Below are 115,343 nucleotides of genomic sequence, written 5' to 3' on the forward strand. Positions count from 1 at the left end.
TGCAGACTGCCCAGACACGTCTCCTGGTTGGGTGATTTGGACGTCAGGTCCGACAGCACGACTCGTCGGGCACCCGGGGCGCCGGCGACGAGTTCCCGCTCGAAGTCGGCGCGCTTCTTGACGGGTGGCATCACCCAGCCGGTCGCCTCCGCCACCTCGCGCAGCGCCGCGCTCACCCGGTCGATCCCCGTCGCCGCTGTGCCGATGACCACCCTCGTCTGATTGCGGCGCCCGGGCAGCACATCGGCGATCTGCGCGGCGGTGAGGGGACAGTGCGGCCGGCCGGGCCGGGAACAGTGGCGGGCCTCCAGCGCCGTGAAGTGCTCGGTGACCTGCCGGCCGGAGGCGTTCTGCAACTGTGCCTCGACCGCCTCCAGACTGCCGATCATGCTCAGCGCGTTCGCACTGCGCAGATGCCATCCCCTGTGGTCGGAGTCCGGAGCCAGCACACCGAGCCCCTCCATCTCGGTGAGATACGTCCGGAACTGGTCGGCGTCGAGATCGTGGAATCCCTCGCCCCACCAGTAGGTGCACTCGTCCCACAGCTGCGCCTGGGTCATCCGGGCGTCGAGGCCGTGGTGATGGGCATGGTGCGCGACGACATTGGCGATGACGTTGTAGCGCGAGTCGAGCTTGAGAGTGTCGTGGAAGGCCGCTGTGATGCTCTGCTTCAGCTCCTTGTCCGACTGAACGCGTTCCACGTCGGCCCGGGTGATCCGGTAAGGGGGACCGGAGGCGTCGGAACCGCGCCGGGCGTGCATCGTGCGCACCAGACGATGGCCGAACATCTGCAGCAGGAACGGCTGGTAGGAGCAGTGACCGAGGATCCGGTGCACCAGTGCCGGTTCCTCGAAGTGGTAGCCGAGCGCAGCGAGCGGCTCGATGAGGAGGCCCGCCGCGTCCTGCGGCGCCAGCGGACGGATCACGGTGGGCTGCTGCGACAGATGGTTGAACGGATGGTTCTCCGCGATCGTCGCATAGCGCTGCACCGAATGCAGGCCTGCGAACACGACCTTGACCCGCTCCTCGGTCTCCGGGCCCAGATCGCGCAGCCTGCGCGTCTGCGTGAACTGCGGGGCATCGGCGTCGAAGAACGCGTCGGCCTCGTCCAGCAGAATCAGCAGATGACGCCGACTGTCCTCCCTCAGCCATGACTTGAGCCCGTCCAGCACCTGCTGATGGCTGAGCAGGGCATCGGCCCTGACCCGGCGGGGGAGCGCAATCGCCTCCAGCTCGACCAGCCTGCGGCCGAGCACGTTCCACAGGGCGGACGCGCTCGCGTTGGTGCCCTTGTAGGTGGAGTCCAGACTGAGCGACAGGGCGAGCCGCGCCGTGGGCTCGGGCTTGCTGAACGCGCGGGCCGCCTCCTTGAGCAGAGCGGACTTGCCCAGTCCACGGCCGCCGAAGACGACCTGGCTTCCGTCCGGATTCTGCACCGACTTCAGTTCCTCGTGACGGCCGAAGAACATCTCCTCGGCCACCCGGCCGCGCTTCTCGCTCACATACGGATTCACCGCCGAGAACGGCAGCAGCACCCTCATCGCCGAGGCGAGCAACTGCTCACCGCCCGCCGCCAGATGGGCGAGTGCGGCATCGTCGAGCACCACCAGCGGCCGCCGGCCCACGCATCTGACCGCCAGCGTCGCACGGTCGCGCGCCTTCAGTGTGCCGAAATAGGCGACGAGCAACGGCTCCTGACCGGGATCCTGCTGCACACGGGCCAGCAGCGCGTCGGGGCTCGGCTGTCCCCACACGAGCATGATGCGCAGCCTGCCGCGCAGCGCCGAGCCGAAGGCGGGAACCAGCGCCTCTCCGGTGCAGGTCACCTCCGGGAGGTCGAGGAAACGGTAGTCACCTCCGCGATAGCGGTCGTCGCGCTGCGGTTTGCGCCGGCTGCGGTACCCGACGAGCCGGAGCGCCGGCATGAGCAGATCGCTCTCGTTGAGCCCGTCCGAGCGGCGGGCCCCCTGGCGCGAGGACATCTCCAGCCAGCCCTCGAGGCCCAGCGCGGCGAGCTCGGCGAACTCGGGCGACATGGCCGAGTAGTCGAGCGCATCGAGCCCGAGATGGCACTCACGGCGACGGACCGCGGCGATCAGCTCACGGGTGATCCCCGCGTGGAGCGCCTCGGGAACAGCGGGGAAGAATGCGGACAGCGCGAGACCGGGCGGCTGGGTGTCCGGGACGCCCTCTCCGTTGGCGAGGCCCGAGATCAGTACGTCCGCGGTGAGCAGGTCGCCGTCGGCCAGCAGTGGTTCGACCCTGGCGAGATCGTCCGGCGTCACATCGGGGATTTCGCCGAGCCGCGCCCTCAGGCGGGCCGCGGCCGTGGCATGGGTACGGGACAGCTCCTCCGACAGCTCCGTGAACCGCGCCCGCACGGGCCCGAGTTCGGCGGCGGGATCGATCGCCTGAGCCTGGAGCCGCTGCTCCATGCGGCGCTCCTCGTCCTCCCGGTAGACATTGTTGATCCTGGCACGACGCAGCGTCTCCTCGAGTCGTCGGCGCATACGCTCCAGTTCGTCGGCGACCCGCTGCCCCGACTCCGACACCAGCCGGTGCAGCAACTCGGGCAGCGGCTCCGCGTCATGGGCCGGGCCGGGCAGGGGACCCTTCAGCGCGAGGCCGAGCAACTCGGCGGCGGTGGCGAAGTGCTCGTGCTCGACGTGGATGCGTACCGCCTCCTCCCAGGTGCGTTGCCCGGCCTCGACGAGTTCCCCGGCCGACGACTCGGGGCAGTGGATCCGGCCGGCGCTGTCGACGGTGGTCCCTCGGACCTTCAGCAGTTCGGCGGACAGGGCCAGTTCCGCGGCGATCTCCCCGGAACCGAGGCGGACGTCCCCCGCCAGAAGACCGAATGTGTGATCCAGCGACCGCGCTGCCGCTGCCATCGCAGCCGAGGCGAGTGGATCACCGGAGGGAGCCTGCTCCGCCAGCTCCGTCAGGGCGTGGGAGCGCCGCCCCAGCACCGTCGCGCGCATCTCCCGCACCTGGTCGGCGCTCCAGTCGGTGTCGCTGCCATTCAGCGCACGCGCACAACCGACCCACTTCTCGACCAGCCGCAGGCGCTCGGTCATCTGGCGCAGCACGTCCTGGCGGGACGGCCCTTCGAGCCGGCTTCGGCTCGAGCCCATCAGCCGCTGGTCGATGGCGTCGAGCTCGGCCTGGAGCCGTGCCGGATCCGCCAGCTGCCGCAGACGCGCCGCCACGTCGTCCAGCGCGGGGCGGTCGTCGTCCACGGCATGCTTCAGCAGGGCCCCGATCAGACCTTCCGGCATGAGCCAGCGCCGTGCGATCTCGCTCGCCCGGCGGAAACGCAGCCGGGGCACCTGCACCAGCCCTTGCCTGCAGTCCTCCCGGGCTTCCTCCAGCGCCTTCTCCAGCTCGCCCCGGTCGCGCGCCAGGGCGAGCGGCGGGGAGGAGAGGAGCGTCGACTGCAGGGCCTGCTGGGACACCTCCCTGACGATCGCCGCCAGATGGGGCGGCAGACCGGGGGCGAGCGCACCGAGGGGCGCGCCGACCTCCGAGTCACCGGTGACCAGCACACCACGCAGGAGTGCAGTTGCGGCAAGACAGGCATCCGCCCGGCTGCCGGCGAGCGACTCCATGGTGGTGCCGCCGAGTTCGATGCGCAGTCGCGCGGCGCACTCGCCGTGCTCGGAGCGCATCGCGTCGGCGTAGGCGGCCATCCTCAGCGCCGCGATCCGGTGCGCCGGCTCGCCCGCCGCCCCGGCGAGCGAGGCCGCGAGACCGAAGCGCCCTTCGGACACCAGGACAGTGAGGTACGCGATGACCGGGCGGGCCGGACCACCGGCGGCCCCGGACTCCGGCCCGGAACCGGATCCGTGGTCCGTCTCCGTCTCCGTCTCGATGGGAGAAGGGGGCAGGGGAGCGGTGGCCCGGACATCGGAGGTCCCGTCGGCGGAATCGGGCGCCCGTGGGTCGTCCGACGGCGACGACGCCTCAGCCGGGTGAGCGGACCGCTCAACTTCGGTCCCCGCCTCCGGCATGGCCTCCGGCATGGCCTCCGGCATGGCCTCCGGCATGGCCTCCGGCATGGCCTCCGGCATGGCCTCCGGCATGGCCTCCGGCATGGCCTCCGGCACGGCCTCCGGCTCCGGCACGGCTTCGTCCGCGGACGGGCTCTTCGGCGCCTGCGTGGTCCGTGGGGTGGGGGAGGGCGGGTCCGGTGTGGTCCGTGGGGCGGGCGGGGGCGGCAGGTCCGGCGTGGCCCCGGGGTGCGGGAGGTCCGGCGTGGTCCGGGCGTTGGGGGAGGGCCGGAGGTCCCCTGCTACCCGGCGGGCCTGTGCGGTCCGACCGGCGGCAGGGGTTTCCGGGTCCGGTGCGGCCTCGGGGGGCGGGACCGCTGCAGGGCCGCCCACGGTCTTCTGCTCCGGGGCAGCTCCGGCGTCCGGTACGGGTCCGTGGTCGGTCCCGACCACGGACCGCCGGGCAGTCATGCCCTCGTGCCGGCTGTCGGGCCCAACGGCGCCGGCAGCGGGCGTCTGCGCACCGGCGGTCTGCTCCTCGGTCTGTTCCTCCCGAGGTGGCGCGGCTGCGGCAGCGCGGTCGTCGACGGACCCGTACGCGGCGAGGGACGTGCGTACCGTCCCACCAGGGGAACCACCGGGGTCGCCGACAGCGGGGTCCTCGGCCGTACGGCCGGGGGCAGGGTGATGCGCGGAGTGCGGGGCGTTGCCGACGGAGGCCTCCGGCGAGGGAGCCGTGTGCGAGTCCGGCGACGGGCCCGTGCTCGGCGCCGGGGCATCGGAACCCGTCCCCGAGGCTCGCAGCAGCGCGTACTGGATGGCCAGAGGTGCCAGCCACGGTGCCTGGACGGCGACATCGGACAGGAGGTTCAGGATGTCCCCGGCCCGTTCGGCGCGCTCGGGCGCCATTTCCACCAGCATCAGCAGGATGCCCAGCGCCGAGGCCTCACGCTCGTCGCCTTCGCTCCAGTCGTTCGTCCTGCTCAGCGCCCGGGCCCTGGCCTGCGCCAGGCCGAGCGCCTCGGCAACGGCGGTCGAGGCCCGAGGGGCGCTCAAAGCGAGCACATGGTCCAGCTGTTCGCGTAACGGGGCGTGGGCCAGACGTCCGAGCAGCGTCTCGGTCCGGCTGCGGATCGTGTCGAGGTCGGCCCGGTCCGTCGTGACGTCGTACGCCCTGAGCCCCGTGGCGGCTTCGTCGAAGGACCTCGCGACCCTCCTAAGCGACTCCAGATCCCTGTCCTCGGGACGGGCCTGCGCGTTCACGGCCTCGGCGACACGGCCCACGGACTCCTGGGCGGTCGCGAGCGCTTCCTCGACCCGAGCGACGGCTTCGATCAGGAACGCGGAATCGGGCAGTTGCCGCTCATCGGTCCACAGCGCTCCGGAACCGGCCACCGTCGGGCCCCCGTCGCCGCAGAGCTCCTCCTGACCGGTCTGCGCCAGGGCAAGATCCGCCACCCGCCGGGCGGCCTTCCGCACGCTCTCCACGGCCTCGCGCTGCGACGCGTCCGTCATCCACGGCTGTTGCAGGGCCCACAGCCAGATCGGCGCGTCGTCGGCGCAGGCGCGCAACAGGGACCAGGCGGTGAGCCGGAGCAGCGCAGGGCTCCACTGGTGGGTCAGGGGCTTCCTGTCCCGGCCGTCGCCGGTGTCAGGACGGTCGCTCCCCGGGGCCGTGCCATCCCCGGTGCCGTCGGCCGACCCACTGTCGTCCGACTGCCTCCCTGCCAGTGCCGCGTCCGAGAGACCGGAGATCAGGGGCCGGGACAGATGCCGTGCCGCGTGCCTGGTGCGCGCGGATTCCGGATCCTTCTGCATCCGGCCCAGCACGTCCCGGCACAGCGCCGGGCTCACACGGGTGCCGACGACGGGTATGCGCAGGGTGGCGAGCAGATGGCGCCGCCACTGCACCGGGATGGAGACGAGTGCGTGTTCGACGTCGTCCGAGGTGAGTTCGGAGACGGCCGGGGCCAGCGGGGAGGGAACCCCGGCCAGGGCCGCGGACAGCGCGCCGAGCGCCTGGCACAACTCGGTACCGGGCTCATGGCCGCGCGGATGAGGAACCACGGGATAGCTGGGTCCGGATTCCACGCACGGCTGCGGGTGTGGGGACAACGGTGCTCCTGTTCGACGGTGCGGGTGGAGACGGGGCCGGGGCGGGCGCGCCTTTCGGCGCGGTCAGCCGCCGCGCCGGTGGGGGCGTACGTAGGTGTATCCGGGCGGGAGTTCCGGGCTGCCGGCCAGTCCGTAGGCGTGGAAGTCCTCGCGGTAGCTGCGCCGTTGGTCGTCGCTCGCCTGCTGTCCCAGATGGCCGATCCGGCGGAGGAATCCGGCGACCCGGTGGGCTTCGGCCGGCCGGACCGGCAGTTGGGTCCGGTACGCGGCGGTCTCGTCGCCGATCGACGCGATGTGCGGTGTGTAGCAGAGGAGTTCCACCGGAAGCTCACCGCAGCGAGCCGGATGGTGGGTGGGTCCGCCGGTCCGGGCGCGGCTGCCGCGCTCCGAGGTCAGCTGCCCGGAGCGCAGCAGTTCCGTGAGCGTGTGGTCGACGGCCCCTCCGGGCGCCCCGGGCCGTACGTCCGTCACGAGCATGATCCGGTCGACGGCGGCCGCCGCCAGGTCACGCGGGAGCAGGGCCCGGCCGTACGCGTCCAGCAGCCCGAGCCGGCGCACGGCCGTCATGACCAGGCAGCACAGTGAGGAGTCGCGCGGCGCCCGGGAACGGGACCAGAGCCCCGCGGCGGCATCGCGGGTGACGACCCGGCGGTCGTGGCGATGGGCGATCCGTTCACCGTCGAGCGTCACCGGAGCGGGAAGCGGGAGGCTGCGCACACGGATCGTCCGGCTGTCGCGCTCCCATGCGAAGGACAGCCGGAGCCCGGGAAAGAACCACTCCGGCCAGCTGACACCGGTGAGCAGGTATTCCTGACCGGCCCCGGCCCGCACTGCGTTGCGGGCGGCGTGCCGGGACCGCACGGTCCGTGCGTCGTGCCGCACCACCACCTGGACCGGCTGTTCCGCAGGACGTCCGTCCGCGAGCTCCGAGGCCACATCGGCGGGGAGTGGAAGGACGTCGTCCAGGATGTGCCGCAGACGCAGCGGCTGCGACCAGGCGACGACGCCGTCGGGGGACGCCGTACGTACCGGGGCGCCCAGTTCCCGGTCGTCCGGCCACGCTGGGGAGGTTCCGTCGCCGTCCTCGGCCCCGGCGCGGCCCCGGCCGATGTGCTCCGGCCCTGCGTCCGACGGCTCCGTGCCCGTGGTCCCGCCGGGGAAGTACTCGGAGCGCCAAACACCTCCGCCCTGCCGGAGACCGTCCAGGGACAGCCGTACGCCATAGCGCAGGAGGCCCGTTCGTTCGTCGGTCTCGCGTCGTACGAAATCCGCGATGACGGTGTTGAGGTGGCACACCGCGAGCGGATAGCGGGTGCCGAACAGCTCCTGGGCCTCGGGAGCGCGCCCGCGGAGGGCGGCCCCGGCCGCGGTGTGCCGTACGCGGCGTTCTGCGGTACCCGCGCGGGTCCTTCGTGGCACGGCGGAGCGAGCGGCCTCCACCGCGATGCTCTCGAGCACTTCGCGGCCCACCGGCCCGGTGTCGGTGAGACGTGCCGCCAACGAGGCACGGGTGAAGGCGTATTCGCCCCACATCCGCGCCTGCGACAGTCGGCCCAGTGCCTCCCGCACGGTCCGCAGAAGCCCCTTCAGAGCGGCCTCCAGGGCGCGCTCCCCACTGCCCCGCGGCAGGAGCAGCGGCAGCGGAACCGGTGCCAGCGAGCTGGTGAGCCGCTCGCGCCCGCGCGTCATCAGATGGTGTGCGTAGTACGCAGTGTCGTCGAGGTCGCTCTCGTTCCCTGCATAGCGGGCGCCGAGCAGGAGGTGGCCGTAGGGGTCGATACGGCGACGCTGCCGGAGCCGGGTGAGGCGTATGCGCGTGGGGGCGAGTCCGTCCCCGAAGGCGTGCGTGTCAAGGACGAGCCGCTCGTACGGAACGGGCGTGGACTCCTGGGCGGTTGCTCTCGCCTCGCCCCGGTCCGGCTCCGTGTCCGGGTGGACGACGCCATCCGGGTGGGTCGGGGCGGTTGACGCGCCGCCCTCCTTGTAGACGACCTCGGCGGGCACGAGATCGGCTGCGGTGCGTATGTTGACCATGGCGCCGACCGGCAGTGCGTCCAGTTCGTCGCCGAGGGCCACGGACGGGAACTCGCCGATGTCCAGCGGACCGCCCGCGTAGCCGCCGACGGCCGTGTCGTAGCCGAAGTAGAGCGCGTTGAATGCGACTGTTGTGTGAACGGGCGCCTCACGGGCCTCCACAACCGCCCCGAGGTAGTGCAGCAGCCGGTCGGTGTGACCCGGGCCGCAGGCATCCAGTCCGTGCAGCATGTCAGGGCTGATCAGCGGTTCGTCCACGTACGGCCGCCAGACGCGGCTTGCAGGCTGAGCGTTAGCGCGTGCTCTCGTCATATGCCCCCATCATCACGTCTTCGTCACACAGTGAGAAGGGATGAATGCGGAGTGAAAGGGCGTTCGGGGGGCGTGCGCTCGGGAGTGAGCGCTGTCGGCGAGGCGGCGACGCGACCTGCGGCCGACCGCACGGTGATCGCCACCGTCGGCGTCGGCACGTTCCTGGTATGCGGGGCACGGGCGCCGACGTACTACGGGATGGTGCGGGCGGCGACCGCATCCACCAGCAGGATCGCCGAGAACCTGCCGGACAACTGCTCCGGGGACGTGCCCGGTTGCAGCTGAACGGGACCCTGCCGAGGCCGAGCCCGTCCGTACAGCGAAATGCCCCGCACCAAGCCTTCCGCAACACCCCTCAGCAGTCCGAGCCGCAGTCGGCCTCGGACGAGCAGCCGCTGGGCGCAAGAGGGCAGCGCCCGGTCCCGGGCCGTACCGGACGGGGTTGACCCGACTCTTGCCGCCGCGAGCCGACTGTGCCATACAGGTCTGGACCAATCCTTCGGCACTGGAGGCGGTCCGATGCAACGCTCCCCAGGGTTCCCTGTGTTGATGTGTGCGGCCGCGGTGCTGCTCGGCTCCTGCGGTCCGGCCGAGGCCGAGGACACGCGCGGCCCGTCCAGGCCGGGCGGTGTCACGGTCCATGCGAGCAGTGCCACTTCGGTGCACGTCATGTGGGACCGGGCGGCCGACGACCGGGGCGTCACGGCGTACGAAGTCTTCCGCGCCGGTACGAGGGTGAAGTCCGTACCCGCCGCCGGACACATGACCGATGTGGACGGTCTGGCTCCGTCCAGCGCGTACACCTTCACCGTCCGCGCCGTGGATGCCGCGGGCAACGCCTCGCCGCACAGTACGCCGGTCGCCGTCACCACTCTGGCCCGTGCCGTCGAGGACAGCCGTGCCCCGAGCCGCCCCGGTGCCCTCAAAGGACGTGTCGAAGGCACCGGTTCGGTCGTTCTGTCGTGGGCCGCGTCCACGGATGACACGGGCGTGACGGCCTATGACATCCACCAGGCCGACACGCGCATCCACAGTGTCTCCGGTACCACGACCACCACACGCATCAAGGGTCTGCGCCCGGGGACGGTCTACACGTTCACGGTGCGGGCACGCGATGCGGCCGACAACTCCTCACCCGACAGCGCCTCGCTCGACCTCGCGACCGACCCCGCTGCGGGTGACGGCCCGAGTACGGCTCCGACGGCGCTCACGGCCACCATCCGCGCGACCGGCGCCGTCCACACCATCGACCTCGGCTGGGCCCCTCCGAGGACCGGCGCTCCGGTGAAGGAGCACCAGCTCTTCCTCAACGGCCGGCTCGCCACCACGATCGTCTGGGGCGCCCCACCACCACCGGGCCGGGTCAAGTACAGCTTCACCGTCACCGACGAACCCCGCACCCGCTACTCGGTCAAGCTCCGCGCCCGGCTCCCGGACGGGAACTGGGGCGACTTCTCGGCGCAGCGCACGGTGGTGGTCGGCTACGGCCTCGGGGAACATCGGTACAGCGGTTATCGGTGAGAACGATCATGGTCGTCTAGCACAGTGATCCACTTCGCTGCTGAGGTTCGGTGAAACGCCTCCGGGCCTGGTCCGGGCCTGGCTACGGTCCGGCTCGTGCCGGTGGAATTCCTGAGTGATGAGCAGGCCGTTATCTGTATCTGTCACTGCTGACGGTCGGCTTCACCTGCGGTTTCGTGTGGCTGACAGTGTCAGCCAGGTATCGCTCGGCGGGTCGATGAGCTGTGAGCCCCAGTCGGCTGAGCCGAGGGTTCACACCTGTCATGGGCGCGAAGTACCTGGATTATTGACTGGTCGCGGTGGAGGGCATGCGCCAGACTCCGTGGCCATGGAAGGCACGATTACTCAGCGGGTTGGCGAGCTCGGTGCGGATTCGAGCGAAGTGGCAGAAGACGCCCAGCATGCGCTGATCGCCATGGGGCCAGAGGTGCTGGACGAGTTGATCGCGGCAACACCTCACCTGGGGGCGTTCGGGCAGCTCTGCGCCATCGAGGTATTCACTGCGCTGAAGGATCCGCGGCCGGGCGACGTGCTGATCGGCCTCTTGGAGAGCGAGAACGCCACCGTTCGCCAATGGGCGGCCGAAGCCTTGGCTGACCTGGAGATCCAGCGTGCTGTGCCAGCTCTTCAACGAGCCTATGAAGCCTTCCGGCAGCGAGGCGAGGCCCCCGATGACAGCGAAGGAGTGGCACTTCGCTGGACACTGACGGATCTCGGGGCCCGCGAGCTCGTGATCCCGCCCCGGACTGCTGCACTGCGGGCCTCGCTCGGGAGCCTGGCCCCGGCATGGCCGACGGCTCACCTTGCGGAGGTCATCGAGGATCTTGCCGCTCACGATCAGGCGGTGCTCTATTTCCAGGTGTGGCAGATCAAACCGGACAGCGGCGCCTTCGGAGGCCATGGCCCAGGCATCGACTGGGACATCGACCGCCAGTTTCCCTGGGCTCGGATCGTGGCCGAATGCCGGGACTGGGCACTTCTGGCAGCCGAAGCAACTGACAAGGCTCCAGATCTGGTAGCGACGATTTGTTGGATTGATGCCTCGGATCTGTGATGGCCCCGGTCTGACCGACAGATCGCGTCAACTTGTCTACAGATACAGGATGTTGCGCCTCATTGGCGCGAAGCTGACGGACTCCGTCACGCGGAGGTGCCAAAGCCTCGGCGGAGGTCGCGGAGCTGTCCGAGGGCCACGGCGAGTTCGTTGCGGAGCCGCTCGTTCTCCACGTGCAGTTTTCGGTTGGCTTCCCGGAGCGCTCGAACCACCGATTCGTGTGACTTGGTGCTGATCCGCTGGTGATCGGGCAAGGCCGGTCGCCCAGTGGCGGGCTGCTTGTTCGCGAGGTCTCGCAGCCTGGCCAGCAGCGTCGCCTGGGCGGCGTCGTAGAGAAAGGTCCGGGAAACGCCGGCCCGGGCGGCGACGCCAGCGACGGTGGTTGCTCCGCCATCGCGTTCCAGGGCCTCCAGGACAGCCTGGACACGCGCGATGCAGTCCAGGCGGCGCTGTTGCGCGGCCTCGGCCAGGTGAGACGAGTTGTCAGCTCGCATCTTCTGCCCTCTCTGTCTCGCCCCGGCCGCCGGGGAGGTCGTCGGACACCGGGGACAGCCCGTCATGTTCCTGGCCGGTGATGCGCGTGATGAGGTGCTCGACGGCCGTGGCCAGCCGTGCGTTCACGTCGGCAGCGCGGGAGCGGCCGGCGGCCGCGGCGTCGGCTTGCAGTTGGACGGTTCGGGCGAGGGTGTCGCGGTGGATGGGTAGGAACTGCCGGTCGCTCTGGAAGTCGTCGCAGAAGTAGCAGCCGTCGGCGGCGGTCTTGGGGCAGGGACGCGAGATGTGCCGTCCGCACCAGCCGCCCGCGACCGCGTGGAGGCGGCGCCCGATCTTCTCGGCCAGCCACTCGACGCCGGACAGGTCGCTGTCGCGGTGGATCTTGACGGCCTCGCCCTTGAGGTTGAAGCGGACCTCGTACTTCTCCTCGTACTCATGGCGGAGCGTGTCGTCGGCGATGCGCGAGTAGTGCTCCTGCATCTGCCAGGAGGTGTGGCCCAGGACCTCGCGGATGGTGCGCCCGGACACTCCCGCGTTCGCCATCCTGGTGCCCAGCGTGTGCCGGAACTGATGCCAACTGACGGCAGCGGGGTCGCCGTTGGAGTCGATGAGCCGAATCCGCTTCAGCCAGGCGTCGAAGCGGGTGTCGACGGTGCCATAGGGCATCGGATACTTCCCGTCCGGGTTCCCGCTGACCTTGGGGAACAGCCACTGGCAGCCGGCACCGAACCGTTCCCTAACCCGGCCGTGCTGTTCCCGGATCGCATCCACCACCACGCGGGAGGCGGGGATAGCCCGGAAGCTCTTGTCCTTGCTCTTGTAGTGCACCAGCGCCCAGCGGCCGGACGGAGTCTTCTTCAGACAGTCGGTCTTCAGGGTGAGCACCTCGCTGATCCGCAGGCCCTCGTCACGGCAGATCAGCACCAGTGCGCGCGTCTCCGGGTCCAACAGGGTCAGGTTCTCCTCGGACTCGATCTGCTCCATCAGGTGCTCGTCGATGAAGTTGGCCTTCAGCCCACGCGGCCGCGGGTATTCATCCCGGTGGACCCGGGCGTCGGCGGGCAGCGCGGGCTGCCAGTCGTAGCGGCGCCACGTTTCGAGCAGGGTCGAGACCACCGACAGCAGGCGGCTGCGGCTGCCCGGGGCCACGGGCAGGCCGAAGTACGGCCCTTTCTGCTGGACCGTCCTGCGCCCGACCCAGCCGATGAACAACTCCAGCAGCGGCCGGTCCAGCACCGCCGGGTCGTTCTGCTGGACGGGGCGGGCCTCCGCGATGAACCGGGAAAACAGGAGGAAGTCGTTGAGGTTGCGCGCGGCCGTCCGCAGTTCCGTGCGAGCGAGCCGCAGCCGAAGGTAGCGCTTGATCATCTGCCTCAGCCATGGCTGAGTGATGCCGGTGAAGTCCAGCGGGGCGACGCGCTGCCGCTCTTCGATGCTGTAGCCGAGCCGGTCCGGGCGCCATACGTCCCGATCCCACTCGTCGGCGGGGCCGTCGAGGTCGCCGAGGGCCTCCAGCAAGTCCGTGAAGAGCTGCGGGACTGTTGTGTGGTTCAGCGACAGGTGACGCCAGTGGTCGGCCGGACGGCCCCGGACCGAGGAGACGCCCTCGGCGATGACGGTGTTGATCGCGCGAACCCAGGAACTGGGGACCACCTTGGAGCGCCGCTGGTCGGTGCGGAGCTGGAGCAGGTACTGGAACTCCAGTGCCGCCAGCGGCGGCAGGCCCGCGAGGGAGAAGCTCGGGGTGTTGCGGAGCTCCAGTTCGGCGGGCAGCGCGGCCAGGGGTGGCCGCCCGACCTTCGTCCAGCGGTAGTGGTGCCCGTCGCACAAGTCGCTGCGGCTGATCTGGTAGCCGCAGTCGGGGAAGCCGCACCGCTCCGTGGTCGGGCGGGAGAGCACCGGCGCCGCGGTACCGTACTCGCGGACGCTGATGCGCTGGCCCCGCGAGTGCAGGCCGTTCAAGTCGGCCAGGTGCAGGTCACACAGGCACGAGAGTCCGCCGGAGTACCGGCACTCGCCGACCAGGCACGGTGCCACGTCCAGGCTCAGCCCGGCCGGCCAGTTCGCCGGGTCCGCGATCCACGCCTCGCGCTCGGGACGGCCGGCCTTCCGCCAGGCCGTGTCGTGTGCGGCGCACAACCCCCGCGAGGCACTCTTCCTAAGGCAAGTGCTGATCACGCACGGGGTCGGGGCCAGGAAGTGATCGGCGGGTGGCACGAAGCGCTCGACTCGGAATTCCGGCCGCACCGCACGAAGCAGGGCCGTCACGCGAGGGTCTCCGGGAAACGGCAGGAGGGCGGCCCCGCGTCCGTCGGCGCTCACCACGCGCCCCGGAAGCCGACCCGGGTCAGCTCTCCGGCCAGGTCGTCTGTGTCCAGGTGGCCGTAGGTGTCCGCCGTCGTTTGGACCGAGCGGTGCGTGAGCAACTCGCTCGCCACCTCCAGGCGCACGCCGGCCCGAAGGAGCGCGGTCGCATGAGTGTGCCGGAACAAGTGCGGGTGAAAGTCGACGCCTGCGCGTCGCCGCAGCCGTTTGACCAGGCTCATCGCCGCCCAGTACCCCATCGGCGTGCCCACGGTGCCGTTCCACAGGTTCACAAACACGTAGTCGCAGTCCAGCTCCCCGTACTCGGCGAACAGGTAGTCCGTGTAGAGGTCGAGCAGTGTCTGCCGGACGGGGATTTCCTTCGGTTCATGGCTCTTGCCGCGTGCGCGGTTGGCGTTGTCCTCCCGGGGCCGCAGCGTCAGCGTCCGCCGGTCCGTGTTGATGTCCTCGTGCCGCAGGCCCAGGGCCTGCCCGATCCGGCAGCCCGTCTCGAACATCAACGCCATCAGCAGCCGGTCCCTCAGCCGCTCGCACACGTCGAGAATCTTCTGGACGTCAGCGTCGGCCAGCGTCGCCGGACGTCGCGTGGCCTGCTTCAGCCGCATCGGCCGACGGGTGACCTGCCGCTCCGCGATGCCGGCGAGGAACCCGCCGTGGTCGCCGATCGAGGTCGCCCGGCGGTGCGTCAGCTGGGCTCCCATGCCGATGCCGCGGCGTGCGAGGAACTCGTAGAACATGTAGACGCTGTTCAGCGCGCGGTTCACCGTGGACGGCTCCCGGGCCGGACCGTCGGCCTCCGCTGGTCGCAGCCGCCCGGGCTGGACCGGGCGCCGCAGCCACCCGGCGAACTGGTCCACGTGCTCCGGGGACGCGGTCAGCGGATCGATGCCCAGGAGCTGGAGGAAGACCAGCCACGCCTTCAGATCGAAGGCGCGGGCCCGGAGGGTGTTCGGCGAGTGCTCCCGGTCAGTGCACAGGGCAAGGTAGTCGTCCACCGTCTCCACCACGCGTCCCTCGCCGTCCACGACGGTGTACGTCTCACGGCGCATCCCGGACCCCACAACCCGTCGCACGTACACCGGCCCTCCCCGTCCGCTGGATCCACGATTGGAGCAACGAGCGTCACGGACAACGGTCACGACGCGGTGTCAGCCACAGGCGCAAGCACCCAGCCCAGCGGCATGTCCTGTACGTCGCTGACACTTCCGGACCGCGTACAGATAAAGGCCGAGGCGTACGGGACGTTCGCTGAGGAGCCGACGAGGCCCGAGCTGGAGCGGTTCTTCTTCCTGGACGACGTGGACCGGGACCTGATCGCCCTGCGGCGGACGGAGCATCACCGGCTCGGGTTCGCGCTCCAGATGTGCACGGTGCGGTGTGCGTGCTGGAGCAGCTGCACCGGGCCCTGAACAACCGCGACGTCTTCGCCTCGCCCTCGCACCGCTGGTCCAACCCGCGGGCCCGCCTTCTGGACGGGCCCGACTGGGACGCGGTCGAGGAGGACGTCCTAGCGGCCCTGAGCCTGGACATGCCCGTGGAGGAGCACCTGGCGGAGCTGGTGCGCGGCCTGGACGCCGGGTGGAAGCAGCTCGCCGAACGCCTTCAGGAGGCGGGACCGGCGGCGAAGGTCTCCATCGAGGCGCAGGACGACGGGCGGGTGAAGCTGAATGTCGACAAGCTCGGCGCGCTCGGCGAGCCGAAGTCCCTGACCTGGCTGCGCCAGCGGGTCGAGAAGATGCTCCCGAAGATCGACCTGCCGGACCCTTTGTTCGAGGTGAACGCCTGGACCGGGTTCCTCGACTCCTTCGTCCACCTCGGCGACGGCACCACCCGGATGAAGGACCTGCCCACCTCGGTGGTCGCGCTGCTGGTGTCGGAGGCGTGCAACATCGGCCTGGCCCCGGTGGTGAACCCCGGCTACGAGGCCCTGACCCGGGCCCGGCTCGTGCACGTCGACCAGTACTACCTGCGCGCCGACACGGTCACCGCGGCGAACGCGCGACTGATCGCCGCCCAGGCCGGCATCCCGATCGTGCGTTACTGGGGCAACGGGCTGCTCGCCTCCGTGGACGGGCTGCGCTTCCAGGTGCCGGTGCGCACCATCAACGCCGCCCCGTCGCCGAAGTACTTCGGGTTCAAGCGGGGCATCACCTGGCTCAACGCCGTCAACGACCAGGTCGCGGGCATCGGGCAGATGGTCGTCCCCGGCACCCCGCGCGACTCCCTGCACATCCTGGATGCGCTGCTGAACCTGGACGGCGGGGTGAAGCCGGAGATGGTGGCGACCGACAACGCCTCGTACTCCGACATCGTGTTCGGCCTGTTCAAGATTCTGGGCTACAACTTCAGCCCGCGGTTCCGCGACCTGGACGACCAGCGGTTCTGGCGGGCCACGATGCCCGGCGTCGGCGGGAACATACGGCGCGGTGGAGGACCTGGCGCGCAACCGCGTGAACCTGAACAAGGTGATCACGCAGTGGCCGGACATGCTGAAGGTCGCGGGTTCCCTGGTCACCAACCAGGTCCGCGCCTACGACCTGCTGCGCATGTTCGGGCGTGAGGGGCGCCCGACTCCGCTGGGTGCGGCGTTCGCGGAGTACGGGCGGATCGCGAAGTCCGAGCACCTGCTGCGGGTGATCGACCCGGTGGACGACACCTACCGCCGTCAGATGAACCGGCAGATCACCGTGCGCACGTCCCCTTCTCCCTCCAGGTCACCCTGGGCCAGGATTACCTGCCCTCCCGTATCGGTACTGCCAGCGGCGTCACCCTCGGCCTCACCGTCAGCATCGGCGGCCTCATCAGCCCCCTGCTGGGACACCTGGCCGACTCCACCTCCCTGACGACAGCCCTCACCCCCCTGATCGCCATGCCTGCCCTGAGCTGGGTCCTCTTCCGCGCCCTGCCCGAACCCACCGCCCCCAAGCCTCAAGCCGACGCACCCGCGCCCGCATCCGCGCGGCAGGACGCGTAGAGCTGCACGGATCAATGTGCATGAACAAGGGCCACCGACGGAATTGACTGACCTGCAGGAACGTGGCTTCCGCCAGGCGTCGATCCCGCGCAGCTGTGTCCGCGATCCCGGGTGATGACCGCTAACGGGAGCCAGCTGCGGTGCGAGCGCAGGCAGAGCCGTGATGCCCGGCCGCCCGTCGACCGCGTTTCGTCACCTGGGCAGGCCCATTCCGTCGGTGGCACCCTTCTCCCACGTGGGCACGAGACGGCTACGACACCTCACCGCGAGCGGGAATCGGATCGCCACGACCGGAGTTGGCGAGGGAAGTTAGCCGTTTCAGGAGGGGTCATGCGAGCGATTCAGGTTTCCGAAGTGGGCGGTCCCGAGGTGCTGCGACTGGTCGACATTGATCAACCGATGCCGGGCCCGGGCCAGGCGGTCGTGCAGGTCGCCGCGTCCGGCGTCAACTTCCTCGACGTATACCACCGCCAGGGCCGGTACACCCTCCCGCTGCCCTTCACCCCGGGCACTGAGGGCGCGGGCACGGTCCTCGAGGTTGGACCCGGCGTCACCCACGTCGCTGTGGGAGACCGGGTCGGCTGGGTGGAGATTCCCGGCACCTATGCCCAGCAGGCCGTCGTGGACTCCTCCCGGCTCGTGCCCCTGCCCGACGGCGTCGACTTCGAGGCCGCCGCCGCCGTGCTGCTGCAGGGCATGACGGCGCACTACCTCGTCAAGGACGCCTACCCGGTCCAGCCAGGCGACACGGTGCTCGTGCACGCTGCTGCCGGCGGCATGGGGCTTGTGCTGACCCAGCTCATCACCCATCTCGGCGGCAGAGTGATCGGCACAACCTCGACACCGGAGAAGGCCCAGCTGGCGCGGCGCGCCGGGGCCGCCGAGGTGATCCTCTACTCTGCAGTGGACGATCTCGCGGCCGAGGTGAAGCGGCTCCATGGCGGCCAGGGCCTGCCTGTCGTCTTCGACGGCGTCGGCAGGGACACCTTCGATGCGAGCCTCGCCAGCCTGCGAACCCGCGGCCACCTGGTGCTCTTCGGCGCCGCGAGTGGTGCAGTGCCGCCCTTCGACCCCATCCGGCTCGCCCAGGGCGGTTCGCTGACCCTGATCCGGCCAAGCCTCGGGCACTTCATCGCCGATCGGTCCGAGCTGCTCCGGCGCGCCGCCGACGTGCTTGAATTGGTGCGCAACCAAGGCGCTTGAGACCACCGTGACGGCCCGCTACCCGCTCGCCGAGGTCGCCCAAGCTCACCGCGATCTGGAGGCTCGGCGTACCACCGGCAAGCTACTCGTCATCCCCTAGCTTGATCTTTAACCTGTGCGGCGGGGTTTCGGGGTTGTCGACTTCTTCGTTCGTCGCTTCGGTGCCGATGTTTTGTGGGCTGTGTGCACGTCGTGGCGTTGGGTTGGCAGTGTGTTCTTTCGGCCTGGTGGTCGTCCGGGGCCTGGGCGGGTGGGTTTCGGTGCCCTGGCCGGGCAGGCGGCCTTTGGGCGGATGTGCCGAAAATCGCGACGGACACGGGCGGGAGTGAGCCTGTCCGGTGGGCTTGGTTTCTCCCAGGGGCGACGCAGGTCGGCTGCCAGTGGGCGGTCAACCCTGTCCTGAATGCGCCACGACCTGCTTCTCGTGGGAGGTGGCGACGCCGCTCCACGGCTGGGGCGGCCGACGAGGTGCCGAGTCGCGGGCGCTCATGGCGAAGGTCCGCTCCTCCTCCTCCGGGGGAGCCGCCGGACCTGCGCCATGAACATCCCGACAACGGGTGTGTCGTCCTGCCCGTTCGTGTCCTACGCGCCGGAACCGGTGCCGGAACCGGAGCCGGTGCCGGAACCGCTGTCGCGGACCGAGCCCGTGCTGGAGCCGGAGGTGTCCCCCAGGAAGCAGGTGATCTCGCGGTCGCCGAGGGCCCAACTGGCCGACTGCGGGTGGTAGTAGTACATGTCCAGGGTCTTCGGGAGCTTCGCCGCGTCCCCCACGTAGTCGGTGAGCAGGGTTCCGGAGCACTTCTCCTCGGCGATCGAGATGATCTTCTCCGGGCCCGGGAACGGTCCGTCCTCGACATCGAAAACGGCATACGCCTCGCCCTCGTGGGGCTGGTCACAGGGCACGATCCGTACGGAGAAGGCGGCCTGGCCCCCGTCCTTGTCGCGAAACTCCGCCAGGTCGTCGTCCGTGGTGAAGCAGTCTCCCTCGCGGATGTCCTCCACATCGCTGGAGCCGGGGCTGGTGACCTGTCCGCCGGTGTCGCGCCGGGGCGCGGGGCCGTCGTCGAACGCGCCGGAGAGGCCGAGGATCAGCACGAGCGAGTAGAAGGCGATGGTCGCGCCGTGGATGGCGATCGCGGCGACGGCGAAGCCCTTGCCCTTCTCGCCGCGGTTGCGGATCTGGGAGAGAGCGATGATGCCGAGGACCAGCGGGACCAGCGGCAGCGCGCAGACGATGGACATGACGAACGCGACGACGGCCAGCACGTTGGTCTTCTGCGGCGGCGGGGGGTACCAGCCCTGGGGGCCGCCGTACGGTCCGGGTTGCCCCGGCAGCCCGTACGGTCCCTGGTGCGGGTAGGCCCCCGGGGGCGGCGGTTGCGGTGGTATGGACATGTGTGTGGCACTCGCTTCTTGTGCGGAAGGTCAGCCCGCAACCTATAGCGCGGCGGTGACACCGTGGCCGCCGGGTGGGGGCCTCGCCGGACCCGCGCCCACCGTCGCTGCCGCGGCGGCTCCGCCCCGGGCGGCGCCGGACGCCGGCGCTGAACGCACCGCGACCTGCGACGGCGATTGAGCGGATGGTCCCACCGGCCCGTATATGACAGCGCCCCGTCACTGCTTCGCGACCAGCGGCGGGGCACCAGAGCGTTCGGCCGGCGTCGTGGACCCGCCACCATGTGGAGGCGCCGCGCAGCCTCGGGCCACGTCAGGGAGAAGGCCCCGCCACGGCAAGGGCCGCGATCGTCGGGCCGACGTTGCCTCACATCATCGACGACGAGGCGGGTTTGGGCGGTGAGGGGCCGGCCGGAAAACGGCGGTGCAGACGTCTTGTCAGTGCAATTTCACATTACTATGTTACAGGTCACATCCTGAGTGTTGCCCTCACGGGAAGTGACCCACATGACCAAGCGCACCCAACTCGCGCTCACCACCGCCCTGGTGACCGCACTGGCCATCGGAGCCTCCGGCTGCTCCGACACCACGAGGAAGGCGGGCGAAGGCGGCAGCAGGAACAATCCCGCTGCCGCCAACGAGGGCAAGATCCTCGGTGGCACTCCTGCCAAGGGCGGCACCCTGACGATCCTGTCCAACCAGGACTTCGCCCACCTCGACCCGGCCCGCAACTGGGTCATGCCGACCATGGACTTCGGCACTCGTCTGCTCTACCGCACGCTCGTCACCTTCAAGTCCGAGCCGGGCAGCGCCGGCAGCGAGATCGTCCCCGACCTCGCCACAGATCTCGGCACCCCGTCCAATGGCGGGCGGACCTGGACCTTCACCCTCAAGGAGGGAGTGAAGTACGAGGACGGCTCGCCCGTCATCGCCCAGGACATCAAGTACAACGTCGAGCGCTCCTTCTCCCCGGACCTCACCGGCGGCCCCGACTACGCCGCCCGCTACCTCGCGGGCACCAAGGGCTACGCCGGCCCGCTCACAGGCAAGCACCTCGACTCGGTGAAGGCTCCGGACAAGCGCACGATCGTCTTCGAACTGAGCCGCCCCGTGGCCGACTTCGCCTCGACCGCGACCCTGCCCACCTTCGCCCCGGTCCCGCAGTCCCAGGAGAAGGGAGCCCGCTACGATGCGCGGCCGTTCTCCTCCGGGCCGTACAGGATCGAGTCGTACGACCGCGACAAGAAGCTCGTCCTCGTCCGCAACGAGCACTGGGACCCCAGGACCGACCCGGTCCGCAAGGCCTACCCGGACAGATTCGTGGTCCTCATGGGGCTCAAGGGCGGTCAGATCGACGACCGCATCATCGCGAGCAGCGGCGCCGACGCCTCCACCGTGCAGTGGTCCGACGTACGTCCCGAGAGCGTGCCGAAGGTACTGGGCGACACCGGCGTCAGACAGAGACTGCTCGCCGAGTCACAGGGCTGCACCGAGATGCTCCAGCTCAACACCTCCCGGGCCCCGTTCGACGACCCCAGGGTCCGCGAGGCCATGCAGTACGCCGTCGACAAGGAGGCCCTGGTCACCGCGGGCGGCGGCCCGGCGCTCAACGACATCGCCACCGCCTATCTGCCGCCCGCACTGACCGGAGGCAGGCAGGCCGACACTCTGAAGATCGCTCCTGCCGGCGATCCTGGCAGGGCGAAAGCACTGCTCAAGGCCGCAGGCAAGGCGAACGGCTTCAACACGACCATCACCGTCTCGACGGGGGACAAGACGAAGGCCGAGGCGCTTCAACAGGGCCTGGCACGCGTGGGCGTGAAGGTCACCATCGACACCGTGGACCCGGGCGCCTACTACGACGCCATCGGCGACACCGGAAGCGCGCCCGACATGGTGATGTCCGGCTGGTGTCCCGACTACCCGTCGGGCTCCACCTTCCTCCCGTTCGTGTTCGACGGCCGCACCATCAAGGAGAAGGGCAACTCCGGCAACTACTCGCAGTTCCGGGACGAGCCGACCTCCAGGCGGATCGACGAGATCAACGCCATGACGGACGCGCGGAAGGCCAACCTGGCCTGGATCGATCTGGACGCACGGATACTCGCCAAGTCCCCGGCGGTGCCGCTGGTGCTGAAGCGCAAGCCGCTGCTGATCGGCTCCAATGTTGCGGGAGCCTTCGGCCATCCCGTCTGGGTCGGCCAGCTCGACTATGCGACGGTCGGTCTCAAGGACCCGTCGAAGAGCCAGGGTTGAGGGTGCGCCGACCATGACCGCACCCGCCCCGGATGCTCCCGGATCCGGCCCGGCGCCCGGCTCCGCAGCCCGGGCCGTTCCCGGCCTCACCACCGGGCCCGGACCCGCTCCTGCCACAGAGCCCGCACCACCCGTGTCCACCCCTGGGACGGACTCGGCACCCGCTCCCGCGCCCGGTCCTGCCGCCCGCCCCGCATTCGATGCCACGCTCCGCCCCGCCGCCGACCCGGCAACTGCCGCCGCGCCGCATGCCGTTCCCCCGGAAAGCAGCCCCTGGCTGCTTGTCCGGAGGGAGCTGGGGCGCCGGCCGTCCGCCCGGGTCAGCCTTGCCGTGGTCGTCGTCTTCGTCCTCATGGCCCTCACTGCCCCGTGGCTGAGCGCGCTCGGCGGCTGGACCCCCGACGCATTCGACAAGAGCGCCATCGACCCCTATCTCGGTGGACTTCCGCTCGGCCCCCTCGGCGGGATCGGCACCGAGCACTGGCTCGGCGTCGAACCCGTCACCGGCCGCGACCTGTTCGCCCGTGTTGTGCACGGAGCCCAGGTCTCCCTCCTCATCGCCTTCACCGCCACCGCCATCGTGGTGATCGCGGGAACCGCCGCAGGCATCGTCGCGGGGTACTTCGGCGGCCGCACCGACACCGTTCTGAGCCGGCTGATGGACCTCACCATGTCCTTCCCCTCGCTCATCTTCATGATCGCGGTGATGTCGGTGGCGAAGGACGCGAACAGGATCGTGCTGATGACCGCCGTCATCGGGTTCTTCGGCTGGCCCGGCGTCGCCCGCGTCGTACGCGGCCAGACCCTCTCCCTCAAACACCGCGAATACGTCGACGCCGCCCGAGTCGCCGGATCCGGCCCGTGGCGCATCCTCACCCGCGACATCCTCCCCGGTGTCTCGGGCCCCGTCATCGCCTACACGACCCTGCTCGTCCCCGGAATGATCAGCACCGAGGCCGCCCTCAGCTATCTGGGCGTCGGCGTCCGCCCGCCCACCCCGTCATGGGGCCAGATGATCGCCGAGAGCGTCGCCTTCTACGAGACGGACCCGATGTACTTCTTCATCCCGAGCACCTTTCTCTTCCTGGCGGTGCTCGCCTTCACTCTGCTCGGGGACGCGTTGAGGGACGTCCTGGATCCGAGGGGCGGCCGTACATGACCGTCTACCTGGCACGCCGCCTGGCCGCGGTGGCGGGAGTCCTGCTCGCCATCGCCGGCGCCACCTTCGTCATCTTCTACGTCCTGCCGTCCGATCCGGCCGCCGCTGCCTGCGGGAAGTCATGCAGCCCGGAACGGCTGGACGCCGTACGCCACCATCTCGGACTCGACCAGCCGCTGTGGCGGCAGTTCGCCGACTTCCTCACCGGCATCTTCACCGGCCGCACCCTGGGCACCGGGCAGTACGCCGTGCAGTGCGACTTCCCCTGCCTCGGCTACTCGTACGAGAACTCGCTCCCCGTATGGGACCTGCTCCTGGACCGACTCCCTGTCTCCGCCTCCCTCGCGATCGGCGCCGCAGTGCTGTGGCTGCTGCTCGGACTGGGAGCCGGCGTCACCGCCGCCCTGCGCAAGGACACGCTCACGGACCGCGCCCTCATGGTCGGTGCGGTCGCCGCCGCCTCCCTGCCCGTCTACTTCACCTCGGTCGTCCTGATCTACGGCGTGATCCGAACCGCAGGGCTGCTGCCCTACCCCGCCTACCAGGAGTTCACGGCCGATCCACTGGGCTGGGCGTCCAATCTCCTGCTGCCGTGGACCGCGCTCGCCCTGCTGTATGCGGCCATGTACGCCCGGCAGAGCCGCGGTTCGATGATCGAGGCGATGGCGGAGCCGTACATCCGCACGGCCCGGGCCAAGGGCATGCCCGAGCGCACCGTGATCGTCAAGCACGGGCTGCGCTCAGGAATGACGCCCATCCTCACCATCTTCGGCATGGACCTCGGCGGACTCCTCGCCGGCGCCGTGATCACCGAGTCCATCTTCGGACTTCCGGGCATCGGTCGGCTCTTCTACGGGGCCCTCGTCAACGCCGACCAGCCCGTGGTCCTCGGCGTCACCCTGCTCGCCGCCTTCTTCATCGTCGTCGCCAATCTGGCCGTCGACCTCCTCTACGCCGTCGTCGACCCGAGAGTGAGGTACTGATGCCGCCGCTGCTGGAAGTACGCGACCTGCACGTCACGTTCACCACCGACGCAGGCCCGGTCCGGGCCGTCGACTCCATCGGCTTCACCGTCGAAGCCGGCCGCACCCTCGGCATCGTCGGCGAGTCCGGGTCCGGGAAGTCCGTCAGTTCACTCGCCGTCATGGGCCTGCACCGCGGCAGGACCCGGGTGACGGGCTCCATCGCCTTCGACGGTCGGGAACTGACGGGGATGTCCGAGAAGGAGCTGTCCAGGCTGCGCGGACGGCGAATGGCGATGATCTTCCAGGATCCGTTGTCGAGCCTCCACCCCTACTACACGGTCGGTGAGCAGATCGCGGAACACTTCCGAGTCCACTTCCGCTCCGGCCGGGCCGCAGCCCGCCGCCGCGCCGTGGACATGCTCGGCGAGGTCGGAATTCCCGAACCGGCGCGCAGGGCGGGGGAGTACCCGCACCAGTTCTCCGGCGGAATGCGCCAGCGCGCCATGATCGCCATGGCACTCGCGTGCGAGCCCGCCCTGCTCATCGCCGACGAGCCGACCACCGCGCTGGACGTCACCGTCCAGGCTCAGATCCTCGAGCTCATCGTCCGGCTCCAGGAGGAGCGCGGACTCGGCGTCGTCATGATCACCCACGATCTGGGGGTGGTGGCCCGGGTCGCCCACGAGGTCCTGGTGATGTACGGCGGCCGGGCGGCCGAACAGGCCCCCGTGGACGAGCTGTTCGCCCACCCCGCCCACCCCTACACCCGGGGCCTGCTGGACTCGCTGCCGCGTCTCGACGACAGGGGCGACGCGCCGCTGCGGGCGATCCCCGGCACCCCGCCCTCGCTGCTCACCCCGGCGCCCGGCTGTGCGTTCGCACCTCGCTGCGCGCTCGCGACCTCGGCCGAGGCCGAGGAACGGCAGCGCTGCACCACCGAACGCCCCGTCCTCGTACCCCTCGACGACACGGCTCATCTGTCGGCATGCCATCTGTCGGTGCCGGTGAAGGAGGTGTCTCGATGACCGGGACCAGAGGTGCGACCGTTGCGCCGCCCACGACCCCACGGGCCGGGACCGCGCTGCTGTCCGTACGGGACCTCGCCATGTGGTTTCCCGGAAGACGCGGCCGCACGGGTCGACGCGGCGCGCCCGTCAGGGCGGTCGACGGAGTGAGCTTCGACGTGGCGGCGGGGGAGACGCTGGGACTGGTCGGCGAGTCGGGCTGCGGGAAGTCCACGACGGGGCGGATGATCGTCCGGTTGCTGGAACCCACTGCCGGGTCCGTCGTCTTCGAGGGAACGGACATCAGCCACCTGCCGGCGGGCTCGCTGCGTCCGCTGCGCAAGGACCTGCAAATGGTCTTCCAGGATCCGCACTCCTCCCTCAACCCCCGCCAGACGGTCGCCCGGATCATCGCCGACCCGCTGCTCGTGCAGGGCTGGAGTCAATCCGACGCCCGGCGGCGGGCAGCGGAGCTCATGGATCTCGTCGGCCTCGTCCCGGAGCACCTCCACCGCTACCCGCACGAGTTCTCCGGCGGCCAGGCGCAGCGCATCGGGATCGCCCGCTCACTCGCCACCGGCCCCCGGCTCGTCGTCGCCGACGAGCCGGTCTCGGCCCTCGACGTCTCGGTGCAGGCGCAGATCGTCAACCTCATGGAAACGCTGCGCGGGGAGCTCGGCCTCGCGTACGTGTTCATCGCGCACGACCTCTCCGTCGTCAGACGGGTCTGCGACCGGGTCGCCGTGATGTACCTCGGCCGGATCGTCGAGATCGGCGGCAGGCACCAGGTGTACGGAAGTCCGCAGCACCCCTACACCCGTGCGCTGCTCTCTGCCGTACCCCTGCCGGATCCGGCGGCCGAGCGGCGACGTGAGCGAATCACCCTCCTCGGCGACCCGCCCAGCCCTGCCTCACCCCCGTCCGGCTGCACCTTCCATCCCCGCTGCCCCAAGGCACAGCAGATCTGCCGGACCGAGCAGCCGCTGCTGCGGATCGGGGGTCCCGGCGAGAGCAGGGAGGTGGCGTGCCACTTTCCGGGTGACTGAACACGGCACACGGCACACGGCACACGGCGCGCCGCGGCAGGACGGAGGGCCCACGGCTGCGGCCGGGCCATCCGGACACGGCGGCCCGGATCCGTATGGCCGAGATGTCGTCGTCCTCGCCTGTCCGGGGTTGCGCTCCGGGGTCCGCCCCACCGGATGCAGGTTTCCGGCCATGGGCGGGCGGCGAGGGGGCGCCCGCATGTGCGCAGGGCCCGCCCTGACCGGTGGCGAGGGGGGCGCTGACGGCGCCGGTCGCACCGATGCGGCGCGGTCTGCCGTGTGCGCGGCCGTGCGCGTCCCGAACCTTCATACGGCGACCCACGGGCCGGACAGGCGACCGTCAAGGGATCCGACGGCTTCCCGCCCCCGGATACGAGCCGCCCCCCGGTGCCGTGCGGTACCAGGGGGGCGGCTTCGTGGGGCGGTGTGGGGCTCAGCCGACCAGCTGCTCGTAGGCGGGGAGGGTCAGGAAGTCCGCGTAGTCCGCGTCCAGGGAGACGTGCAGCAGCAGGTCGTGGGCCTGCTGCCACTTGCCCGCCGCGAAGGCGTCCTCGCCGATCTCCTCGCGGATCGCCGCGAGTTCCTCGGCGGCGACCTTGCGGGCCAGCTCCGGGGTTGCGGTCTCACCGTTCTCGAAGACCACGCCCGCGTTGATCCACTGCCAGATCTGGGAGCGGGAGATCTCGGCGGTGGCCGCGTCCTCCATGAGGTTGAAGATGGCGACGGCGCCGAGGCCGCGCAGCCATGCCTCGATGTAACGGATGCCGACCTGGACGGCGTTGCGCAGCCCCGCGTAGGTCGGCGTGGCGTCCAGGGAGTCGATGGCGATGAGATCGCCCGGCGCGACCGAGACGTCCTCGCGGAGGCGGTCCTTCTGGTTGGGCCTGTCGCCGAGCACCGCGTCGAAGGAGGCCATGGCGATCGGCACCAGGTCGGGGTGGGCGACCCACGAACCGTCGAAGCCGTCGGCGGCCTCGCGGTCCTTGTCGGCCTTGACCTTCTCGAAGGCGACCTGGTTGACCTCCGCGTCCTTGCGGGACGGGATGAAGGCGGCCATGCCGCCGATGGCATGGGCGCCGCGCTTGTGGCAGGTGCGGACCAGGAGTTCGGTGTAGGCGCGCATGAACGGGGCTGTCATCGTGACGGCGTTGCGGTCCGGGAGGACGAACTTCGTGCCGCCGTCACGGAAGTTCTTGACGATGGAGAAGAGATAGTCCCAGCGGCCGGCGTTGAGTCCTGCGGCGTGGTCGCGGAGTTCGTAGAGGATCTCGTCCATCTCGTACGCCGCGGTGATCGTCTCGATCAGCACGGTGGCCCGGACCGTGCCGTGCGGGATGCCGACGTACTCCTGGGCGAAGACGAAGACGTCGTTCCAGAGGCGGGCCTCCAGGTGCGACTCCGTCTTCGGGAGGTAGAAGTACGGTCCCTTGCCCAGGTCGATGAGCCGCTTGGCGTTGTGGAAGAAGTACAGGCCGAAGTCGACCAGTGCTCCCGGGACCGGGCGGCCGTCGACACGCAGATGGCGCTCGTCCAGGTGCCAGCCCCGGGGGCGCATCACGACCGTGGCCAGTTCGGCTGCGGGGCGCAGAGCGTACGTCTTTCCGGTGCGGGCATCGGTGAAGTCGATGCGGCGCTCATAGGCGTCGATCAGATTGAGCTGGCCGAGGATCACGTTCTCCCAGGTGGGGGCGGAAGCGTCCTCGAAGTCGGCGAGCCAGACCTTCGCGCCCGAGTTGAGGGCGTTGATGGTCATCTTGCGGTCGGTCGGACCGGTGATCTCGACGCGGCGGTCGTTCAGCGCGGCCGGGGCCGGTGCGACCTTCCAGCTGTCGTCCTCGCGGATCCGTGCGGTCTCCGGGAGGAAGTCGAGGGTGCTGGTGCGGGCGATCTCGGCGCGGCGGTCCGCGCGGCGGGCGAGGAGTTCATCACGCCGGGGCGTGAACCGCCGGTGCAGCTCGGCCACGAAGGCGAGTGCCGCGTCGGAGAGGACCTCGTCCTGCCGTGGCAGGGGCTCGGCTTCGACGGTGGCCAGCGGGGACGGCGCTGGTGCGGACATGAGTGGTCACTTCCTTCAGCGAGCTTCACGGACGGTGCGGGGCGGCCGCCGGGCTCTGGCACGGCACTCGGTGCCAGGGCTCCGGTACACGGTCCTCGGCGCCGTCTGGGGCAGAGGGTGCTTCTGATCTGTGGATAGTAGTTACCGCATGGTGGAAGTTCAATGGTTTGTTGACGTCGAGATTCTCCGGGTCGACAGACCGTGGCGCTGGGTGCCACGCCGCTCACTCAACGTGCGCCGCCACATCGCTCACTCGAGGTGCGCCAGATCCTCGGGGGTGTCGATGTCGTACGGCTCCGCCACATCGCCGCACTCGACGAGCGTGATCTCCTGCTCGTGCTCCTTCAGATAGTCCCGGGCCCCGCGGTCGCCCGACGCCCGCCCGGCGACCGACTCCCACCGGGCGACGCCGAAGAGGACCGGATGGCCGCGCCTCCCGTCGTACGCCGCCGAAACGAGTGCGGCGGGCGAGTCGTACGCGGCGACCACCCGGGCGACGGCCGCGGCCCCGATGCCGGGCTGGTCCACCAGCGAGACCAGGACCGCGTCCGGCTCCCCGCCCGCACTGGTGAGGGATGCGAGACCGGTGCGGAGCGAGGAGCCCATCCCCTCCTCCCAGTCCGGGTTGACGGACACGACACAGCCCGACAGGTCGGCCCGCCGCAGCACCGTGTCCGCCGCCGCGCCCAGGACCACGTGCACGGAACGGCAGCCGCCCGCCCGGAGCGTGCGGACCGCGTTCTCCACCAGGGGGCGGCCGCGGTGTTCGAGCAGCGCCTTCGGGCGACCGCCCAGCCGACTGCCGCCGCCGGCTGCCAGCACCAGCCCTGCCACCTGCGGTTTGTCTGAAGTGTGAGCCATGCACCCTGCTTACCGCATCGAGCACCGGGATGCCTCGACGACCTTGGACAGGGTGCCGTTCCGATACCGGAGTTCACCAGGGCACCGTGAAGGGATTCAGCCCCCGAACCGGATCCGAGCAACTGCATCAAGCTCGATCTGACGATCTGACGATCTGGCGCAAGGCGCTCGAAGTCGACACGTCGAGCTGAATTTCGTGCCACGGAGTGGCGGAGTCCGCACGCTATGGCGTTAACTGGCCGCGGCCCCAGGCATTCGACCACCGTCGGCGGGTCGTGCACCGGGCAGAACGACGTGCAAGGGGGGAGACCTTGTTGCGGAGCGTGGGGCAGACGCGGGTGACACGGAGCGGTGAGGACCCAAGGGTGGCGGAGCTGCGCTCCGCCGTTTCCCGGCTCCGCCGCGAACTGGCAGGCTATCCCGTCGAGTTCGCCGACCGCGGGATAGCCGAGGACGAGTTGGCGGCGATGGACGCCATGGCGGTCGGCGGGGTGCCGGAGATCCGGCGGCTGCGGCGCTCTCTGCTCCTGATCGTCGGTTCGATCGGCTCCGTCAGCGCGCTCGCGCCCGGGCTGACGAACGTGAGGAACGCGGTGGAGCTCTTCGGTGAGCCGGCGGGCGGAACGGGAATCTGCCCGGACCCGACCGGTGACGCCGGGGCCGACTGAGGGCTGTCCCGTAATCTCTGGTGGATCGGCGCGCGGCGTCGGATGCATGGGGTCTCCCAGGGCCCGCCAGGGTCGAGGGGAAGCATCGTCAGGCGGAGGGGTGTCCTCGTACTGGGCTAGGGTCTTTCGTTCGGCCCGGCAGGATCCAAACGAGAGGCCCTAGGCTGAGCGGTGATGTTCACCAATCAAGGTCCCACGCTCCGTGAGCTCACCGTCCAGGCGCTCTCCTCGGTCGAGCACGGGTACGACCTGCTCGCGCCGAAGTTCGACTCGACGCCCTTCCGCACACCGGAGCGGATCCTCGACGAGGTCGTCCGTGCACTCCGGCCGCTGGGCCCGTTCGGGTCCGGGCTCGACCTGTGCTGCGGCACGGGAGCAGGAACCCGGGTTCTGGAGGAGGTCTGCCGGGAGCGAGCCGTCGGCGTGGACTTCAGCTCGGGCATGCTCGACGTGGCGCGGAACGCCCATGGGAAGAGCGACTGGGTCCGGGCCGATGTGCGGGCCCTGCCCTTCGCACCGGTCTTCGATCTGGTCATGAGCTTCGGGGCGTTCGGGCACTTCCTGCCGAAGGAGCGGCCCGGCCTGTTCGCACAGGTGCGTTCCGTGCTGCGCCCGGGCGGCATCTTCGCCTTCCCCGTCGGCGCCCCGCCGAGCCCCGGCTCATGGCCGTACTGGGCGACGCTCGGCTTCGATGCCGCGATGCGCGTGCGCAACGCGTTCTGGTGGCCCCGCTTCGTCATGTACTACCGGACGTTCCCGCTCGCAGAGGTACGTCCCGAGCTGGAGCGGGCGGGATTCGCGGTCGAACTGCTGCCGATGACCGGACTGGGGCACCGGAAGGACGGCAGCCCCCGCGCCGCACTGCTGGTCGCGCGCCGGATCTGACACTGCTGTCGTGCCCGTAGCCGCAGTCGCGTGCCGGGTGGCCGTGCCGGGTGGCGTACCGCGTACGTAGAGGACGCGGTGGCGGTCCCCGGAGGCGGCGCAGCGGCGCTCGGCGCACACAGCGCGTGGCTCAGCCCTGCGGCGGGGCCGAGGTGTTCGCCAGGGCCTCGGAGAGCTCCTTCGCCACCGTCTGCAGGATCGGGACGATCCTCTCCGTCGCCGCCTCGGTCACCCGGCCCGCCGGTCCGGAGATCGAGATCGCGGCGGCTGTGGGGGAGTTGGGCACCGAGACCGCGAGGCAGCGGACGCCGATCTCCTGCTCGTTGTCGTCCACCGCGTACCCGGCGTGGCGGACCTGCTCGAGGGCCTCCAGGAAGCCTTCAGGAGTCGTGATCGTCTTCTCGGTGGCGGCCGGCATGCCGGTGCGGGCGAGCAGCGCGCGCACCTCGTCCGGAGGGGTGCTCGCGAGCAGTGCCTTGCCCACACCCGTGGAGTGCGGCAGGACCCGGCGGCCGACCTCGGTGAACATGCGCATCGAGTGCTTCGACGGCACCTGCGCCACATAGACGATCTCGTCCCCGTCGAGCAGCGCCATGTTCGCGGTCTCGCCGGTCTCCTCGACGAGGCGGGCGAGATACGGGCGCGCCCAGGTGCCGAGCAGTCGGGAGGCGGACTCGCCGAGGCGGATCAGGCGGGGACCCAGGGCGTAGCGCCGGTTCGGCTGCTGGCGGACGTAACCGCAGGCGACCAGGGTGCGCATCAGCCGGTGGATGGTGGGCAGCGGGAGCCCGCTGCTGGCGGAGAGTTCGCTCAGCCCGACCTCGCCCCCGGCATCGGCCATCCGCTCGAGCAGATCGAAGGCGCGCTCGAGGGACTGGACGCCGCCGCTGTTGGAGGCGGGCTTGGCGGCGTCGGTGGTGCTGGCGCTGGACGTCGACACGTCAACGGTCCTTTCAGGCGGGCGGGCAAGTTGTCAGCCTACCGGGCGGCCGGGTGCGGCACATCGCCCCACGTCAAGGCGTCCTGGCCGGTCAGGGCGCATGCGCCGGTGGTTGACGGACCCCTGGGCGCTCTCCCGAAGCCCAGCACCATGGACAGCTAAGTTCTGGATGGCGAAATGATATTTCCACTTCACGGAATCACGCAAGGGTGTGGGTCGTAAGGGAGGGGGGCTTGACGGGCGTGGGCCGGGAGTGAAGACTCCTTCAACAGTTCGTTGAATTTTCGAAGTGCGGAATGGAAGTGAGGCCGCGGGTGTCCGAGGTGGACATGAACGCCGTGAACGACGCGAACAGTGGGCATGCCGTGAACCACGGCTGCCCGGTGAGGGACGCGAACGCCGTGAACCTGGTGCTGCGCTCGACACGCGTCATCACCCCGGGAGGTACGCGCGCTGCGTCGGTCGCCGTCGCCGGCGGACGGATCGCCGGAGTGCTGCCGTACGACGCCGCCGTGCCGGCGGGAGCACATCTCGAGGACGTCGGGGACGACGTCGTCCTGCCCGGCCTCGTCGACACCCATGTCCATGTGAACGACCCGGGCCGCACCGAGTGGGAGGGCTTCTGGACCGCCACCCGTGCGGCGGCGGCAGGCGGCGTCACCACGCTGCTCGACATGCCCCTCAACTCGCTCCCGCCCACCACCACCGTCGGCAACCTCCGTGTCAAGCGGCAGACGGCCGCGCCGAAGGTGCACGTGGACACCGGCTTCTGGGGCGGGGCGGTCCCCGGGAACGTCAAGGACCTGCGCCCGCTCTTCGAGGCAGGCGTCTTCGGCTTCAAGTGTTTCCTGTCGCCGTCGGGTGTGGACGAGTTCCCCGAGCTCGACCAGGAGCAGCTCGCCCGGTCCATGGCGGAGATCGCCGGCTTCGGCGGGCTGCTGATCGTGCACGCCGAGGACCCGCACCATCTGGCGGCGGCGCCGCAGAAGGGCGGCCCCGCGTACGCCGACTTCCTCGCCTCCCGCCCGCGCGACGCGGAGAACACCGCCATCGGGAATCTGATCGACCAGGCCAGGCGGTTGAACGCCCGCGTGCACGTTCTGCATCTGTCGTCCTGCGACGCGCTTCCGCTGATCGCCGCGGCCAAGGCGGAAGGCGTGCGTGTCTCGGTCGAATCCTGCCCGCACTTCCTCACCCTCACCGCCGAGGAAGTCCCGGACGGGGCGACCGAGTTCAAGTGCTGTCCGCCCATCCGCGAGGCGAAGAACCAGGACGCCCTGTGGGCGGGGCTGGCCGACGGCACCATCGACTGCATCGTTTCCGACCACTCACCGTGCACCACCGACCTCAAGACCGCCGACTTCGCCTCCGCCTGGGGCGGGATCTCCTCGCTCCAGCTCGGCCTCCCGGCGATCTGGACCGAGGCCCGCAGACGTGGTCACAGCCTGGAGGACGTCGTCCGCTGGATGGCATCCGCCCCGGCCGCCCTCGCGGGGCTGACCCGGAAGGGCGCCATCGAGGCCGGCCGCGACGCCGACTTCGCCGTGTTCGCCCCCGACGAGACCTTCACCGTCGACCCGGCCGAGCTCCATCACCGCAACCAGGTCACGGCATACGCCGGAAGGACCCTGGACGGTGTCGTGAAGTCGACATGGCTGCGCGGCACGCGGATCGTGGAGAACGGCACCCTCGCCGAGCCCATCGGCCTGCTGCTCGAAAGGAACAACTGAAATCGTGGCGATACCCTCCTTCACCGGTGACGCGAGCCCGTACGGCGGCGGAGACCCGTACGCCGACTACCGCACGCCTGGCCCATCGGGGTTCCCCTTCACGCACTGCGTCGACCTCGCCGACCGGCGCCTCGGCGCGGGCGTCATCGCCGCCAACGACGAGTTCTTCGCCGAGCGCGAGAACATGCTCAAGCCGGGGGCCGCAGAGTTCGACCCCGAGCACTTCGGCCACAAGGGCAAGATCATGGACGGCTGGGAGACCCGGCGCCGCCGTGGCACCTCGGCCGAGCTGCCGCACCCGACGGACGAGGACCACGACTGGGCACTGGTGCGGCTCGGCGCCCCCGGGGTCGTTCGTGGCATCGTCGTCGACACCGCCCACTTCCGGGGCAACTACCCGCAGGCGGTCTCCGTGGAGGCCACCGCGGTGCCGGGCTCGCCCTCGCCCGAGGCCCTTCTCGGTGACGACGTGAAGTGGACGACCCTCGTTCCGTGCACGGCGATCGGCGGCCACGCCGCCAATGGCTTCGCCGTCGACGTCGAGCAGCGCTTCACCCACCTCCGCGTCAACCAGCACCCGGACGGGGGCATCGCACGGCTGCGGGTGTACGGCGAGGTCGCGCCGGACCCGCGGTGGCTCGATGCACTCGGCACGTTCGACGTCGTCGCGCTGGAGAACGGGGGCCAGGTCGAGGACGCGTCCGACCGCTTCTACTCGCCGGCCACCAACACCATCCAGCCGGGGCGGTCGGGCAAGATGGACGAAGGCTGGGAGACCCGCCGCCGCCGTGACAAGGGCAACGACTGGATTCGCTACCAGTTGGTCGAACAGTCCGCGATCCGCGCCGTCGAGATCGACACGGCGTGTCTGAAGGGCAACAGCGCGGGCTGGGCGTCCCTCTCCGTCCGCGACGGCGATTCGGGCGAGTGGGCCGAGGTACTGCCGCGCACACGTCTGCAGCCCGACACCAACCACCGCTTCGTGCTCGAGGTCCCGGTCGTCGGCACCCACGCGCGGATCGACATCTATCCCGACGGCGGCATCTCGCGGCTGCGGCTGTTCGGCTCCCTCACCGAGCAGGGAGCGGCCCGCCTGACGGCCCGCCACCAGGAACTGGGCGGCTGAGACGCCCGTGCGCCCCCGCGAAGGCCGCGGGGGCGCACCGACCGGCACCCCGGCGGACTCCGCGGCCTGCGCGCAGCCCTTGTGCCCCGGGGTGCTCCCCCCGTGCCGGGCCCCGAAGTGCGGGGCCCCGTCTCCCGGTTGTCAGGTCCGCGTTGCGACGACCCTCCCGGCCGCTCCCGGTACTGGATCCGATGGCCCTGTCACCACGTGGTTCCGGTGAAGCCACGGCACAGGCGGCGATGCCGACCGATGCCCCCGGCGGTGGCCCCCGCATGCGACGGACGAAACCCGTCGCGCTGCGGCGCGGCGCCGTTGCGGCCGGCCGTGCACCATCCCCGTGGGACGGCGCCGGAAGGCGCGGGCACCGCCCCTGTCGCAGGGGTAGGCAAGGGCGTTGGGGTCACCCGTACCGGACCGCCGGCCTGCCGGAGTACGGGGCCTTCGATCGCCGGGTGAGACCGCCGCGGCGGGGCGGCCGTCCGCAGCGGACCGGCCCGCGCCTGCCGGGCGGCAGCTTGCTAGGTTCCTGCGTCATGCGACTTCATTACCTGTACGACCGGGACTTCCGGGAACAGGCCAAGCGCGCCCAGGGCTGGGGCGTGCTCCTGCTCGCTGTCGCCGGGCTGCTGTGGCTGTGGTTCGCGTTCCTTCTCTTCACTCCGTACACGCTCGACAGCCGCTTCGGCTCGACCGAGTGCGGCTCGCCCTTCTTCGCCGACCGGCAGTCCGCCAACGAGCGTGCGGCGGAGGGCGGTCGGTGCGCCGCCGAACGCGACTGGCCCGAACTGCTCGCAGTCCTCGGGGGCTCCGTGCCGTTCGCCGTGGCAGGCGGGACCGTCTTCGCCATCGGCACGGCCGGCCGGAGGGCGAGCAAGCACCTCGCCGAGGTCACCCGCCTGAAGGAGGCCGGCGACTGAGGGTGCGATGCGCCGCATCCGACACCGCGCGCCGATCCGCCGGGGCGTACGCAACAGCGCATGCTCGCGAGGTGACCTTTCCGGTCACCGCACCGGGTCCGGCACGGCCCACGGCACGGTCCGGCCCACGGCACGGTCCGGCCCACGGCCCACGGCACGGTCCGGCCCACGGCCCACGGCACGGTCCGGCCCACGGCCCACGGCACGGTCCGGCCCACGGCCCGGCACGGCCCACGGCCCGGCCCGGCACGGCCCACGGCCCGGCCCGGCACGGCCCACGGCCCGGCCCGGCACGGCCCACGGCCCGGCCCGGCACGGCCCACGGTCCGGCCCACGGCCCACGGCCCGGCCGAGGAGCCTCGGCCGTCGGACGGAATCCGGCCGCGCATCGGCCCCGGGCATCGGACCTTGCGGTGCGGCGCACCCCATTCCGATGCCGCTCGCCGTGGTGCACGAGCCCGGCTACAGCCTCTTCGGGCGCCGGTCCGAGATGCACAGCAGTACGAATCCGAGCACCGAAAGCACAAGGTGTGCGTACAGCTCCCTGCCCTCCAGCAGGCCGATCGGTTCGGTGAGCCACCGGGTGAAGCCCAGGATCGAGAGGCGTCCACCGGTCAGCTCGCGGAGCACCCCACAGACGCCGACGACGAGGAGCGCGGTGCCGGCCAACTCGAGAATCTTCTTCATGAGGGGGATCGTCGTCCGGCCGGGTGCGGCGGCGCGTCGGTCCTCGGCATGCGCTGCGACTACCAAAGTCCACGACCGTATGACTTTGGTAGCGGCTGTGCGCCCGGGGGCGGTGCCGGGCTCCGCGGCCGCATAGGTTTGTCGATATGAGGCGTACGGAGTACCCCTGGCTGCTGCCATCGGCAATGGCCGACCCGCTGGTCGAGGAGATCCCGGGCGACCGGGCCGGGGACCGTCGCCGCCGGACCGTGCGCGACTGGATCGTGGACACAGCCATGTTCCTCTTCGCCGCCGCCGTCGGGCTGCTCGCCGCGGAGGGGAGCGTGCGGGCCGGCAACACAGGGGCCGTCGTCCTCGTCGACCAGCTGATCGGTGCGCTCGCCTGCTGTGCGGTGTGGCTGCGCCGGCGCCGGCCCTCGGCTCTCGCGGCCGCCGTGACCCTGACCGCGCTCGTCGTGCCGGTCGCGGGCGGGGCGATGCTGGTCAGCCTGTTCAGCCTGGCCGTGCACCGGCCCTTCCGACCGGTCGCCCTGGTGGGTTCCCTGGCCTTGGCCTGCGCCGTCGCGCAGCCGTTCGTCCGGCCCGATCCTGAGGTCTCCACGCCGGTGTCGGTCGTCGCCGGGCTCGTCCTGGTGCTGCTGGCCCTCGGCTGGGGCATGCTCGTACGCTCCCGCCGCATGCTCGTGGTGGCCCTGAGAGAACGCGCCCACCGGGCCGAGAGCGAAGCGGAGCTGCGTGCCCAGCAGGCCCAGCGGCTGGCCCGCGAGGCCATCGCCCGCGAGATGCACGATGTGCTGGCCCACCGGCTCACTCTGCTCTCCGTCCATGCGGGAGCGTTGGAGTTCCGACCCGACGCGCCCCCGGCAGAGGTCGCGCGCGCCGCGGGAGTCATCCGGGACAGCGCGCACGAGGCACTCCAGGACCTGCGCGAGATCATCGGCGTGCTGCGCGCGCCCGACGACCGGGAGGGCGACGAGGGGCACCGCCCCCAGCCCACGCTCGCCACGCTCGGTGCGCTGGTCGCCGAGTCCCGCGAGGCGGGGATGGAGGTCACGCTCGACAACCGTGTCGCCGCCCCTTCCGGGGCTCCTGCGGCCACCGGCCGCACCGTCTACCGCATCGCCCAGGAGGGCCTCACCAACGCCCGGAAGCACGCCCCCGGCACCGAGGTCACGATCATCGTGGGCGGGGGGCCCGGCGACGGCCTCACGGTCGAAGTGCGCAATCCGGCTCCGACCGGCCCGGTCGGTGAAGTGCCGGGCTCGGGGCAGGGCCTGATCGGGCTGAAGGAACGGGCCACGCTCGCGGGCGGCAGCCTGGAGCACGGGAGGACGGGTGACGGGGGGTTCCTGGTCCGTTCCTGGCTACCGTGGCCCTCATGACCATCCGGCTGCTCATCGTCGACGACGACCCGCTCGTACGCGCAGGACTCACCCTCATGCTGGGTGGTGCGGAGGACATCGAGATCGTGGGGGAGGCCGCGGACGGCTCCGAAGTCCCCGGACTCGCCGTGAGCCTGCGGCCCGATGTCGTGCTGATGGACCTCAGGATGCCCACGGTGGACGGGCTCACCGCCACCGAGCAGTTGCGGGCTCTGAGCGAGGCACCCGAAGTCGTCGTCCTCACCACCTTCCACGCCGACGAACAGGTGCTGCGGGCGCTGCGGGCCGGGGCCGCGGGATTCCTGCTGAAGGACACCCCGCCCGCCGAGATCGTGGCGGCCGTGCGGCGAGTGGCGGCCGGGGATCCGGTGCTGTCCCCGGCCGTCACCCGGCAGCTCATGGAGCGGGTGGCGGAATCCGCGCCCGACACCCGGGCCGACCGGGCCAGGGCCCGCATCGGCACCCTCGCCGAGCGTGAGAGGGAGGTCGCCGTGGCGGTCGGACAGGGCCGTTCCAACGCGGAGATCGCGGGCACGCTGTACCTGAGCGTGCCGACCGTGAAGACGCACGTCTCCCGAGTTCTCGCCAAACTGGGCCTCAACAACCGTGTCCAGATCGCGCTGCTCGTTCATGACGCCGGACTGCTCGACGGGGAGCGGCACCCGGGGCCGGAGCGATGAGCACCATCGATCTGCGGGAGCTCGGGGCGTAGTTCACGGACCCGTACGCACCACGCGAGGCCGAGGGAGGACGGACCGGTCCACGAGGTGATCACACCGCACGGGACCGGGTCCGGCTGATCGGGCACACGCGGGGGACCCGGACATCCGGCCTTCGGGGACGGCATTCCCCACTGTCCCAGGGCGCCGCCGGCCCGCCTGGAAGCGCGGATCGCCGTCCGCACCCTGCTCGAGCGCCGTCCGGCCCGCCCTCCATCCCGAGGGCGGGCCGCTGCCGGCTGCCGGGCATGTCGTACGCGGTGTGCGCAGTCCGCCTGTCCGCCGGGTGACGCGGGCTCAGAGGCCCGCGATCTCCTCGATCCGCACCGGTCTGCGCTCGCGGCGCGACAGCTCGCACGCCTCGGCCACGCGCAGCGCCTCCAGGGCTTCGCGGCCGTCGCAGGGGTTGTCCAGTTCGCCGCGGGCGACATGGACGAAGGCGTTCAGCTCCGCCTCGTACGCCGCCGCGAAGCGCTCCAGGAAGCCGGGCCAGGGCCTGTCGGCCGGAGGCGGGCCCTTCGGTTCGGTGGAGGTGATCGGCGTACGGTCGTCGAGGCCGACCGCGACCGTGTCGGACTCCCCGCACAGCTCCATGCGCACGTCGTAGCCGGCCCCGTTGCAGCGCGTCGCCGTCGCCGAGGCGAGCGTTCCGTCGTCGAGCGTCAGCACGGCCGCCGCGGTGTCGACGTCGCCCGCTTCACGGAACATCGCGAGCCCGGCGTCCGAGCCGGTGGCGTACACCTCGACGACCTCCCGGCCGGTGATCCAGCGCAGGATGTCGAAGTCATGGACGAGGCAGTCGCGGTAGAGCCCGCCCGACAACGGCAGATAGTCGGCGGGCGGCGGGGCGGGGTCCGCCGTGATCGCCCGTACGGTGTGCAGCCGTCCGAGCCGACCGGAGCGCACCAGCTCACGGGCCGCCCCGTACCCCGCGTCGAATCGGCGCATGAAGCCGAGCTGGAGGACGGTGCCGGCGCTCGCCACCTCGCGCAGCGCACCCAGCGTGCCCGGCAGGTCCAGCGCTATCGGTTTCTCGCAGAAGGCGGGCAGTCCGGCGCGGGCCGCCCGGCCGATGAGATCGGCATGGGCCGCGGTGGCGGAGGCGATCACGACCGCGTCCACCCCCCATTTGAAGACCTCGTCGACGGAGGGGGCGGCGGTGGCGTCGATACGGGAGGCGACTTCACGTGCCCGTGTGGCGTCGGTGTCCGCGACCACCAGGGAGCCGACCTCACGATGACGGCTGAGGACGCCCGCGTGGAAGGCGCCGATACGTCCGGTTCCGATGAGTCCGATGCGCATGGCCCAAAGGTGGGGTCCGCCCCGTGACCCTGTCAAGCATTTGTCCTGACAATCGAACCTCACAACTTCCGGTCAACAGGCCCTGCGACTACTCTCGCAGCGTGCCCAAGCAGCCCAGAGATACGACGGAAGCCACCGTTTCGCTCCAGCTCGGTGTGGACCGCAACAGTCCGGTCCCGCTGTACTTCCAGCTCTCCCAGCAGCTGGAAGCGGCCATCGAGCACGGCACACTCACCCCGGGCAGTCTCCTCGGGAACGAGATCGAGCTGGCCGGCCGGCTCGGTCTGTCCCGGCCCACCGTCCGCCAGGCCATCCAGTCGCTCGTCGACAAAGGTCTGCTGGTGCGCCGCAGAGGCGTGGGCACCCAGGTGGTGCACAGCCAGGTCAAGCGGCCGCTCGAGCTGAGCAGCCTCTACGACGACCTGGAGGCGGCGGGTCAGCGTCCGGCCACCCGCGTGCTGCGGAACAGCGTCGAACCCGCGCCGGCCGAGGTCGCGGCCGCGCTCGGGGTGCCCGAGGGCAGTGAGGTCCACCTCGTGGAGCGTCTGCGGTTCGCGCACGGCGAGCCGATGGCGCATCTGTGCAACCACCTGCCGGCCGGTCTGCTGGCCCTGGACAACGAACAGCTGGAAGCCACCGGGCTGTACCGGATGATGCGGGCGGCGGGCATCACCCTGCACAGTGCCCGCCAGTCGGTCGGGGCGCGTGCGGCCACCGCCGACGAGGCCGCTCAGCTGGGCGAGGAACCCGGTGCGCCGCTGCTCACCATGCAGCGCACCACCTTCGACGACACCGGGCGCGCCGTCGAGTTCGGTTCGCACGTCTACCGGGCATCGCGATACGCCTTCGAGTTCCAGCTGCTGGTGCGGTCCTAGGACTCGGTCCGCGTAAGAATGTTCGGACAAAGTATTGACGGGCTCGCGTGGTCCCCGTAAAAACTCACCCAGCCGCAATCGGGCGGCCGGAAGAGAAGGCGGACCACCATGCGTACACCCCGCACGGCAGCAGTCCTGCTTGCCGCACTCGCACTCGCCCTGGCCGGATGCAGCAGCTCCGGCGGCAAGGACTCCGAGGAGAAGCCCGAGGGCGGCGGAGGCGGAGGCAAGGCCGCCACGACCCCGCGGCTGAAGATCGCCATGGTGACCCACTCCGGCGAGGGCGACACCTTCTGGGACATCGTCCAGCGCGGTGCCAAGGACGCGGCGGCGAAGGACAACGTCCAGTTTCTCTACGCCGCCGACAAGGAGGGCAAGGAGCAGGCCCAGCTGGTCCAGACGTACATCGACCAGAAGGTCGACGGAATCGTGGTCACCCTCGCCAAGCCGGAAGCGGTGAAGGCCGTCGTCAAGAAGGCCGTGGCGGCGGGGATACCCGTGGTCACGATCAACTCCGGCGCACAGTTCTCGGCGGAGGCCGGAGCGCTCAGCCACATCGGCCAGGACGAGTCCGTGGCCGGCGAGGCGGTCGGCGAGGAGCTCAACAAGCGGGGGAAGAAGAAGGCCGTCTGCGTGATCCACGAGCAGGGCAACGTCTCCCTCGAGGAGCGCTGCGCCGGAGTGAGGAAGACCTTCGACGGCACCGTCGAGAACCTCAACGTCGACGGCACCAACATGCCCGCCTCCACCTCCTCCATCGAGGCGAAGCTGCAGAGCGGCAAGGACATCGACGCCGTCGTCACGCTGGGCGCGCCGTTCGCCGCCGCGTCGGTCCAGGCCAAGGAGGGCGCGGGCTCCGAGGCGGAGATCGACACCTTTGACCTCAACGCCGAGGTGGTCAAGCGCCTCAAGGCCAAGGAAGTCGGCTTCGCGGTCGACCAGCAGCCCTACCTCCAGGGCTATCTCGCCGTCGACGAGCTCTGGCTCAACAAGACCAACGGCAATGTCATCGGCGGCGGCAAGCCGGTGCTCACGGGACCGGCTCTGGTGACCGAGAAGGACGTCCCCGCCCTCGAGAAGCTCACCGCCGACGGCACCCGGTGAGCTGCACGATGACGTACCCGCCGAGCGTCCCCGTGCTCGAGCTCAGGGATACTTTCCGCGGAGTACGACAAGCGGAGCAAGAAGGGCACGGCGTCGTGGCAACGGTTCGGACAGGGGTACGCGCGCTCGGCGCGGTACTGGCGGCGGTGCTCGGAGCCTCCCTCGCAGGGTGCAGCGCAACGGGGGGCAAACGGGCCGAGGACGCCCGGAAGGCGGCAGCGGCCGAGGGCCGCGCCGCCGTCACCACCCCCCGCTGGACCTTCGCCATGGTCACCCACTCGGGTGCAGGGGACACCTTCTGGGACATCGTGCAGAACGGTGCCCGGCAGGCCGCCGCCAAGGACAACATCAACTTCCTGTACGCCAACAGCGACGAGGCGCAGACGCAGGCCCAGCTCGTCGACTCGTACATCGACAAGAAGGTCGACGGGCTGATCGTCACGCTCGCCAAGCCCGAGGCGATGAAGGCCGCCGTCGCCAAGGCCACCAGGGCCGGCATTCCGGTGATCACCGTGAATTCCGGCTCCGAGCAGTCCAAGGCGTACGGCGCGCTCACCCACATCGGTCAGGACGAGACCATCGCCGGTGAGGCCGTCGGCGACGAGCTGGACGCGCGCGGCCGGAAGAAGGCCCTGTGCGTACTGCACGAACAGGGCAACGTCGGCCACGAGCAGCGCTGCGCAGGAGCGAGGAAGAGCTTCGACGGGACGCTGGAGAACCTCTACGTCGACGGCACCAACATGCCCGACGTCCAGGCGTCGATCGAGGCGAAGCTCCAGACCGACAGGTCCATCGACGCGGTCGTCACGCTCGGCGCACCCTTCGCGGACGCCGCCGTCCAGGCCCGGCAGACCGCGGGGAGCAAGGCGGAGGTCGACACCTTCGATCTGAACGCCAAGGTCGCCACGGCGCTCAAGGCCGGGAAGCTCGGCTTCGCCGTCGACCAGCAGCCCTACCTCCAGGGCTACGAGGCCGTCGATCTGCTGTGGCTCCACCGCTACAACGCCGATGTGCTCGGTGGCGGGCGACCGGTCCTCACCGGGCCCCAGATCATCACCGGCAAGGACGCCGCCGAACTGCAGGACTACACGGAGCGGGGGACCCGATGACCGCGACCGCACCACCCGGACACCAAGGGCACGGCAGGCCGGCGGACACCGACGAGCGGCTGCTGCGCACCTCGCCGCTGAAGAAGCTCCTCGGCAGGCCCGAGCTCGGCTCCGTCGTCGGCGCAGCGGCTGTGTTCATCTTCTTCTCGCTCGTCGCCGACAGTTTTCTGCGCGCCTCCAGCCTCGGCACGGTCCTGTACGCGGCCTCCACGATCGGCATCATGGCCGTCCCGGTCGCCCTGCTGATGATCGGTGGCGAGTTCGATCTGTCCGCCGGAGTCCTCGTGACCAGCTCGGCGCTGATCTCCTCGATGTTCAGCTATCAGATGACGGCGAACGTCTGGGCCGGCGTCCTGGTGTCGCTGCTGGTCACCCTCGCCATCGGCGTCTTCAACGGGGTCATGCTGACCCGTACCAAGCTGCCGAGCTTCATCATCACGCTCGGTACGTTCCTGATGCTCACCGGTCTGAATCTCGGCTTCACCAAACTGATCAGTGGCACGGTGTCGACCAAGACCATCGCCGACATGGAGGGCTTCGAGTCGGCCAAGAAGCTGTTCGCCTCGCAGCTCACCATCGGTGATGTGGACCTCAAGGTCACCATCCTGTGGTGGATCGCCCTCGTGGCCGTCGCCACCTGGATCCTGCTGCGCACCCGCTTCGGCAACTGGATCTTCGCCGTCGGCGGCGGTGCGGGAGCGGCACGCGCCGTCGGCGTCCCGGTGACGAGGACCAAGATCGGCCTCTATATGGGCGTGGCCTTCTGCGCCTGGATCTCGGGCCAGCACCTGCTTTTCTCGTTCGACGTCGTCCAGTCCGGCGAGGGGGTGGGCAACGAGCTGATCTACATCATCGCGGCCGTCATCGGCGGGTGTCTGATCACCGGCGGCTACGGCTCCGCGATCGGCTCCGCGGTCGGTGCCTTCATCTTCGGCATGACCAGCAAGGGCATCGTCTACGCGGAGTGGAACCCGGACTGGTTCAAGTTCTTCCTCGGAGCGATGCTCCTCCTGGCCACCCTGCTGAACGCATGGGTCCGCAAGCGCGCGGAGGCGACCAAGTGACTGCCCTCGTAGAGCTCGACAACGTCAGTAAGTACTACGGAAACATCCGCGCGCTCGAAGGGGTCTCCCTCGAGGTCCACGCCGGCGAGATCAGCTGCGTCCTCGGGGACAACGGCGCCGGCAAGTCCACCCTCATCAAGATCATCGCCGGGCTGCACCAGCACGACGCCGGCACCTTCTCGATCGAGGGCGAGCAGACCACACTGGGCTCTCCCCGCGAGGCCCTCGACCGCGGCATCGCCACGGTCTACCAGGATCTCGCCGTCGTCCCACTGATGCCGGTGTGGCGGAACTTCTTCCTCGGCTCGGAGCCGACCAGGGGAAGCGGCCCCTTCAAACGGCTCGACGTCCAGTCGATGCGCGAGACCACCCGCTCCGAACTGCTGCGCATGGGCATCGACCTGCGCGACGTCGACCAGCCCATCGGCACCCTCTCGGGCGGTGAGCGGCAGTGCGTCGCGATCGCCCGCGCCGTCTACTTCGGCGCCAAGGTGCTGGTGCTGGACGAGCCCACGGCTGCGCTCGGTGTCAAACAGTCCGGAGTCGTGCTCAAGTACGTGGCCGCCGCACGGGATGCTGGTCTCGGGGTTGTGCTGATCACCCACAACCCCCATCACGCCTATCTCGTCGGTGACCGCTTCATTCTGCTGAAGCGCGGCACCATGTTTGGCAGCCACACCAAGCAGGAGATCACCCTCGATGAGCTCACCCGCCAGATGGCGGGAGGCAGTGAGCTCGAGGACCTGCGCCATGAGCTGGAGCGCGCCCCCGCGCCCCGTCATCTCGGGGGCCATGGCCGCGAGGCCTGAGGGGTGTCCCGCATTCCCCGGCGGGCGGGCGGGCGGGCGACGGTTACGGCACTCCCTCGTGGCGCCCGGGCCCGCGAGGGCGCCACGCCCCCGTCGTCGGGACGCCCGAGTGCGCCCGGTGACCGGGAGCCTCCCCGCCGTGCGATGCTCGGCACCGGACGGTGCGGGCTCGACCGGCGGGGCTCCGGAAGAGGCGCCCGGTCACGGGCCCCGGGCCGGTGCGTCCTGCCGCGGTTCGGGGGTGCCCAGGCGGGGGCCGGCCACATCGCGGAGATCGGTACGGCGCGGCGGGGGAGCGCTTGCAGGGCCGTGTCGCCGGGGGCGACCATGGTGGGTGCGCAGGCCGGATGCGCGGCTGCGGTACGAGCGCCACCACCCACCCCGGCGGCGAGGCGGGCGGGGGTCGACGACGCGGTCCGGCCGTGAACGGATCCCGGGGAACGGAACCCCGCGGCGGGGAAGCATCACTGCGGAACGCCCCAGAGGGGAGCGTCATGGTCCTGGACCTGCTCCTCATCGCCATTGCCATCAATGTCGATCCGCTGCCCATCATGGCCTTCGTCCTGGTGTTGTCCTCACCCAAGGGCATCTGGAAGGGTCTGGCCTTCATCCTCGCCTGGTTCGCCAGCCTCGTGGCGGTGATCGCCACGGTCCTGCTGCTGACCGGTGGAGAGCCGCCCGCGCCGCGCTCACCACCCTCCACGGCCGCCCTCGCGGCCAAGCTGGCCATCGGAGCCGGTCTGGTGCTGTACGCCGAGCACAGGAGGCGACGGCGGGATGCGCCCCGCAAGCACGCGGCCAATCACTCCTCGTCACAGACGTCCCGGCTCGACCGGTCGTCCCCGTGGTCCGCCGCTGCCCTCGCGTTCTTCTTGCAACCATGGGGGATGGTCGCGGCAGCGGCCGCCACCGTCGTCGCGGCCGACCTCTCCCACATCACCTCGTACCTGGCACTGTTCGGCTTCTGCATCCTCGCGAGCGCGAGTCTGCTGGCGGCCGAGCTGTACACGGTGTTCGCGCCGGAGGCCGCCGGGGTCAGGCTGAAACGCATGCGTGCCTGGATGCAGCGCCACCAGGACCCGGCCATCGTCGTGGGTTCCCTGCTGCTCGGCCTGTGGCTGATGGGCAACAGCCTCTACCAGCTGACCAGTTGACCATCCCGTAGACCGTTCCGCCTGGTCACGGGGCACGTGGCGCCCGGTGCCGATGGCAGCGCGGTCCCAGGTGCGAAGCGCCCCGCCGAGTGCTGCAATGGCATTCAGGGTGCCGTGCGTCCCCTGACGGGCCGCGCTATGGCCACCGGGCCGCCCCGGACCGCCGACGCGTTCGCAAGGAGTGGTCATGAGCGCTGACATCGAAGAAATGGGACCCGTCGACTACCTCGTCGTGGAGTTCCCGGGCAACCGCATGACCGGCGAGGGTCTGCCGCTGCTCGTCGACCTCGTCGACCGCGGGATCATCCGGATCCTCGACCTGACCTTCGTCCGCAAGGACACCGACGGTTCCGTGACGATCGTGGAACTGGCCGACGTGGACGGCGAGGGCACCATGGACCTGACCGTCTTCGAGGGCGCGACCTCGGGCCTGCTCGACCAGGACGACCTCGAGGAGGCCGGTGCGGCGGTGGAGCCGGGCAGTTCCGCCGCGGTCCTGGTGTACGAGAACACCTGGGCCGCGCCGTTCGCGCGCGCCATGCGGCGCAGCGGTGCACAGCTGGTGGCGGGAGGGCGCATTCCGGTCCAGGCCCTGCTCGCCTCGCTCGACGCGCTCGAGGGCCCGGACCAGGGAACGTCGTCGGCGGCCTGACATTCGGCCCGACGGCCGCCCGCCCCTTCTTCACTCGCGCAGGGAGACGAACATGCCAGGACTCATCCGTGGTGTCGCCCGTACCGCCGTCATCGCAGGAACCGCCACAGCCGTGTCCAACCGCGTGTCGCGGCGGCAGGCGGGCCGATGGGCACAGCAGGAAGATCAGCAGCAACAGCCACAGCAACAGCAGCAGGCACCCCCGCCGGCCGCTGCGCCGAGCGCCGCTGCGGCCTCTCCCGAGGACGAGATGAGCAGCAAGATCGACAAGCTCAAGGAGCTCGGTGAGCTGAAGGCCCAGGGGATCCTCACCGAGGAGGAATTCGCGGCGGAGAAGCGGAAGGTCCTCTCCTGATCCGGACGGCTTACGGACCTGCGCGGGTCCGTCGGCCGGGGGAAGGGCCGTCACCCGACGACCCGGCACGGAACGCGGGGGCCGCGAAGGGATACGTTCCATGACCCAGCCGGAGCCGAAGCCGCCGCCCGCGCGCGGCGGCACCCAGCCCCAGGAGGCGGACCGGCTGCGCGAGTTGCTTCGCAGCCCCGGATATCTCAGGACCCTGTTGTTCTGCGCCCTGGTCGGCATCCCGGTGTCGCTCGTGGCGTTCTGGTTCCTCGTGGCACTGCACGAGCTGGAACACCTGGTGTGGGCGGACCTGCCGGAGTCACTGGGCTGGTCCGCACCTCCCTGGTGGTGGCCGCTGCCGTTGCTGCCGCTGGCCGGACTCGTCGTCGGCCTGGTCGTCAGCCGTATGCCGGGCGCCGGCGGTCACATCCCCGCACACGGACTCCAGCCGGGCGGAGCCACCTCGAAGGCCCTACCCGGAGTGGTCATCGCGGCGTTGGCCAGTCTGCCGCTCGGTGCGACCCTGGGCCCCGAAGCGCCGCTGATCGCCCTCGGTGGCGGACTGGCCCTGCTGTTCAGACAGCTCACGAGGGCGCCCTCGACCCCGCAGACCATGGCACTCCTCGGGGCGGCGGGTGCTGCAGCCGCCATCTCGGCCATCTTCGGCAACCCGCTGATCGGGGCCGTGCTCCTGATGGAGGTCATCGGGGTGGGCGGGCCCCAGCTGTTCGCGGTCATGCTTCCCGCCCTGCTCTCCAGCGGCGTGGGGGCGCTGGTGTTCACCGGCTTCGGCCGCTGGACCGGGCTGGACACCGCCAGCCTCCGCCTGAAGCTGTCCGGGCCGTTCCCGCACCTGGACGCCGGTGATGTGCTCTGGTCGCTGCTCATCGCCGTCGTCCTCGGCGTCGTGGTGCACCTGATCTTCGCAGGAGGGCTGCGGGCGGCTTCCCTCGTCGCGGCGCGGCCCGTGCCCATGACGGTGCTCCTCGCCCTGTGCGCGGGGATCTGCGGGGCCCTCTATGCCGTGGTCACGGACCGCTCGCCCGCGGACGTCGCCTCGTCCGGCCAGGCCACCATGGTGCAGTTGGCCGCCGACCCGGAAAGCTGGGGGATCGGCGCCCTCGTCGCCGTCCTGGTGTTCAAGGGCGCCGCCTACGCCTTCTGCCTCGGCAGTCTGCGCGGTGGTCCCGTCTTCCCCACGCTCTTCCTCGGCGCGGCGGTGGGCGTCCTGCTGGCGCCGCTCCCCGGTCTCGGTGTCATCCCCGGCATGGCCGCGGGGATGGCCGCGGCCTCCGCCGCGGCGCTCCGGCTGCCGGTGAGCAGCGTGCTCCTGGTCGTGATGCTCCTCGGAAGCGTCGCCATGGTGCCCGTGGTGATCCTGGCGGCCGTGGTCGCCTTCGTCACCCGGGAACTCCTGCCGTCCCGGCACGGACATCCGGTGACGGGGACGCCGCAGCAGCCGACGGGCGCCCGGACACCGAGGACGCCCACGCCATGAGCACTCCCCGGATGACGCCCGATGACTTCCGGGCCCTGTACGTGCGTCTGCGCGAGGAGGCACGGCGGGGTCCGGCCGACCGGCGCGGTGCGCTGAACCACCTCACACCGGCACGGGTGGTGGCGGCGGCCGGCGAGGTCAGGTCCGGCCGCACGGTGTCCCTCGCCGCACCGCTGGAGACCAGGGCGGGCCCGGACAGCCCGGAGCCCGCGGCCCACCGGATGACGGGACCCGACCCGGAGGACATCGGTGCGAAGGGGCTGTATTTCGCCCGGGACCACTTCGCCATGAATGTGCACGGGGACGCGGACAGCCATCTCGACGCCCTGTGCCATGTGCTCTACGACGGTGCGCTCTACAACGGCGTACCGGCCAGCAGCGTGACACCGGACGGCGCCACCGCCCTCTCCGTCGATGTCGTCGAGGACGGCATCGCGGGACGCGGGGTGCTCCTGGACATCCCCCGGCTCAGGGGCGTGCCCTGGCTGGAGCCAGGCGACCTCGTCACCCATGACGACCTGGTCGGCGCGGAGGCCGCGCAGGGCGTCATGGCCGGCGCCGGCGACCTGCTGTTCGTCCGCGTGGGCCATCGCCGCCGCCGCCGGGAGCTCGGCGCCTGGGACTCCTCCGGGGCCCGGGCCGGCCTCCATCCGGAGGCGATGGACTTCCTCGCGCAGAGGCGTGTCGCGGTGCTGGGCAGCGACGGCAACAACGACACCGCCCCGAGCGCGGTGGAAGGGACCGAATTCCCCATCCATGTGCTGGCCATCCAGGCGATGGGGGTGCATCTGATGGACTATCTGCAGTTCGAGGAACTGGCCCCGCTCTGTGCGCAGGAAGGCCGCTGGAGCTTTTTCTGTGTGGTCGCGCCACTGAGGATTCCGCAGGCCACCGGCTCTCCCGTGAACCCGATCGCGATCCTGTGAGCGCGGCAGGACACCGTGGACGACCCCGGTCGCAACACACCGGATCCACCGATATGTTCGATATGTAGGCCATGACCGCGAGGACGGTGGCTGCCGTGAACGACTTCCCCCACTACGACGTGATCGTCATCGGCTCGGGTGCGGGCGGTGGCACTCTCGCCCATCGCATCGCTCCCTCCGGGAAGAAGGTACTCATTCTCGAACGCGGGGACTTCCTCCCCCGGGAGCGGGACAACTGGGACTCCACGGCCGTCTTCGTCAAGGGCAAGTACCGCGCCCCCGAGTTCTGGTACGACAAGCACGGCAACACCTTCCCACCGGAGGTCAACTACTACGTCGGCGGCAACACCAAGTTCTACGGCGCCGCCCTCTTCCGGCTGCGCCCCGAGGACTTCGGCGAGCTGCGCCACCACGACGGCATCTCTCCCGCCTGGCCGATCGGTTACGACGACCTCGAGCCGTACTACACCCAGGCCGAGCACCTCTACCTCGTCCACGGCAGACACGGCGAGGATCCCAGCGAGGGCCGGGCGAGCGCGCAGTACGCCTATCCACCCGTCGAGCACGAGCCGCGCATCCAGCAGTTGAGCGACGATCTCGAGAAGCGCGGACTGCACCCCTTCCATCTGCCCATCGGGGTCAACCTCACCCAGGACGACGGCGGCCGGGCCACCCACACCAGCGTCTGCATCCGCTGCAACAGGGTCGACGGTTTCCCCTGTCTGGTGCGTGGCAAGTCCGACGCACAGGTCGTCTGTGTGGAACCGGCCCTCGAGCACCCCAATGTCGACATGGTGACCAACGCCCGTGCGGTGCGCCTGGAGACCGATGCGACCGGACGCACGGTCCGTACCGTCGTCGCCCAGGTCGGTGACGAATCACCGCCCTCCCACTTCAGCGCCGATGTCGTGGTCGTCGCCTGCGGCGCCGTCAACTCCGCTGCACTGCTGCTCGCTTCGGCCAATGACAAGCATCCCCGCGGTCTGGCGAACAGCTCGGACGTGGTGGGACGGCACTACATGCGGCACAACAACCTGGCACTCATGGCGGTGTCGAAGGAGCCCAACGACACCCAGTTCCAGAAGACCCTCGCGCTCCACGACTGGTACCTGGGTGCCGACGACTGGGACTACCCGCTGGGCGGTATCCAGATGCTCGGCAAGTCGGATGCCGAACAGATCCACGGCGAGGCACCTCGCTGGGCGGGAGCCGTGTCACCGGACATGCCCTTCGAGGTGCTCGCCCACCACGCCGTGGACTTCTGGTTGTGCGGTGAGGACCTGCCCCTCCCGGAGAGCCGGGTCACGCTCGACCGGGACGGCGGCATCCATCTCGCCCTCGACGAGAAGAACAACATCGCAGGCCTCGACCGGCTCCGGCACAAGCTCCAGAGCATGCTGGGCCATCTCGGCATGCACGAGCACCATCTGCTGCCGCACAGCATCTATCTGCACAAGGGCATGCCCATCGGCGCGACCGCACACCAGGCGGGGACGGTGCGTTTCGGGGACGACCCGGCGCGTTCGGCCCTGGACCTCAACTGCAAGGCCCATGATCTCGACAACCTCTACGTGGTGGACACGAGCTTCTTCCCGAGCATCGGCGCCGTCAATCCGTCGTTGACGGCCATGGCCAACGCCCTGCGGGTCGGCGACCACATCGTGGAGCGCCTGCGCGCTTGAGCCGACCGGGGGAAAAGCGACCGTCCAACGGCCCACAGGCCCAGTGCGCTGTCCGCCCGGGTACGTGTACCGGTGGTTCCGTGGCTCGACGTCTGCCCGCGCCACCGCGGCCTGCGGGACCGCAGGCACGTACCCAGGAGGCATCGTGAATTCCCAGGCCAGTGCCGCGCCCTACCCGATCCCGCCGCTGCTGAAGGGACAGAAGGCCCTGGTCACCGGCGCGAATTCCGGAATCGGCAAGGCCACGGCCATCGCGCTCGGCCGGGCGGGCGCCGATGTGGTCGTGAACTACGTGGCCGGTCGGGAGGCTGCCGAGGAGGTCGTCAAGGAGATCACCGGTCTGGGAGTGCGCGCCGCGGCCTACGAGGCGGACGTGTCCCAGGAGGACCAGGTCGTCGCCATGGTCGACCGGATGGTCGAGGAGTTCGGGACGATCGACATCATGGTGGCCAATGCCGGCCTCCAGCGGGATGCCGCTTTCACCGACATGACGCTCGCGCAGTGGCAGAAGGTGCTGGACGTCAATCTCACCGGCCAGTTCCTGTGTGCGCGCGAGGCGACGAAGGAGTTCCTGCGGCGTGGGGTGGTCCCCGAGGTGTCACGCGCCGCCGGGAAGATCATCTGCATGAGTTCCGTGCACCAGATCATCCCCTGGGCGGGCCATGTGAACTACGCCTCCTCCAAGGGCGGCATCCAGATGATGATGGAAACGCTGGCCCAGGAACTGGCGCCGCGGAAGATCAGGGTGAACGCGGTGGCACCAGGCGCCATCAAGACTCCGATCAACACGAGTGCCTGGGAGACCCCGCAAGCCGAGAAGGACCTCCTGACGCTCATCCCCTACGGCCGCGTCGGCGAGCCCGACGACATCGCCCACGCCGTCGTCGGCCTCGCCTCCGACCTGATGGACTACGTCGTGGGCACCACGCTCTACGTGGACGGCGGCATGACCCTCTTCCCCGGGTTCGCCACGGGCGGCTGAACCCCGCCCCGATCCGAACCGATCCGCAGCGGGCTCCGACCACCGAAGGCGCACATGCACAATCTGGTCCAACTGCACGCGGACGCCCTGCTGCTGGCCGACGCGCCCGCCCAAATGCTCCCCGCCAGGGGGCTCATGGCCTTCACGCTGGCCTCCCACATCATCCTGGTACCGATGGGCGTGGCGCTTCCGCTGATCACGCTGATCATGCACTACCGCGGAATGCGCAACAGCGATCCGGTCGCCCTGCTGCTGGCCAGGCGCTGGTCGGCCGTGATGGCCGTCCAGTTCGCCGTAGGTGTCGTGACCGGGACGGTCCTCTCCTTCGAATTCGGCCTGCTCTGGCCCGGGTTGATGGGCAAGTGGGGGGATGTCTTCGGTATCGGATTCGGTGTCGAGGCGTGGGCGTTCTTCCTCGAGGCCGTACTCATCGCCATCTACCTCTACGGCTGGCGCCGGCTGAAACCCCGCACCCATTTCCTGCTCGGCCTGCCACTGCCCGCCACCGCACTGCTCGGTGCGTTCGGCATCCTCGCGGCCAACTCATGGATGAACACCCCGCAGGGATTCACCCTCGACTCCGATGGCAACCCGGTCGACGTGGACATCTGGAAGGCGATCTTCACGCCGATGTTCGGGCCGCAGTACTGGCACTTCGTCGTGGCGATGCTCGTCACGGCCGGATACGTCGTCGCCGGCGTCTACGCCGTCGGCTGGCTGCGCGGCCGCAGGGACCACTACCACCGGATCGGCTTCACCGTCCCCTTCACGCTCGCCGCGGTGTTCACCCCGGTGCAGTTCATGCTCGGTGACTCCATCGCCCGCTCGGTCTTCCACAAGCAGCCCGTGAAGTTCGCCGCGATGGAGATCGTCTGGGAGACCGACACCCATGTGCCGGAGTACATGTTCGGTCGGCTGCACCCCGACGGTAGCGTCTCCGGCGGTATCAGGATTCCCCAACTCGACTCCATTCTCGCGGGATTCAGCCCGGCCACGAAGGTCACCGGGCTCACCTCCGTCCCGGCCGCCGACCGGCCGAACGCCACCCAGGCCACCATTGCCCACTGGGCCTTCGACATCATGGTCGTGATCGGCTCGCTCCTGGTACTGCTCGCCCTCTGGTACGCGTGGTACCGGCTGCGGCAGCGCAGGATGCCCACCTCCCGATGGTTCTTCCGCAGTGCCGCATGCGCCGGAGTCGCCTCGGTGATCGCCGTGGAATGCGGCTGGATCACGACCGAGGTGGGGCGGCAGCCCTGGATCGTCTACCAGAACATGCGGGTTGCCGAAGCCGTCACCGCCACCCGGTCGTCGAGTCTGTGGATCATGTTCGGCGTGGTGATCGTCGTGTACGTGTTCATCTTCGGGTCGTTCCTCGCCCTGCTGCTCAAGATGCGCACCCGCTGGAGACTTGCCGATGCGGAGTCGGCAGCGGGACACCCAGTCGAGGGGCCCGAGACCGACACCCCGTACGGTCCCCGCCCATCGGAGGACGGCGCCCTGGCCGGCCGCGGCAGCCGGACCCGCCCGAAGGGGGACGGCACATCATGACGCTCGCGGGTCTCATCGCCTTCGTGCTGCTGCTCGCGGTGGCCGCCTACGCCTGCGCCGGAGGAACGGACTACGGGGCGGGATTCTGGGACCTGTTCGCGGGCGGCGCGAAGAGCGGCAAACGGCCGCGGTGGCTGATCGACCATGCGATGGCGCCCGTCTGGGAGGTCAACAACGTCTGGCTGATCTTCATCCTGGTCACCATGTGGACCGGGTTCCCCGTGATGTTCCAGACGGTCTTCTCGGCGATGTGGCTGCCGCTCGCACTCGCGGCGGTCGGCATGGTCCTGCGCGGTGCGGGATTCGCCCTGCGCAAACCCATGAAGAGGCTGGCCCGACGGCGGCTCTACGGAGCGGTGTTCGCCATCTCCTCGCTCCTGACCCCGTTCTTCCTCGGCGCCGCCGTGGGCGGTATCGCCTCCGGCCGGGTGGCACCGGGAACCGTGGCCTCGGCCGAGGCCTGGGCCAATCCGACCTCCGTCTTCTTCGGCCTGCTCACCATCGCCTCGACCGCATTCCTCGGAGCCGTGTTCCTCTCCGCCGACGCCGTACGCTTCGACGCCCCGGACCTCGTCCGCTACTTCAGGTACCGGGCACTCGGCAGCCTGGTCGTCGTGGTGGTGCTGGGGGCGGCCGCATTCGCCGTCACCCGCGACGACGCACCCCACGTCTGGCACGGCCTCACCCATGGTGCGGGCCTCGTGTTCGTGGTCCTGGCCGTCGTGTGCGCCGTCGCCACGGGCGTGCTGCTGCTGCGGGCCCGGGGCCCCTGGCCCCGAGTCACCGCCACCGGACTGGTCGCCGCGGCCGTCCTCGCCTGGGGGCTGGCCCAGCGTCCGTACCTCATCCCGACGTCGCTGACCGTGAGGGAGGCGGCGGGTGACCCCACCACGCTGAAATGGCTGGCCTTCGTCACACTCGTCGCGGTGATTCTCGTCGGCCCCGCCGTCTTCCTGCTCTACTGGCTGGACACCCACGGCGAGCTGGAATCGCTCACCGAGACCGACCTGCGCCGGAGCGGCGCCGGCACCCCGGGCGACGGCGACTGACAGGACGCGACGAAGGTGCTCACCGCCGACGAGTTCCTCCTGGGTATCGGGCTGACCGTGCTGCTCGCCGTCGGCTCCCAGATCCTCGCGAGCCGACTGCACATCCCCGCGCTGCTCCTGCTCCTGCCGGCCGGCTTCACCGCGGGCGCACTCACCGACGTCGTCCATCCCGACAGGCTGGCGCCGGAGAACTTCTCGTCACTGGTCTCGCTGTCCGTGGCGGTGATCCTCTACGACGCCGGCCTCGGCCTCGATCTGCGCCAGCTCAAGGGCCGCCCCCGCTCGGTCGTGGCCCGTCTGCTGGTGCTCGGGGTGCTGGTCACCTGGGCGTCGGTCATGTGCGTCGGTCCCGCGCTCTTCGGGGTGCCCCTCGCCGTGGCCCTGATGCTGGGCGTCATCCTCGTCGTGTCGGGACCGACGGTGGTGGGTCCGCTGCTCGACTACGTGCGCCCGTCCGAGCGGGTCAGGCGCATCCTGATCTGGGAGGGCTCGCTCGTCGACCCGGTGGGGGCCATCCTCGGGGCGCTGGTCTTCCACTCGATCCTGACCAGCGGTCTCCAGGCGGGCAAGGGCTTCCACGTCGGTGAGTTCTGCGCGAGCGCAGCGGTCGGACTGGCGGGAGGGGCCGTGGGAACCGGGCTGCTCTGGCTGGCCCTGCACACGCTCCGCCTCGGCGAAACCCTGGGCACCCTGGCCCAACTGGGCGTCGTCGTGGTGGTGTCGGCGGGCTGCGACATCGTCCGCGACGACACGGGCCTCATCGCCGCCATCGTGACCGGGCTGGCGATCGCGAATCTGCGGGGTCTCGACATGCCCGCCCGCCGGCCGTTCTTCGAGACGCTGGTCCAGCTGATCATCGGTCTGCTGTTCGTCACCATCTCGGCCGGTGTCGCCCCCTCGTCCGTCACGCCGGTCCTTCTGCCGGGGCTCGGCCTCATCGCCTTCCTCGTGCTGGTGGTGCGTCCCCTCGTCGCGTACCTCTCCACCTTCGGAGCCGGACTGTCGGGCGGGGAGCGGGCATTCATCGGCTGGATGGCCCCGCGCGGCATCGTCGCCGCCTCCACCGCCTCGGCCTTCGCCGGCACCCTGGCGGACGCCGGACTCGACGGAGCCTCCCAGATCCTCCCGATCACCTTCCTGGTCATCGTGGGGACGGTCCTGGTCTACGCGCTGACCGCGGTGCCGATGGCCAGGTGGCTGGGGGTCGGCCGCTCGGCGCGCACCAGGCCGCTGCTCGTGGGCGGCCAGCCGTGGACCGTGGCCCTGGGGCAGTGCCTGCGCTCCGCCGGGCTCGACGTGCTGATGTGGGCGGGGACCGAGGAGCAGCGCCGGCGGATCAGGGAGGCCGGGATCGCGCTCGCCCCCGGGGAACTGCTGGCGACGGCCACTGCCCCCGGGGCGCAGATCGAAGGGGTGACGTCGGTCTTCCTGCTCACCGACGACGACGACTTCAACGCCCTGGTCTCGGTGGTGGCGGAGGACAGCGTCGAGGAATCGGTGTACCGGGTCGGCCCGCCGGAGGACAGCCCCGGCGCGGTCGCCCGGTACACCGACAGGGACGTCCTGTTCGGGCGGGATCTCGTCCGGCACACCCTCGCCGCGCGCTTCGAGCGGGGCGCGCGCTTCGTGCTCGGCGCGCCGGGCGAAGAGGTGCCCGCCGGATACGACCCCCTGTTCGTGGTGCGGGCCGACGGCCGACTGGATCCGGTGACCGAGTCCCGCGCCGTGGAGCCGGGCGCGCGGGACACGGTCGTGCTGCTCGGTCCGTCCGAGCGCGCGCCCGAGGGACCACCGGCCCCTTGACCGGGGGTTCCTCGGGCGACCGCGGTGCCGCTCAGAAGTCGGGGCTGTGCCCGACGGCGTCGGACGCCTCGGTGCCGTTGCTCCGTGCCCGGTTCAGCTCCTTGTCCAGGGTGAGGGCCGTGTCGATGAACGCGAGATGCGTGAACGCCTGTGGGAAGTTGCCGAGCTGACGTCCGGTCAGATCGATCTCCTCCGAGTACAGGCCCAGATGGTTGGCGTAGGTGAGCATCTTCTCCAGCACCAGCCTCGACTGGTTGAGCCTGCCCGCCCGCGCGAGCGCGTCGACATAGGTGAACGTGCACAGCGAGAAGGTGCCCTCGGAGCCGCGCAGTCCGTCGGGCGAGGCCTCGGGGTTGTAGCGGTAGACGAGGCTGTCGTTCACCAGCTCACGGTCCATGGCGTCCAGGGTGGCGGTCCACATCGGATCGTCCGGGGTGATGAAGCCCACGGTGGACATCCGCAGCAGCGACGAGTCGAGCACCTGCGTCTCGTAGTGCTGCACGAATGCCTGCCGTTCGGAGTCCCAGCCGCGGGTGAGGACCTGTTCGTAGATCTTGTCGCGCTCACCGCTCCACCGCGCGAGCGAGGCGGGGCGGCCGCTGGCGGCGGCCAGTCGCAGTGCCCGGTCGAAGGCGACCCAGGACATCACCCGGCCGTAGGTGAAGTCCTTGCGTCCGCCCCGGGTCTCCCACAGGCCCTCCTCGGGCTGGTCCCAGTGGTCGCTGAGCCAGTCGAGGAGGGTGCGCAGGGACGTCCAGCCGCGGTGGTCGAGCTGGATGCCGCGTTGGTGGGCGAAGAAGATGCTGTCCAGTGCCTCGCCGTAGATGTCCAGTTGGAGCTGATCGGCCGCGCCGTTGCCGATGCGCACCGGGCTGGAGCCCGCGTAGCCCTCCCAGTGGTCGAGGGTCTCCTCGACCAGGTCGGAGGAGCCGTCGACCCGGTACATGATGTTGAGCGGCCCCGAGTCGCCGTCGCTGCCCGCCTTCTCGTGGACCCGGTCGCGCAGCCAGCCGATGAAGGCCGCGGCCTCCTCGGTGAATCCGAGGCCCAGCAGGGCGTAGACGGAGAAGGAGGCGTCGCGGATCCAGGTGAACCGGTAGTCCCAGTTGCGCTCGCCGCCCAGCTGTTCCGGCAGTCCGGCCGTCGGCGCCGCCACGAGGGCTCCGCTCGGCGCGTAGGTCATCAGCTTCAGTGTCACCGCCGAGCGTTCGACGGCCTCCCGCCAGCGGCCGGAATAGCGGGACTTGCTGAGCCAGTTGCGCCAGAACTGGACGGTGTCGTCGAAGAGCTCCATGAACTCGGCGTGGTGGATGTGCCGGGGCGGGCCGTCGGCGAAGGACTCCAGCACCACGCCCCGCTCCTGGCCGGCCTCCAGGGTCAGGGTGAAGTGCATGTCGTGGTCGCCCAGGTCCTGGGGGACCAGCCGCGCGTCACCGGGCTCGCGGACCGCGTGGACGGTCAGTTCCAGGTCGTCGGTGACGAACACGGCGCCGCGCTCCGTGTAGTGGAGCTTGTGCGGGGTGCGGCCGTAGTTGAAGCGCGGTGCGATGTCCACCTGGAAGGTGAGGCTGCCGCGGACACAGCGCAGCAGGCGGACCAGGCGGTGCCGCCTCGTGACCGTGGAGCCCGTCACCGGCATGAAGTCGACGACTTCGCCCGCGCCCGCCTCGGTCATGAAGCGCGTGACGAGCACCGCTGTGTCGGGCAGGTACAACTGCTTGGTGGCGTACGTCCTGTCCACCGGGGCGACCTTGAAGTGCCCGCCATTCTCGCTGTCCAGCAAGGCCCCGAAGATGCTCGGCGAATCGAAGCGCGGGGAGCAGTACCAGTCGATGGTTCCGTGGGTGGTGACGAGCGCCGCGGTCTGCAGATCGCCGATGAGACCGTGGTCCTCGATGAGTGGGTAGTCGCCCATCGTGAGCCCCTTTCGCCCTGGCCCGCAGGCAGGTGCAGCTTCATCAGCTTAGACAATCGATGTATTTCGGGCCCTTCGGGACGATTCGTGCACCTGGGGGCGCGGCACTAACGTGGGAGGGAACTGCACACCAGGTGAGGACCCGGGGGTGCGCACGGTGTTGTCCTGGGCGACGGTGTTCCGGCTGCGGCAGTACATCAAGGCAAGCCTGTGGATCGTTCCGCTGCTCGGCTTCGTGCTCGGCGCGTTCCTCGCCGACGCGGCGGTGCGGCTTGACGGCACGGCGGACCTGCCGTCGGACTGGGAGTACTCCGCGACGACGGCGAGCAGCGTGCTGAGTTCCATCGTCGGTGCGATGGTCGCCCTGCTCGGTTTCGTGGTGACCATCGGGGTGCTGGTCGTGCAGCAGGCGACGGGAACCCTGTCACCCCGCTATATGCGCCTGTGGTACCGGGACCGCCTGCAGAAGTTCGTACTCGCCACCTTCACGGGAACGTTCGCCTTCGCGTTCTCCCTGCTCCGCAGCATCGAGTCGGACTTCGTCCCTGATCTCGGTGTCACCCTGGCAGGAGCGGGCGTCGCGGTGAGCCTGCTCCTCCTGCTCATGTATCTCAACCGCTTCATCCACAACCTGAGGCCCGTGGCCATCGCCACCCTCGTCTCCCGGTCGGGGCAGAAGCTCCTGGCCCGGGGAACAGTCCTGGCCGACCGCGGTACGCTCCGCGCGGCCGCCCCGGCGAACCGGCTGTCCGGTGGTCCGGTGGCCCTGGTCCGCACCGAGCGGGGCGGCGCGATCCAGGGCGTCCATGTGAGGCGGCTGCAGGCCGCGGCGGAACGCCATGACTGCGTGCTGGTGCTGGCACATCAGATCGGGGACTTCCTGCCGCCCGGCGCCACGCTCATGGAGGTCCACGGTACGTCGTCACCCGATCACCGGAAGCTGGCCGGGCTCGTCGCGCTGGGGATCGAGCGGACCATCGAGCAGGACCCGGCCTTCGCGATGCGCATCCTCGTCGATGTCGCGATCCGGGCGCTCTCGCCCGCGGTGAACGACCCCACGACCGCCGTCCAGGTCCTGAACCAGATCGAGGCGCTGCTGCACGCGACGGGCAGGGCGGGGCTCAGCCGCCGCTACATCCTCCACGACGACCGCGGCCTGCCCCGGCTGGTGGTGCCGGGCCGCTCCTGGGAGGACTTCCTCCAGCTGGCCGTGGCCGAGATCCGTGAATACGGCGCGGCCTCGCTCCAGATCTGCCGACGGCTCAGGGCCCTGTTGGAAGGCCTGCTCGAGGTCCTCCCCGAGCAGCATCTCGCCGCGGTCCGGACGGAGCTGCAGCTCCTCGACGAGTCCGTGACGCGTACCTTCACCGATCCCGTCAGGCGGGCGATGGCGCTCGTGCCCGACCGCCAGGGCATCGGGGGGATGTGACCACCACGGATCTCCCGTACCTGGCCCGCCCGCCGGTCGACGGCGGATACGCCCCCCCCCGCAGGGCGATGCGCGGATGGCCCTGAGCCGGAAGGGCGGGCGGACGGCACCGGCCCGCGCGCCGGTCGCCTCGCACCGCTGCGCAGGGCCGCCGGGGTGGCCGGATGGCACAATCGGGCACGGCGGGCGCCGTCCGCCTCCGCCGCCATCCACCACTCGCAGGGACGCCGTGAGCACGTACCGTGACTTCGCACACCGGGGCTCCGCCCGGGCCACCGTCCTGCGGACCGTCGGCACCCGCGAGCGGCGATCGCACCTCACCGCGCCCCGTGTCCCCACCGTGGGCATCGACATCGGCGGGACGAAGGTCATGGCCGGCGTCGTCGACGCCGACGGCGTCATCCTGGAGAAGCTCCGCACCGAGACCCCGGACAAGTCCAAGAGCCCCAAGGTCGTCGAGGACACCATCGTCGAGCTCGTCCTCGACCTCTCGGACCGGCACGATGTGCACGCCGTCGGCATCGGTGCCGCGGGCTGGGTCGACGCCGACCGCTCCAATGTGCTCTTCGCACCCCATCTCGCCTGGCGCAACGAACCGCTGCGCGACTCGCTGCAGAACCGTCTCGCCGTGCCCGTCATGGTCGACAACGACGCCAACACCGCGGCCTGGGCCGAATGGCGCTTCGGCGCCGGCCGGGGCGAGGACCACCTCGTCATGATCACGCTGGGCACCGGCATCGGCGGCGCGATCCTGGAGGGCGGGCAGGTCAAGCGCGGCAAGTACGGTGTCGCCGGTGAGTTCGGTCATATGCAGGTCGTGCCGGGCGGGCACCGCTGCCCCTGCGGAAACCGCGGCTGCTGGGAGCAGTACAGCTCCGGGAACGCCCTGGTCCGCGAGGCCCGTGAGCTGGCCGCTGCCGACTCCCCGGTCGCGTACAACATCATCGAGCGGGTCAAGGGGAACGTCCCCGACATCACGGGGCCGCTGATCACCGAGCTGGCGCGCGAGGGCGACGCGATGTGCGTCGAACTGCTCCAGGACATCGGCCAGTGGCTCGGCGTCGGCATCGCCAACCTCGCCGCCGCCCTCGACCCCTCCTGTTTCGTCATCGGGGGAGGTGTCAGCGCCGCCGACGATCTGCTGATCGGCCCCGCCAGGGACGCGTTCCGCCGCCACCTCACCGGTCGCGGCTACCGGCCGGAGGCGCGCATCGCCCGGGCGCAGCTCGGCCCCGATGCGGGTATGGTCGGTGCCGCCGACCTGGCCCGGCTGGTCGCCCGGCGCTTCCGGCGTGCCAACCGCCGCCGCGTCGAGCGGTACGAGAGATACGAGCGGTACGCCCAGGCCCTGCGCAACCCCGGCGGTCTCGCCGGCGGCGGCACCGGCAGTACCACCCGCACCACCCCCCAGGAACCATCGTCATGACCCTGCCCCGACAGACCGCCCCCAAGGACGAGACCGTGCGTCCTCCGGAGGGCAGACGGCACATGATCCTCCGCCGCTGGCTGACCGCGAGCGTCATCGTGCTCCTCATCGGCATCCCCGCCGGCTATCTGGTGATCTCCGCGGAGCAGAGCCGGGACAGCGGCCGGGACAAGGAGCGGGAGTCATCAGCCACCGGGCTGCGGGACAGCTGGCCGTCCAAGATGAAGCGGAGGGTGTTCGAGGTGCCCATCCCCGCGAAGTCGACCGACGTCGCCTACTACGAGACGTCCAACTGGAAGTCCAGCCGTCTGTACGTCACGTTCCGTACCACGGCCGCGGGGCTCGACCTCTTCCTGAACAGGACCGGCACCAGCCGCTCCGCGCTGAAGACCGGCGAGGTCACCATCGGCGAGCGCGACGCCTCCACCGCAGGATGGGCCTTCGGTCCGGAGTCCCACTGGTCCGGCACCACGTACCGGCAGAAGGAGCCCCGGCCCACTCTGGACATCACCGCGGATCTGACCGATCCGTCCTCGCCCAGGGTCTTTGTCGTCTCGACCGTGACCCCCTGACCCGGAATGACTGCTTCCGCTCACTACTGTGGAGCGGGTGAGTGAGATGCAGACCCAGCCGCACCCGAAGACCCTGCAGTACCGGATCGACGGTCCGGACGACGCACCCGTACTTGTCCTCGGGTCCTCGCTCGGCACCACCTGGCACATGTGGGACCGGCAGATACCGGAGCTGTCCCAGCAGTGGCGGGTTCTTCGCTTCGATCTGCCCGGCCACGGCGGTGCCCCCGCGCACCCCGCCGCCTCGGTGGCCGATCTCGCCGACCGTCTCGTGGGCACGCTCGACGAACTGGGAGTGCACCGCTTCGGGTACGCGGGGTGTTCGATCGGCGGCGCGATCGGCCTCGACCTCGCACTGCGGCTTCCGCACCGGGTCGCCGCGCTGGCAGTGGTCGCCGCCTCGCCCCGCTTCGGGACCGCCGACGAGTTCCGCCGGCGCGGAGTGATCGTCCGTTCCAACGGTCTCGACCCGATGGCGCGTACCGCGCCCGAGAGCTGGTTCACCCCCGCCTTCGCCGCCGCGCAGCCCGCCATCGTCGAGTGGGCGGTCCAGATGGTGCGCACCACCGATCCGGGCTGCTACATCGCCGCCTGCGAGGCACTGGCCGCCTTCGACGTCCGCGCAGAACTGGGCCGGGTCGGGGTTCCCACGCTGGTGCTCGTCGGTTCCGACGACCAGCTCACCGGACCCGCCGAAGCCCGCACCCTCGTCGCGGGCATTCCCGACGCCCGTCTCGCCCTGGTCCCCGGTGCCTCCCACCTGGCCCCCGTGGAGCAGCCCGCGGCCGTCACGGATCTGCTGATGCGCCACTTCTCGACGGCCTGGCAGGACACGCTCACCGCGATCCCGTCGCCGCCCGTGCTGCCCCCCGTCTCGGTGCCCGTCGCCCCGGTCGCCGAGATCGCTCCGGCCGTCGAGCAGCCGCAAGCGTCCGGTGCGACGCGTCCGGACCCCTACGAGGCCGGCCTGAAGGTCCGCCGCGAAGTGCTCGGCGACGCCCATGTGGACCGGGCGCTGGCCCTGGCCGACGACTTCACGGGTGACTTCCAGGAACTGATCACCCGGTATGCCTGGGGTGAGGTCTGGACCCGCGACGGCCTGGACCGCCGCACGCGCAGTGCCGTCACGCTCACCGCCCTGGTCGCGGGCGGCCATCTCGACGAGCTCGTCTTCCATACGCGCGCCGCGCTGCGCAACGGACTGACACCGGCCGAGATCCGCGAGGTCCTCATGCAGACGGCGGTCTACTGCGGCGTACCGGCGGCCAACTCGGCCTTCCGGGTCGCCCAGGCGGTGATCCGCGAGGAGACGACCCCTCGCGGATAGGCCCGCCTCCCGGCCTTGGCCACGGCTCCCGGGCGCCAGCCCTCAGGTACCGGCCCTCGGGCACTGGTCCTCAGGCGCCGGTCCTCGGGCACCGGGCGGATCGCGGACGGGGCCGCCACCGCCCCGCCGCCCGGTTCGCCCGTCCCCGGGTACCGGACGGATCCTGTCCGGGGCCCGGCCACCGGCCGAGGACCGGGCCGGGGCGGAGCCCGCGCCCCGGCCCCTGACGACGACCGGGCGTGGGGTGTGGGGGTCACAGCCCCCGTTCGGGGCGGCGCGGAGCGGGGAAAGATCCGCCTGGGGGCCGGTCGCCGCGGGGCTCCGCGGGCCCGCAGCACGCGAGAGGAAGGTCACCCCGTGAAGCTCACGAAGAAGTCGCACGCCTGCATCCGGCTGGAGAAGGACGGGCGGACGCTCGTCATCGATCCCGGCGCGTTCAGCGAGCAGGACGCCGCAGCAGGCGCGGACGCGGTCCTCGTCACCCACGAGCACCCGGACCACTTCGACGAGGCGCGGCTGCGCGTCGCCCTGGACGCCAATCCGGCCGCAGCCGTCTGGACCCTGCGCAGTGTCGCCGACCGGATCGAGGCCGCCTTCCCCGGCCGGGTGCACACCGTCGGACACGGCGACACCTTCACCGCCGCCGGATTCGACGTGCAGGTGCACGGGGAACTGCACGCCGTCATCCACCCCGATCTGCCCAGGATCACCAATGTCGGCTTCCTCGTGGACGGTTCGGTGTTCCACCCCGGCGACGCCCTGACCATCCCGGAGCAGCCCGTGGAGACACTGATGCTTCCGGTGATGGCTCCCTGGAACAAGGTCTCCGAGGTCATCGAGTACGTACGCGAGGTCAGGCCGAGCCGGGCGATCGACATCCACGACGCCCTGCTGACCGATCTGGCGCGCCCCATCTACGACACGCACATCGGCAATCTGGGCGGCGCCGACCACAGCAGGCTCGCCTCCGGGGATTCCACGGACGTCTGAGCCGTCCCGCGTCGGCGCCCGGGCCCCACGGACGGGCCCCTTGCTGTCGTACCCCCCGGTTACGCTTGCGGCATGCGCATCGCCACCTTCAACGTCAATTCGATCACCGCCCGGCTGCCGAGGCTGCTCGCCTGGCTGGAGAGCAGCGGTACCGATGTGCTGTGCATCCAGGAGACCAAGTGCACGGCAGAGCAGTTTCCCGCCGACGCGCTCAAGGAGCTCGGCTACGAGTCCGCCGTCAACGCCGACGGCCGGTGGAACGGCGTGGCGGTGGTGTCCCGCGTGGGCCTCGACGACGTCGTGAAGGGTCTGCCGGGCGGCCCCGCGTACGGCGGAGTGCAGGAGCCGCGTGCCCTGAGCGCCACATGCGGTCCGGTCCGCGTCTGGTCGGTGTACGTGCCCAACGGCCGGGAGGTCGCGCACGAGCACTATGTGTACAAGCTGGCCTGGCTGGAGGCGCTGAAGGGGGCCGTTGCCGAGGACGCCGCAGATGGTCGTCCGTTCGCGGTCCTCGGCGACTACAACATCGCGCCGACCGACGACGACGTCTGGGATCCGTCCTTCTTCGAGGGGCTGACCCATGTGACCCCGCCGGAGCGGGCCGCCCTCGAGGGCCTGCGGGAGGCCGGGCTCGCCGATGTGGTGCCCCGTCCGCTCAAGTACGACCACCCGTTCACCTACTGGGACTACCGCCAGCTGTCCTTCCCCAAGAACAAGGGCATGCGCATCGATCTGGTGTACGGCAACGAGTCGTTCGCGAAGGCGGTCAAGGACAGTTACGTCGATCGCGAGGAGCGCAAGGGCAAGGGTGCCTCGGACCATGCCCCGGTCGTGGTCGACCTCGATCTCTGAGGCTCCGGGACCCCGGAGGCACAGCCTCCGGGGCGCGTCCCGCGCGCCCTGTGGTGCGCCCGTCCATGGGAATGCGAGGCTGATCCGTATGAACATCCCTTTCTTGGACAACTGGCGCAAAAGGCATGGTGGTGAGCGCGGCGGCCAGGCACTGGCATCCGCCGTCGGGGGCGACCCGGACGGCATTGCGGAGCTGCTCGCCGAGTGTGAGCTGCTGCGGGTCCGGGCAGGGCAGCAGGGGCTGGAACTGGACGACACTCCACGCTCGTTGGAGGAGCTCGACCAGCTCCCGCCGCGCTGGCGGGACGACCCCGAGGAGCTGCCCTGGCTGGGCAACGACGCCGGTCTCTATCTCGGGACCGTGATCGTCCGGACCGTCCGGGGAGCCTCCTGGCACGTCTGGCCGGGCGGCCATCCGGTCGTCCGCCTCGTCTCGGGACGCGAGATCAACGTCGTCGAGGCGGGACTGGACTGGGCGGGGCACGGGTCGCCCGAGCTGTCCCAGGTGTACGCGGAGGCGGCGGAGGCCTGAGTTTGCTACCGCTTATGCCGTATTTATGCGTGTTGGGCGTGAAGTGCCTTGCCGCGATGGATAGTTTGCGCTGACCTCGACCGCCGAGAATGGGGCAGGGCAGCGTATGGGCGTCGATCCTTTGATCGAGCTGTGTGATGTGAACAAGTGTTATGGGCAGGGGTCCCCCCACGCCCCAGGGGGCGCAGGGGGAGAGCGGTAGTCCGAGAGCAGCGGCCCGTGCCGGCGGGAGCCGGAGATCACTTCTCGCGCAGCGGAACCGACACGTACGAGGGGTCGGCGTCGGGCGAGGAGAAGGTCAGCTGTGCGCCGGACGGGTTGTGCTCGATGTAGAGCGGGTCGACGGTGTCGACGACCAGAGCGAGACGGTGGCCGGCCGGTACGTCGTAGGCGGTGGAGAACAGCTCCAGGTCCACGGTGAACGGCCGGCCCGGGGTCTTGTTGTGGAAGGTGTAGGGGGCATTGCTGACCAGCTTGCCGATCCCGAGCGGTCCCACGTCGTAGAGATACGCGACCAGGGTGCCGCTCTCCTTGGTGCTGGTGACCGTGGTGTGCAGCTTTGCCGTCCCTCTGATCCGCTGCTCGGATTCGTACCGCTCGGACTGCCAGACGGCGGCGAACCAGCGCGGCAGCAGTGGGATGGAAGCCATCGGCGGCAGCTTCAGGAACTGGTCCAGGGCACTGGACAGCATCACGACTCCGCCGTTGGCGCCCGAGTCGATGTTCGCGCGGATCTTCTTGGTGCCGCCCAGGGAGATCTTGCGGGAGTCCGCGCCCACCGACTTCCAGTCGGGGTACGTCTCGTAGCCGCCCTCGGAGCGGGACTTGATCCGGACGGGCGCCTCGCGCTGCACGCCGTTGTCCGTGCCCTTGAGATAGTGGTCGAACCAGCGGTGGGCACTGGTCCAGGTGTCATTGGGCAGCCCGAGCAGGCCCGTGCCCTCGGCGGTGGCATGGTCGCCCGGACGGAACTCCAGCCGCTTCGGAACCGTGAGCCTCTCGTAGAACTCGGCGTACTGGTTCGGCGGGAAAATGGTGTCGCCCCAGGCGTTGCCGAGCATGATGGCAGCGCCGTTCCGGTTGATCCGGTCGAGATAGGTCGAGGGGGAGCGCTTCTTCCCCCAGGCGATCATCTCGTCCTCCTTGGCCAGGTTCGACCCGAGGAAGTCCTTCATGAACTGCTGCAGTTCGGGGCTGGGGCGGCCGGTGAGATAGCCCGCGCCGCCGAGCAGCGCGGCAGCCTGGAGATGCTCGGTGCGGCCGCTGTAGATGGAGTCGGGGATGTCGGCCCAGCCGCTCAGTGCTGCGACCGCCTTGATCCGCTCGTCGTGCGCGGCGGCGAGCAGACTGATTCCCGCGCCGTACGACATCCCCGCCATGCCGACCCTGGACGGGTCGGCGGGGGTGTTCGCGAGGGTCCAGTCGATGACCTTGGACGCGTCGGCGATGTCGGGCGGCCCCGCCACCTCGATCTGGCCACCGGACTGCCAGAAGCCCCGTACGTTGTAACTGACCACCACATAGCCGGAGTCGGCCAGCTTCGTGGCCTGGGCGAGGTATTCGACCTGGGGAACACCCCAGCTGGTGGGCAGGACGATCACGGGGTACGTCCGTGAGCCGTCGTCACCCGCTGGGGTGACGACGTTGGCCTTGAGTACGGTGCCGCCGTCGCCTTGGATGTCGACGAACCGTACTCCCGGGTGGCTCGCGGCCTGGGCCGGTGCAGACGGGGCCAGCCCGAAGGCGGCTCCGGCCAGCAGAGCGGCCGAGACGGTCCCGGTCGTCGTGGTGCGCAGGGGCTTGTGGGGGAGTCCCATCGGTCACTCCTGAATCGTGCCAATGCGAAAGTGACCCGACGGTAACCGGCGGGACTTACCTTAGGTAACTGGTCGGTAAGTTACGCGACGGTAACGATTGTCGAACGTCGTGCCGCTGACGGGTTGTTGGCGGGGCCGGCTGGGAGGGTTGCCGCAGACCTGCTGGCGACGGAGCGCCGAACGGCCCCTGCGGGCCGGGTGTTCGTGCTGCTGTCGGGGGTGCCTTGTCCGCCAGTGCGCCGGTTCTGCACCCTGGCGAACCCGGAAGCCAGCAGTCACCGTGGTCACGTACCACGCAGTTCCGGACTCCGCTGCCCGCGAACGGAGAAGTCGTGACCCCTTTCGAGCTCCCGCACGCCCTGCTCGGCGAAGGACCGCACCGAGTCATCGCCGTGCACGGCTGGTTCGCCGACCGCGATGCCTACGCACCCCTGTACCGCGATCTCGACCTCGCCGCGTTCACCTACGCCTTCGTCGATCTGCGCGGCTACGGAGAGGCGATGGGCACGCCGGGCGCCTACACCACCACCGAAGGCGCAGCGGATGTGCTCGCGCTCGCCGGGCGGCTCGGCTGGGACCGCTTCTCGCTCATCGGCCATTCGATGGGCGGATCCGTCGTCCAGCGGGTGACCGCGCTCGCCCCGGAGAAGGTGCGGCGGCTGGTCGGCATCTCACCCGTGCCGGCCGCAGGGCTCCCGATGCCACCGGACCAGTGGGGACTCTTCGCCGACGCGGCCGACCGCCCGGCGAATCGTCGCGCGATCATCGACATCACCACCGGTTCGGTACGCCCCGATGCATGGCTGGACCGCATGGTGCACCGGTCGCTGCGGTGCAGCGACCCCAAGGCGTTCCGGGCCTGGCTCGACTCCTGGGCGGTCGAGGACTTCCACGGTGACGTCGTGGGCTCGACCGTTCCGGCGCTCGCCGTCGTCGGTGCACTCGACCCCGCACTCGGCTCCGGGCTGATGCGCGACACCTGGCTGCGCTGGTACACCCACGGCGAACTGACGGAGTTGCCCTCGGCCGGTCACTACGCCATGGACGAGACTCCGCTCCAGCTGATCCGCACCGTCGAGGACTTCCTCCGGGCGGACGCATGACCTCCGGCACGGGCGGACCGGACGGCCCACCCGTCCCCGATGTGTTCGATCCGCGGATCTATGCCGCCGGGCTGCCCCACGACGCCTTCCGCACCCTGCGCGCGCACCACCCCGTGGCCTGGCAGGAGGAGTACGAGGTGCTGGGCTGGCCGGCCGGGCCGGGCTTCTGGGCGGTCACCCGGCACGCCGATGTGGTCCGGGTGCTCAAGGACGCCGGACGTTTCTCGTCATGGCTCGGCGCGACCCAGATCCGCGACCCGGACCCCTCCGATCTGCCGTTCATCCGCCGCATGATGCTGAATCAGGACCCGGCCTCCTGCCCCGGCCCGGTGCAGGAGGCCGGGTCGGACCACGGCCGGCTGCGGCGGCTGGTGAGCAGGGCCTTCACCCCGGGCAGGATCGACCGCTTCACCGCGGCGGCGCGGGCCCGCGCGCGTGGACTGCTGACAGCGGCCCGGGACTCGGGCCCCGTCGTCGACCTCGTCGCCACCGTCACCGACGACTACGCCCTGCTCAACCTCGCCGATCTGCTCGGCGTGCCGGAGGGCGACCGCGGACTGCTGCTCAAGTGGACCGAACGCGTCATCGCCTACCAGGACCCCGACGAGCCATCCGTGCTGGACAGCGGGGGCAGACCGGTCAATCCGCGCTCGCCCGAGATGCTCGGTGAGATGTTCGGCTACGCCCAGGAGCTCGCGGAGTACAAGCGGCGCGTACCCGCCGACGACGTCATGACCTCGCTCGCCGCGTCCGGTCTGTCGGACGCGGAACTGGAGATGTTCTTCTTCCTGCTCACGGTGGCAGGCAACGACACCGTCCGCAGCGCCGCGCCGGGAGGGTTCCTGGCCCTTGCCGAACACCCGGACCAGCAGCGCCGGCTGCGCGCCGGGGAAGTGGGCGTCGAAACGGCCGTCGACGAGCTGCTCCGCTGGCATCCGCCCGTGCTCTCTTTCCGTCGTACGGCGGCCTGCGACACGGCCGTCGGCGGCCGGAACGTGCGCAGAGGCGACAAGATCGTCGTCTTCCACGCCTCCGCCAACTACGACGAGCGGGCGTTCACCGACCCGTACCGCCTCGAACTGTCCCGCTCGCCGAACCCGCATGTGTCGTTCGGAGGCGGCCCCCATGTCTGCCTCGGGGCGCACTTCGCCCGTCTCCAGCTGCGGGTACTGCACGAAGAGGCGCGGGAGATGCTGCCGTTCGTGGCAGTCGCCGAGCCGCCCGTGCGACTCGTCTCCAACTTCATCAACGGCATCAAGAAGCTGCCGCTCGGCCCGGGCTAGAACGGATCTTCAAAACCGGTCAGGCAGGTCGGGCACGATCCGGAGGAGACGGCCTACCGGACATGCCTACGGGACATGCCTACGGGACACGGCTGCGGGACCACCCTCAGCCCGCGGCGCGGTGGGAGTTGTGGACGGCCGTCGCCGGGGACTGCGCCGCGCGCGTCACATCGCCGACGAGTTCCACGACGTCGGGCCCGTACGCCTGGGTGTTGACCACCTTCAGCAGCAACACGAACGAGTTCGAGCCATGCTTGCGGGCCAGCTTCTCGTGGTGGCGGGCCAGATAGCGGGTGGCCGCCTGGTTGGTGATCGCCCGCTGCCCGCAGAACAGGAACACGGGTCTGCCGCCCTCGCCCGCGGTGAGGCGCGCCAGGAGGACGTACTCGGTGATGCCTGCCTCCAGCGGGTAGCGTTCCGAGCCGATCCGGAACTGGGCGCGGTCGGGGCCCGGCTCCGGATCCACGTTGACCTCCACGCCCGGCAGGAGCGACGAGAGATGGGCGGCCATCCGGCGGTTCGAGTACGGACCGCCGACACAGAACTCCGTGCGCTCGCCGAAGCCCTGCTGTGCGACATCGTGCCGGACGATCTGTGCCTTCGCCCCGCAGTCCTTGATGAGCGCGGAGAGTTCGAGCAGCGCGAACACGTCGAAGCGATGGACCGCGCCCTCGTTGCCCGCCTCCCGGTTGACCACGAGCAGGCACTCGGAGTTTCCCGGCAGACCGAAGAAGGTCTGCTTGCGACGGAGTTTGCGACGCCATAGATAGGTGCGGGCCATCCAGCCGAGCGAGGCACTGATACCGGCGGCCACGACCCCCAGCACGATGTTGCGCAGGTCTTCATTCATGGGCGCGCATGCTAGCGGCCCATATGGAACAGTGTTCGATGCGGTCCTGACGGGGATACCGAGGTGGCGTTACGCTGCGCGCACGTTCGCCGACTGGAGGTACGGATGCGACGCGGTTCCGCTCGTCTTGTCACGATTCCGGCCATCGCGCTGGCGGTGCTCTCGGTGGGCGCCGCAGGGCCGCCGCAGGCCCCGGCCGCAACCGCCCCGGTCAAGGAACCGGTCGCAGCCGGATACGGAGGAGCGGTCGCCAGCGTCGACGCGGACGCCTCCGCCGTCGGCATCGAGGTGCTGCGCAAGGGCGGCAACGCGGTGGACGCCGCGGTGGCGACCGCCGCGGCCCTCGGGGTGACCGAGCCCTACTCGGCGGGTATCGGAGGCGGCGGCTTCTTCGTCTACTACGACGCCAGGTCGAGGAAGGTGCACACGATCGACGGGCGCGAGACCGCGCCGGGGTCGGCGGACGAGTCCCTCTTCCTGGAGAACGGCAAGCCCATACCCTTCGAGGAGGGCGTCACCAGCGGCCTCGGCGTCGGCACTCCCGGTACACCGGCGACCTGGGACGCGGCTCTCGACGCCTGGGGAAGCCGACCGCTGCGGCACCTGCTGAAGCCGGCCGAACGACTCGCGAAGGACGGCTTCACCGTCGATGAGACGTTCCGTTCCCAGACCCGGTCCAACGAGGCGCGCTTCCGGGACTTCCCGGCCACGGCCGAGCTGTTCCTGCCGGGCGGGCAGTTGCCGGTCGTGGGCTCGGTGTTCAGAAATCCCGGCCTCGCGCGCACCTACGCGGAGCTCGGGCGCAACGGGACCGCGGCGCTCTACAAGGGCCCGATCGCACGCGACATCGTCAACACCGTGCGCGGGCCGGAGGTCCGGGACGGCGCCACACGTGTGGTGCGGCCCGGTGATCTGACGCTGAGGGATCTGGCGGCGTACGAGACCGAGCGGCGCAGGCCGACGAAGATCTCGTACCGCGGGCTGGACGTGTACGGCATGGGGCCCGCCTCGTCGGGCGGCACGAGCGTGGGCGAGGCGCTGAACATCCTCGAGCGGACGGATCTTGCGGCAGTCTCCGAGACGGCGTATCTGCATCGCTTCATCGAGGCCGCCAGGATCGCCTTCGCCGACCGCGGCCGCTGGGTCGGCGACCCGGCCTTCGAGGACGTACCGGTACGGGAGCTGCTGTCCCAGCGGTACGCGAACGCGCGGGAGTGCCTGATCCGCGACGACGCCGTGCTCACCAGCCCGCTCGCTCCCGGCGACCCGAGGAAACCGGCGGCATGCGCGAGCGGCGGCACCGCTGCGCCGACGACGTACGAGGGCGAGAACACGACGCATCTCACCGCCGCCGACAAGTGGGGCAACGTCGTCGCCTACACACTGACGATCGAATCGACGGGCGGAAGCGGTATCACGGTGCCCGGGAGGGGCTTCCTGCTCAACAACGAGCTGACCGATTTCTCCTTCGCCCCGGCCAACCCCGCGGTCCACGACCCCAACCTCCCCGGGCCCGGCAAGCGCCCCCGCTCCTCGATCTCCCCGACGATCGTCCTCGACCACCGCGACAGGCCCGTGCTGGCACTCGGATCACCCGGTGGGGCGACGATCATCACCACCGTCCTGCAGACACTGACGGGCGTGGTCGACCGCGGCCTTCCCCTGGTGGACGCCATCGCGGCCCCGCGCGCCAGTCAGCGCAACCAGGGGACGACCGAGCTGGAACCGGGACTGTGGAACAGCCCCCTGCGGGCCGGGCTGGAGTCGCTCGGCCATGCCTTCCGGCAGAACCCCGAGATCGGCGCGGCGACAGGGGTGCAGCGGCTGCCGGACGGGCGCTGGCTCGCGGCGGCCGAGAAGGTGCGCCGCGGCGGGGGCTCGGCGATGGTGGTGCGGCCGAGCGGCACTCCGTAACGGCGGCGCTTCCGCTTCTCGAGGAGCAGCCGACCGTGGCCGTGACGTCCGGCCGTGACAGCCCCTCCTCGCCTTGCCACCGGGGTCACCCTCACGGGTGGCCCCGGTGGCGCATGCCTTGATCCGCCTGCTTTCTGGAACGGAGAGAAAGCGAGCGGTCCATGGAGCCGAACAGACAGCGACTGCGGACCCCTCGGGCCGCGGGACTGGCCGGGATCGTGTTCGCGGTGCTGCTGGCGGCCGCGATCGTCCTGATGCGGGTGGCGATCCCCGAAGGGGCGGCCGAGACCGGCGGGATCAGTCCCGACCGGCGGCGGGCCGTGCGCGCTGCGCTGGAACTGGTGCCCTTCGCCGGGATCTTCTTCCTGTGGTTCATGGGTGCCCTCCGGGCGCAGGTGGGGGAGGCGGAGGACAAATTCGTCGCGACTGTGTTCATGGGCAGCGGACTGGTCTTCGTGGCCACCATGTTCGGGGCTGCCGCAGCCGCAGGCAGCATCCTGGACGACCAGCAGCCGTCCGAGTTCGGCCGCAACTTCGCCTACACCCTGCTGACGACCTACTCGATGCGGATGGCCGCCGTCTTCATCTTCGCGACGTCGACCATCGGTCACAGGCTCGGAGTGTTCCCGCGCCCCTACGCGCTGATCGGCTATGCGGCGGGCCTGGTGCTGCTGTTCGCGGGACCGGGCTTCCCCTGGTCCGAACTGGTCTTTCCCGCCTGGTCCGTGATCATCAGCATCCATCTGATCAGGCTCCGTCGGCGGTCCCGCTCCGAACCCGCGCCCGAGGTGGTGTGACGCCGGACCGTTCACTCCACCGGCCCGCCCCGACGAGCGGAGCCGGGTCCGCGGCCGCATGCTGGTGGCGGAGAGTGACCGGTCACGGGAAGGGCTGATCCGTGGTGAAAGTTGTCGTCGATCTCAACCGATGCCAGGGCTACGCGCAGTGTGCGTTCCTCGCCCCGGACGTCTTCGAGATGCACGGTGAAGAGGCGCTGCTGTACAACCCCCGCGCCGACAAGGCGCAGCGGGACAAGGTGGCCAGAGCCGTCGCCGCCTGCCCGGTGCAGGCCATCCTCGCGGACGGGCTGGACGGGAACGCTTCGGCACAGGAGGCCTCCGATGCCCGATGACGGATTCCTCGACCGGTTCAAGCGCGAGGGGCGCATCGTCGTCGTGGGCGCTTCCCTGGCCGGCCTGAGGGCCGCGGAGACCCTGCGGGAGGAGGGTTTCGCCGGTTCGCTCACGATGATCGGCGACGAGCCGTACGAGCCGTACGACCGTCCCCCGTTGTCCAAGGGAGTCCTGCTGGGCAAGGCGACGGCCGACCACACCGCGCTGCCCCGGCGCCGGTCCCTTGACGCGGAGTGGCGGCTCGGGGTCCCGGCCAGCGGGCTGGACATGGGTGCCAGACGCGTACGGCTGGCCGACGGCGACGAGGTGGGATACGACCGGCTGCTGATCGCCACCGGGGTACGGGCACGGCCGTGGCCGAACGAAACGGAAGCGGAGCTCGACGGGGTCTTCGTCCTGCGCACCCGTGACGACGCCACCGCGTTGCAGAAGCGGCTGGCCGCCGGACCTCGGAGGGTCTTCGTCATCGGCGCCGGGTTCACCGGTTCGGAGATCGCGGCGGCCTGCCGTGAGCGCGAGATCGAGGTCACCGTCGCGGAGCGCGGCGCCGCGCCCCTCGTCGGTGCGCTCGGTGGTGTGGTGGGCGAGGTGGCCGCCCAACTGCAGCGTGAGAACGGTGTGGACCTGCGCTGCGGGGTGATGGTCACGAGCCTCGAGGGGGACTCGGCGGGACGCGTCCGCGCGGCCCACCTCTCCGACGGCACCAGCGTCGAGACGGACGTCGTCGTCGTCTCGCTCGGTGCGATGCGCAACACCGAGTGGCTCGCCGGATCCGGTCTGGGAGCGGGGCCGAGGGGCATCGCCTGCGACGCCGGCTGCCGGGCGTTCGACATCCGGGGCATCGTGACCGACGACATCTTCGTCGCCGGTGACGTGGCGCGGTCCCCGCACCCGCTGTTCGGGTACCAGTTCCTGTCCCTCGAACACTGGGGCAACGCCGTCGTCCAGGCCGAGACCGCGGCGCACAACATGCTCTGCGAAAGCGTGGACCGGCGCCCCCACATGTGGGTACCGGCCTTCTGGTCCTCCCAGTTCGGAGTGAACATCAAGTCGGTCGGTGTGCCGTCCATGGGCACGGAGATCCTCATCGCGCAGGGCTCGCTCGCGGAGCGCAGATTCGTCGGCGTGTACGGATACCAGGGGCGCGTCATCGGCGCCGTCGCCTTCGACCAGGCACGCTGGCTGCCCTTCTACCAGCAGTTGATCGAGACGACCGCGCCGTTCCCGCCGCAGTTCCCGACCGTCGACCGCCGCCCCGAGGGGATGCGGCCGGTGTCGGCCGACTTCCCCGACCCGTCGGTGCCCACCCACGGGCCGACCGTGACTCTCAGTGGCTATTCGCCGTCCGATCGGCGCATGACCTTCACTCCCGGCCGGCACTGACCCGCGCGCGACGCACAAGGACTCGTCATGACCCAAGGCAATCTCCTGCGGCAGATCATCGACTACAAGAGCCGCGCGAACCCGTATCCCCTCTACGCGGAGCTCCGCAAGACGCCGGTGCTCAACGAGGGCGACGGCGCGTACGTCGTCAGTACGTACTACGAGGTCCTCAGCCTGCTCCACGATCCGCGAGTCAGTTCGGACGCCCGGAACCTGTCCCAGCCGGCCGGCTATGACCTGGAGCAGCAGGAGGAGACTGCACTGCCTCCGAGCTTCATCCGTCTCGACCCCCCGGAGCACGACCGGTTGCGCCGCATGACGAACACGTCGTTCGGGCCGCCCCACAAGCCGCGCCGGGTCCATGAGATGCACGGCGAACTCGAGAAGATCGTGGCCGGGCTCGTCGACGGTATCGGGAACACGGACCGGATCGATCTCGTCGAGCAGTTCTCCTATCCGTTCCCCGTCACCGTCATCTGCCGGCTGCTCGGCGTTCCGCGCGAGGACGAGGCGCGCTTCCACGTCTGGGCCGACACCCTCGCCGCCAGCCTCGACCCGACGCCGGGGGAGGACCCGACCGAGCGGAACAAGATCGCTCAGAAGGCCCGGACGGAGCTGGGCATGTATCTGGCCGGGCTGATCGAGGAGCGCCGCAAGAAGCCCGGCGACGACATGCTCTCCGAACTGGCCACCGCCCACGGTCCGGACGGGACCATGACGACCATGGAGCTGCTGAGCACCGCGGCCCTGCTGCTGATCGCCGGCCATGAGACCACCGTCAATCTGATCACGAACGGGATGCTCACCCTGCTGCGCCACCCGGACGTGCTGGTGCGGCTGCGCGAGGACCCGAAGCTGGCGGTCCCGATCGTGGAGGAACTGCTGCGCTACGAGCCGCCCGTGCAGCTGGTGCCCAACCGCACCACGCTCACGGACATCCACATCGGCGGTGTCACCATCCCCAAGGGAGCCTCGCTCTGGCTCGTCGTGGCCGCGGCCAACCGCGACCCGTTGCGGTTCGAGGACCCGGAGCGGTTCAACCCGGACCGCAAGGACATCGAGCACCTCGGCTTCGGCAGCGGAATCCACAGCTGCTTCGGCGCTCCGCTCGCCAGGCTGGAGGCGCAGCTCGCGCTGAGCGAGCTGGCCCGCAGGCTCGTCAATCCCCGGCTGCTGGAGGACCCGCCCGAGTACCGGCAGAACGCGGTGCTGCGCGGCCCCCGCCATCTGCCCATCGCCTGCGACGACATCCGCCCCTGAGCGGTCCGTTCGGGGGCGGCCCAGGGGCGGCTCAGGGCTCAGGTGCGGCTCACGGTGCGGTGAGGATGCGCGGCCCGTCGTCGGTGATGGCCACGGTGTGTTCCGCGTGGGATGCGCGGGAACCGTCGGACGTCCGGAGGGTCCAGCCGTCGTGGGCGGTGCGGTAGCCGTCCCCGCCGCTGCCGATCAGCATCGGCTCGATGGCGAGCACCATGCCGTGGCGCAGCGGCATGCCACGGCCCGGGCGGCCCTCGTTCGGTACACCGGGGTCCTCGTGCATCGTGCGGCCCACGCCATGGCCGCCGTAGCCGGAGGGAATGCCGTAGCCCGCCGCCCGGCACACGCGGCCGATCGCGTGCGCGATGTCCCCGATACGGTTGCCCACCACCGCCGCGGCGATGCCCGCGTCGAGCGCCTCGTACGCCGTGTCGACAAGGCGGACGTCCTCGGGGCGCGGGCGACCGACGACGAAGCTGATGGCCGAGTCACCGACCCAGCCGTCCAGGACCGCGCCGCAGTCGATGCTCAGGAGGTCGCCGTCGCCGAGCCGGTGGTCGTCCGGGATGCCGTGCACGATCGCATCGTTGACGGACGTGCAGACGACCGCCGGGAAGGGAGTGGGCGCCCAGTCCGGGCGGTAGCCGAGAAACGGTGACCCCGCGCCCGCCTCCCGCAGCACCGCGCGCGCGGTCTCGTCCAGGTCCCGCAGGCTGACGCCCACCGCTGCTGCGTCCCGTACCGCTGTGAGCACTTGTGCGACGACCCGGCCGGCAGCACGCATGGCATCCAGCGAGGCATCCGTCTTGATCTCCACCATGCCAATTACTATACCGGTCGAAGCGGTATTAGAATGACGGCATGGTTCGTACACCCCTGACCCCCGAAGAGCGCAAACGCGGCGAGCGGCTGGGCCGGTTGCTCCGCGCTGCGCGTGGCCCGCGGAGCATGGTGGAGGTCGCCGCGGCCGCCGGTCTCTCCCCCGAGACCCTCCGCAAGATCGAGACGGGCAGGGCACCGACTCCGGCCTTCTTCACCGTCGCGGCGCTGGCCGGGGAGCTCGGCCTGTCACTGGACGAACTCGCCGCGCTCTGTGCGCCGATGCCCGTGTAGCCGCTCCGTTGGCGTGGGTGGCCGGCTGCGACGCGGTGACCAGGCCGCGGTGCGGCAGCCCGAGCGGCGGACCCGCCCCGCGTCGCCCCGTCCCCGTCCCCGTCCGCGATCGTGCCGTCGCCGTGCCGTCGCCGTTCCGGCGGCTGTCCGGACACGAGCCCCTCCTGGGCCCGGTCGGGGCGTCACCGAGGTCCACTGGGGTCGGGGTCGGGGTCGGGGCCGGGGCCGTCGACCGTTACGGCCCGGCGCATGGGGCGTAGTCTCGCGCCTGTGGACCTCCAGCAGCTCAGCCGCGCGAAATACATCAGCCTCACCACCTTCCGGAAGGACGGCACGGGTGTCGCGACTCCCGTGTGGTTCGCCGTCGACGGCGGTGAACTCTATGTCTGGACCCGCTCCGACTCCTGGAAGGTCAAGCGGCTGCGCAGGGACAGCCGTGTCACCGTCAGGGCATGTGATCTGCGCGGACGGGTCGAGGAGGGTGCTCCCGCCGTGGAAGGGACGGCCCGGCTGATGGCCGAGGCGGAGCTGAGGAAGGTGCGGCGGCTTCTCTCCCGCAAGTACACCTGGCAGTTCTGGCTCGTCGACGTTCCCGCCGCGGTCTTCCGGCTCGGCAAGCGCCCGCACACGGGCATCGCAGTGACCATCCCGACACGTTGAGCGATCCGCTCCGTCGCCGAAAACTGCGCGTAGCCCTCCCGTAACACGGCTGAGGTCGAATGCCATGCGTACCGGCGGCGGAGGGCGGCGACGATGGCGGTGCATCAACTCCCCATGGAAATAGGGGTGTTCGCGCAGTATCTGCGAGAGCTGACCGAGCATCTCGACCGGGGCGCCGGCTGGTACGGAGTCTTCTGGCAGCGCGACCCCGACGGACTGGTCGCCTGCCTCCAGGGCGCGGAGATCCCGCCCTGGGACGTGGTGGAGTCGCTGCTTCGCGACCTCTCTGCCGACGAGGACGAGACCGTACACGCCCGTGCGCTCCACTCAGCCGCTGCCGCCGCCCACGACGGTCTCGCCGGCGGCCGCCGGGCTCTCCAGGAGCGCCTGGAGCTGATGTGCCGCGAGCAGGCGTACGCGGCAGACCGCGGCCAGGACCTGCTGCGGCAGTTGGCCGCCGTCGCCGAGGGAACGGCGGAGTACGGGCGTCTGGCCGGCGAACTGTCCTGGGCCAACGACGACCACACCCGCGCGACCGCCCGCCGGGCCGAACTCGAGGCCCGGCTCGCCGCCTTGCCGCCTGCGGGGGACGCGGTGGCGAGCCGGTCCGGAGGCATCGGCCCGCTCGGCCCCGGCGGGGCGCGGCCGGAGCCGGGAACTCCGGCCGTCGGGCAGGCCCCGTGGGTGTCCGGGCCCGGGGCGCCGCAGTCGGACGGGACGGACACGGTCCTGCCGGGGCTTCGGGAAACCGATCCGGCTTCGCAGCGCGGACCTTCCCGGGCCACCGGCCCGGCGGGGGACCCGGATGCACACGCGGCGCCCGGGTTTGCGGATTCCTGGTTCCGCCGTGGTGGCGGCCGCGGGGGCGCCGTTTCGGCGGACGAGGCGGCCGGCGGCGAATCGCGGCGCAGGCGTGGGCGGGGGCGTGACGCATCCGGGAAGCGGCGGCCGCGAGGAGCCCGCTACGCATGGCTGGACGACGGGGCCGAAGACGTTCGCGGGAGCCGGGCAGACCCTGTCCCCTCCCTGCCCGTGACCGGGGCGCGGCCGCGCGGGGCGCGATTCGGCGGCGCAGCGGAGAACGATGTGCCGACGGTGGAAGGGAGCGCATCCTCCGTACACGCGCACGTTCACGCGCAGGCACAGCGCGCCGCCGCGGACACCGTCGCCGAACTCGGAAGGCTGCGTGCCGAGGCGCGCAGCGGCGAGGCGCACGCCCTGCTGTGCGAGGCCGCGGTCCGTCCGGCAGCCTGGCTGCCGGTGCTGGCGGCGGAGCTGCACCGCGCCGGTCTGGGCGCCGACTGGGCCACCCTGCTCTGGGAGGTCGCGTCACTGCCGCCGGCGCAGCTGGCGGCCGCGGCGGTGGCGCTCGCCGCGGCGGGCCGGACCGAGGACTGCGGACATCTGTTGCGGCAGGGTGTCGCGCGCCCGGCGAACGAGATCGCGGACGCCGTGGTCGCGCTCGAGGAGGCGGGTGAACGGAGCGGAGCGAACGCCCTGCTCGCCGCGTTCGTGCAGGTCCGCACTGCGGAGGAGGCCGCACGCGTTGCCGCGTCGGACCCCCGTGGGCTCGTCCCCCGGCTGCTCTCCGCGGCGCGTGCCGTGTCGCAGGACCGGGAGCGCGATCTGGTGCACGCTCTGCGTGTTGCAGGGTTCATCAGCGGTTGAAAAAGTACGGTATACGCTGTTTGTCGACCGCTAGGGTGCGAAACATGATCGACACTGCGGGTTGACGACGATGGTCTTGCCCCAGTGTGTGACGGGGCTTACGTTCTCCTCCTACGTATCGCGTCTACGTGCGTAGAGGCTCTCTGACGTCTTGTCGAAGGAGCAGCTCATGACCAATGTCGTACGCGCCGCACTCGTCCAGGCGACCTGGACCGGCGACACCGAATCGATGATCGCCAAGCATGAGGAGCACGCCCGTGAGGCGGCCCGGCAGGGCGCCAAGGTCATCGGATTCCAGGAAGTGTTCAACGCGCCGTACTTCTGCCAGGTCCAGGAGCCGGAGCACTACCGCTGGGCCGAACCGGTGCCGGACGGCCCCACCGTGCTGAGGATGCGGGATCTCGCCCGCGAGACCGGAATGGTGATCGTCGTCCCGGTCTTCGAGGTCGAGGACTCGGGCTTCTACTACAACACCGCGGCGGTCATCGACGCCGACGGCACCTACCTCGGCAAGTACCGCAAGCACCACATCCCGCAAGTGAAGGGGTTCTGGGAGAAGTACTACTTCAGGCCCGGCAACCTCGGCTGGCCGGTCTTCGACACCTCCGTCGGCAAGGTCGGCGTCTATATCTGCTACGACCGCCACTTCCCGGAGGGCTGGCGCCAACTCGGCCTCAACGGTGCCCAGTTGGTCTACAACCCGTCGGCCACCCACCGAGGTCTCTCGTCCTACCTCTGGCAGCTGGAGCAGCCTGCGGCCGCCGTCGCCAACGAGTACTTCATCGCCGCGATCAACCGAGTCGGCCGGGAGGAGTACGGCGACAACGACTTCTACGGCACCAGCTACTTCGTCAATCCCCGTGGCCAGTTCGTCGGTGACCTCGCCAGCGACAAGCAGGAGGAACTGATCGTCAGGGACCTCGACTTCGGCCTCATCGAAGAGGTCCGGCAGCAGTGGGCGTTCTACCGCGACCGCCGGCCCGACGCCTACGACGGGCTGGTGCAGCCGTGAGCGACCTGTACGACCGGCACCGGTCCGTCATCCCCGACTGGGTGGCGCTCTACTACCGGCAGCCCCTCGAGATCACCCACGGCGAGGGGCGGTACGTCTGGGACGCGGAAGGCAACCGCTACCTCGACTTCTTCGGCGGCATCCTCACCACCATGACCGCACACGCCCTGCCGGAGGTCACCAAGGCGGTGAGCGAGCAGGCGGGGCGGATCATCCACACCTCCACGCTCTATCTCAACCGGCCCATGGTCGAGCTCGCCGAGCGCATCGCCGCCCTCTCCGGCATCCCCGACGCCCGTGTCTTCTTCACCACTTCCGGCACCGAGGCCAATGACACGGCACTGCTGATGGCCACCGCGTTCCGCGGATCGGGCCAGATCCTCGCGATGCGCAACAGCTACCACGGGCGCTCCTTCTCGGCCGTTTCCATCACCGGCAACCGCGCCTGGTCACCGACCGGCCTCTCCCCGCTGCAGACGCTGTACGTGCACGGCGGCGTCCGCACCCGGGGGCCCTTCGCCCATCTGTCGGACGCCCGGTTCATCGAGGCATGCGTGGCCGATCTGGAGGACCTGCTCGGCCACACCCACGACGTCGCCGCGCTGATCGCCGAGCCCATCCAGGGCGTCGGCGGATTCACCTCGCCCCCCGACGGGCTGTACGCCGCCTTCCGTGAAGTCCTCGACCGGCACGGCATCCTGTGGATCTCCGACGAGGTGCAGACCGGCTGGGGCAGGACGGGCGAGCACTTCTGGGGCTGGCAGGCCCACGCCGAGAACGGCCCGCCGGACATGCTCACCTTCGCCAAGGGCATCGGCAACGGCATGTCCATCGGCGGTGTGGTCGCCCGTGCCGAGGTCATGAACTGCATCGACGCCAACTCCATCTCCACCTTCGGCGGCTCGCCCGTCACCATGGCGGCGGGCCTCGCGAACCTCTCGTACGTGCTCGAGCACGATCTGCAGGGCAACGCCCGGCGCGTCGGCGGACTGCTCATCGAACGGCTGCGCGCCATCGGTGCCGCTGTCCCGGCTGTCCGCGAAGTGCGCGGCCGCGGACTGATGGCCGCCGTCGAGCTCGTCGAACCCGGTACGGACAAGGCACATCCCGAGGCCGCCTCGGCCGTGCTCGAGGCGGCCCGCGAAGGCGGCCTGCTCATCGGGAAGGGCGGTGCGCACAACACCAGCGTGCTCAGGATCGCGCCTCCGCTGTCGCTCACCGTCGCGGAGGCGGAGGAGGGGGCGGCGATCCTCGAACGGGCCTTGCGAAGCGTCTAGTTCATTCCACGCGAGGAGTACGGGAACCATGAGCAACCGCACCCTGATCCGCGGCGGACTCGTCATCACCGCCGCCGAAGAGATCCACGCCGATGTACTGATCGAGGACGGCCGCATCGCCGCCCTCGCCACGCACGGCTCCACCGTGGCCGAGAGCTGGACCGGTGACCGCACCATCGACGCCACCGGGAAGTACGTGATCCCGGGCGGCGTGGACGCGCACACCCACATGGAGCTGCCGTTCGGCGGCACGTTCGCCTCCGACACCTTCGAGACCGGCACCCGGGCCGCGGCCTGGGGCGGCACCACCACCATCGTGGACTTCGCTGTGCAGACGATGGGCCAGGGCCTGCGCGAAGGGCTCGACGCCTGGTACGCGAAGGCGGACGGCAACTGCGCCATCGACTACGCCTTCCACATGATCCTCTCCGACGTCAACGATTCGTCCCTCAAGGAGATGGACCTCCTCGTGGAGGAGGGCGTCACCTCGTTCAAGCTCTTCATGGCCTACCCCGGTGTCTTCTACAGCGACGACGGGCAGATCCTGCGGGCCATGCAGCGCGGAACCGCCAACGGCGGGCTGATCATGATGCACGCCGAGAACGGCATCGCGATCGACGTCCTCGTCGAACAGGCCCTGGCGCGCGGAGAGACCGACCCGCGCTACCACGGCGAGGTCAGGAAGGTGCTGCTGGAGGCGGAGGCGACCCACCGGGCCATCCAGCTCGCCCGGGTCGCCGGCGCACCCCTCTACGTCGTCCATGTCTCGGCCGAGGAGGCCGTCGACGAGATCGCCGCCGCGCGCGGCAAAGGGCTCCCCGTCTTCGGCGAGACCTGTCCGCAGTATCTGTTCCTGTCCACCGACAATCTCGCCGAGCCCGGCTTCGAGGGTGCCAAGTACGTGTGCAGCACACCGCTTCGCCCGAAGGAGCATCAGGCGGCGCTCTGGCGCGGACTGCGCACCAATGACCTCCAGGTCGTCTCCACCGACCACTGTCCCTTCTGCTTCGTCGGACAGAAGGAGCTGGGCCGGGGTGACTTCTCCAAGATCCCGAATGGACTGCCGGGTGTGGAGAACCGGATGGACCTGCTGCACCAGGCGGTGCTCGACGGGCACATCACGCGCCGCCGGTGGATCGAGATCGCCTGCGCCACCCCGGCCCGGATGTTCGGCCTCTACCCGAAGAAGGGCACGATCGCGCCCGGAACCGATGCCGATGTCGTCATCTACGACCCGGGCGCCTCGGGGATCATCTCCGCCGAAACGCACCACATGAACGTCGACTACTCGGCCTACGAGGGTAAGCGGATCACCGGTCGGGTGGAGACCGTCCTCTCGCGCGGAGAAGTCGTCATCGACCAGCGGGAGTTCACCGGCCGGGCGGGCCACGGCGTGTACACCCCCAGGTCCACCTGTCAGTACCTGAACTAGTCAGTACCCGAAACTGGTCAGTACCCGAAATGGGAGGTCGCCTCGTGGACTTCGGACTTGTCCTGCAGACCGATCCGCCCGCATCGGAAGTCATCGGCCTCATGCGGCGCGCAGAGCGCAACGGCTTCCGCTACGGCTGGACCTTCGACTCGGCGGTGCTCTGGCAGGAGCCGTTCGTCATCTACAGCCAGATCCTGGAACACACAGAGAAGCTGCACGTCGGACCCATGGTGACGAACCCCGGTACCAGGACCTGGGAAGTCACCGCCTCCACCTTCGCCACCCTCAACGACATGTACGGCAACCGCACGGTCTGCGGCATCGGGCGCGGCGACTCCGCGATGCGCGTCGCAGGCCGCAAACCCAACACCCTGGCACGGCTGGCGGAGGCGATCCCGGCCATCCGCGACCTCGCCGAGGGCCGGGAGACCGTCATCGACGGCCAGCCGGTGCGCCTGCCCTGGGTACGGGGCGGGAAGCTCCCGGTGTGGATGGCGGCCTACGGCCCGAAGGCCCTGGCCCTCGCCGGGCAGAAGGCCGACGGATTCATCCTGCAGCTCGCCGACCTCTACCTCACCGAGTGGATGGTGAAGGCCGTGCGCGACGCGGCGGCAGCGGCCGGACGCGACCCGGACTCGGTCACGATCTGTGTCGCGGCACCCGCGTACGTCGGCGACGACCTGGCACACGCGCGTGAACAGTGCCGCTGGTTCGGCGGAATGGTCGGCAACCACGTCGCCGATCTCGTCGAGCGGTACGGCGAGCATTCGGGGATGGTGCCCGAGGCGCTGACCGCGTACATCAAGGAGCGGCACGGCTACGACTACAGCCACCACGGGCGCGCCGGAAACCCGTCCACCGACTTCGTGCCCGACGAGATCGTGGACCGATTCTGTCTGCTCGGGCCCGTGTCCGCACACCTCGAGAAACTGGAGGCGCTGCGCGAGCTGGGCGTGCACCAGTTCGCCGTCTACAACATGCATGACGCCAAGGAAGCGACGATCGACGCGTACGGCGCGGAGATCATCCCGGCACTCAACCGCTGAACGGCATCCGACCTCCGCTGAAGGGTCCAGGCCATGACCGCGACAGTTCCCCCGGCCCCGTCGTCCCCTGACTCCGACCAGATCACCGATGCCCACGGCCGGGTGGAACTGGCCCCCGGAGCGGTCCCCGCCGAAGGACGCTTCGTCAACGGCGATCTGCTGCCCGTCCCCGTCGCCCGGCGCCACTGGACGACGTACAACTTCGCCGCGCTGTGGGTCGGCATGGCCCACAACATCCCGTCCTGGCTGCTCGCCTCCGGCCTCGTCGCGATCGGCATGGACTGGAAGCAGGCCGTCCTCACCATCGCACTCGCCAATGTGATCGTGCTGTTCCCGATGCTGCTCACCGGTCACGCCGGGCCCAAGTACGGCATCCCCTTCCCGGTGCTAGCCCGTGCCTCCTTCGGGCTGCGCGGCGCGAACCTCCCCGCCCTCATCAGGGCGGCGGTCGCCTGTGCCTGGTTCGGCATCCAGACCTGGATCGGCGGCCAGGGCATCTTCCTCCTGCTCGGCAATATCTTCGGCGGCTGGACCGAGGCGTCGGAGATCGCCGGTCAGCCGTGGACGCTCTGGCTCTGCTTCGTCGTCTTCTGGGTGCTCGAACTGGCCATCATCTACCGGGGGATGGAGACCCTGCGGCGCTTCGAGAACTGGGCGGCACCGTTCGTCATCGTCGGCGCCCTGGTGCTGCTGGTGTGGATCGCGGTCAAGGCGGGAGGCTTCGGCCCGCTGCTCGACCAGCCGTCCCAGCTCGGCTGGGGACCGGAGTTCTGGCAGGTCTTCTTCCCCTCCCTCATGGGGATGATCGCCTTCTGGTCCACACTGTCCCTGAACATTCCGGACTTCACCCGCTTCGGCGCCGGCCAGCGTGCCCAGGTCTGGGGGCAGACCCTGGGACTGCCGACGACCATGACGCTGTTCGCCCTGCTGTCCGTGTTCGTCACCTCCGGATCCCAGGCGGTGTACGGGGCACCGATCTGGGACCCGGTCGAGCTCGCCGCGAAGACCGACAGCGTGTTCGGCCTGCTCTTCGCGCTTGTGACGGTGCTGGTCGCGACCATCTCCGTGAACATCGCGGCGAACGTGGTCTCACCCGCGTACGACCTCTCCAACCTGGCCCCGCGCTTCATCAACTTCCGCACCGGCGCGCTGATCACCGGGGTCGTGGGTGTCCTCATCATGCCGTGGAAACTGACCGCTACCCCCGAGCTCTACATCTTCACCTGGCTGGGGCTGGTCGGCGGTCTGCTCGGCACGGTCGCGGGGATCCTCATCGCCGACTACTGGGTCATCCGCCGCGCCCATCTTCAGCTGGCGGACCTCTACCGGCCGGGCGGACGCTACTGGTACTCCTCCGGCTGGAACTGGCGCGCAGTCGTCGCCTTCCTGGTGGGCGGCGTGCTGGCGGTGGGCGGCTCCCACTCCCAGCAGGGCAAGGGCCCCTTCCCCGAGGAGGGCCTGATCCCCTTCCTGAAACCGCTCGCAGACTACGGCTGGGCGGTGGGGCTGGCGGCGTCACTGCTGCTGTACGTGCTGCTGATGCTGCCGTTCCGGGCCGGCGCCACCGAGCGCTGAACACCGGCCCCGGCGTCATCGAGCGCTGAACACCGGCCCGGCGCCCGGACCCGTCTCTCTCCGTCGTCCGGGCCTGCGCACGGCAGGACGTGTCCCGAAGGCTGCGGTGAATCCCGGTGTTCCCGTCAGGCGCCCGCACCATCCGGGGATCACTGTTGCGGTCGACCGTCACCAGGGCCACCGACTCCCGCCGCCCTGGGCGGGAGGCGCGCTCAGCGGCTGTCGCGCTGTGCCTCCACGACGCGGCGGAGCGTACGATCCGCCCCGCCCGAACGGCGCTGGACACGCTCGGAGATGCCCGGGAACTGGCCACCGATCGCGGTGAGTACCTTCATCTCCACCGGTGCCACGTTGACTTCGGCACGGTTCTGTTCGACGGATCGCACGACTCCCGCGACGACCTGGCGCGGCGAGACCGTGCGCATGCCCGCAGGCGGCTCGGCACCCGTCTCGGCGAACATGCCGGCGTCCCGGACGAAGCCGGGCTGGACGATCGAGACGCCCACGCCGTGCTCGTGCAGGTCCTGGCGCAGTCCCAGGACGAAGCCGCGCAGGCCGAACTTGGTGGCGTTGTACAGCGCCGAGTGCTTCGTCGCCGTCTTGCCGGACATCGATCCGACGAAGGCCAGATGCCCTCGGCGCGCCTCGACCATGGCAGGCGCGAGCAGACGGGCCAGCATGGCCGGGGCCCGGAGGTTGACCGCCAGGGCACGGTCGATCTGGTCCGGGGTGTAGTCGAGGAGCTCGCCGCTGGAGGGGAGGGCGGCGTTCGCGATGAGGATCTCGGTGCCGGCCGCCTCGCGGGCCAGGCGCTCGACATCGTCCGGGTCGGCCAGATCGGCGACGATGCCACGGGCGCCGTAGCGCTCCACGAGTGGTTCGAGCGCCTCGGCCCTGCGGCCCGTGAGGATCAACTTGGTGCCCCGGGCGGCGAGTTCGGCGGCCAGGGCCGCGCCGATGCCCCCGGTGACACCGGTGAGCAGAACGGTTGATCCGGCGATGCGCATCTGGTTACCCTCCAGTTCTGTTCGTTCGAACGAACAATAGGGAGCGAGGGTGGTCATGTCCACAGCGGATTTCTCGGGGCTCGTCGACCAGGTGGCTGCGCTGGCAGAAGGCCAGGCCACCTCGGTGGAGCTCGTCGGGGCGTCGATCGAACGCATCGAGGCGAGCCGGCCCACGCTCAACGCCTTCCGGCACGTCCGTGCGGAGGAAGCGCTCGCCGAGGCCGAGAACGCCGACCGGCGCCTCGCGGCGGGGGAGAGGCTGCCCCTGCTCGGAGTACCCGTTGCAGTGAAGGACGACACCGATGTGGCGGGGCTGCCCACCCTGTTCGGCTGTCAGGGCGACCTGGCCCCCGCGCCCGCGGACGGTGAAGTGGTCCGGAGGCTGCGCGCGGCCGGTGCCGTCATCGTCGGCAAGACCAACTCCTGCGAGCTCGGTCAGTGGGCGTTCACCGAGGGTCCCGCCTTCGGCGCCACCCGGAACCCCTGGTCCACGGACCACACCCCGGGCGGATCGTCCGGCGGATCGGCGGCTGCCGTCGCCGCAGGTCTGGTCCCCGCCGCCCTCGGATCGGACGGCGCCGGATCCATCCGCATCCCCGCGGCCTGGACCCACCTCGTCGGCATCAAACCGCAGCGCGGCCGGGTCTCGGTCCACCCGCACACCGATGCCTTCCAGGGCCTCACCGTCAACGGCCCGCTCGCGCGAACGGTGGCCGACGCCGCGCTGCTGCTCGACGTCGTCCAGGGTTCGCATCCCGAGGACCTGCACCGGCCGGACCCCATCGACGCCTCGGCCGCCGCCCGCCGCGACCCGGGCCGGCTGCGCATCGCCCTGGCCTGGCGCCCCCCGCTCACCCTCACCGGCACCAGGCCCCACCCCGACGTCCGCCGTGCCGTGACCGAGCTGGCCGAGGCCCTCGCCCGCCTCGGCCACCATGTGGAGGAGGCTCGCCCCCGCTACGGCCTGATCGGTCTCGGGTTCGTCCCGCGCGGCACCGCCGGCATCGCCGAACTGGCCGCCCTGCACCCCGAGCCCGCACTGCTCGACCCGCGCACCCGGACGGCCCTGCGCAACGGCCGGCTGCTGGGCGGCCGGATCGTGCGCGCCGCACGGGCACGTGAGGCACGCCAGCACCGGCGGATCGGCGAGCTGTTCGGCACGTACGACGTCGTCCTCACCCCCACCACGGCGGCGCCCCCGCCGCGCATCGGCACCTTCGACGGGCTGAGTGCCTGGCGCACCAACGCGACGATGGCGGCGGTCTGCCCGTACGCCTGGCCCTGGAACGTCCTCGGCTGGCCCGGGGTGAACGTCCCCGCGGGATTCACCGGTGCGGGCCTGCCCGTCGGCGCACAGCTGCTCGGCCCCGAGGGCAGCGAGGAGCGGCTGATCTCGCTCGCCGCCCAGCTGGAGGCGGACCGCCGCTGGTACGAGCGCCACCCCGACCCCGTGATCGCCGGGAGCGCACCGGTGGAACAATGACGCACATGTCCAGCGAGTCCGCCGCGCCAGCCATACCCGCACCATCGACGCGGCAGCGCATCATCGGTGCCGTCCTGCACATCATCGGCCAGGACGGCATCGCCGCGGTCACCAACCGGCGGATCGCCAAGGAGGCCGGCGTCTCGCTCGGCTCGGTCACCTATCACTTCGCCAGCCAGCACGAACTGCTGCGCGAGTCGATGCTGCACTTCGTGCACGAGGAGACACGTCGGCTCACCGAACTCGCCGACGCGGGCAAGGCCGAGGGCGTCGACGTCGACGGCGCGGCCGCCCTGGCGGCCCAGGCCGCGGGCGGACCGGCCTTCGACACCGAACACATCGCGCCGTTCGAGCTGTACATCCAGGCCGGGCGCGACGAGCGGCTGCGTGAGGCGGCCGCGGAATGCTTCACGGCCTACGACCGACTTGCCGCACAGATCCTCACGGCCCTGGGCGTCCCCGACGCCGACCGTCTCGCCGCGACCACCGTCGCCCTGGTCACCGGTCTTCAGCTGCGGCGCCTGGCAACGGGCTCCCCGGCCGAGGACCTCACGGACGCCCTGCTGCTCCTGGTGCGCGGGGCGGGCTGACCGTCCGGCCGGACGGGTGCACGCGGGCGCGGGCGTCCGCAGCAGCCGCCTCCCGCAGCATGGGCCATGTGGACGACGAAGGCAGGGGCCCCTCGTGCGGCGACGCTGCCGAACGGGTCAGTGCCGGGCCCGGTCTCGCCGACGGACGCAGCGGAGCGACGTACGTTGTGCATCGGCACGCCCGGGCCGGGCTCCCCTCCCGGTGGTGCCGTGGCAACGACCGCACGGCCGAAAGAGGCGCCTGGAATGTTGCGGATGCACGGCCGACCCCTGTCCGGGGCGGCCGGAACACTGGGCAGGAACGCGGCGGCGGCACTCGTGGCCGTGGGGCTGCTGGCGGCCACGGCGTGCACCGCGTCCCCGGCCGCGGTGCCCCGGGCCGCGGCTGCCCGGACACCGTCCCCGGTCGCTTCGGCCCGCGCGCTGAGTCCGGCCGTGACGGCACGGCTCGACAAGGCCATCACCCGGACGATGAAGCAGGCCGGCGTCCCGGGCGTCATCGTGGGGCTGTGGATTCCGGGCAAGGGCGAATACGTCCGCTCCTTCGGCGTCGCCGACAAGAGCAACGGCACCGCCATGTCCGACGGGCTGCGGATGAGGATCGGCAGCGAGACGAAGACCTTCACCGTGACCGCGTTGCTGCGCCTCGTGGACGAGGGGAAGGTCGGACTCGACGACCCGGTGTCCCGCTATGTACCGGACGTCCCCGGGGGCGACCGGATCACTTTGCGTCAACTGGCCGAGATGCGCAGCGGGCTGTTCTCGTACACCGATGACCCCGAATTCGACAAGGCGTTCCTCTCCGACCCCAACCGGGTGTTCACACCGCAGCAATTGCTCGCCTACGCCTTCGCGCACCCCCCGGGCTTCCCGCCCGGGCAGAAGTTTCAGTACTCCAACACGAACACGATCCTGCTCGGCCTCGTCGTGGAGAAGGCGAGCGGCAAGAGCCTCGCCGACTACCTCAGACAGGCGGTGCTCGAACCGGGCGGCCTGGACGACACGCTCTTCCCGGTCGGGGCCGAGTTCCCGGAACCACATGCCCAGGGCTACACCGACCAGACGCTGAACGGCGAGGAGGCCAATGCGACGGACTGGGACCCCTCCTGGGCCTGGGCCGCCGGAGCGGTGATCTCGGACCTGTCCGATCTGCGCCGGTGGGCGCACATCGTCGCGACGGGAACACTGCTCGAGCCCGCCACCCAGGCCCAGCGGCTGCGCACCCTTCCCACCGGCTATCCCGGCACCGCCTACGGCCTCGGTATCTTCACCAACCACGGCTGGCTCGGACACAACGGTTCACTGCCGGGCTATCAGACGGTGGTGGTCTACCTGCCCTCGGCGAAGGCGACGCTGGTGGTGCTCAGCAATACCGACAACAACTACCGGGGCAACGAGAACAGCACGCTCTTCGCCAAGGCCATCACCGGCATCGTGACTCCTGCCAACGTCTACGACCTGCCACCCGCACCGCCCGCCCCCGCGTCCCCCTCGGCCTCCCCGTCCTGACGAGGGCGGCGCTCACCCGCGGAAAAAATTCAGGTGGACGCGGCCCTTGCCTCTGCTACCTTCCCGGCATGAAGCGCGCCGGTCTTGTGACGACGACGCCGGAGAGTGTCCCGGCGCGCTGACAGACGTCCTGATCCGAAGCCCCGGGCGAGTGGCCCCGGGGCTTTGCCATGGGGGTACCCCGGCCCAGGGCCGGCGGAGGTCACTCGGCCGGCATTCCGCGAGGAGAGCGCCATGCACGACCACCGCAAACTCGGCCGTGAACTGGGCCTGTTCGACACCGACCCGCTGATCGGCGCCGGTCTGCCGTACTGGCTGCCCGACGGCGCGACCGTGCGGCACACCCTGGAGGAGTACATCCGCGCCGCGGAACGGCGTGCGGGCTACCGGCACGTGTACTCGCCGGTGCTCGGCAAACGGGAGCTGTACGAGATCTCCGGGCACTGGTCCCACTACAGCGAGGACATGTTCCCGCCCATGGACCTGGGCGGTGAGCAGGTCGTGCTGCGGCCGAGCCTGTGTCCGCACCACGCGCTGATCTACCGCTCCCGCTCGCACAGCTATCGTGAGCTGCCGCTGAGGATGGCCGAGCTGGGCGGCATGTTCCGTGCCGAACTCTCGGGCGTGCTCGGCGGGCTGACCCGGGTCCGGGCCATCCAGCTCAACGACGCACACATCTTCTGCACCCTGGACCAGGTCGCCGAGGAGGCAGAGGCCGCCCTGGACATGATCCGCCGGGCGTACGGGGCCCTCGCCATCACCCCGGCCCGCTACCGGCTCTCCCTTCCGGGCCCCGGCGGGAAGTACGTCGCCGCCCCCGACAAGTGGCAACGGGCCACCGCCCTGCTGACCGAGGTTCTCGACCGCTCGGGTCTGCCGTACGAGGCGGCCGAGGGCGAGGCCGCGTTCTACGGACCCAAGATCGACGTCCAGGTCACCGACAGTGCAGGCCGGGAGTCCACCCTGTCCACCGTGCAGGTCGACTTCCACCAGCCCGAACAGTTCGGTCTGCACTACATCGGCGCGGACGGAGCCAGACACCGGCCCGTCATGGTCCACCGCAGCATCATTGGCAGCGTGGAGCGGGCCGTCGCCCATCTCGTCGAACAGCACGGAGGTGCCTTCCCGGCCTGGCTCGCCCCCACCCAGCTGATGGTCCTCCCGGTCTCGGAAACCGAACTGCCGCAGGCAGCGGCCCTCGTCCGGCGCTGTGCCGGACTCGGACTGAGGGCGGAGACCGCCGGGCCGGAACGAGGCAGCCTGGGTGCGCGGATCCGGGAAGCACGCCTCGTGCCCTACCAGGCCGTCATCGGCGCCAGGGAGGCGGCCGGCGACCAGGTCGCCCTGCGGCTCAGGGACGGACGCCGGATCGCCCCGCGGTCGGCCGACGAGGTGCTCGCGCTCATCGGCGCCCTCGTGGATGCCCACAGCACCGACCTGTGGGACGACGCCGCCACCGGCTCGTAGCGGACAACTCCGCACGGTCCACACGGTTTCCACGGAACCCGCCACCCCTTCCCGACCATCCTCCCGACCGGATGCCAGACAAGGGCGAGAACGAGGACGGGGCCATGGGCAAGACGGCGCGGTGGGAGAACGGGACCGGCGGGGAAGGGGAGGCGGGGCCCGCGGCTGCCCGGGCCCTCACCCGCCGCCGACTGCTCGGCGCGGGATTTGCGGCGGGCGCCGGGGTGGGAGCGGCCGCCTGGGCGGCAGGCGCATCCGCCGCACCCGGGGCCCCCGCCGCACAGGGCCGGGCCGCCCGGCCGCCCCGAGCCGGTGACTGGGCAGCGCTGGCGGGTGAGCTGGACGGAACACTCGTACGGCCCGGCAGCCGTGACTACGACGCCGCCCGCAAACTGTTCAACCCCCGTTTCGACGCAGTCCGGCCGGCCGGTGTCGCGTACTGTGCGCGGCCCGAGGACGTCCGCAGTTGTCTGGCGTTCGCCCGCCGGCACGACGTGCCCGTCGCCGTGCGCAGCGGAGGGCACTCGTACACGGGCTGGTCGTCCGGGCCCGGCCTGATCGTCGACGTCCAGAGGATGGCGGCCGTCTCGCTCACGGGCAACACGGCGACGATCGGCGCCGGGGCCAAACTGATAGACGTGTACGACCGGTTGACGGCACGCGGCCGGACCGTACCGGCAGGATCCTGTCCCACCGTGGGTATCTCCGGACTGGCCCTCGGCGGCGGCATCGGCGTGGTCAGCCGCGCCTACGGCCTGACCAGCGACAGTGTCGTGGGCGCCCGCATCGTCACCGCGGACGGCCGCATCCGGAACGTGGACGCCGGGCACGACCCCGATCTGTTCTGGGCTCTGCGGGGCGGCGGCAACGCCCAGTTCGGAGTGGTCACCGAGCTCCGGCTGCGCACCCACGCGGCGCCGCAGTGCACCACGTTCTTCCTCAGCTGGCCGTGGGCCCGGGCAGCGGCAGTGGTTCGCGAGTGGCAGCGGTGGGCTCCCACAGCGCCCGACGAGATCTGGGCGAACCTCCACCTGTCCGCTCCGGTGGGCGGCCGGCCGGGATCGGTCCGGGTCGGCGGACTGACCCTCGGACGGCGTGGCGACCTCGAGAACCGCCTCGACCGCCTCGCCGACGCCGTCGGCGCGCCCGCACGATCGATGTCCGTGCGCACCCGGCCGTTCATGGATGCGATGAAGGTGATGGGCGGCGTGTCCGGCTTCACCATCGCCCAGGCCCATCAGCAGGGCAGCCTGCCGGGCCGGACCGCTCAGGGCCGGGTGGCACGCGAATCGTACGCAGCACGTTCGGACTTCTACACCCGGAGCATCCCGGCCGACGGGATCAAGGCGCTGCTCGCCCGGGTGGAACGGCTCTCCGCGCTCGGTGGAGGCGGCGCGGGCAGCATAGCCCTGGACGCGCTGGGCGGCGCGGTGGGGCGGGTCCGGGCGGCCGACACGGCATTCGTCCACCGCAACGCGCTGTTCCTGGCCCAGTACATCGTCTCCTGGCCGGACAACGCCTCCGCGACCACCGTGGCCCGGCACCAGGCATGGCTCGACGGTACCCACGGAGCGATGCGGCCCTGGGCGAGCGGCCAGGCGTACCAGAACTACACGGACCCCAAGCTGCGGGACTGGCGCCGGGCCTACTTCGGTGCGAACGCCGGCCGTCTGGCCCGGGTGAAGGCCTCCTACGACCCCGGACGTCTCTTCCGCCACCCCCAGGCCTTCTGATCCAACAGCGGTCAACTTCCGGGGCGGGTTCGGCGTCACTCCATGGGCAAAGGGCGATCAGCCCCAGGAGTGACCGGAGGCCATTTGTGACACGTCCACGTCGTGCAGTACGGAGCGCGTTAACCGCCCTTGTCCTGACCGCCACCGCGGGAGCCGCCACTGCCACCCCCGTGTCCGCCTACGCGGTGCAGGACATGGCAGGGGACGGTTCCCGCGGCGTACCGGCGGCAGTCCCTTCCGACCGCCTGTCCGGCGGCGGCCACCGGGCGACTCAGGCCGCACTGCGGCAGCTGGTGGAAGCCGGCGGACTGCCCGGCGCGGCGGCCGTGGCCCGGGACGGCGGGCATACGTGGTTCGGCTCGGCGGGCCTCGCGGACACAAGGACGCTGCGGGAGCGCTCGGCCGGTGACCACTTCCGGGCGGCGAGCATCACCAAGGTGTTCATCGCGACCGTCCTCCTCCAGCTGGAGGCCGAAGGAAGGCTGAGTCTCGACGACACCGTGGACGAGTGGCTGCCGGGGCTGGTGCGGGGGAACGGGAACGACGGTCGCGCCATCAGCCTGCGCCAACTGCTCAACCACACCAGTGGCCTGCCCAATCACACCGACGACCCCGCATTCCGGCACAACGCCGTCGGCAAGGGCTTTCCCGAGCACCGCTACGACACCCACACCCCCGAAGAACTGGTGTCGATCGCCATGAAGTACCCGTCGGTCTCCGCGCCGGGCAAGCAGGCGTTCTACTCGAACACCAACTACGTCCTCGCCGGCATGGTCATCGAGAAGGTGACGGGACGTCCGTACGCCGAGGAGGCCGGACGCCGCATCATCAAGCCGCTGAAACTGCGCGAGACGTCGTTCCCCGGGACCGGGGCACGGATGCCGAGGCCGCACCCCGTCGGTTACTCCCGCTTCCACGACCCGGCACCAGATGCCAGGATTCACGACGCCACCGAGCAGAACATGACCTGGCTCGGCGCATCGGGCGATCTGATCTCCACCGCGGGCGACCTGAACCGCTTCCACCGTGCACTGCTGCAGGGCCGGCTGCTGCCCCGCGCCCAGATGAAGGACATGCTCGAGGCCGTCCCGGGAACCGAGGGGTTCGGGTTCGGGCTCGGGGTCGAGACCGCCACCCTGACCTGCGGCATCAGTGTGGTCGGCAAGACGGGCCGCACCAACGGCTCGCTGTCCGCGCTGGTCGGCACGGTGGACGGCGAGCACCAGCTGACGTTCAACATCAACGGCGACTGGCTCGTGGACCCTTCCCTCTACATCAACGTGATCGAGGCCGAGTTCTGCGGCAGGGTTCCGGAAGCCGGCGGGCAGGACCCGGCCGGGCACCGGTCGTGAGTGTGATCGCGCCCGGGTGGGACGGGCCGGCTGCGCCGGGCAGCCGCAGCGCAGGGTCATGAGTCAGCATGGCCCCGGAGTGAACAGCGCGACGACGAGCAGGACCAGCAACGCCCAGCCGAGCATCCCGATTCCCCGGCGCTGCGGGTTGCGTCCCTGATGCCATGCGCTGACCTCGTGCGGAGCGTCGCCCGTGGCCGATCAGCGTACGACCGGATGTCCACGGCGGGGTCGGGCTCCTGCGCACCGCCCGTGCGCAGGAGCCGCGTGGCCCGCTTCCGTACCGGGAAGAAGGCGACGGATCAGCCGCACAAGGCGTCCCGTCCAGGTGGAAGTTGCCCGAAATATACCTGGTGTCCACCTTCCTGATGCCGGGTGTCGCCGGGGATGTCGGTCCGGCGTGCTTTGCTGGACGCATGACCGAAGAGTTTCTGTCCGGAACGACGGGGAGCCCCTGGGAGTCCGGCAACCTTGCCCTGGTCGAGGAGGCGGTCCGCAAGGCGGCCGCCGCCGAGATCATGCCGCGCTTCCGGCAGCTCGCCGCGCACGAGATCGTCGAGAAGAACGGCCCGCACGATCTGGTGACGGTCGCCGACCGCAGCGCCGAGGAGCACCTCACGGCATCCCTCACCGCACTGCTGCCGGGCTCGGTCGTGGTGGGCGAGGAGGCGGTCCACGCGGAACCGGCGGTGTACGACGCACTGCACGGCGACGCACCGGTGTGGATCGTCGACCCGGTCGACGGCACACGGCAGTTCGTCCAAGGCGACCCCGGCTTCTGCACCCTGGTCGCGCTGGCGCTGCAGGGCGAGGTGCTGGCGTCCTGGACGTACGCCCCTGCGCTGGACGAGATGGCGGTCGCGGTGCGCGGGCACGGTGCGCGGCTGGACGGGGCGCCGGTGCGCGCGGGTTCCCCCGAGCCGGGCGCGGTCCTCGAAGTGGCCATGTCCCACCCCGATTTCACCACCCCGGAAGAGAAGCAGGCCCTGCTCGCCCTGTTCACCGAGGGCATCCATGGCCGCCCCTGCGGCTCCGCCGGCCTCGAGTATCTCGCGGTCGCCCGTGGTGAGCTCGATGCGGTCGCGTTCTCGTGGGAGAACGCCTGGGACCACGCGGCAGGACTCCTCCTCGTCAGTGAGGCGGGCGGCACCGATCTCACCTTCACCGGCGAGCGCTTTCGCATCGCCGGCTCCAACGCGCTGCCCTTCACCGCCGCACGCGACGCGGCGACGGCCCGCCGTCTGCACGCCCTCCTTGCGCCACAGCCGCTCGGCCGGTCCTACGACGGGGTCTGACGGCACGGGATCCCGGGTCGTCAGGCGATGGACGCCCTGGTCTCCCGCACCAGGTCCGCCGCGGCGGCGACCGCGTCCGTGTCCAGTCCGCGAAGCGCCGCCGCGACACGGGATGCGAAGTCGGGCGGGGCCGACGGGAGGGACGAGGCCGCTGTCAGTGCGCCCTTTTCGTTGAGGAGCCACACTCCGTGGTGGGCGTGGAGCGACTGGGCGAGGATGCCGAAGGCGCGGGAGAGGCACAGCGAGACGTGCAGTGCATCGCCCGAGCCCGCGGACCTGGCCGCCGCTGCCACCGAGAACTCCGCCTCCCACGCCGCCCCGGTCAGCGCCCGCCGCAGCGGTTCCGGATACACGGCCGTCCTCGACCGCAGATCGGTCAGCTCGCCGGCCGGGTCCGCCAGTACCCGGCACAGGGCCACCTCCCCCGCGTAGGCGGGGGACCAGAAGCCCAGCGGGTGACCCGCCTGGTCGCCCACCTGGTAGCGGCCCGCGCGGCAGTCCGCCCAGACGGACTCCACCCGGTCCAGGTCCCGCAGGATCCAGTCGACCTTGACCCCGTCCACCGACAGCCAGGCGCCGCCGTTCACCCAGGGCCCCCAGCCGCCCGGCCCCGCCACCTCGACAGGGGAGCCCGTCACCTCGGCGGCAAGAGCGGCAAGCCCCGCCCCATCCGGCTCACCCCGGTAGTAGATTCCCACGTCCCAGTCGGAGTCCGGTCTGTGCGTCCCGCGGGCCCGGCTGCCGCCCAGGGCGACGGCACGCACGCCCCCCACGCGCGCAAGCCGCGCCCCCATTGCTTCGATCACCTCGTGCATCGCGGCAGAAGCTACCCCAGGCCCTGTTGAGCGCGCCGCCGAATATGCTGGACACCTTGGCCATCGGCTGACGAAGGAGTCCGAAGGTGCCGTCGATGCTCGATGCCGTCGTTGTGGGTGCGGGACCCAACGGACTGACCGCAGCTGCCGAGTTGGCCCGCCGCGGCTTCTCGGTCGCGGTGTTCGAGGCCCTGGACACCGTGGGCGGCGGAGCCAGGACCGAGGAACTCACTCTCCCCGGTTTCCGCCACGATCCGTGCTCCGCCGTGCATCCGCTGGGCGCGGGCTCACCCGCCTTCAAGGCCATGCCGCTCGCCCGGTACGGGCTGGAGTGGCTGCACGCCCCGCTCCCCATGGCCCACCCGTTCGACGACGGCACCGCCGCCGTGCTGTCCCGTTCGGTGCCGGAGACCGCCGCATCCTTCGGCCCCCGGGACGCGGGGGCCTACCGCCGTCTGGTCGCCCCCTACCTCGGCAAGTGGGACACGCTCGCGCGGGACTTCATGTCCCTTCCGCTCACCGCGCTGCCCCGTGACCCGGTGACCCTGGCCCGCTTCGGTCTCGACGGTCTGCCGCCCTCCACCTGGCTGCTGAGGCGGTTCCGCGACGACCGGGCCCGCGCACTGTTCGCCGGGCTCGTCGCACATGTCATCGCCCCGCTCCACGGCATCGGTACCGGCGCGGTCGGCCTCGTCTTCGCGCTCGCCGCGCACGCCGGCGGCTGGCCGATGCCGCGCGGCGGTTCCCAGTCCATCTCCGACGCCCTCGCCGCGTACGTGAGGGACCTGGGTGGCGTGATCCACACCGGCGCCGAGATCAAGCGTCTCGACGATCTGCCGCCGGCACGCGCCTATGTCTTCGACACCTCCCCGACCGCGCTCGCCAGGATCGCGGGCCTCGGCCGGGCCTACGACGGCTACCGTTACGGAGCGAGCGTCTTCAAGATCGACTACGCCCTGGACGGCCCCGTTCCCTGGACCGCCGAAGCGCCCCGCCGCGCCGGCACCGTGCAGATCGGTCCGAGCACCCGAGAGATCGGCACGGCGCTCGACCAGGCGTCGGGCGGCCGCGCTCCGCGGACCCCGTTCCTGATCACCGCGCAGCCCAGCCTCGTCGACCCCTCCCGTGCCCCCGCGGGCAAGCACGTCTTCTGGGCCTACGGTCATGCGCCGCACGGCTGGGAGGGGGACCTCACCGAGGCGATCGAACGCCAGATCGAGCGCTTCGCTCCCGGCTTCCGTGACCGTGTGCTCGCCCGTGCCACCGCCGGCCCTCCCCGACTGGCCGCACGCAACGCCAACTACGTGGGAGGGGACATCGCCTGCGGCGCCGCGAGCGGTCTTCAGCTGCTGCTGCGCCCCAAGCTGTCGCTCTTCCCCTACTCGACACCGCACCCGGCGGTCTTCCTCTGCTCGTCGGCGACCCCGCCGGGGCCGGGCGTGCACGGCATGTCGGGGCACAATGCCGCGAAGGCGGTGTGGCGGCACCTGCGCGGACGGTGATCCCGGCAGTGGACGATCAGCGCGCCGCGGTGTCCGCGCGATGATGGAGGTATGAGCAGCCCCGCCATCACCCTCGTCCGTGGTGACATCACCGAGCAGCACGTGGACGTCATCGTCAACGCTGCGAACTCCTCGCTCCTCGGCGGTGGCGGGGTCGACGGCGCGATCCACCGGCGGGGCGGGCCCGAGATCCTCGACGACTGCCGCAGGCTGCGGGCCTCGCAGTACGGCAAGGGCCTGCCGACCGGACAGGCCGTCGCCACCGCGGCGGGCAGACTGCATGCCCAGTGGGTCGTCCACACCGTGGGGCCCGTGCACAGCAGCACCGAGGACCGTTCCGAGCTCCTCGCCTCGTGCTACCGCGAATCACTGCGTGTCGCCGCCGAGTTGGGCGCCCGATCCGTCGCCTTCCCCGCGATCTCCACGGGCATCTACGGCTGGCCGATGGACGACGGGGCCCGGATCGCGGTGGAGACGGTGCGGAACGCGGAGACATCGGTGGAGGCGGTCCGCTTCGTTCTGTTCGACGAGCAGGCGTACACGGCGTTCGCGGCGCAGCTGGACTGATCGCCCCGGTGCTGCACGCTGCCCGTCACGCCCCTTCCGGTCCCTCGACGCGTCACCGGGAGGAGCTGCCCCGGCCCGGCACCCGGTCGCGGTCCGGGAACCCGCCCGGCCGATGGACGATCCCGCCTCTCGGCGAACAGGCACAGGGCAAATCAAGGCTGCCCAGGCAGCGGAAAGCTGATGTCGCATTCTCGCCAGCCGGACCCGCGCCCGTGCCCGATGCTTGAGCCATGCACCCCGCCATGCACACCGACACCGAGCGCTGCGTACGGGCCGTCCGGTCGAAGGACGCACGCTTCGACGGCTGGTTCTTCACCGCCGTCCTGACAACCCGGATCTACTGTCGACCCAGCTGCCCGGTCGTACCGCCCAAGGCCGAGAACATGACGTTCTACCCCAGCGCGGCCGCCTGCCAGCAGGCGGGTTTCCGGGCGTGCAAGCGCTGCAGGCCCGACACCAGCCCCGGCTCCCCGGAGTGGAACGCCCGTGCCGACGCCGTCGCGCGAGCCATGAGGCTGATCCAGGACGGAGTCGTCGACCGTGAGGGCGTCCCCGGGCTCGCCGCCCGGCTCGGCTACTCCACCCGGCAGATCGAGCGCCAGCTGCTCGCCGAGGTCGGAGCCGGACCGCTCGCCCTGGCCCGGGCACAGCGTGCGCAGACGGCGCGACTGCTCATCGAGACGACCGCGCTCCCCATGGCCGAGGTCGCCTTCGCCGCCGGATTCTCCTCCATCCGCACCTTCAACGACACCGTCCGTGAGGTGTTCGCGCTCTCCCCGAGCGAGCTGCGCACCCGCGCCGGTCGCCACCGCGAGGAGCATCAGGCGACGCCGGGCGTGCTCGTGCTGCGGCTTCCGTACCGCGAGCCGCTCAACCCCGACAATCTCTTCGGACACCTCGCCGCGACCGCGGTGCCCGGTGTGGAGGAGTGGCGGGACGGCGCGTACCGCCGCACGCTCGGGCTGCCGCACGGACACGGCATCGTGGCCCTGGCACCGCGCCCCGGCCACATCGCCTGCAAGCTCTCCCTCACCGACCCGCGCGACCTCACCCTCGCCATCAGCCTGTGCCGCCGCATGCTCGATCTCGACGCCGACCCGGTCGCCGTCGACGACCAGCTGCGCACCGATCCGCTGCTGGCGCCGCTCGTCGACAAGGCGCCGGGCCGACGTGTACCGCGGACGGTCGACGCGGCGGAGTTCGCCGTACGGGCCGTGCTCGGCCAGCAGGTCTCCACCGCCGCGGCCCGCACCCATGCGGCCCGGCTGGTCACCGCACACGGCACACCGATCGCCGATTCCGAAGGCGGACTCACCCACGTCTTCCCCGCTCCCGGAGCACTGGCCGGACTCGACCCGGAGTCCCTCGCCTTTCCCCGCAGCCGCCGCACCACCCTCACCACACTGATCGGTGCCCTCGCCGACGGCACCCTGCGGCTCGGCCCCGGCACCGACTGGGACGAGGCCCGCGCCCGGCTCGCTGCGCTGCCAGGGTTCGGCCCGTGGACCGTCGAGGTCATCGCGATGCGCGCGCTCGGTGACCCCGACGCCTTTCTCCCCACGGACCTCGGGATCCGCCACGCCGCCCGCGAGCTCGGCCTGCCCTCGACGCCGGCGGCCCTCACGTCCCGCGCCGCGGCCTGGCGGCCCTGGCGTGCCTACGCCGTCCAGTACCTCTGGGCCACCGGCGACCACCCCGTCAACCGTCTCCCCGTCTGAGGACCCCGAACCATGACCGTGGCCATGACCCGAGCCCACACCGTCGTCGACAGTCCGTACGGCCCGCTGACGCTCGTCGCGACGGACTCCGTCCTCAGCGGCCTCTACATGACCGAGCAGCGCCACAGGCCGGCCGAGGAGACCTTCGGCGACCACGACCCCCGCCCCTTCGGGGAAGCGATCCGCCAGCTCGACGCGTATTTCGCGGGCGAGCTGAAGGAGTTCGACCTGCCGCTGCACCTGGCCGGCACACCGTTCCAGCGCAGCGTCTGGGAACAGCTCCGTCTGATTCCGTACGGCGAAACACGCACCTACGGCGACCTGGCCGGCGCACTCGGCAGGTCCGGCGCCTCCCGTGCCGTCGGCCTCGCCAACGGCAAGAACCCGATCGGCATCATCGTGCCCTGTCACCGGGTGATCGGCTCCTCGGGGAGCCTCATCGGCTACGGCGGCGGGCTCGACCGCAAGCAGCGGCTGCTGGCGTTCGAGAACGGCGCGCCGGAGGGCGTGCTGTTCTGACGCGGGTGCTCAGTGCAGCCGCTTCAGCAGGGCGGGCAGCGCCGTGCCGATGGGTTCGCGCACGATCTCCGCGGCGAGTTCGTCGTACGGGGTCGGTTCCGCGTTCACAACGATCAACCGGGCGCCGTGCTCCGCCGCGATCCCGGCGAGTGATGCGGCAGGCTGGACCTGGAGGCTCGTGCCGACGGCGATGAAGACCTCACAGGCCTTCGCGATCCCCATCGCCTCACCCAGCACGACCGGGTCGAGCCGCTGCCCGAACATCACCGTCGCCGACTTCAGGATCCCGCCGCAGACCCGGCAGGGCGGGTCCTCCTCGCCGTCCGCGACCCGCACGAGCGCATCCGCCATCGGCGAGCGCACATGGCAGCGGGTGCACTCCACCTGCCGTGCGGTGCCATGCAGTTCGATGACCTTGCGCTCGGGCAGTCCGGCCCGCTGATGCAGCCCGTCGACGTTCTGCGTGATCACTCGTACCGCGACCCCGTTGTCCGCACGCTCCAGCTCGGCCACCGCCCGGTGCGCGCCGTTCGGCTCTGCCCGCAGCGTCGGGCTGTCGCTCCGCATGCGCCACGAGCGGCGCCGGATCTGCGGATCAGCCATGTAGTAGTCGTAGGTGACGAGTTTCTCGGCCTCCGGATCGCGTCGCCACAGACCGTTGGGTCCACGGTAGTCGGGAATGCCGGAGTCGGTGGAAATACCGGCGCCGCTGAGAATCGCGACGAGAGTCATGCGGTGAGCGTACGCACGACACCGGTACGGCGGCGACCGGATTACCCGGGGTCGCGCACGCCGGCCCGCGCCACGTACAGGGCACGGTCACCCACATGAACAGGGGGCGCAGGCGGTGAGCCGCTGCAGCCCCGGCCGGGCGCCGGAGCCGCTGTCGAGCAGCCCGTCACGGCATACCGGTTCGCGGCCGGGTCGGTGACCGCCATGGCGCCGAGAAGGGCGAGGCCGGCCCGGCGCCGCAGGAGCAGGAGTGCCAGGGCGGCCGGATCCGGCAGGAGCAGCGACGACCGGGACAGGTCCGGGCGGGCAGGCGGGCATGCGCTGTGCGCGGAGGCGCCCTACGCCCGCAGATCGAGGGCGTGGGAGACGGTTCCGACGAGGGGTCCGGCGCAGTACACGGCCGATGTCAGCCCCGACTGATCAGCCGGCCGGGCGTCCCTCCACCAGATCCACCGGGCCCGTGCCCGCCGTGAGCGCGTCGAGCGCGGCCAGGACACGATGGCCCAGCGAGCCCAGCAGATACGTCGTGATCTCGTCGCGCGCGACCAGCTTCCACGACACCAACTCCTCCTCCTGCAGCCGGATCGCCGTGAACTGCGCGTCGGTCAGCGTCCCGCCGTCAAACACATAGGCGATGAGCGGGGGTCTGGCCGGATCCCGCACCCAGTCGATGGCGAGCAGCCGTCCCGATGCGACGTCCAGACCGATCTCCTCGAGGGTCTCGCGCCGGGCCGCCTCACGCGGGGTCTCGCCCGTGTCGGACTCGATGGTTCCGCCCGGAAGTGCCCAGCCCTCCCGGTAGTTGGGCTCGACGAGAAGGACCCGGCCCCCGGTGTCGCGGAAGAGTGTGGCGGCGCCGGAGAGGATGCGCGGGAGCCCGGCGAGGTATGCGGCGTAGTCGGAGGTGGTCACCTGTGCAGCGTAACGGCCGGGCAGGTGCGTACCCGCGAATCGTGTCAGACGGACGCCAACCGTGCCGTGCGGTTGGCCAGTTCACCGATCCTCGAACCGTCGAAGCCGAAGACCGCGCTGCGCACCCGGTCCTCCAGGGGGCGGGTCCACTGGGGCGGGATACCGGCGGCGCCGCACAGGACCCCGGCCACCGAACCGGCCGTCGCCCCGTTGGAGTCCGTGTCCAGGCCCCCGCGTACGGTGAGGGCGATGGTGGCGGTGAAGTCCCCTTCCCCGTACAGCAGTCCGGCCGTGATCAGTGCGGCGTTGGGGACGGTATGGATCCAGCCGAGTCCGCCGGTCTCCCCGGCGAGCACATCGAGGGAGTCGGACCAGGGAAGGCCGCTGTCGTGGAGGGCGATGGTGCGGCGGACCGTGCGGGCGAGACGGCTGCTCGCCGGGATGCGGCCGAGGGCCGTCTCGACGGCTTCGCGGGCATCGGCCGCCGTGAACGCCGCGGCGATCATCGCGGCCGCCCACATCGCCCCGTACACGCCGTTGCCGGTGTGGGAGAGCACGGCGTCCCTGCGGGCGAGGGACGCGGCCCGGACCGGATCGCCGGGGCTGGTCCAGCCGAAGATGTCGGCGCGGATCAGGGCTCCGATCCACTCCTGGTGGGGGTTGTCGTACGTCGCCGTCAGCGGCGGTTTGAGCCCGGCCGTGAGATTGCGGTAGGCCGCCCGCTCCGCGGTGAACGTCTGGAGGTACGGAAGCCGCAGCAGCCAGAGCTCGCCCACCTGCTCCGTGGTGAACGCGAAGCCATGGGTCTCCAGAAGGTGGAGACCCAGGATCGCGTAGTCCACGTCGTCGTCACGGCAGCTGCCGTGGATCCGGCCGCGAACGCACTGACGCCACTCGGGGCGAAGCTCGAAACCGGCTGCATCCGTCGTGCCCGTCGTGTCCGCCGCCCCCGGCGGCGGCTCTGGCAGATAGTCGGTGAGCGGAAGCGCATCGGTGAGCCGGAGGTAGCGGTCGATGCGGTCACGCGTCCAGTAGTCACCGCGCTCGATGGGTTTCCCGAGCATGTTGCCGGCGATACGGCCCAGCCAGCCGCCCAGTATCCGGTCGGCCGTCGGTGTGCCCGCAGGAGGCCTCGGTGAAGGCGTCATGTCTGGGGTGTACCCCGTTCCGCCCGGGGACGGCTCAGGAACCGGTCGGATCGGTCCCCAGAATCTCCAGATAGTGCGCGTTGTACATGATCCCCAGAACATTCCCGAAGGGGTCGACGACGGACGCGGTGATGAATCCGGGCCCGCGCTCCGTCAACGCCTCGTGCTCTTTCGCGCCCATGGAGCGCAGCCGCTCGAGCGTCCCGGCCACATCGTCGACGTGCCAGTAGACGACGGCGCCGCCGGGGTCGGCGGGCCCGGTCGCGTGCCCGGCGGGGGCGTAGCGGCTGTCGATGATCCCCAGCTCGTGCTGGTAGTCGCCGATGCGGAATTCGATGTACCCCGGCCGCACGAAGTACGGGGGGACGCCCAGCAGCTCGCTGTACCAGTCATTCGCCGCGTCCAGGTCCGCGGCCCAGAAACTGACGGTGGTGAGTCCTCGCAGCATTTTCCGCTTCCTTCCCTCTCGGGTCCGGATCTTTCCGGGTCCGGTAGGACGGTAGGACTGAAACAGGTCAGTTTCTGTCCTCATGGGTCTCCCGTCCGGCGTACCGGTCCGCTCCTCACCGATCCCCTTTCCGGCCCTCTGGCGTCGCTCCCAGGCGGCCGGCGGGGGAGTGGCATGCCGTTCGGGCTCCGGATAGGGTCGGGGCGGCGCGACTGCCTGTTCGAAAGCAAGGGATAGCAAGGTGGCGAACGGAGCAGTTACTGCCGCGCGAGTGCTCGTCGCGGCGGACAAGTTCAAAGGCTCGCTCACGGCCGTGCAGGTCGCCGAGCGGGTGACGGCGGGACTGCGGCGGGTCGTGCCCGGGCTGGCCGTGGAGACCCTTCCGGTCGCGGACGGCGGCGACGGTACGGTCGCGGCGGCGGTGGCCGCCGGGTTCGAACGCCGTGAAGTGCGCGTCACCGGGCCGCTGGGCGAGCCGCTGACCGCGGCATACGCACTGCGAGGCAGCACCGCGGTGGTCGAGATGGCCGAGGCGTCCGGTCTCCAGCACCTCCCCGACGGCGTCTTCGCGCCCCTCACGGCCACCACGTACGGCTCCGGTGAGCTGTTGCGCGCCGCGCTCGACGCGGGGGCGCGGACCATCGTCTTCGGCGTCGGGGGAAGCGCGACGACGGACGGCGGCGCCGGGATGCTCGCAGCGCTGGGGGCACGTTTCCTGGACGCGCAGGGAGCTCCGGTCGGGCCGGGCGGAGGCGCGCTGCGCGAACTGGTCACCGTGGATCTGTCCGGCCTGGACGCACGCTTCGGCGAAGTCGAGCTGGTCCTCGCCAGTGATGTGGACAACCCGCTGACCGGGCCGAAGGGAGCACCGGCGGTCTTCGGCCCGCAGAAGGGCGCATCGCCGGAGGACGTCGCCACGCTGGATTCCGCGCTCGCCCACTATGCCTCGCTCCTCGGCCCCGAGCAGGCCGAGGCTCCCGGCGCGGGCGCGGCAGGCGGAATCGGCTACGGGGCGCTCGTCGCCCTCCACGCGAGCTTCCGTCCCGGTATCGAGGTCATGCTCGACATCCTGGGATTCGCCCCTGCCCTCGAACGATCCACACTGGTGATCACCGGCGAGGGTTCCCTGGACGAGCAGACCCTCCATGGCAAGGCCCCGGCCGGCGTCGCCGCGGCTGCCCGCGCGGCGGGCAAGGAGGTCGTCGCCGTCTGCGGCCGGATCACGCTCCCCCCGGAAGCGCTGGGGAGGGCGGGCATCGGCCGTGCCTACGCGCTCCTGGACCTGGAACCGGACCCCGCGGTCTGCATGGCGCAGGCCGGCCCGCTGCTCGAGCGGGCGGCGGAGAACATTGCGAGGGACTACCTGTCCTGAGGGCTGTCCCGTGATCCCCGGCGGGCGCACGACGGCGGCTACGGCACTCCACCGGCTGCCGCTGGGAGGCAACCCCCACGCTGCGTTGTCGGAGTGCCCGAATACGCCCAGCATGAGGACACCCGTCCACCTGACGATGCTTCCCCTCGCCCCCTGGCGGGCCCGGGGAGACCCCATGCATCCGACGCCGCGCGCTGATCCACCAGGGATAACGGGACAGCCCCTGGGGCCTCTCGTTTGGATCTTGCCGGGCTCGCGTGCCCCGGTACGCACGCTCGCCGCGTTGTCGTCGGTCGCCTACGCTCCGCGTGGGCTCCTTCCTCCGCCTTGCGATCGCACGCACCGGACCCCGCTCACTGATCCAGCCCGATCCAAACGAAAGACCCTGGCCGCTTCCGGAATCAGGACACCAGAAGCCCCCGGCCGTGCCCGGGGGCTTTCGTGGACCCCTGGTCGGGGCCGAGCCCACGTCCCGGGGATGGCCGAAAGACGCCCTTGCCATTTACCCGCCCTGCGAACCGCCTGTCCCGCCTCCCCAGCCCTCCCTAGCATGTGCGTCCTGCACGACCCGAATCCCGCCGATGTGAATGAGGACTGGATGCAACGCGAGTCGTGGCGCCCGGACGCCATCGACACGAAGGTGCCCAGCGTGGCACGGATGTACGACTACTTCCTGGGGGGCGACGACAACTACCAGTCCGACCGCGACGCCTGCGCCGAATTGCTCAAGCAGGTTCCGAGTACCAAGACACTGGCCGTCAACAACCGCCGCTTCCTCAAGCGCGTGGTACGTGTGCTCGCCGCCGAGCACGGAGTGCGGCAGTTCATCGACCACGGCTCCGGGCTCCCGACCCAGGACAACGTCCACCAGGTCGCCCAGGCCGTCGATCCGGCATCCCGCGTGGTCTACGTCGACAACGACCCGATCGTGCTGGCGCACGGCCGCGCACTGCTGGAGGAGAACGACCGTACGGCGGTCATCCAGGCCGACATGCGTGACACCGAAGGCATCTTCGGGCACGAAGAGACCAAGCGACTCATCGACTTCAGCCGGCCGGTCGCGGCGCTCTTCGTCTCGGTGATGCACTGCATCCCGGACGAGTCCGATCCGGCCGCACTGGTCAGACAGGTCGCCGAGCGCCTGGTGCCGGGCAGCTTCCTCGTGGTCTGCCAGCTGGTCAGCGACCGTCCCGAAATCCGCAGGTTCGTCACCGACTTCATGGCGGAGGCCACGGGCGGGCACTGGGGCCGGGTGCGCGAGGAGCGCGAAGTGACGGAGTACTTCGCGGGGCTGGAGATTCTGGAGCCGGGTCTGGTGGAGGTGTCGACCTGGCGGCCGGACAACGATCTCGCGCCGGTGCAGCTGACCGACGAGTGGATCGAGTGGGGCGGGGTCGCTCGTCTCGTATGACGCCCGGACCCCGGCGACGAAGCACCTTGCCCGGCAAGCCGCGGCCTGGGGCAGGATGCTTCGACAGCATCCTGCCCGAGGTCGCGGTGGCCCGTCGGGACCCGGCGTTCAGAGACTGCTCAGGCGCTCCTGGATCAGGACGCGCGATTCCTTGGGCGTGAGGGCGCACGCCCCCAGACGGTCCATCATGTCGCGGTACTGCTCGACGACCTGCGGTTTCTGACTGAAGGTGCTGTCCGTCAGATGCTCGATGTAGACGGCGTCCTTCAGATCGTCGACGGCGAAGCGCAGATAGGTCACACCCGTGCCGACGCCGACCGATGCGGTCACGTCCAAGGGCGCGATCTGAAGGGTGACACGGGGCTGCTCCGTCATCGCGACGAGATGCTCGAGCTGGCCGCTCATGACGTCCGGACCGCCGACCGTGCGCATCAGCACGGACTCGTCGATCACGGCCCAGAGGCGGGGGCCGTCCGACTGGCCGAGCTGCCGCTGCCGCTCCTGTCGCAGATCGACCCTGCGCACGACGTCGTGGGCGTACAGCCGGGTGGGCCCGGACTGGATGACTGCACGGGTGTAGTCGGGAGTCTGCAGCAGACCCGGCACGTAGAACGGCTCGTAGGTGCGGATCGTCGCGGCGGCGCCCTCGAGCGCGACCAGCGGAGTGAAGAAGTCGGACAGGACGTCGCTGAAGGAGCGCCACCAGTCGGGCCTGCGGGACTGATCCACCAGCCGCAGGAACTCCGCGACACGGTCTTCGTCGGTCACCCCGTAGAGACTGAGCAGGGCGAGGGCGTCGGCCGGCTTGCAGCCGTGTCGGCCGAGCTCGATACGGCTGGTCTTCGACCTGGAGAAGCCGAGCCGGTCGTCGACCGCGGAAGGATCGAGTCCGGCGCCGGCGCGCAGCTCACGCAGCTTGCCGCCCAGAATCAGCTTCAAGGCGGTCGGGTTGCTTTCGACCGCCCCCAGCGGCCCGACGAACAACGACGGGCTTGGTTCGACTGCAGCCATCGCGTGCTCCTGCGGATTATGTGAAGACGACGACACTATCCCGCACACGGTGGCGGGAGCCATGGGGAACTGGTCGGCCCCATACAGGAATTCAGCCAATCATGGAGTCGAAGTCGCCATCCCGGGCCCCCGCAACGAAGGCTGCCACCTCGTCCCGCGTATAGACAAGCGCCGGCCCGTGCGGATCACGGGAGTTGCGCATGGCCACCAGGTCGCCGGGCAGCGCAGCCAACTCCACGCAGTTTCCTGTGGCGTTGCTGTGACTGCTCTTGACCCAGACCGCCGAGTGCAGCGCGTCCGCCTGGATGCCGTTGGAGTGCTCCATGCCCACGAACCCCTTTTGTCCGTACGTCAGTTCGCCCCGGAACCGGCCATGCAATCTCAGATGCAATTGCATTTTCGGGGTGCTCTCGACAATACTCGTTCCGCATCGGCTACCGCAGCGTCGAACACCGAAGCCTGCAGGGGGACATGACCAGTGACGACTTACATGTCAACCAGTGCGAGCACCATGTCCGAGCCGGAAGAGCGGCTCTCGGCTGCGGAATTCACCCCGGAACCCTTGCTCGACGGATCGCGGGTGCAGCCGCTGCCCAGCCTGGAGGAGTGCCTCCGGCCCGGCAGCTTCGCCGCATGCGGACTGGACGGAAACCTCCAGAACGCCCGTCAGGCACGGCGGTTCGTCGGCATCACGCTGAACGGCTGGGCTCTGGACGCGCTCGTCCCCGACATGGAGCTCGTCGTCGGCGAACTGGTCACCAACGCGGTCGTGCACGCGATCCTCGGGTCCCCGGACGAGCTTCCGGGCTACCCCCTCTGGCTCGGCCTCACCAGACGCCCGGGCCACGTCGTCTGCACCGTCACGGACCCGAGCCCCGAGCCTCCCCGCCCCCGCGTCCCCGAGGCGTCGGCACCCGGTGGCAGGGGCCTCGCCCTCGTCAGTGCCCTGAGCGACAGCTGGTCCTGGTCTCCCGCTCCGCCGCAGGGCAAGGCCGTATGGGCCAGCCTGACGGTCCCCGCCGCCGTCTGAGGCTCCCCCCGCCGTGGTGAAACGGCCCAAGTCGCCTTGATCGTCGCCCCGGCCCTTCGTCCTGTTGCGCCGTCGCCCCGGTGTCCTCGTCCGTCCGTTCAGCGACCCCCTGCGGGAACGGCACCCGCGAGGGCCAGGGCCACCGTGTGTCCGGGGCGGCGCGCTCTCGGGGGTGACCGGATCCACGCCCGCGCCCGTGACCGTCTCACCGGCCCGCCCGGTGGTCACCGGCGCCGCCCGGCGCGCAGTGCCCGGCTCCCGGCCGTCCCCGTGCACCCGGTCGTCCCCGTGCACCCGGTCGTCCCCGGAGCGGCCCGTCCCGGCAGTGCGTCGCGGCCCGTCGGCCGGTACACCTCGTGCCCCGCACGGTATGCGGCCGTCAGCCGTGACACGGGAGGCGTCCGCCCGGGCCTCGTACCCGTCCCGTGCCCACGGCCCACGGGGAAGGGCACGGCAGCGTTCGCGCCCGTCGTGGTCCCGGGTGGCCGTGCGGAGCGCACGGCCATCGCCCTGTGGCCGGTGTCCGGGCCGGACGACTGCGGGAGCCGCGGGGCTCTCCGGAGATGACGGGCCGGCCGGTGGGCGCACTCGTCCGTTCCCGGTAGCCGATCCCCGTAGCCGATCCACGAGTCCTCGGTGACCGCGGCGGAATGCCTTCGGCGCCTGCCGGACCCGATCGTCGGACAGCCGTTGCGGTTGTCCCGCGGGGGGATCCGCCGACGGCCCGGGCGGCTCGCCCAGGGGTGGCGCACGACGACGGGGGCTCCGGAGCGCGGCGGCGGGGCCCGACCGTACGACGACGGGCCCGGGTGCCAGTGCACCCGGGCCCGTCGAGGGGTGGAGAAACCGCTACGGCAGCTGTGCGGACGCCCGGGCCTCACGCCGGTTGTCCCGGAAGGTGTTCACCCGCCGCGCCGTTGCGAACAGCGGGATGGTCGCTGCCAGCACGATCTGCAGTGCGCAGCCGGTCTGCAGCAGCAGCTGGCCGCCCGGCGCGTCGAGCGCCCACGCGGCCAGGAGGCCCATCGCCGCAACGATCCAGGAGAGCATGGCCACCGCGAGGACGCCCCGCGGCTTCGGGTACTCGACCCGGCTCACCATCAGCCATGCGGTACCGATGATCGCCAGCAGGGTGGGGATGAAGGGCAGCTCCAGCAGCACGATCGAGACGACGGTCAGTGCGCCGAAGGGGCTGGGCATGCCCTGGAACATGCCGTCCTTCATCGTCACGCAGGAGAATCTGGCCAGCCGCAGGACGACGGCGAGCAGCACGACGATCGCGGCCACCGCCGACACCTTCTGATGGGCGTCGTCGGCGACCATGCCGTACACCAGCACGAAGTACGCCGGTGCCAGTCCGAAGCTGATCAGGTCGGACAGATTGTCCAGCTCCGCGCCCATCGGCGAGCTGCGGAGCTTGCGCGCCACGAGTCCGTCGAAGAGGTCGAAGACGGCGGCGCAGAGCATCAGGATCACCGCGGTGGCGGCCGAGTGCCGTGCCATGCCGCTCTCGCCGCTGCCGACGAGGTGCGGAATGAGGATTCCGGTGGTGGTGAAGTACACCGCCATGAATCCGCACGTCGCGTTACCGAGTGTGAGGGTGTCCGCTATCGACAGCCGCAGGGAGAGGGGCATCTCCTCGGCGTCGTCCGTCGACCCTGAGCCGACAGCGGAGGCCTCGGCCTCCGCTGCCCAGCCCGCCTGTGTCTCGGGATCAATCACGGTCAATGCGAGTCACCCCCGCGGTCGTGGCCTGGCCGACCTCGACGGCGACCTCGACACCTGCGGGGAGGTAGATGTCGACACGCGAACCGAAGCGGATCAGGCCGATGCGCTCGCCCTGCTCGACCTTGGTGCCCTGCGGGATGTACGGAACGATGCGCCGGGCGACGGCACCCGCGATCTGGACCATTTCGATGTCACCGAGCTCGGTGTCGAAATGCCAGACGACGCGCTCGTTGTTCTCGCTCTCCTTGTTGAACGCCGGGACGAATCCGCCGGGCACGTGCTCGACGGACGTCACGGTGCCGGAGAGGGGAGCGCGGTTCACGTGGACGTTCAGCGGGCTCATGAAGATGGCGACGCGGGTGCGCCCGTCCTTCCACGGCATGATGCTCTGCACCACCCCGTCGGCAGGGGAGATGACTCGCCCCTGGGCGATCTCTCGCTCGGGGTCGCGGAAGAACCACAGCATGCCCGCCGCGAGCGCGGTGGTGGGCACGGCGATGGCCGCGGCACGCTTCGACCGGCGCGCACGCGCCAGGCTCAGGGCCGCGGTCGCGACGGTCGGCAGAAGCCACGGCGATGCTCCGCGCGCTAGGCGTACGCCGAGGAGGCTGCCGCGTGGTGCAGAGGTTTGGCTGTGGGGCATGGATGACCTTCGTAGCGGATGATGCCGCGCTGGCAACAGGGGGACGGCGGCTTTCCGGTGATGGTATCGGTTGCGCACCGCAACTGGGCAAGCCGAAAGCCGAGTCGGCGGCCGGAAGATGATGACTGGGTGTGATCTTCCTCCCGGCCAAACCGACTCAAAAGCGACATTCAGCTCTGGAGCCGGTACTCCTCGAGGAGTCGACGACCGATGATCATTTTCTGGATCTCGGCGGTACCTTCGCCGATCAGCAGCATCGGAGCCTCGCGGTAGAGGCGCTCGATCTCGTACTCCTTGGAGAAGCCGTAACCGCCGTGGATGCGGAAGGCGTCCTCGACGACTTCCTTGCAGTACTCGGAGGCGAGGTACTTCGCCATCCCTGCCTCCAGGTCGTTTCGTTCCCCGGAGTCCTTTTTGCGTGCTGCGTTGACCATCATGGCATGCGCGGCCTCGACCTTGGTAGCCATCTCGGCGAGCTTGAACTGAATCGCCTGGTGCTGCGCGATCGGCTTGCCGAAGGTGTGGCGCTGCTGGGCGTAGGAGACGCCCAGCTCAAAGGCGCGCTGAGCGACGCCGCAGCCACGAGCCGCCACGTTCACCCGGCCGACTTCCACGCCGTCCATCATTTGGTAAAACCCTCGGCCGGTGGTGCCGCCGAGTACCCGATTGGCGGGAATGCGCAGTCCGTCCATGATGAGCTCGGTCGTGTCGACGCCCTTGTAGCCCATCTTGTCGATCTTCCCGGGAATGGTGAGGCCCGGACGGACCTCTCCGAAGCCGGGCTCCTTCTCGACGAGGAAGGTCGTCATCGACTTGTGCGCGGCGGTGCCCTCGGGGTGTCCTTCGTCACTCCGGACGAGAACCGCGACCAGAGTCGACGTGCCACCGTTCGTCAGCCACATCTTCTGACCGTTCAGGACGTACTCGTCGCCGTCCTTCACCGCCTTCGACGTGATGGCCGACACATCCGAGCCGAGGGCCGGCTCGGACATCGAGAACGCGCCGCGCACCTCGCCGGCCGCCATGCGCGGAAGGAAGTACTCCTTCTGCTCCTGCGTGCCGTGCTGCTTCAGCATGTACGCCACGATGAAGTGCGTGTTGATGATGCCCGACACGGACATCCAGCCGCGGGCGATCTCCTCGACGCACAGCGCGTACGTGAGCAGGGACTCGCCCAGGCCCCCGTACTCCTCCGGGATCATCAGGCCGAAGAGCCCGAGCTCCTTGAGGCCGTCGACGATCTGCTGCGGGTACTCGTCGCGGTGCTCCAGCTCGGTCGCGACCGGGATGATCTCCTTGTCGACAAAGTCCCTGACGGTCGCCAGGATCTCCTGCTGGATATCGGTCAGACCTGCGGTCTGGGCGAGTCGGGCCATGACTACTTCTCCGCCTTCTTCGTGGGCTCGATCAGCTCCGGACGGCCGGGCTGCTCGCCGCCGCGCTCCTTGATGTACGTCTCGGTGGGGACCATCACCTTGCGGCGGAACACGCACACGAGCGTGCCGTCCTGCTTGTAGCCCTTGGTCTCGACGTAGACGATCCCGCGGTCGTTCTTCGACCTGGACGGGGTCTTGTCGAGAACGGTCGTCTCGCCGTAGATCGTGTCGCCGTGGAAGGTCGGCGCCACATGGCGCAGCGACTCGATCTCCAGATTGGCGATGGCCTTGCCCGAGACGTCCGGCACGGACATGCCGAGCAGCAGCGAGTAGATGTAATTGCCCACGACGACGTTCTTCCCGAAGTCGGTCGTCTTCTCCGCATAGTTGGTGTCCATGTGGAGCGGGTGGTGGTTCATCGTCAGGAGGCAGAAGAGGTGGTCGTCGTACTCCGTGACCGTCTTCCCGGGCCAGTGCTTGTAAACCGCACCGACCTCGAACTCCTCATAAGTGCGTCCGAACTGCATGATGCTCAGGGCTTCCTTAGTCGACGGGGGTTTCGAACTTCGAGGTACGGGTCATTCCGGCGGCACGCCCCTTGCCGGAGATGACCAGCGCCATCTTGCGGCTGGCCTCGTCGATCATCTCGTCGCCGAGCATCGCGGAGCCCTTCTTGCCGCCCGCCTCGGACGTGTAGTACTCGTACGCGTCCAGGATCAGCTCGGCGTGGTCGAAGTCCTCCTGGGACGGCGAGAAGATCTCGTTGGCGGCGGCGACCTGGTCCGGGTGCAGCACCCACTTGCCGTCGAAGCCGAGGGCCGCGGCGCGCTGGGCGACGGCGCGATACCCCTCCTGGTTGCGGATCTGCAGGTAGGGGCCGTCGATCGCCTGGAGGTTGTTGGCGCGGGCGGCCATGAGGATCTTCATCAGGATGTAGTGGTAGGCGTCCGCCGGGTAGCCGGGCGGCTGCTCGCCCACGACCAGCGACTTCATGTTGATGGAGGCCATGAAGTCGGCCGGGCCGAAGATGATCGTCTCGACCCGCGGCGAGGCCTCGGCGATCGCGTTGACGTTGTTGAGGCCCTGGGCGTTCTCGATCTGGGCCTCGATGCCGATCTTGCCGACCTCGAAGCCCATCGTCTTCTCGATCTGGGTGAGCAGCAGGTCGAGCGCGACGATCTGCTCGGCGTTCTGGACCTTCGGCAGCATGATGCAGTCGAGGTTCTGGCCCGCGCCCTCGACGACGGTCACCACGTCCCGGTACGTCCAGTGCGTCGTCCAGTCGTTGACCCGCACGACTCGCGTCTTGCCCGTCCAGTCGCCCTCGTTCAGGAACTTGACGATGGTGTGCCGGGCCTCGGGCTTGGCCAGCGGCGCGCAGGCGTCCTCCAGGTCGAGGAAGACCTGGTCGGCCGGCAGTCCCTGGGCCTTCTCCAGGAAGCGCGGGTTCGAACCGGGGACCGCGAGGCAGGAGCGTCGCGGACGCAGGCGGTTCACGGGGCTGGTCATGCGGGGACCTCCAGGGGGTCGAGCTTGTTCGCTTTCCGGATCTCGTCGACGATACGTCCGATGATCTCCGTGATACCGAAGTCCTTCGGGGTGAAGACGGCGGCCACACCCGCACGCTTCAGATCCTCGGCGTCGCTGTTCGGGATGATCCCGCCCACGATCACCGGTATGTCGGAGGCGCCGGCCTCGCGCAGGCGCGTCAGCACGTCCGGCACGAGCTCCGCGTGCGAACCGGACAGGATCGACAGGCCGACACAGTGCACGTCCTCCGCCAGTGCCGCGTTGACGATCTGCTCGGGCGTGAGACGGATGCCCTGGTAGACCACCTCGAAGCCGGCGTCGCGCGCGCGTACGGCAATCTGTTCGGCACCGTTGGAGTGCCCGTCCAGGCCGGGCTTGCCGACCAGCAGCCGCAGCCGGCCGGAGGCCAGCTCGTCGGCGGTGCGGGCCACCTTCTCCCGTACCAGTGCCAACGGAGTGCCGGCCTCGGCGGTGACGGCGACCGGCGCCGAGGAGACTCCAGTCGGTGCGCGGAACTCGCCGAAGACGTCCCGCAGCGCCCACGCCCACTCGCCGGTGGTGACGCCCGCCCGGGCGCACTCGACGGTGGCGGCCATCAGATTGCCGTCACCGGCCGCCGTGGCCTTCAGCGCCGCCAGGGCGTCCTGGGCGCGGCCCTCCTCGCGGTTGTCGCGCCACTCGTGGAGCTTTGCGACGACACGGGCCTCGTTCGCCGGGTCGACCGTCATGATCGCGGTGTCGAGGTCGGCGGTGAGCGGATTCGGCTCGGTGGTCTCGAAGATGTTGACACCGATGATCTTCTCGTCACCGGCCTCGATCCGGGCACGCCGCTCGGCGTGGGAGGACACCAGCTGGGACTTGAGGTAGCCGGACTCGACGGCCGCCATCGCGCCGCCCATCTCCTGGATCCGGTCGATCTCGGCGAACGACTGCTCGACCAGGTCGCCGACCTTGGCCTCGATGACGTGCGAGCCCGCGAAGATGTCCTCGTACTCCAGCAGATCGCTCTCGTGTGCGAGCACCTGCTGGATGCGGAGCGACCACTGCTGGTCCCACGGCCGGGGCAGGCCGAGCGCCTCGTTCCACGCAGGGAGCTGCACGGCGCGGGCGCGGGCGTCCTTCGACAGTGTCACGGCCAGCATCTCGAGAACGATG

The 115,343-nt window shown here is 70.4% G+C and carries 98 protein-coding genes and 4 pseudogenes (2 of these 102 running past the window's edge); 72 read left to right on the forward strand and 30 right to left on the reverse strand.

Going from position 1 to position 115,343, the window contains the following annotated elements; genetic code table 11:
- Both AC068D_RS01370 and AC068D_RS01375 read right to left on the reverse strand, forming a co-directional pair.
- Positions 1–6,104 carry the 5' portion of a hypothetical protein gene (locus AC068D_RS01370; protein WP_478820849.1) on the reverse strand. 613 nt of this gene lie to the left of the window's left edge, so the window shows 6,104 of its 6,717 coding nt (coding positions 1–6,104); its start codon is at positions 6,102–6,104; the stop codon falls past the left edge of the window.
- Positions 6,105–6,167: 63 nt separating this feature from the next.
- Complete coding sequence (locus tag AC068D_RS01375; RefSeq protein ID WP_478820850.1) at positions 6,168–8,450, reverse strand: hypothetical protein; 2,283 nt, start codon at positions 8,448–8,450, stop codon at positions 6,168–6,170.
- 84 nt (positions 8,451–8,534) lie between these two features.
- Here AC068D_RS01375 and AC068D_RS01380 point away from each other — a divergent pair, with 84 nt between their 5' ends.
- The 3 genes from AC068D_RS01380 to AC068D_RS01390 all read left to right on the forward strand — a co-directional run bounded on the left by AC068D_RS01380 (position 8,535) and on the right by AC068D_RS01390 (position 11,025).
- On the forward strand, positions 8,535–8,735 hold the full coding sequence (locus AC068D_RS01380) for a hypothetical protein (protein WP_478820851.1): 201 nt from the start codon (positions 8,535–8,537) through the stop codon (positions 8,733–8,735).
- A gap of 264 nt (positions 8,736–8,999) precedes the next feature.
- Positions 9,000–9,971 carry a fibronectin type III domain-containing protein gene (locus AC068D_RS01385; RefSeq protein ID WP_478820852.1) on the forward strand — a complete coding sequence of 324 codons (972 nt, stop codon included), beginning with the start codon at positions 9,000–9,002 and terminating at the stop codon, positions 9,969–9,971.
- Positions 9,972–10,299: 328 nt separating this feature from the next.
- A complete protein-coding gene (locus AC068D_RS01390) occupies positions 10,300–11,025 on the forward strand; it encodes a HEAT repeat domain-containing protein (protein WP_478820853.1) in 726 nt (241 codons plus the stop codon).
- A gap of 86 nt (positions 11,026–11,111) precedes the next feature.
- Here AC068D_RS01390 and AC068D_RS01395 read toward each other — a convergent pair whose 3' ends face one another.
- The 3 genes from AC068D_RS01395 to AC068D_RS01405 all read right to left on the reverse strand — a co-directional run bounded on the left by AC068D_RS01395 (position 11,112) and on the right by AC068D_RS01405 (position 14,894).
- On the reverse strand, positions 11,112–11,519 hold the full coding sequence (locus AC068D_RS01395) for a DUF6262 family protein (protein ID WP_478820854.1): 408 nt from the start codon (positions 11,517–11,519) through the stop codon (positions 11,112–11,114).
- The gene (locus AC068D_RS01400) at positions 11,509–13,659 is read right to left on the reverse strand and encodes a tyrosine-type recombinase/integrase (RefSeq protein ID WP_478820855.1); all 2,151 of its coding nucleotides are present in this window, start codon (positions 13,657–13,659) and stop codon (positions 11,509–11,511) included. The genes AC068D_RS01395 and AC068D_RS01400 overlap by 11 nt, the downstream gene beginning before the upstream one ends.
- 179 nt (positions 13,660–13,838) lie before the next feature.
- The gene (locus AC068D_RS01405) at positions 13,839–14,894 is read right to left on the reverse strand and encodes a tyrosine-type recombinase/integrase (RefSeq protein WP_478820856.1); all 1,056 of its coding nucleotides are present in this window, start codon (positions 14,892–14,894) and stop codon (positions 13,839–13,841) included.
- A gap of 132 nt (positions 14,895–15,026) precedes the next feature.
- Between AC068D_RS01405 and AC068D_RS01410 the strand changes: the two genes are divergently transcribed.
- From AC068D_RS01410 to AC068D_RS01430, 5 genes and pseudogenes are all read left to right on the forward strand, one after another.
- Positions 15,027–15,254, forward strand: a complete 228-nt coding sequence (locus AC068D_RS01410) for a DUF4158 domain-containing protein (RefSeq protein ID WP_478820857.1) — start codon at positions 15,027–15,029, stop codon at positions 15,252–15,254.
- Positions 15,221–16,544 (forward strand): annotated as a pseudogene (locus tag AC068D_RS01415) (Tn3 family transposase); the annotation flags it as partial. The gene AC068D_RS01410 and the pseudogene AC068D_RS01415, both read left to right, overlap by 34 nt.
- Positions 16,538–16,819: pseudogene (locus AC068D_RS01420) on the forward strand (MFS transporter); the annotation flags it as partial. The pseudogenes AC068D_RS01415 and AC068D_RS01420, both read left to right, overlap by 7 nt.
- Positions 16,820–17,149: 330 nt before the next feature.
- The gene (locus AC068D_RS01425) at positions 17,150–18,022 is read left to right on the forward strand and encodes a quinone oxidoreductase family protein (RefSeq protein WP_478820858.1); all 873 of its coding nucleotides are present in this window, start codon (positions 17,150–17,152) and stop codon (positions 18,020–18,022) included.
- A 7-nt stretch (positions 18,023–18,029) separates the two neighbouring features.
- Entirely contained in the window at positions 18,030–18,122 is a 93-nt protein-coding gene (locus AC068D_RS01430; RefSeq protein WP_478820859.1) for a zinc-binding dehydrogenase, read from the forward strand.
- Positions 18,123–18,130: 8 nt separating this feature from the next.
- On the opposite strand, the pseudogene AC068D_RS01435 reads toward AC068D_RS01430, so the two are convergent.
- Both AC068D_RS01435 and AC068D_RS01440 read right to left on the reverse strand, forming a co-directional pair.
- Positions 18,131–18,424 (reverse strand): annotated as a pseudogene (locus AC068D_RS01435) (NF041680 family putative transposase); the annotation flags it as partial.
- Between the two features lie 180 nt (positions 18,425–18,604).
- Entirely contained in the window at positions 18,605–19,417 is an 813-nt protein-coding gene (locus AC068D_RS01440) for a DUF4190 domain-containing protein (protein WP_478820860.1), read from the reverse strand.
- A 507-nt stretch (positions 19,418–19,924) separates the two neighbouring features.
- Between AC068D_RS01440 and AC068D_RS01445 the strand changes: the two genes are divergently transcribed.
- Genes AC068D_RS01445 through AC068D_RS01465 form a run of 5 tightly spaced genes read left to right on the forward strand, consistent with a single transcriptional unit; the run spans position 19,925 to position 25,847 of the window.
- Positions 19,925–21,673, forward strand: coding sequence for an ABC transporter substrate-binding protein (locus AC068D_RS01445; RefSeq protein ID WP_478820861.1), 1,749 nt, complete (start codon positions 19,925–19,927; stop codon positions 21,671–21,673).
- A 13-nt stretch (positions 21,674–21,686) separates the two neighbouring features.
- Positions 21,687–22,832 (forward strand): ABC transporter permease, encoded by a 1,146-nt coding sequence (locus AC068D_RS01450; RefSeq protein WP_478820862.1) that lies wholly within the window; start codon positions 21,687–21,689, stop codon positions 22,830–22,832.
- Complete coding sequence (locus AC068D_RS01455) at positions 22,829–23,815, forward strand: ABC transporter permease (protein WP_478820863.1); 987 nt, start codon at positions 22,829–22,831, stop codon at positions 23,813–23,815. Before AC068D_RS01450 ends, AC068D_RS01455 begins: the two co-directional genes overlap by 4 nt.
- Positions 23,815–24,822, forward strand: coding sequence for an ABC transporter ATP-binding protein (locus AC068D_RS01460; protein ID WP_478820864.1), 1,008 nt, complete (start codon positions 23,815–23,817; stop codon positions 24,820–24,822). Before AC068D_RS01455 ends, AC068D_RS01460 begins: the two co-directional genes overlap by 1 nt.
- Entirely contained in the window at positions 24,819–25,847 is a 1,029-nt protein-coding gene (locus AC068D_RS01465; RefSeq protein ID WP_478820865.1) for an ABC transporter ATP-binding protein, read from the forward strand. The genes AC068D_RS01460 and AC068D_RS01465 overlap by 4 nt, the downstream gene beginning before the upstream one ends.
- Positions 25,848–26,280: 433 nt before the next feature.
- Here the strand turns inward: AC068D_RS01465 and aceB are convergent, their stop codons facing one another.
- Both aceB and AC068D_RS01475 read right to left on the reverse strand, forming a co-directional pair.
- Entirely contained in the window at positions 26,281–27,903 is a 1,623-nt protein-coding gene (aceB, locus tag AC068D_RS01470) for a malate synthase A (protein ID WP_478820866.1), read from the reverse strand.
- Between the two features lie 249 nt (positions 27,904–28,152).
- Positions 28,153–28,764: a nucleotidyltransferase family protein gene (locus AC068D_RS01475; protein WP_478820867.1), complete on the reverse strand. Its 612-nt coding sequence runs from the start codon at positions 28,762–28,764 to the stop codon at positions 28,153–28,155.
- 311 nt (positions 28,765–29,075) lie between these two features.
- Here AC068D_RS01475 and AC068D_RS01480 point away from each other — a divergent pair, with 311 nt between their 5' ends.
- Positions 29,076–29,432: a DUF5955 family protein gene (locus AC068D_RS01480; protein ID WP_478820868.1), complete on the forward strand. Its 357-nt coding sequence runs from the start codon at positions 29,076–29,078 to the stop codon at positions 29,430–29,432.
- Positions 29,433–29,606: 174 nt separating this feature from the next.
- The gene (locus AC068D_RS01485) at positions 29,607–30,317 is read left to right on the forward strand and encodes a class I SAM-dependent methyltransferase (RefSeq protein ID WP_478820869.1); all 711 of its coding nucleotides are present in this window, start codon (positions 29,607–29,609) and stop codon (positions 30,315–30,317) included.
- A gap of 130 nt (positions 30,318–30,447) precedes the next feature.
- Here the strand turns inward: AC068D_RS01485 and AC068D_RS01490 are convergent, their stop codons facing one another.
- Positions 30,448–31,257, reverse strand: coding sequence for an IclR family transcriptional regulator (locus AC068D_RS01490; protein WP_478820870.1), 810 nt, complete (start codon positions 31,255–31,257; stop codon positions 30,448–30,450).
- Positions 31,258–31,586: 329 nt separating this feature from the next.
- On the opposite strand from AC068D_RS01490, the gene allB reads away from it, so the two are divergent.
- The 3 genes from allB to AC068D_RS01505 all read left to right on the forward strand — a co-directional run bounded on the left by allB (position 31,587) and on the right by AC068D_RS01505 (position 35,030).
- On the forward strand, positions 31,587–32,987 hold the full coding sequence (gene allB / locus AC068D_RS01495; protein ID WP_478820871.1) for an allantoinase AllB: 1,401 nt from the start codon (positions 31,587–31,589) through the stop codon (positions 32,985–32,987).
- A gap of 1 nt (position 32,988) precedes the next feature.
- A complete protein-coding gene (alc, locus tag AC068D_RS01500) occupies positions 32,989–34,113 on the forward strand; it encodes an allantoicase (RefSeq protein WP_478821375.1) in 1,125 nt (374 codons plus the stop codon).
- Positions 34,114–34,646: 533 nt separating this feature from the next.
- Entirely contained in the window at positions 34,647–35,030 is a 384-nt protein-coding gene (locus tag AC068D_RS01505) for a hypothetical protein (RefSeq protein ID WP_478820872.1), read from the forward strand.
- A gap of 462 nt (positions 35,031–35,492) precedes the next feature.
- Here the strand turns inward: AC068D_RS01505 and AC068D_RS01510 are convergent, their stop codons facing one another.
- The gene (locus tag AC068D_RS01510) at positions 35,493–35,717 is read right to left on the reverse strand and encodes a hypothetical protein (RefSeq protein WP_478820873.1); all 225 of its coding nucleotides are present in this window, start codon (positions 35,715–35,717) and stop codon (positions 35,493–35,495) included.
- 146 nt (positions 35,718–35,863) lie between these two features.
- Here AC068D_RS01510 and AC068D_RS01515 point away from each other — a divergent pair, with 146 nt between their 5' ends.
- The 3 genes and pseudogenes from AC068D_RS01515 to AC068D_RS01525 all read left to right on the forward strand — a co-directional run.
- Entirely contained in the window at positions 35,864–37,099 is a 1,236-nt protein-coding gene (locus AC068D_RS01515) for a sensor histidine kinase (RefSeq protein WP_478820874.1), read from the forward strand.
- Complete coding sequence (locus AC068D_RS01520) at positions 37,096–37,779, forward strand: response regulator (protein WP_478820875.1); 684 nt, start codon at positions 37,096–37,098, stop codon at positions 37,777–37,779. Before AC068D_RS01515 ends, AC068D_RS01520 begins: the two co-directional genes overlap by 4 nt.
- Positions 37,780–37,905: 126 nt before the next feature.
- A pseudogene (locus AC068D_RS01525) lies at positions 37,906–38,022 on the forward strand (cytochrome P450); the annotation flags it as partial.
- A 93-nt stretch (positions 38,023–38,115) separates the two neighbouring features.
- On the opposite strand, the gene AC068D_RS01530 reads toward AC068D_RS01525, so the two are convergent.
- A complete protein-coding gene (locus tag AC068D_RS01530) occupies positions 38,116–39,120 on the reverse strand; it encodes a Gfo/Idh/MocA family protein (RefSeq protein ID WP_478820876.1) in 1,005 nt (334 codons plus the stop codon).
- 155 nt (positions 39,121–39,275) lie between these two features.
- On the opposite strand from AC068D_RS01530, the gene AC068D_RS01535 reads away from it, so the two are divergent.
- From AC068D_RS01535 to AC068D_RS01605, 15 genes are all read left to right on the forward strand, one after another.
- Positions 39,276–39,995 (forward strand): GntR family transcriptional regulator, encoded by a 720-nt coding sequence (locus tag AC068D_RS01535; RefSeq protein WP_478821376.1) that lies wholly within the window; start codon positions 39,276–39,278, stop codon positions 39,993–39,995.
- A 108-nt stretch (positions 39,996–40,103) separates the two neighbouring features.
- Positions 40,104–41,099 carry a substrate-binding domain-containing protein gene (locus AC068D_RS01540; protein ID WP_478820877.1) on the forward strand — a complete coding sequence of 332 codons (996 nt, stop codon included), beginning with the start codon at positions 40,104–40,106 and terminating at the stop codon, positions 41,097–41,099.
- Positions 41,100–41,194: 95 nt separating this feature from the next.
- Positions 41,195–42,208 carry a sugar ABC transporter substrate-binding protein gene (locus AC068D_RS01545; protein ID WP_478820878.1) on the forward strand — a complete coding sequence of 338 codons (1,014 nt, stop codon included), beginning with the start codon at positions 41,195–41,197 and terminating at the stop codon, positions 42,206–42,208.
- Positions 42,205–43,272 carry an ABC transporter permease gene (locus AC068D_RS01550; RefSeq protein WP_478820879.1) on the forward strand — a complete coding sequence of 356 codons (1,068 nt, stop codon included), beginning with the start codon at positions 42,205–42,207 and terminating at the stop codon, positions 43,270–43,272. Before AC068D_RS01545 ends, AC068D_RS01550 begins: the two co-directional genes overlap by 4 nt.
- Positions 43,239–44,081 (forward strand): ATP-binding cassette domain-containing protein, encoded by an 843-nt coding sequence (locus AC068D_RS01555; protein WP_478820880.1) that lies wholly within the window; start codon positions 43,239–43,241, stop codon positions 44,079–44,081. The genes AC068D_RS01550 and AC068D_RS01555 overlap by 34 nt, the downstream gene beginning before the upstream one ends.
- A 494-nt stretch (positions 44,082–44,575) precedes the next feature.
- On the forward strand, positions 44,576–45,235 hold the full coding sequence (locus tag AC068D_RS01560; protein WP_478820881.1) for a GAP family protein: 660 nt from the start codon (positions 44,576–44,578) through the stop codon (positions 45,233–45,235).
- 187 nt (positions 45,236–45,422) lie between these two features.
- The gene (locus tag AC068D_RS01565) at positions 45,423–45,887 is read left to right on the forward strand and encodes a DUF6325 family protein (RefSeq protein WP_478820882.1); all 465 of its coding nucleotides are present in this window, start codon (positions 45,423–45,425) and stop codon (positions 45,885–45,887) included.
- A 52-nt stretch (positions 45,888–45,939) separates the two neighbouring features.
- Positions 45,940–46,242 carry an SHOCT domain-containing protein gene (locus AC068D_RS01570; protein ID WP_478820883.1) on the forward strand — a complete coding sequence of 101 codons (303 nt, stop codon included), beginning with the start codon at positions 45,940–45,942 and terminating at the stop codon, positions 46,240–46,242.
- Positions 46,243–46,342: 100 nt separating this feature from the next.
- Entirely contained in the window at positions 46,343–47,731 is a 1,389-nt protein-coding gene (locus AC068D_RS01575) for a chloride channel protein (RefSeq protein WP_478820884.1), read from the forward strand.
- On the forward strand, positions 47,728–48,657 hold the full coding sequence (locus tag AC068D_RS01580) for a cyclase family protein (protein WP_478820885.1): 930 nt from the start codon (positions 47,728–47,730) through the stop codon (positions 48,655–48,657). Before AC068D_RS01575 ends, AC068D_RS01580 begins: the two co-directional genes overlap by 4 nt.
- Positions 48,658–48,728: 71 nt before the next feature.
- Positions 48,729–50,339, forward strand: coding sequence for a GMC oxidoreductase (locus AC068D_RS01585; RefSeq protein WP_478820886.1), 1,611 nt, complete (start codon positions 48,729–48,731; stop codon positions 50,337–50,339).
- A gap of 187 nt (positions 50,340–50,526) precedes the next feature.
- Positions 50,527–51,321 carry an SDR family oxidoreductase gene (locus AC068D_RS01590; RefSeq protein WP_478821377.1) on the forward strand — a complete coding sequence of 265 codons (795 nt, stop codon included), beginning with the start codon at positions 50,527–50,529 and terminating at the stop codon, positions 51,319–51,321.
- Between the two features lie 54 nt (positions 51,322–51,375).
- On the forward strand, positions 51,376–52,872 hold the full coding sequence (locus tag AC068D_RS01595) for a cytochrome ubiquinol oxidase subunit I (RefSeq protein ID WP_478820887.1): 1,497 nt from the start codon (positions 51,376–51,378) through the stop codon (positions 52,870–52,872).
- The gene (locus AC068D_RS01600) at positions 52,869–53,921 is read left to right on the forward strand and encodes a cytochrome d ubiquinol oxidase subunit II (RefSeq protein ID WP_478820888.1); all 1,053 of its coding nucleotides are present in this window, start codon (positions 52,869–52,871) and stop codon (positions 53,919–53,921) included. The genes AC068D_RS01595 and AC068D_RS01600 overlap by 4 nt, the downstream gene beginning before the upstream one ends.
- Positions 53,922–53,936: 15 nt before the next feature.
- On the forward strand, positions 53,937–55,724 hold the full coding sequence (locus AC068D_RS01605) for a cation:proton antiporter (RefSeq protein ID WP_478820889.1): 1,788 nt from the start codon (positions 53,937–53,939) through the stop codon (positions 55,722–55,724).
- Positions 55,725–55,755: 31 nt separating this feature from the next.
- On the opposite strand, the gene AC068D_RS01610 is transcribed toward AC068D_RS01605, so the two are convergent.
- Complete coding sequence (locus tag AC068D_RS01610) at positions 55,756–57,639, reverse strand: glycoside hydrolase family 15 protein (RefSeq protein ID WP_478820890.1); 1,884 nt, start codon at positions 57,637–57,639, stop codon at positions 55,756–55,758.
- Between the two features lie 148 nt (positions 57,640–57,787).
- Between AC068D_RS01610 and AC068D_RS01615 the strand changes: the two genes are divergently transcribed.
- From AC068D_RS01615 to AC068D_RS01645, 7 genes are all read left to right on the forward strand, one after another.
- Positions 57,788–59,068, forward strand: coding sequence for a DUF2254 domain-containing protein (locus AC068D_RS01615; protein WP_478820891.1), 1,281 nt, complete (start codon positions 57,788–57,790; stop codon positions 59,066–59,068).
- Between the two features lie 229 nt (positions 59,069–59,297).
- Positions 59,298–60,494 carry an ROK family glucokinase gene (locus AC068D_RS01620; RefSeq protein WP_478820892.1) on the forward strand — a complete coding sequence of 399 codons (1,197 nt, stop codon included), beginning with the start codon at positions 59,298–59,300 and terminating at the stop codon, positions 60,492–60,494.
- Complete coding sequence (locus tag AC068D_RS01625; RefSeq protein ID WP_478820893.1) at positions 60,491–61,066, forward strand: hypothetical protein; 576 nt, start codon at positions 60,491–60,493, stop codon at positions 61,064–61,066. Before AC068D_RS01620 ends, AC068D_RS01625 begins: the two co-directional genes overlap by 4 nt.
- Positions 61,067–61,112: 46 nt before the next feature.
- Positions 61,113–62,393: a bifunctional 3-oxoadipate enol-lactonase/4-carboxymuconolactone decarboxylase PcaDC gene (pcaDC, locus tag AC068D_RS01630; RefSeq protein WP_478821378.1), complete on the forward strand. Its 1,281-nt coding sequence runs from the start codon at positions 61,113–61,115 to the stop codon at positions 62,391–62,393.
- Positions 62,394–62,750: 357 nt separating this feature from the next.
- Positions 62,751–63,383, forward strand: a complete 633-nt coding sequence (locus AC068D_RS01635; protein ID WP_478820894.1) for an MBL fold metallo-hydrolase — start codon at positions 62,751–62,753, stop codon at positions 63,381–63,383.
- A gap of 72 nt (positions 63,384–63,455) precedes the next feature.
- Complete coding sequence (locus tag AC068D_RS01640) at positions 63,456–64,235, forward strand: exodeoxyribonuclease III (protein WP_478820895.1); 780 nt, start codon at positions 63,456–63,458, stop codon at positions 64,233–64,235.
- An 88-nt stretch (positions 64,236–64,323) separates the two neighbouring features.
- Positions 64,324–64,767 carry a DUF6278 family protein gene (locus AC068D_RS01645; RefSeq protein WP_478820896.1) on the forward strand — a complete coding sequence of 148 codons (444 nt, stop codon included), beginning with the start codon at positions 64,324–64,326 and terminating at the stop codon, positions 64,765–64,767.
- Positions 64,768–65,006: 239 nt separating this feature from the next.
- On the opposite strand, the gene AC068D_RS01650 is transcribed toward AC068D_RS01645, so the two are convergent.
- Complete coding sequence (locus AC068D_RS01650; RefSeq protein WP_478820897.1) at positions 65,007–66,584, reverse strand: alpha/beta fold hydrolase; 1,578 nt, start codon at positions 66,582–66,584, stop codon at positions 65,007–65,009.
- Positions 66,585–66,916: 332 nt separating this feature from the next.
- Here AC068D_RS01650 and AC068D_RS01655 point away from each other — a divergent pair, with 332 nt between their 5' ends.
- The gene (locus AC068D_RS01655) at positions 66,917–67,687 is read left to right on the forward strand and encodes an alpha/beta fold hydrolase (RefSeq protein WP_478820898.1); all 771 of its coding nucleotides are present in this window, start codon (positions 66,917–66,919) and stop codon (positions 67,685–67,687) included.
- Positions 67,684–68,970 (forward strand): cytochrome P450, encoded by a 1,287-nt coding sequence (locus AC068D_RS01660; RefSeq protein ID WP_478820899.1) that lies wholly within the window; start codon positions 67,684–67,686, stop codon positions 68,968–68,970. The genes AC068D_RS01655 and AC068D_RS01660 overlap by 4 nt, the downstream gene beginning before the upstream one ends.
- Before the next feature lie 106 nt (positions 68,971–69,076).
- On the opposite strand, the gene AC068D_RS01665 is transcribed toward AC068D_RS01660, so the two are convergent.
- The gene (locus AC068D_RS01665; RefSeq protein WP_478820900.1) at positions 69,077–69,820 is read right to left on the reverse strand and encodes a hypothetical protein; all 744 of its coding nucleotides are present in this window, start codon (positions 69,818–69,820) and stop codon (positions 69,077–69,079) included.
- A gap of 105 nt (positions 69,821–69,925) precedes the next feature.
- On the opposite strand from AC068D_RS01665, the gene ggt reads away from it, so the two are divergent.
- The 5 genes from ggt to AC068D_RS01690 all read left to right on the forward strand — a co-directional run bounded on the left by ggt (position 69,926) and on the right by AC068D_RS01690 (position 75,510).
- Positions 69,926–71,734 (forward strand): gamma-glutamyltransferase, encoded by a 1,809-nt coding sequence (gene ggt, locus AC068D_RS01670; protein WP_478820901.1) that lies wholly within the window; start codon positions 69,926–69,928, stop codon positions 71,732–71,734.
- Between the two features lie 161 nt (positions 71,735–71,895).
- On the forward strand, positions 71,896–72,531 hold the full coding sequence (locus AC068D_RS01675) for a hypothetical protein (RefSeq protein WP_478820902.1): 636 nt from the start codon (positions 71,896–71,898) through the stop codon (positions 72,529–72,531).
- 104 nt (positions 72,532–72,635) lie between these two features.
- Positions 72,636–72,866 (forward strand): ferredoxin, encoded by a 231-nt coding sequence (locus tag AC068D_RS01680; RefSeq protein WP_478821379.1) that lies wholly within the window; start codon positions 72,636–72,638, stop codon positions 72,864–72,866.
- Positions 72,856–74,250: an NAD(P)/FAD-dependent oxidoreductase gene (locus AC068D_RS01685; RefSeq protein ID WP_478820903.1), complete on the forward strand. Its 1,395-nt coding sequence runs from the start codon at positions 72,856–72,858 to the stop codon at positions 74,248–74,250. The genes AC068D_RS01680 and AC068D_RS01685 overlap by 11 nt, the downstream gene beginning before the upstream one ends.
- 27 nt (positions 74,251–74,277) lie before the next feature.
- Positions 74,278–75,510 (forward strand): cytochrome P450, encoded by a 1,233-nt coding sequence (locus AC068D_RS01690; RefSeq protein WP_478820904.1) that lies wholly within the window; start codon positions 74,278–74,280, stop codon positions 75,508–75,510.
- 49 nt (positions 75,511–75,559) lie between these two features.
- Here AC068D_RS01690 and map read toward each other — a convergent pair whose 3' ends face one another.
- Complete coding sequence (gene map, locus AC068D_RS01695; RefSeq protein ID WP_478820905.1) at positions 75,560–76,327, reverse strand: type I methionyl aminopeptidase; 768 nt, start codon at positions 76,325–76,327, stop codon at positions 75,560–75,562.
- Positions 76,328–76,368: 41 nt separating this feature from the next.
- Between map and AC068D_RS01700 the strand changes: the two genes are divergently transcribed.
- The 8 genes from AC068D_RS01700 (at position 76,369) to AC068D_RS01735 (ending at position 85,290) form a co-directional block, all read left to right on the forward strand.
- Positions 76,369–76,620: a helix-turn-helix domain-containing protein gene (locus AC068D_RS01700; RefSeq protein WP_478820906.1), complete on the forward strand. Its 252-nt coding sequence runs from the start codon at positions 76,369–76,371 to the stop codon at positions 76,618–76,620.
- A 249-nt stretch (positions 76,621–76,869) separates the two neighbouring features.
- Entirely contained in the window at positions 76,870–77,280 is a 411-nt protein-coding gene (locus AC068D_RS01705; protein WP_478820907.1) for a PPOX class F420-dependent oxidoreductase, read from the forward strand.
- A 114-nt stretch (positions 77,281–77,394) separates the two neighbouring features.
- Positions 77,395–78,948, forward strand: coding sequence for a UL36 very large tegument protein (locus tag AC068D_RS01710; RefSeq protein ID WP_478820908.1), 1,554 nt, complete (start codon positions 77,395–77,397; stop codon positions 78,946–78,948).
- A 169-nt stretch (positions 78,949–79,117) separates the two neighbouring features.
- The gene (locus AC068D_RS01715; protein ID WP_478820909.1) at positions 79,118–79,960 is read left to right on the forward strand and encodes a nitrilase-related carbon-nitrogen hydrolase; all 843 of its coding nucleotides are present in this window, start codon (positions 79,118–79,120) and stop codon (positions 79,958–79,960) included.
- Positions 79,957–81,237: an aspartate aminotransferase family protein gene (locus tag AC068D_RS01720; protein ID WP_478820910.1), complete on the forward strand. Its 1,281-nt coding sequence runs from the start codon at positions 79,957–79,959 to the stop codon at positions 81,235–81,237. Before AC068D_RS01715 ends, AC068D_RS01720 begins: the two co-directional genes overlap by 4 nt.
- Positions 81,238–81,265: 28 nt before the next feature.
- Complete coding sequence (gene hydA / locus AC068D_RS01725) at positions 81,266–82,669, forward strand: dihydropyrimidinase (protein WP_478820911.1); 1,404 nt, start codon at positions 81,266–81,268, stop codon at positions 82,667–82,669.
- 44 nt (positions 82,670–82,713) lie between these two features.
- Positions 82,714–83,715, forward strand: a complete 1,002-nt coding sequence (locus tag AC068D_RS01730; RefSeq protein WP_478820912.1) for a TIGR03842 family LLM class F420-dependent oxidoreductase — start codon at positions 82,714–82,716, stop codon at positions 83,713–83,715.
- Positions 83,716–83,748: 33 nt separating this feature from the next.
- Positions 83,749–85,290: an NCS1 family nucleobase:cation symporter-1 gene (locus tag AC068D_RS01735; RefSeq protein ID WP_478820913.1), complete on the forward strand. Its 1,542-nt coding sequence runs from the start codon at positions 83,749–83,751 to the stop codon at positions 85,288–85,290.
- 212 nt (positions 85,291–85,502) lie between these two features.
- On the opposite strand, the gene AC068D_RS01740 is transcribed toward AC068D_RS01735, so the two are convergent.
- On the reverse strand, positions 85,503–86,297 hold the full coding sequence (locus AC068D_RS01740) for an SDR family NAD(P)-dependent oxidoreductase (protein WP_478821380.1): 795 nt from the start codon (positions 86,295–86,297) through the stop codon (positions 85,503–85,505).
- Positions 86,298–86,352: 55 nt separating this feature from the next.
- Here AC068D_RS01740 and AC068D_RS01745 point away from each other — a divergent pair, with 55 nt between their 5' ends.
- The 7 genes from AC068D_RS01745 to AC068D_RS01775 all read left to right on the forward strand — a co-directional run bounded on the left by AC068D_RS01745 (position 86,353) and on the right by AC068D_RS01775 (position 95,726).
- On the forward strand, positions 86,353–87,780 hold the full coding sequence (locus AC068D_RS01745) for an amidase (RefSeq protein WP_478820914.1): 1,428 nt from the start codon (positions 86,353–86,355) through the stop codon (positions 87,778–87,780).
- A 5-nt stretch (positions 87,781–87,785) separates the two neighbouring features.
- On the forward strand, positions 87,786–88,370 hold the full coding sequence (locus tag AC068D_RS01750; RefSeq protein ID WP_478820915.1) for a TetR/AcrR family transcriptional regulator: 585 nt from the start codon (positions 87,786–87,788) through the stop codon (positions 88,368–88,370).
- A 255-nt stretch (positions 88,371–88,625) separates the two neighbouring features.
- Positions 88,626–89,879, forward strand: coding sequence for a serine hydrolase domain-containing protein (locus AC068D_RS01755; protein WP_478820916.1), 1,254 nt, complete (start codon positions 88,626–88,628; stop codon positions 89,877–89,879).
- A gap of 165 nt (positions 89,880–90,044) precedes the next feature.
- A complete protein-coding gene (thrS, locus tag AC068D_RS01760) occupies positions 90,045–91,346 on the forward strand; it encodes a threonine--tRNA ligase (protein WP_478820917.1) in 1,302 nt (433 codons plus the stop codon).
- Between the two features lie 71 nt (positions 91,347–91,417).
- A complete protein-coding gene (locus AC068D_RS01765; protein ID WP_478820918.1) occupies positions 91,418–93,079 on the forward strand; it encodes an FAD-binding oxidoreductase in 1,662 nt (553 codons plus the stop codon).
- A 170-nt stretch (positions 93,080–93,249) separates the two neighbouring features.
- Complete coding sequence (locus AC068D_RS01770; RefSeq protein ID WP_478820919.1) at positions 93,250–94,431, forward strand: serine hydrolase domain-containing protein; 1,182 nt, start codon at positions 93,250–93,252, stop codon at positions 94,429–94,431.
- 416 nt (positions 94,432–94,847) lie between these two features.
- Positions 94,848–95,726 carry an inositol monophosphatase family protein gene (locus AC068D_RS01775; RefSeq protein ID WP_478820920.1) on the forward strand — a complete coding sequence of 293 codons (879 nt, stop codon included), beginning with the start codon at positions 94,848–94,850 and terminating at the stop codon, positions 95,724–95,726.
- A 20-nt stretch (positions 95,727–95,746) separates the two neighbouring features.
- Here the strand turns inward: AC068D_RS01775 and AC068D_RS01780 are convergent, their stop codons facing one another.
- Complete coding sequence (locus AC068D_RS01780; RefSeq protein WP_478820921.1) at positions 95,747–96,541, reverse strand: nucleotidyltransferase domain-containing protein; 795 nt, start codon at positions 96,539–96,541, stop codon at positions 95,747–95,749.
- 86 nt (positions 96,542–96,627) lie between these two features.
- On the opposite strand from AC068D_RS01780, the gene AC068D_RS01785 reads away from it, so the two are divergent.
- The 4 genes from AC068D_RS01785 (at position 96,628) to AC068D_RS01800 (ending at position 100,847) form a co-directional block, all read left to right on the forward strand.
- Entirely contained in the window at positions 96,628–98,043 is a 1,416-nt protein-coding gene (locus tag AC068D_RS01785) for a phytoene desaturase family protein (RefSeq protein WP_478820922.1), read from the forward strand.
- Positions 98,044–98,094: 51 nt separating this feature from the next.
- Positions 98,095–98,610: an O-acetyl-ADP-ribose deacetylase gene (locus AC068D_RS01790; RefSeq protein WP_478820923.1), complete on the forward strand. Its 516-nt coding sequence runs from the start codon at positions 98,095–98,097 to the stop codon at positions 98,608–98,610.
- Positions 98,611–98,852: 242 nt separating this feature from the next.
- The gene (locus tag AC068D_RS01795) at positions 98,853–100,328 is read left to right on the forward strand and encodes a DNA-3-methyladenine glycosylase 2 family protein (RefSeq protein ID WP_478821381.1); all 1,476 of its coding nucleotides are present in this window, start codon (positions 98,853–98,855) and stop codon (positions 100,326–100,328) included.
- Positions 100,329–100,352: 24 nt separating this feature from the next.
- A complete protein-coding gene (locus AC068D_RS01800) occupies positions 100,353–100,847 on the forward strand; it encodes a methylated-DNA--[protein]-cysteine S-methyltransferase (protein WP_478821382.1) in 495 nt (164 codons plus the stop codon).
- Positions 100,848–100,856: 9 nt separating this feature from the next.
- On the opposite strand, the gene AC068D_RS01805 is transcribed toward AC068D_RS01800, so the two are convergent.
- The 4 genes from AC068D_RS01805 to AC068D_RS01820 all read right to left on the reverse strand — a co-directional run bounded on the left by AC068D_RS01805 (position 100,857) and on the right by AC068D_RS01820 (position 104,087).
- A complete protein-coding gene (locus AC068D_RS01805; RefSeq protein WP_478820924.1) occupies positions 100,857–101,579 on the reverse strand; it encodes an SIR2 family NAD-dependent protein deacylase in 723 nt (240 codons plus the stop codon).
- 420 nt (positions 101,580–101,999) lie between these two features.
- Positions 102,000–102,491 (reverse strand): NUDIX domain-containing protein, encoded by a 492-nt coding sequence (locus AC068D_RS01810; protein ID WP_478820925.1) that lies wholly within the window; start codon positions 102,489–102,491, stop codon positions 102,000–102,002.
- A 44-nt stretch (positions 102,492–102,535) separates the two neighbouring features.
- Positions 102,536–103,639, reverse strand: a complete 1,104-nt coding sequence (locus tag AC068D_RS01815) for an ADP-ribosylglycohydrolase family protein (protein ID WP_478820926.1) — start codon at positions 103,637–103,639, stop codon at positions 102,536–102,538.
- A gap of 34 nt (positions 103,640–103,673) precedes the next feature.
- Entirely contained in the window at positions 103,674–104,087 is a 414-nt protein-coding gene (locus AC068D_RS01820; protein ID WP_478820927.1) for a VOC family protein, read from the reverse strand.
- Positions 104,088–104,328: 241 nt separating this feature from the next.
- On the opposite strand from AC068D_RS01820, the gene AC068D_RS01825 reads away from it, so the two are divergent.
- Both AC068D_RS01825 and AC068D_RS01830 read left to right on the forward strand, forming a co-directional pair.
- Positions 104,329–105,459 (forward strand): glycerate kinase, encoded by a 1,131-nt coding sequence (locus AC068D_RS01825; RefSeq protein ID WP_478820928.1) that lies wholly within the window; start codon positions 104,329–104,331, stop codon positions 105,457–105,459.
- A gap of 598 nt (positions 105,460–106,057) precedes the next feature.
- Positions 106,058–106,870 (forward strand): SAM-dependent methyltransferase, encoded by an 813-nt coding sequence (locus AC068D_RS01830; protein WP_478820929.1) that lies wholly within the window; start codon positions 106,058–106,060, stop codon positions 106,868–106,870.
- Positions 106,871–106,978: 108 nt separating this feature from the next.
- Here AC068D_RS01830 and AC068D_RS01835 read toward each other — a convergent pair whose 3' ends face one another.
- On the reverse strand, positions 106,979–107,881 hold the full coding sequence (locus tag AC068D_RS01835; RefSeq protein ID WP_478820930.1) for a helix-turn-helix domain-containing protein: 903 nt from the start codon (positions 107,879–107,881) through the stop codon (positions 106,979–106,981).
- Between the two features lie 91 nt (positions 107,882–107,972).
- Positions 107,973–108,206, reverse strand: coding sequence for a DUF397 domain-containing protein (locus AC068D_RS01840; protein ID WP_478820931.1), 234 nt, complete (start codon positions 108,204–108,206; stop codon positions 107,973–107,975).
- A gap of 186 nt (positions 108,207–108,392) precedes the next feature.
- Between AC068D_RS01840 and AC068D_RS01845 the strand changes: the two genes are divergently transcribed.
- Positions 108,393–108,911 carry an ATP-binding protein gene (locus AC068D_RS01845; protein ID WP_478820932.1) on the forward strand — a complete coding sequence of 173 codons (519 nt, stop codon included), beginning with the start codon at positions 108,393–108,395 and terminating at the stop codon, positions 108,909–108,911.
- Positions 108,912–109,760: 849 nt separating this feature from the next.
- On the opposite strand, the gene pssA is transcribed toward AC068D_RS01845, so the two are convergent.
- From pssA to AC068D_RS01875, 6 genes are all read right to left on the reverse strand, one after another.
- Positions 109,761–110,639, reverse strand: coding sequence for a CDP-diacylglycerol--serine O-phosphatidyltransferase (pssA, locus tag AC068D_RS01850; RefSeq protein ID WP_478820933.1), 879 nt, complete (start codon positions 110,637–110,639; stop codon positions 109,761–109,763).
- The gene (locus tag AC068D_RS01855; protein ID WP_478820934.1) at positions 110,626–111,282 is read right to left on the reverse strand and encodes a phosphatidylserine decarboxylase; all 657 of its coding nucleotides are present in this window, start codon (positions 111,280–111,282) and stop codon (positions 110,626–110,628) included. Before AC068D_RS01855 ends, pssA begins: the two co-directional genes overlap by 14 nt.
- 170 nt (positions 111,283–111,452) lie before the next feature.
- The gene (locus AC068D_RS01860; protein ID WP_478820935.1) at positions 111,453–112,658 is read right to left on the reverse strand and encodes an acyl-CoA dehydrogenase family protein; all 1,206 of its coding nucleotides are present in this window, start codon (positions 112,656–112,658) and stop codon (positions 111,453–111,455) included.
- A gap of 2 nt (positions 112,659–112,660) precedes the next feature.
- Positions 112,661–113,185 carry a MaoC family dehydratase gene (locus tag AC068D_RS01865; protein ID WP_478820936.1) on the reverse strand — a complete coding sequence of 175 codons (525 nt, stop codon included), beginning with the start codon at positions 113,183–113,185 and terminating at the stop codon, positions 112,661–112,663.
- 16 nt (positions 113,186–113,201) lie between these two features.
- On the reverse strand, positions 113,202–114,167 hold the full coding sequence (locus tag AC068D_RS01870) for an HpcH/HpaI aldolase/citrate lyase family protein (RefSeq protein WP_478820937.1): 966 nt from the start codon (positions 114,165–114,167) through the stop codon (positions 113,202–113,204).
- Positions 114,164–115,343: the 3' portion of a protein meaA gene (locus AC068D_RS01875; RefSeq protein WP_478820938.1), read on the reverse strand. The gene runs 833 nt beyond the window's last position; the window shows 1,180 of its 2,013 coding nt (coding positions 834–2,013); its start codon lies off the right edge, out of view; its stop codon occupies positions 114,164–114,166. Before AC068D_RS01875 ends, AC068D_RS01870 begins: the two co-directional genes overlap by 4 nt.

This window comes from Streptomyces sp. NPDC043861, assembly GCF_056435905.1.

Bases quoted from the DNA above. Each gene is read 5' to 3' on its own strand.
- AC068D_RS01375 (WP_478820850.1), bottom strand. From the start codon at position 8,450: ATGACGAGAGCACGCGCTAACGCTCAGCCTGCAAGCCGCGTCTGGCGG.
- AC068D_RS01385 (WP_478820852.1), top strand. From the start codon at position 9,000: ATGTGTGCGGCCGCGGTGCTGCTCGGCTCCTGCGGTCCGGCCGAGGCC.
- AC068D_RS01390 (WP_478820853.1), top strand. From the start codon at position 10,300: ATGGAAGGCACGATTACTCAGCGGGTTGGCGAGCTCGGTGCGGATTCG.
- AC068D_RS01395 (WP_478820854.1), bottom strand. From the start codon at position 11,519: ATGCGAGCTGACAACTCGTCTCACCTGGCCGAGGCCGCGCAACAGCGC.
- AC068D_RS01405 (WP_478820856.1), bottom strand. From the start codon at position 14,894: ATGCGCCGTGAGACGTACACCGTCGTGGACGGCGAGGGACGCGTGGTG.
- AC068D_RS01410 (WP_478820857.1), top strand. From the start codon at position 15,027: ATGTCCTGTACGTCGCTGACACTTCCGGACCGCGTACAGATAAAGGCC.
- AC068D_RS01425 (WP_478820858.1), top strand. From the start codon at position 17,150: ATGCGAGCGATTCAGGTTTCCGAAGTGGGCGGTCCCGAGGTGCTGCGA.
- AC068D_RS01440 (WP_478820860.1), bottom strand. From the start codon at position 19,417: ATGTCCATACCACCGCAACCGCCGCCCCCGGGGGCCTACCCGCACCAG.
- AC068D_RS01445 (WP_478820861.1), top strand. From the start codon at position 19,925: ATGACCAAGCGCACCCAACTCGCGCTCACCACCGCCCTGGTGACCGCA.
- AC068D_RS01450 (WP_478820862.1), top strand. From the start codon at position 21,687: ATGACCGCACCCGCCCCGGATGCTCCCGGATCCGGCCCGGCGCCCGGC.
- AC068D_RS01455 (WP_478820863.1), top strand. From the start codon at position 22,829: ATGACCGTCTACCTGGCACGCCGCCTGGCCGCGGTGGCGGGAGTCCTG.
- AC068D_RS01460 (WP_478820864.1), top strand. From the start codon at position 23,815: ATGCCGCCGCTGCTGGAAGTACGCGACCTGCACGTCACGTTCACCACC.
- AC068D_RS01465 (WP_478820865.1), top strand. From the start codon at position 24,819: ATGACCGGGACCAGAGGTGCGACCGTTGCGCCGCCCACGACCCCACGG.
- aceB (WP_478820866.1), bottom strand. From the start codon at position 27,903: ATGTCCGCACCAGCGCCGTCCCCGCTGGCCACCGTCGAAGCCGAGCCC.
- AC068D_RS01475 (WP_478820867.1), bottom strand. From the start codon at position 28,764: ATGGCTCACACTTCAGACAAACCGCAGGTGGCAGGGCTGGTGCTGGCA.
- AC068D_RS01485 (WP_478820869.1), top strand. From the start codon at position 29,607: ATGTTCACCAATCAAGGTCCCACGCTCCGTGAGCTCACCGTCCAGGCG.
- allB (WP_478820871.1), top strand. From the start codon at position 31,587: ATGAACGCCGTGAACGACGCGAACAGTGGGCATGCCGTGAACCACGGC.
- AC068D_RS01505 (WP_478820872.1), top strand. From the start codon at position 34,647: ATGCGACTTCATTACCTGTACGACCGGGACTTCCGGGAACAGGCCAAG.
- AC068D_RS01510 (WP_478820873.1), bottom strand. From the start codon at position 35,717: ATGAAGAAGATTCTCGAGTTGGCCGGCACCGCGCTCCTCGTCGTCGGC.
- AC068D_RS01515 (WP_478820874.1), top strand. From the start codon at position 35,864: ATGAGGCGTACGGAGTACCCCTGGCTGCTGCCATCGGCAATGGCCGAC.
- AC068D_RS01520 (WP_478820875.1), top strand. From the start codon at position 37,096: ATGACCATCCGGCTGCTCATCGTCGACGACGACCCGCTCGTACGCGCA.
- AC068D_RS01530 (WP_478820876.1), bottom strand. From the start codon at position 39,120: ATGCGCATCGGACTCATCGGAACCGGACGTATCGGCGCCTTCCACGCG.
- AC068D_RS01540 (WP_478820877.1), top strand. From the start codon at position 40,104: ATGCGTACACCCCGCACGGCAGCAGTCCTGCTTGCCGCACTCGCACTC.
- AC068D_RS01550 (WP_478820879.1), top strand. From the start codon at position 42,205: ATGACCGCGACCGCACCACCCGGACACCAAGGGCACGGCAGGCCGGCG.
- AC068D_RS01555 (WP_478820880.1), top strand. From the start codon at position 43,239: ATGGGTCCGCAAGCGCGCGGAGGCGACCAAGTGACTGCCCTCGTAGAG.
- AC068D_RS01560 (WP_478820881.1), top strand. From the start codon at position 44,576: ATGGTCCTGGACCTGCTCCTCATCGCCATTGCCATCAATGTCGATCCG.
- AC068D_RS01565 (WP_478820882.1), top strand. From the start codon at position 45,423: ATGAGCGCTGACATCGAAGAAATGGGACCCGTCGACTACCTCGTCGTG.
- AC068D_RS01570 (WP_478820883.1), top strand. From the start codon at position 45,940: ATGCCAGGACTCATCCGTGGTGTCGCCCGTACCGCCGTCATCGCAGGA.
- AC068D_RS01575 (WP_478820884.1), top strand. From the start codon at position 46,343: ATGACCCAGCCGGAGCCGAAGCCGCCGCCCGCGCGCGGCGGCACCCAG.
- AC068D_RS01580 (WP_478820885.1), top strand. From the start codon at position 47,728: ATGAGCACTCCCCGGATGACGCCCGATGACTTCCGGGCCCTGTACGTG.
- AC068D_RS01585 (WP_478820886.1), top strand. From the start codon at position 48,729: ATGACCGCGAGGACGGTGGCTGCCGTGAACGACTTCCCCCACTACGAC.
- AC068D_RS01595 (WP_478820887.1), top strand. From the start codon at position 51,376: ATGCACAATCTGGTCCAACTGCACGCGGACGCCCTGCTGCTGGCCGAC.
- AC068D_RS01600 (WP_478820888.1), top strand. From the start codon at position 52,869: ATGACGCTCGCGGGTCTCATCGCCTTCGTGCTGCTGCTCGCGGTGGCC.
- AC068D_RS01610 (WP_478820890.1), bottom strand. From the start codon at position 57,639: ATGGGCGACTACCCACTCATCGAGGACCACGGTCTCATCGGCGATCTG.
- AC068D_RS01625 (WP_478820893.1), top strand. From the start codon at position 60,491: ATGACCCTGCCCCGACAGACCGCCCCCAAGGACGAGACCGTGCGTCCT.
- pcaDC (WP_478821378.1), top strand. From the start codon at position 61,113: ATGCAGACCCAGCCGCACCCGAAGACCCTGCAGTACCGGATCGACGGT.
- AC068D_RS01640 (WP_478820895.1), top strand. From the start codon at position 63,456: ATGCGCATCGCCACCTTCAACGTCAATTCGATCACCGCCCGGCTGCCG.
- AC068D_RS01645 (WP_478820896.1), top strand. From the start codon at position 64,324: ATGAACATCCCTTTCTTGGACAACTGGCGCAAAAGGCATGGTGGTGAG.
- AC068D_RS01650 (WP_478820897.1), bottom strand. From the start codon at position 66,584: ATGGGACTCCCCCACAAGCCCCTGCGCACCACGACGACCGGGACCGTC.
- AC068D_RS01660 (WP_478820899.1), top strand. From the start codon at position 67,684: ATGACCTCCGGCACGGGCGGACCGGACGGCCCACCCGTCCCCGATGTG.
- AC068D_RS01665 (WP_478820900.1), bottom strand. From the start codon at position 69,820: ATGAATGAAGACCTGCGCAACATCGTGCTGGGGGTCGTGGCCGCCGGT.
- ggt (WP_478820901.1), top strand. From the start codon at position 69,926: ATGCGACGCGGTTCCGCTCGTCTTGTCACGATTCCGGCCATCGCGCTG.
- AC068D_RS01675 (WP_478820902.1), top strand. From the start codon at position 71,896: ATGGAGCCGAACAGACAGCGACTGCGGACCCCTCGGGCCGCGGGACTG.
- AC068D_RS01685 (WP_478820903.1), top strand. From the start codon at position 72,856: ATGCCCGATGACGGATTCCTCGACCGGTTCAAGCGCGAGGGGCGCATC.
- AC068D_RS01690 (WP_478820904.1), top strand. From the start codon at position 74,278: ATGACCCAAGGCAATCTCCTGCGGCAGATCATCGACTACAAGAGCCGC.
- map (WP_478820905.1), bottom strand. From the start codon at position 76,327: ATGGTGGAGATCAAGACGGATGCCTCGCTGGATGCCATGCGTGCTGCC.
- AC068D_RS01700 (WP_478820906.1), top strand. From the start codon at position 76,369: ATGGTTCGTACACCCCTGACCCCCGAAGAGCGCAAACGCGGCGAGCGG.
- AC068D_RS01705 (WP_478820907.1), top strand. From the start codon at position 76,870: ATGGGGCGTAGTCTCGCGCCTGTGGACCTCCAGCAGCTCAGCCGCGCG.
- AC068D_RS01710 (WP_478820908.1), top strand. From the start codon at position 77,395: ATGGAAATAGGGGTGTTCGCGCAGTATCTGCGAGAGCTGACCGAGCAT.
- AC068D_RS01715 (WP_478820909.1), top strand. From the start codon at position 79,118: ATGACCAATGTCGTACGCGCCGCACTCGTCCAGGCGACCTGGACCGGC.
- hydA (WP_478820911.1), top strand. From the start codon at position 81,266: ATGAGCAACCGCACCCTGATCCGCGGCGGACTCGTCATCACCGCCGCC.
- AC068D_RS01735 (WP_478820913.1), top strand. From the start codon at position 83,749: ATGACCGCGACAGTTCCCCCGGCCCCGTCGTCCCCTGACTCCGACCAG.
- AC068D_RS01740 (WP_478821380.1), bottom strand. From the start codon at position 86,297: ATGCGCATCGCCGGATCAACCGTTCTGCTCACCGGTGTCACCGGGGGC.
- AC068D_RS01745 (WP_478820914.1), top strand. From the start codon at position 86,353: ATGTCCACAGCGGATTTCTCGGGGCTCGTCGACCAGGTGGCTGCGCTG.
- AC068D_RS01750 (WP_478820915.1), top strand. From the start codon at position 87,786: ATGTCCAGCGAGTCCGCCGCGCCAGCCATACCCGCACCATCGACGCGG.
- AC068D_RS01755 (WP_478820916.1), top strand. From the start codon at position 88,626: ATGCACGGCCGACCCCTGTCCGGGGCGGCCGGAACACTGGGCAGGAAC.
- AC068D_RS01765 (WP_478820918.1), top strand. From the start codon at position 91,418: ATGCCAGACAAGGGCGAGAACGAGGACGGGGCCATGGGCAAGACGGCG.
- AC068D_RS01775 (WP_478820920.1), top strand. From the start codon at position 94,848: ATGACCGAAGAGTTTCTGTCCGGAACGACGGGGAGCCCCTGGGAGTCC.
- AC068D_RS01780 (WP_478820921.1), bottom strand. From the start codon at position 96,541: ATGCACGAGGTGATCGAAGCAATGGGGGCGCGGCTTGCGCGCGTGGGG.
- AC068D_RS01790 (WP_478820923.1), top strand. From the start codon at position 98,095: ATGAGCAGCCCCGCCATCACCCTCGTCCGTGGTGACATCACCGAGCAG.
- AC068D_RS01795 (WP_478821381.1), top strand. From the start codon at position 98,853: ATGCACACCGACACCGAGCGCTGCGTACGGGCCGTCCGGTCGAAGGAC.
- AC068D_RS01800 (WP_478821382.1), top strand. From the start codon at position 100,353: ATGACCCGAGCCCACACCGTCGTCGACAGTCCGTACGGCCCGCTGACG.
- AC068D_RS01805 (WP_478820924.1), bottom strand. From the start codon at position 101,579: ATGACTCTCGTCGCGATTCTCAGCGGCGCCGGTATTTCCACCGACTCC.
- AC068D_RS01815 (WP_478820926.1), bottom strand. From the start codon at position 103,639: ATGACGCCTTCACCGAGGCCTCCTGCGGGCACACCGACGGCCGACCGG.
- AC068D_RS01820 (WP_478820927.1), bottom strand. From the start codon at position 104,087: ATGCTGCGAGGACTCACCACCGTCAGTTTCTGGGCCGCGGACCTGGAC.
- AC068D_RS01830 (WP_478820929.1), top strand. From the start codon at position 106,058: ATGCAACGCGAGTCGTGGCGCCCGGACGCCATCGACACGAAGGTGCCC.
- AC068D_RS01835 (WP_478820930.1), bottom strand. From the start codon at position 107,881: ATGGCTGCAGTCGAACCAAGCCCGTCGTTGTTCGTCGGGCCGCTGGGG.
- AC068D_RS01840 (WP_478820931.1), bottom strand. From the start codon at position 108,206: ATGGAGCACTCCAACGGCATCCAGGCGGACGCGCTGCACTCGGCGGTC.
- AC068D_RS01845 (WP_478820932.1), top strand. From the start codon at position 108,393: ATGTCCGAGCCGGAAGAGCGGCTCTCGGCTGCGGAATTCACCCCGGAA.
- AC068D_RS01855 (WP_478820934.1), bottom strand. From the start codon at position 111,282: ATGCCCCACAGCCAAACCTCTGCACCACGCGGCAGCCTCCTCGGCGTA.
- AC068D_RS01860 (WP_478820935.1), bottom strand. From the start codon at position 112,658: ATGGCCCGACTCGCCCAGACCGCAGGTCTGACCGATATCCAGCAGGAG.
- AC068D_RS01865 (WP_478820936.1), bottom strand. From the start codon at position 113,185: ATGCAGTTCGGACGCACTTATGAGGAGTTCGAGGTCGGTGCGGTTTAC.
- AC068D_RS01870 (WP_478820937.1), bottom strand. From the start codon at position 114,167: ATGACCAGCCCCGTGAACCGCCTGCGTCCGCGACGCTCCTGCCTCGCG.